General features: G+C 69.9%; 111 protein-coding genes (2 of these 111 running past the window's edge). 54 read left to right on the top strand and 57 right to left on the bottom strand.

Annotated features, from left to right (window positions below):
* Window positions 1–2,204, bottom strand: the 5' portion of a protein-coding gene (locus ACFHNC_RS01365; RefSeq protein ID WP_437167403.1) for an NADP-dependent malic enzyme. 106 nt of this gene lie to the left of the window's left edge; 2,204 of the gene's 2,310 nt are visible here — the first part of the coding sequence; its start codon is at window positions 2,202–2,204; its stop codon lies off the left edge, out of view.
* Window positions 2,205–2,353: 149 nt separating this feature from the next.
* On the opposite strand from ACFHNC_RS01365, the gene mutS reads away from it, so the two are divergent.
* Together mutS and ACFHNC_RS01355 are read left to right on the top strand one after the other, a co-directional pair.
* Window positions 2,354–5,083 (top strand): DNA mismatch repair protein MutS, encoded by a 2,730-nt coding sequence (mutS, locus tag ACFHNC_RS01360; protein ID WP_437167402.1) that lies wholly within the window; start codon window positions 2,354–2,356, stop codon window positions 5,081–5,083.
* 5 nt (window positions 5,084–5,088) lie between these two features.
* The gene (locus tag ACFHNC_RS01355; RefSeq protein ID WP_437167401.1) at window positions 5,089–7,887 is read left to right on the top strand and encodes a [protein-PII] uridylyltransferase; all 2,799 of its coding nucleotides are present in this window, start codon (window positions 5,089–5,091) and stop codon (window positions 7,885–7,887) included.
* 15 nt (window positions 7,888–7,902) lie between these two features.
* Here ACFHNC_RS01355 and ACFHNC_RS01350 read toward each other — a convergent pair whose 3' ends face one another.
* Genes ACFHNC_RS01350 through ACFHNC_RS01335 form a run of 4 tightly spaced genes read right to left on the bottom strand, consistent with a single transcriptional unit; the run spans window position 7,903 to window position 10,811 of the window.
* Window positions 7,903–8,673 carry a (Fe-S)-binding protein gene (locus tag ACFHNC_RS01350; RefSeq protein ID WP_437167400.1) on the bottom strand — a complete coding sequence of 257 codons (771 nt, stop codon included), beginning with the start codon at window positions 8,671–8,673 and terminating at the stop codon, window positions 7,903–7,905.
* 9 nt (window positions 8,674–8,682) lie between these two features.
* On the bottom strand, window positions 8,683–9,387 hold the full coding sequence (gene dnaQ / locus ACFHNC_RS01345) for a DNA polymerase III subunit epsilon (RefSeq protein ID WP_437167399.1): 705 nt from the start codon (window positions 9,385–9,387) through the stop codon (window positions 8,683–8,685).
* A gap of 3 nt (window positions 9,388–9,390) precedes the next feature.
* Window positions 9,391–9,975 (bottom strand): dephospho-CoA kinase, encoded by a 585-nt coding sequence (coaE, locus tag ACFHNC_RS01340; RefSeq protein WP_437167398.1) that lies wholly within the window; start codon window positions 9,973–9,975, stop codon window positions 9,391–9,393.
* Window positions 9,972–10,811, bottom strand: coding sequence for a shikimate dehydrogenase (locus ACFHNC_RS01335; RefSeq protein WP_437167397.1), 840 nt, complete (start codon window positions 10,809–10,811; stop codon window positions 9,972–9,974). The genes coaE and ACFHNC_RS01335 overlap by 4 nt, the downstream gene beginning before the upstream one ends.
* A 106-nt stretch (window positions 10,812–10,917) precedes the next feature.
* Between ACFHNC_RS01335 and gshB the strand changes: the two genes are divergently transcribed.
* Entirely contained in the window at window positions 10,918–11,868 is a 951-nt protein-coding gene (gene gshB / locus ACFHNC_RS01330; protein WP_437167396.1) for a glutathione synthase, read from the top strand.
* Window positions 11,869–11,951: 83 nt separating this feature from the next.
* Window positions 11,952–12,539 carry a D-Ala-D-Ala carboxypeptidase family metallohydrolase gene (locus ACFHNC_RS01325; RefSeq protein ID WP_437167395.1) on the top strand — a complete coding sequence of 196 codons (588 nt, stop codon included), beginning with the start codon at window positions 11,952–11,954 and terminating at the stop codon, window positions 12,537–12,539.
* A 3-nt stretch (window positions 12,540–12,542) separates the two neighbouring features.
* Here the strand turns inward: ACFHNC_RS01325 and ACFHNC_RS01320 are convergent, their stop codons facing one another.
* The 3 genes from ACFHNC_RS01320 to ACFHNC_RS01310 all read right to left on the bottom strand — a co-directional run bounded on the left by ACFHNC_RS01320 (window position 12,543) and on the right by ACFHNC_RS01310 (window position 13,784).
* Window positions 12,543–12,794 carry a GlsB/YeaQ/YmgE family stress response membrane protein gene (locus tag ACFHNC_RS01320; protein WP_437167394.1) on the bottom strand — a complete coding sequence of 84 codons (252 nt, stop codon included), beginning with the start codon at window positions 12,792–12,794 and terminating at the stop codon, window positions 12,543–12,545.
* A 67-nt stretch (window positions 12,795–12,861) separates the two neighbouring features.
* Complete coding sequence (locus ACFHNC_RS01315; RefSeq protein WP_437167393.1) at window positions 12,862–13,497, bottom strand: hypothetical protein; 636 nt, start codon at window positions 13,495–13,497, stop codon at window positions 12,862–12,864.
* Between the two features lie 47 nt (window positions 13,498–13,544).
* On the bottom strand, window positions 13,545–13,784 hold the full coding sequence (locus tag ACFHNC_RS01310) for a hypothetical protein (RefSeq protein WP_437167392.1): 240 nt from the start codon (window positions 13,782–13,784) through the stop codon (window positions 13,545–13,547).
* 269 nt (window positions 13,785–14,053) lie between these two features.
* On the opposite strand from ACFHNC_RS01310, the gene hrcA reads away from it, so the two are divergent.
* Genes hrcA through ACFHNC_RS01280 form a run of 6 tightly spaced genes read left to right on the top strand, consistent with a single transcriptional unit; the run spans window position 14,054 to window position 18,565 of the window.
* Complete coding sequence (hrcA, locus tag ACFHNC_RS01305; RefSeq protein WP_437167391.1) at window positions 14,054–15,100, top strand: heat-inducible transcriptional repressor HrcA; 1,047 nt, start codon at window positions 14,054–14,056, stop codon at window positions 15,098–15,100.
* 43 nt (window positions 15,101–15,143) lie between these two features.
* A complete protein-coding gene (locus ACFHNC_RS01300; protein WP_437167390.1) occupies window positions 15,144–16,577 on the top strand; it encodes a LutB/LldF family L-lactate oxidation iron-sulfur protein in 1,434 nt (477 codons plus the stop codon).
* The gene (locus ACFHNC_RS01295) at window positions 16,574–16,819 is read left to right on the top strand and encodes a hypothetical protein (protein ID WP_437167389.1); all 246 of its coding nucleotides are present in this window, start codon (window positions 16,574–16,576) and stop codon (window positions 16,817–16,819) included. Before ACFHNC_RS01300 ends, ACFHNC_RS01295 begins: the two co-directional genes overlap by 4 nt.
* Complete coding sequence (locus ACFHNC_RS01290) at window positions 16,816–17,583, top strand: LutC/YkgG family protein (RefSeq protein WP_437167388.1); 768 nt, start codon at window positions 16,816–16,818, stop codon at window positions 17,581–17,583. The genes ACFHNC_RS01295 and ACFHNC_RS01290 overlap by 4 nt, the downstream gene beginning before the upstream one ends.
* Before the next feature lie 8 nt (window positions 17,584–17,591).
* A complete protein-coding gene (locus ACFHNC_RS01285; RefSeq protein WP_437167387.1) occupies window positions 17,592–18,170 on the top strand; it encodes a Smr/MutS family protein in 579 nt (192 codons plus the stop codon).
* Window positions 18,167–18,565: a helix-turn-helix domain-containing protein gene (locus tag ACFHNC_RS01280; protein ID WP_437167386.1), complete on the top strand. Its 399-nt coding sequence runs from the start codon at window positions 18,167–18,169 to the stop codon at window positions 18,563–18,565. Before ACFHNC_RS01285 ends, ACFHNC_RS01280 begins: the two co-directional genes overlap by 4 nt.
* Before the next feature lie 76 nt (window positions 18,566–18,641).
* Here ACFHNC_RS01280 and ACFHNC_RS01275 read toward each other — a convergent pair whose 3' ends face one another.
* Both ACFHNC_RS01275 and ACFHNC_RS01270 read right to left on the bottom strand, forming a co-directional pair.
* Window positions 18,642–20,162 (bottom strand): sulfotransferase family 2 domain-containing protein, encoded by a 1,521-nt coding sequence (locus ACFHNC_RS01275; protein WP_437167385.1) that lies wholly within the window; start codon window positions 20,160–20,162, stop codon window positions 18,642–18,644.
* Window positions 20,159–21,208 (bottom strand): NAD/NADP octopine/nopaline dehydrogenase family protein, encoded by a 1,050-nt coding sequence (locus tag ACFHNC_RS01270; RefSeq protein WP_437167384.1) that lies wholly within the window; start codon window positions 21,206–21,208, stop codon window positions 20,159–20,161. Before ACFHNC_RS01270 ends, ACFHNC_RS01275 begins: the two co-directional genes overlap by 4 nt.
* Window positions 21,209–21,476: 268 nt before the next feature.
* Between ACFHNC_RS01270 and ACFHNC_RS01265 the strand changes: the two genes are divergently transcribed.
* The 5 genes from ACFHNC_RS01265 to ACFHNC_RS01245 all read left to right on the top strand — a co-directional run bounded on the left by ACFHNC_RS01265 (window position 21,477) and on the right by ACFHNC_RS01245 (window position 26,595).
* Window positions 21,477–22,430: a lysophospholipid acyltransferase family protein gene (locus ACFHNC_RS01265; protein WP_437167383.1), complete on the top strand. Its 954-nt coding sequence runs from the start codon at window positions 21,477–21,479 to the stop codon at window positions 22,428–22,430.
* 192 nt (window positions 22,431–22,622) lie between these two features.
* Complete coding sequence (gene miaB, locus ACFHNC_RS01260; RefSeq protein WP_437167382.1) at window positions 22,623–24,029, top strand: tRNA (N6-isopentenyl adenosine(37)-C2)-methylthiotransferase MiaB; 1,407 nt, start codon at window positions 22,623–22,625, stop codon at window positions 24,027–24,029.
* Between the two features lie 89 nt (window positions 24,030–24,118).
* Window positions 24,119–25,072 (top strand): PhoH family protein, encoded by a 954-nt coding sequence (locus tag ACFHNC_RS01255; protein ID WP_437167687.1) that lies wholly within the window; start codon window positions 24,119–24,121, stop codon window positions 25,070–25,072.
* Window positions 25,073–25,183: 111 nt separating this feature from the next.
* Window positions 25,184–25,660: an rRNA maturation RNase YbeY gene (ybeY, locus tag ACFHNC_RS01250; protein ID WP_437167381.1), complete on the top strand. Its 477-nt coding sequence runs from the start codon at window positions 25,184–25,186 to the stop codon at window positions 25,658–25,660.
* Complete coding sequence (locus ACFHNC_RS01245) at window positions 25,657–26,595, top strand: hemolysin family protein (protein ID WP_437167380.1); 939 nt, start codon at window positions 25,657–25,659, stop codon at window positions 26,593–26,595. The genes ybeY and ACFHNC_RS01245 overlap by 4 nt, the downstream gene beginning before the upstream one ends.
* A 36-nt stretch (window positions 26,596–26,631) precedes the next feature.
* Here the strand turns inward: ACFHNC_RS01245 and glf are convergent, their stop codons facing one another.
* The 9 genes from glf to ACFHNC_RS01200 all read right to left on the bottom strand — a co-directional run bounded on the left by glf (window position 26,632) and on the right by ACFHNC_RS01200 (window position 36,921).
* Window positions 26,632–27,801 (bottom strand): UDP-galactopyranose mutase, encoded by a 1,170-nt coding sequence (gene glf / locus ACFHNC_RS01240; protein ID WP_437167379.1) that lies wholly within the window; start codon window positions 27,799–27,801, stop codon window positions 26,632–26,634.
* Entirely contained in the window at window positions 27,794–28,966 is a 1,173-nt protein-coding gene (locus ACFHNC_RS01235; RefSeq protein ID WP_437167378.1) for a glycosyltransferase, read from the bottom strand. The genes glf and ACFHNC_RS01235 overlap by 8 nt, the downstream gene beginning before the upstream one ends.
* A 165-nt stretch (window positions 28,967–29,131) precedes the next feature.
* Window positions 29,132–29,782: a DUF1194 domain-containing protein gene (locus tag ACFHNC_RS01230; RefSeq protein ID WP_437167377.1), complete on the bottom strand. Its 651-nt coding sequence runs from the start codon at window positions 29,780–29,782 to the stop codon at window positions 29,132–29,134.
* 195 nt (window positions 29,783–29,977) lie between these two features.
* On the bottom strand, window positions 29,978–30,985 hold the full coding sequence (gene holA / locus ACFHNC_RS01225) for a DNA polymerase III subunit delta (RefSeq protein ID WP_437167376.1): 1,008 nt from the start codon (window positions 30,983–30,985) through the stop codon (window positions 29,978–29,980).
* Window positions 30,986–30,991: 6 nt separating this feature from the next.
* The gene (gene lptE, locus ACFHNC_RS01220) at window positions 30,992–31,570 is read right to left on the bottom strand and encodes an LPS assembly lipoprotein LptE (RefSeq protein WP_437167375.1); all 579 of its coding nucleotides are present in this window, start codon (window positions 31,568–31,570) and stop codon (window positions 30,992–30,994) included.
* Window positions 31,536–34,169 carry a leucine--tRNA ligase gene (leuS, locus tag ACFHNC_RS01215; protein ID WP_437167374.1) on the bottom strand — a complete coding sequence of 878 codons (2,634 nt, stop codon included), beginning with the start codon at window positions 34,167–34,169 and terminating at the stop codon, window positions 31,536–31,538. The genes lptE and leuS overlap by 35 nt, the downstream gene beginning before the upstream one ends.
* 24 nt (window positions 34,170–34,193) lie before the next feature.
* Window positions 34,194–34,739, bottom strand: coding sequence for a DUF3576 domain-containing protein (locus tag ACFHNC_RS01210; RefSeq protein ID WP_437167373.1), 546 nt, complete (start codon window positions 34,737–34,739; stop codon window positions 34,194–34,196).
* A 158-nt stretch (window positions 34,740–34,897) separates the two neighbouring features.
* The gene (locus ACFHNC_RS01205) at window positions 34,898–36,109 is read right to left on the bottom strand and encodes a porin (RefSeq protein ID WP_437167372.1); all 1,212 of its coding nucleotides are present in this window, start codon (window positions 36,107–36,109) and stop codon (window positions 34,898–34,900) included.
* A gap of 206 nt (window positions 36,110–36,315) precedes the next feature.
* Complete coding sequence (locus tag ACFHNC_RS01200) at window positions 36,316–36,921, bottom strand: thiamine phosphate synthase (RefSeq protein ID WP_437167371.1); 606 nt, start codon at window positions 36,919–36,921, stop codon at window positions 36,316–36,318.
* Here ACFHNC_RS01200 and ACFHNC_RS01195 point away from each other — a divergent pair.
* Entirely contained in the window at window positions 36,920–37,606 is a 687-nt protein-coding gene (locus ACFHNC_RS01195) for a YggS family pyridoxal phosphate-dependent enzyme (RefSeq protein WP_437167370.1), read from the top strand. The genes ACFHNC_RS01200 and ACFHNC_RS01195 overlap by 2 nt on opposite strands.
* 6 nt (window positions 37,607–37,612) lie before the next feature.
* Here ACFHNC_RS01195 and ACFHNC_RS01190 read toward each other — a convergent pair whose 3' ends face one another.
* Window positions 37,613–38,170, bottom strand: coding sequence for a histidine phosphatase family protein (locus ACFHNC_RS01190; RefSeq protein WP_437167369.1), 558 nt, complete (start codon window positions 38,168–38,170; stop codon window positions 37,613–37,615).
* 176 nt (window positions 38,171–38,346) lie between these two features.
* On the opposite strand from ACFHNC_RS01190, the gene ACFHNC_RS01185 reads away from it, so the two are divergent.
* Window positions 38,347–39,027: a Tim44/TimA family putative adaptor protein gene (locus tag ACFHNC_RS01185; protein ID WP_437167368.1), complete on the top strand. Its 681-nt coding sequence runs from the start codon at window positions 38,347–38,349 to the stop codon at window positions 39,025–39,027.
* A 96-nt stretch (window positions 39,028–39,123) separates the two neighbouring features.
* Window positions 39,124–40,158, top strand: coding sequence for a murein transglycosylase A (gene mltA / locus ACFHNC_RS01180; RefSeq protein ID WP_437167367.1), 1,035 nt, complete (start codon window positions 39,124–39,126; stop codon window positions 40,156–40,158).
* A 51-nt stretch (window positions 40,159–40,209) separates the two neighbouring features.
* On the opposite strand, the gene hemE is transcribed toward mltA, so the two are convergent.
* Window positions 40,210–41,256, bottom strand: coding sequence for a uroporphyrinogen decarboxylase (gene hemE / locus ACFHNC_RS01175; protein ID WP_437167686.1), 1,047 nt, complete (start codon window positions 41,254–41,256; stop codon window positions 40,210–40,212).
* A 477-nt stretch (window positions 41,257–41,733) separates the two neighbouring features.
* Here hemE and ACFHNC_RS01170 point away from each other — a divergent pair, with 477 nt between their 5' ends.
* Window positions 41,734–42,621 carry a pyruvate, water dikinase regulatory protein gene (locus tag ACFHNC_RS01170; protein ID WP_437167366.1) on the top strand — a complete coding sequence of 296 codons (888 nt, stop codon included), beginning with the start codon at window positions 41,734–41,736 and terminating at the stop codon, window positions 42,619–42,621.
* On the top strand, window positions 42,621–43,247 hold the full coding sequence (locus ACFHNC_RS01165; protein WP_437167365.1) for a Maf family protein: 627 nt from the start codon (window positions 42,621–42,623) through the stop codon (window positions 43,245–43,247). Before ACFHNC_RS01170 ends, ACFHNC_RS01165 begins: the two co-directional genes overlap by 1 nt.
* Before the next feature lie 63 nt (window positions 43,248–43,310).
* Here the strand turns inward: ACFHNC_RS01165 and ACFHNC_RS01160 are convergent, their stop codons facing one another.
* The 7 genes from ACFHNC_RS01160 to ACFHNC_RS01130 all read right to left on the bottom strand — a co-directional run bounded on the left by ACFHNC_RS01160 (window position 43,311) and on the right by ACFHNC_RS01130 (window position 50,013).
* Window positions 43,311–43,601, bottom strand: a complete 291-nt coding sequence (locus ACFHNC_RS01160) for a DMT family protein (protein WP_437167364.1) — start codon at window positions 43,599–43,601, stop codon at window positions 43,311–43,313.
* Complete coding sequence (locus ACFHNC_RS01155; protein ID WP_437167363.1) at window positions 43,598–44,899, bottom strand: AmpG family muropeptide MFS transporter; 1,302 nt, start codon at window positions 44,897–44,899, stop codon at window positions 43,598–43,600. The genes ACFHNC_RS01160 and ACFHNC_RS01155 overlap by 4 nt, the downstream gene beginning before the upstream one ends.
* Before the next feature lie 86 nt (window positions 44,900–44,985).
* Window positions 44,986–45,333 (bottom strand): AbrB/MazE/SpoVT family DNA-binding domain-containing protein, encoded by a 348-nt coding sequence (locus tag ACFHNC_RS01150; protein ID WP_437167362.1) that lies wholly within the window; start codon window positions 45,331–45,333, stop codon window positions 44,986–44,988.
* A 251-nt stretch (window positions 45,334–45,584) separates the two neighbouring features.
* Window positions 45,585–46,010 carry a hypothetical protein gene (locus ACFHNC_RS01145; protein WP_437167361.1) on the bottom strand — a complete coding sequence of 142 codons (426 nt, stop codon included), beginning with the start codon at window positions 46,008–46,010 and terminating at the stop codon, window positions 45,585–45,587.
* Window positions 46,011–46,177: 167 nt separating this feature from the next.
* Entirely contained in the window at window positions 46,178–48,007 is a 1,830-nt protein-coding gene (gene typA, locus ACFHNC_RS01140; RefSeq protein ID WP_437167360.1) for a translational GTPase TypA, read from the bottom strand.
* Between the two features lie 237 nt (window positions 48,008–48,244).
* Entirely contained in the window at window positions 48,245–48,913 is a 669-nt protein-coding gene (locus tag ACFHNC_RS01135; protein ID WP_437167359.1) for a hypothetical protein, read from the bottom strand.
* 110 nt (window positions 48,914–49,023) lie between these two features.
* Complete coding sequence (locus tag ACFHNC_RS01130; protein WP_437167358.1) at window positions 49,024–50,013, bottom strand: adenosine kinase; 990 nt, start codon at window positions 50,011–50,013, stop codon at window positions 49,024–49,026.
* 178 nt (window positions 50,014–50,191) lie between these two features.
* Here ACFHNC_RS01130 and ACFHNC_RS01125 point away from each other — a divergent pair, with 178 nt between their 5' ends.
* The 4 genes from ACFHNC_RS01125 to ACFHNC_RS01110 all read left to right on the top strand — a co-directional run bounded on the left by ACFHNC_RS01125 (window position 50,192) and on the right by ACFHNC_RS01110 (window position 53,451).
* Window positions 50,192–50,881, top strand: a complete 690-nt coding sequence (locus ACFHNC_RS01125; RefSeq protein WP_437167357.1) for an EI24 domain-containing protein — start codon at window positions 50,192–50,194, stop codon at window positions 50,879–50,881.
* Between the two features lie 363 nt (window positions 50,882–51,244).
* Window positions 51,245–51,802, top strand: a complete 558-nt coding sequence (locus ACFHNC_RS01120) for a bactofilin family protein (protein ID WP_437167356.1) — start codon at window positions 51,245–51,247, stop codon at window positions 51,800–51,802.
* On the top strand, window positions 51,802–52,389 hold the full coding sequence (locus ACFHNC_RS01115) for a hypothetical protein (RefSeq protein ID WP_437167355.1): 588 nt from the start codon (window positions 51,802–51,804) through the stop codon (window positions 52,387–52,389). Before ACFHNC_RS01120 ends, ACFHNC_RS01115 begins: the two co-directional genes overlap by 1 nt.
* 144 nt (window positions 52,390–52,533) lie before the next feature.
* Entirely contained in the window at window positions 52,534–53,451 is a 918-nt protein-coding gene (locus ACFHNC_RS01110; RefSeq protein ID WP_437167354.1) for an AEC family transporter, read from the top strand.
* A gap of 114 nt (window positions 53,452–53,565) precedes the next feature.
* On the opposite strand, the gene trpS is transcribed toward ACFHNC_RS01110, so the two are convergent.
* Window positions 53,566–54,567, bottom strand: coding sequence for a tryptophan--tRNA ligase (trpS, locus tag ACFHNC_RS01105; protein ID WP_437167353.1), 1,002 nt, complete (start codon window positions 54,565–54,567; stop codon window positions 53,566–53,568).
* A 171-nt stretch (window positions 54,568–54,738) separates the two neighbouring features.
* Between trpS and secB the strand changes: the two genes are divergently transcribed.
* The 3 genes from secB (at window position 54,739) to ACFHNC_RS01090 (ending at window position 57,567) form a co-directional block, all read left to right on the top strand.
* Window positions 54,739–55,272 (top strand): protein-export chaperone SecB, encoded by a 534-nt coding sequence (gene secB / locus ACFHNC_RS01100; RefSeq protein WP_437167352.1) that lies wholly within the window; start codon window positions 54,739–54,741, stop codon window positions 55,270–55,272.
* Between the two features lie 37 nt (window positions 55,273–55,309).
* Window positions 55,310–56,926: an apolipoprotein N-acyltransferase gene (lnt, locus tag ACFHNC_RS01095; protein ID WP_437167351.1), complete on the top strand. Its 1,617-nt coding sequence runs from the start codon at window positions 55,310–55,312 to the stop codon at window positions 56,924–56,926.
* Window positions 56,927–57,120: 194 nt separating this feature from the next.
* Window positions 57,121–57,567, top strand: a complete 447-nt coding sequence (locus ACFHNC_RS01090; protein WP_437167685.1) for a helix-turn-helix domain-containing protein — start codon at window positions 57,121–57,123, stop codon at window positions 57,565–57,567.
* 8 nt (window positions 57,568–57,575) lie between these two features.
* On the opposite strand, the gene ACFHNC_RS01085 is transcribed toward ACFHNC_RS01090, so the two are convergent.
* Window positions 57,576–58,079: a DUF2244 domain-containing protein gene (locus ACFHNC_RS01085; protein ID WP_437167350.1), complete on the bottom strand. Its 504-nt coding sequence runs from the start codon at window positions 58,077–58,079 to the stop codon at window positions 57,576–57,578.
* Window positions 58,080–58,114: 35 nt separating this feature from the next.
* On the opposite strand from ACFHNC_RS01085, the gene nth reads away from it, so the two are divergent.
* Window positions 58,115–58,819: an endonuclease III gene (gene nth, locus ACFHNC_RS01080; RefSeq protein WP_437167349.1), complete on the top strand. Its 705-nt coding sequence runs from the start codon at window positions 58,115–58,117 to the stop codon at window positions 58,817–58,819.
* Here the strand turns inward: nth and ACFHNC_RS01075 are convergent, their stop codons facing one another.
* The 5 genes from ACFHNC_RS01075 to ACFHNC_RS01055 all read right to left on the bottom strand — a co-directional run bounded on the left by ACFHNC_RS01075 (window position 58,820) and on the right by ACFHNC_RS01055 (window position 63,550).
* Window positions 58,820–59,227 carry a DUF3775 domain-containing protein gene (locus ACFHNC_RS01075; protein ID WP_437167348.1) on the bottom strand — a complete coding sequence of 136 codons (408 nt, stop codon included), beginning with the start codon at window positions 59,225–59,227 and terminating at the stop codon, window positions 58,820–58,822.
* A 78-nt stretch (window positions 59,228–59,305) separates the two neighbouring features.
* On the bottom strand, window positions 59,306–60,127 hold the full coding sequence (locus tag ACFHNC_RS01070; protein ID WP_437167347.1) for an aldo/keto reductase: 822 nt from the start codon (window positions 60,125–60,127) through the stop codon (window positions 59,306–59,308).
* Between the two features lie 10 nt (window positions 60,128–60,137).
* Window positions 60,138–61,145, bottom strand: a complete 1,008-nt coding sequence (locus ACFHNC_RS01065) for a WD40 repeat domain-containing protein (protein ID WP_437167346.1) — start codon at window positions 61,143–61,145, stop codon at window positions 60,138–60,140.
* Entirely contained in the window at window positions 61,145–62,116 is a 972-nt protein-coding gene (locus tag ACFHNC_RS01060) for a CobW family GTP-binding protein (protein ID WP_437167345.1), read from the bottom strand. Before ACFHNC_RS01060 ends, ACFHNC_RS01065 begins: the two co-directional genes overlap by 1 nt.
* Before the next feature lie 105 nt (window positions 62,117–62,221).
* Complete coding sequence (locus tag ACFHNC_RS01055) at window positions 62,222–63,550, bottom strand: aspartate aminotransferase family protein (RefSeq protein WP_437167344.1); 1,329 nt, start codon at window positions 63,548–63,550, stop codon at window positions 62,222–62,224.
* A gap of 86 nt (window positions 63,551–63,636) precedes the next feature.
* On the opposite strand from ACFHNC_RS01055, the gene tsaB reads away from it, so the two are divergent.
* On the top strand, window positions 63,637–64,293 hold the full coding sequence (gene tsaB, locus ACFHNC_RS01050; protein ID WP_437167343.1) for a tRNA (adenosine(37)-N6)-threonylcarbamoyltransferase complex dimerization subunit type 1 TsaB: 657 nt from the start codon (window positions 63,637–63,639) through the stop codon (window positions 64,291–64,293).
* Complete coding sequence (locus ACFHNC_RS01045; protein ID WP_437167342.1) at window positions 64,290–64,697, top strand: GNAT family N-acetyltransferase; 408 nt, start codon at window positions 64,290–64,292, stop codon at window positions 64,695–64,697. Before tsaB ends, ACFHNC_RS01045 begins: the two co-directional genes overlap by 4 nt.
* On the opposite strand, the gene ACFHNC_RS01040 is transcribed toward ACFHNC_RS01045, so the two are convergent.
* Entirely contained in the window at window positions 64,698–64,955 is a 258-nt protein-coding gene (locus ACFHNC_RS01040) for a sulfurtransferase TusA family protein (RefSeq protein WP_437167684.1), read from the bottom strand. It abuts the gene before it with no gap.
* 153 nt (window positions 64,956–65,108) lie between these two features.
* Between ACFHNC_RS01040 and ACFHNC_RS01035 the strand changes: the two genes are divergently transcribed.
* The 3 genes from ACFHNC_RS01035 (at window position 65,109) to ACFHNC_RS01025 (ending at window position 67,073) form a co-directional block, all read left to right on the top strand.
* Complete coding sequence (locus tag ACFHNC_RS01035; RefSeq protein WP_437167341.1) at window positions 65,109–65,561, top strand: MucR family transcriptional regulator; 453 nt, start codon at window positions 65,109–65,111, stop codon at window positions 65,559–65,561.
* A 113-nt stretch (window positions 65,562–65,674) separates the two neighbouring features.
* A complete protein-coding gene (locus ACFHNC_RS01030) occupies window positions 65,675–66,172 on the top strand; it encodes a Fur family transcriptional regulator (RefSeq protein ID WP_437167683.1) in 498 nt (165 codons plus the stop codon).
* Window positions 66,173–66,221: 49 nt separating this feature from the next.
* Complete coding sequence (locus tag ACFHNC_RS01025) at window positions 66,222–67,073, top strand: GNAT family N-acetyltransferase (protein ID WP_437167340.1); 852 nt, start codon at window positions 66,222–66,224, stop codon at window positions 67,071–67,073.
* Window positions 67,074–67,076: 3 nt separating this feature from the next.
* Here the strand turns inward: ACFHNC_RS01025 and ACFHNC_RS01020 are convergent, their stop codons facing one another.
* Window positions 67,077–69,152: a methyl-accepting chemotaxis protein gene (locus ACFHNC_RS01020; RefSeq protein WP_437167339.1), complete on the bottom strand. Its 2,076-nt coding sequence runs from the start codon at window positions 69,150–69,152 to the stop codon at window positions 67,077–67,079.
* Window positions 69,153–69,449: 297 nt separating this feature from the next.
* On the opposite strand from ACFHNC_RS01020, the gene ACFHNC_RS01015 reads away from it, so the two are divergent.
* A complete protein-coding gene (locus ACFHNC_RS01015) occupies window positions 69,450–70,604 on the top strand; it encodes a DegT/DnrJ/EryC1/StrS family aminotransferase (RefSeq protein ID WP_437167338.1) in 1,155 nt (384 codons plus the stop codon).
* Window positions 70,605–70,631: 27 nt separating this feature from the next.
* Here ACFHNC_RS01015 and ACFHNC_RS01010 read toward each other — a convergent pair whose 3' ends face one another.
* Genes ACFHNC_RS01010 through ACFHNC_RS00985 form a run of 6 tightly spaced genes read right to left on the bottom strand, consistent with a single transcriptional unit; the run spans window position 70,632 to window position 76,565 of the window.
* A complete protein-coding gene (locus ACFHNC_RS01010; protein WP_437167337.1) occupies window positions 70,632–71,492 on the bottom strand; it encodes a ParB/RepB/Spo0J family partition protein in 861 nt (286 codons plus the stop codon).
* Window positions 71,489–72,301, bottom strand: coding sequence for a ParA family protein (locus ACFHNC_RS01005; protein WP_437167336.1), 813 nt, complete (start codon window positions 72,299–72,301; stop codon window positions 71,489–71,491). The genes ACFHNC_RS01010 and ACFHNC_RS01005 overlap by 4 nt, the downstream gene beginning before the upstream one ends.
* A complete protein-coding gene (gene rsmG, locus ACFHNC_RS01000) occupies window positions 72,282–72,920 on the bottom strand; it encodes a 16S rRNA (guanine(527)-N(7))-methyltransferase RsmG (protein WP_437167335.1) in 639 nt (212 codons plus the stop codon). Before rsmG ends, ACFHNC_RS01005 begins: the two co-directional genes overlap by 20 nt.
* Window positions 72,921–72,929: 9 nt before the next feature.
* Window positions 72,930–74,804, bottom strand: coding sequence for a tRNA uridine-5-carboxymethylaminomethyl(34) synthesis enzyme MnmG (gene mnmG, locus ACFHNC_RS00995; RefSeq protein ID WP_437167334.1), 1,875 nt, complete (start codon window positions 74,802–74,804; stop codon window positions 72,930–72,932).
* A 19-nt stretch (window positions 74,805–74,823) separates the two neighbouring features.
* The gene (gene mnmE / locus ACFHNC_RS00990; protein ID WP_437167333.1) at window positions 74,824–76,149 is read right to left on the bottom strand and encodes a tRNA uridine-5-carboxymethylaminomethyl(34) synthesis GTPase MnmE; all 1,326 of its coding nucleotides are present in this window, start codon (window positions 76,147–76,149) and stop codon (window positions 74,824–74,826) included.
* 35 nt (window positions 76,150–76,184) lie between these two features.
* Window positions 76,185–76,565 carry a (2Fe-2S) ferredoxin domain-containing protein gene (locus ACFHNC_RS00985; RefSeq protein ID WP_437167332.1) on the bottom strand — a complete coding sequence of 127 codons (381 nt, stop codon included), beginning with the start codon at window positions 76,563–76,565 and terminating at the stop codon, window positions 76,185–76,187.
* 165 nt (window positions 76,566–76,730) lie between these two features.
* Here ACFHNC_RS00985 and ACFHNC_RS00980 point away from each other — a divergent pair, with 165 nt between their 5' ends.
* On the top strand, window positions 76,731–77,261 hold the full coding sequence (locus ACFHNC_RS00980) for a methylated-DNA--[protein]-cysteine S-methyltransferase (protein ID WP_437167331.1): 531 nt from the start codon (window positions 76,731–76,733) through the stop codon (window positions 77,259–77,261).
* Window positions 77,258–78,229, top strand: coding sequence for a quinone oxidoreductase family protein (locus ACFHNC_RS00975; RefSeq protein WP_437167330.1), 972 nt, complete (start codon window positions 77,258–77,260; stop codon window positions 78,227–78,229). Before ACFHNC_RS00980 ends, ACFHNC_RS00975 begins: the two co-directional genes overlap by 4 nt.
* A 15-nt stretch (window positions 78,230–78,244) precedes the next feature.
* On the opposite strand, the gene ACFHNC_RS00970 is transcribed toward ACFHNC_RS00975, so the two are convergent.
* On the bottom strand, window positions 78,245–78,637 hold the full coding sequence (locus tag ACFHNC_RS00970; protein ID WP_437167329.1) for an MAPEG family protein: 393 nt from the start codon (window positions 78,635–78,637) through the stop codon (window positions 78,245–78,247).
* Window positions 78,637–79,128, bottom strand: coding sequence for a YbaK/EbsC family protein (locus ACFHNC_RS00965; RefSeq protein WP_437167328.1), 492 nt, complete (start codon window positions 79,126–79,128; stop codon window positions 78,637–78,639). The genes ACFHNC_RS00970 and ACFHNC_RS00965 overlap by 1 nt, the downstream gene beginning before the upstream one ends.
* Before the next feature lie 14 nt (window positions 79,129–79,142).
* On the opposite strand from ACFHNC_RS00965, the gene hemW reads away from it, so the two are divergent.
* Genes hemW through ACFHNC_RS00950 form a run of 3 tightly spaced genes read left to right on the top strand, consistent with a single transcriptional unit; the run spans window position 79,143 to window position 82,232 of the window.
* Window positions 79,143–80,309, top strand: a complete 1,167-nt coding sequence (gene hemW, locus ACFHNC_RS00960; RefSeq protein WP_437167682.1) for a radical SAM family heme chaperone HemW — start codon at window positions 79,143–79,145, stop codon at window positions 80,307–80,309.
* 4 nt (window positions 80,310–80,313) lie between these two features.
* A complete protein-coding gene (locus ACFHNC_RS00955; RefSeq protein WP_437167327.1) occupies window positions 80,314–81,291 on the top strand; it encodes a hypothetical protein in 978 nt (325 codons plus the stop codon).
* Window positions 81,291–82,232 carry a hypothetical protein gene (locus ACFHNC_RS00950; protein ID WP_437167326.1) on the top strand — a complete coding sequence of 314 codons (942 nt, stop codon included), beginning with the start codon at window positions 81,291–81,293 and terminating at the stop codon, window positions 82,230–82,232. The genes ACFHNC_RS00955 and ACFHNC_RS00950 overlap by 1 nt, the downstream gene beginning before the upstream one ends.
* Window positions 82,233–82,234: 2 nt before the next feature.
* Here the strand turns inward: ACFHNC_RS00950 and rsmI are convergent, their stop codons facing one another.
* A complete protein-coding gene (gene rsmI, locus ACFHNC_RS00945) occupies window positions 82,235–83,125 on the bottom strand; it encodes a 16S rRNA (cytidine(1402)-2'-O)-methyltransferase (RefSeq protein ID WP_437167325.1) in 891 nt (296 codons plus the stop codon).
* Window positions 83,126–83,172: 47 nt separating this feature from the next.
* Between rsmI and ACFHNC_RS00940 the strand changes: the two genes are divergently transcribed.
* From ACFHNC_RS00940 to rho, 7 genes are all read left to right on the top strand, one after another.
* A complete protein-coding gene (locus ACFHNC_RS00940; protein WP_437167324.1) occupies window positions 83,173–84,357 on the top strand; it encodes a penicillin-binding protein activator in 1,185 nt (394 codons plus the stop codon).
* A gap of 43 nt (window positions 84,358–84,400) precedes the next feature.
* A complete protein-coding gene (locus tag ACFHNC_RS00935; protein ID WP_437167323.1) occupies window positions 84,401–85,816 on the top strand; it encodes an ATP-binding protein in 1,416 nt (471 codons plus the stop codon).
* Between the two features lie 79 nt (window positions 85,817–85,895).
* Entirely contained in the window at window positions 85,896–87,047 is a 1,152-nt protein-coding gene (locus ACFHNC_RS00930; protein ID WP_437167322.1) for a hypothetical protein, read from the top strand.
* A 98-nt stretch (window positions 87,048–87,145) separates the two neighbouring features.
* On the top strand, window positions 87,146–88,312 hold the full coding sequence (gene hemH / locus ACFHNC_RS00925; protein WP_437167321.1) for a ferrochelatase: 1,167 nt from the start codon (window positions 87,146–87,148) through the stop codon (window positions 88,310–88,312).
* Complete coding sequence (locus ACFHNC_RS00920) at window positions 88,309–88,989, top strand: HAD family hydrolase (RefSeq protein ID WP_437167320.1); 681 nt, start codon at window positions 88,309–88,311, stop codon at window positions 88,987–88,989. Before hemH ends, ACFHNC_RS00920 begins: the two co-directional genes overlap by 4 nt.
* Entirely contained in the window at window positions 88,986–89,438 is a 453-nt protein-coding gene (gene hemJ / locus ACFHNC_RS00915) for a protoporphyrinogen oxidase HemJ (RefSeq protein WP_437167319.1), read from the top strand. The genes ACFHNC_RS00920 and hemJ overlap by 4 nt, the downstream gene beginning before the upstream one ends.
* 311 nt (window positions 89,439–89,749) lie before the next feature.
* A complete protein-coding gene (gene rho, locus ACFHNC_RS00910; RefSeq protein WP_437167318.1) occupies window positions 89,750–91,024 on the top strand; it encodes a transcription termination factor Rho in 1,275 nt (424 codons plus the stop codon).
* On the opposite strand, the gene ACFHNC_RS00905 is transcribed toward rho, so the two are convergent.
* Entirely contained in the window at window positions 91,021–93,102 is a 2,082-nt protein-coding gene (locus tag ACFHNC_RS00905; protein ID WP_437167317.1) for a pentapeptide repeat-containing protein, read from the bottom strand. The genes rho and ACFHNC_RS00905 overlap by 4 nt on opposite strands.
* 124 nt (window positions 93,103–93,226) lie before the next feature.
* On the opposite strand from ACFHNC_RS00905, the gene ACFHNC_RS00900 reads away from it, so the two are divergent.
* On the top strand, window positions 93,227–93,796 hold the full coding sequence (locus ACFHNC_RS00900) for an HD domain-containing protein (protein WP_437167316.1): 570 nt from the start codon (window positions 93,227–93,229) through the stop codon (window positions 93,794–93,796).
* Here ACFHNC_RS00900 and ACFHNC_RS00895 read toward each other — a convergent pair whose 3' ends face one another.
* Together ACFHNC_RS00895 and rph are read right to left on the bottom strand one after the other, a co-directional pair.
* The gene (locus ACFHNC_RS00895; RefSeq protein ID WP_437167315.1) at window positions 93,797–94,414 is read right to left on the bottom strand and encodes a non-canonical purine NTP pyrophosphatase; all 618 of its coding nucleotides are present in this window, start codon (window positions 94,412–94,414) and stop codon (window positions 93,797–93,799) included.
* Window positions 94,411–95,163, bottom strand: coding sequence for a ribonuclease PH (rph, locus tag ACFHNC_RS00890; protein ID WP_437167314.1), 753 nt, complete (start codon window positions 95,161–95,163; stop codon window positions 94,411–94,413). The genes ACFHNC_RS00895 and rph overlap by 4 nt, the downstream gene beginning before the upstream one ends.
* A 139-nt stretch (window positions 95,164–95,302) precedes the next feature.
* On the opposite strand from rph, the gene ACFHNC_RS00885 reads away from it, so the two are divergent.
* The gene (locus ACFHNC_RS00885; RefSeq protein ID WP_437167313.1) at window positions 95,303–95,905 is read left to right on the top strand and encodes a hypothetical protein; all 603 of its coding nucleotides are present in this window, start codon (window positions 95,303–95,305) and stop codon (window positions 95,903–95,905) included.
* Window positions 95,865–96,065, top strand: a complete 201-nt coding sequence (locus ACFHNC_RS00880) for a hypothetical protein (protein ID WP_437167312.1) — start codon at window positions 95,865–95,867, stop codon at window positions 96,063–96,065. The genes ACFHNC_RS00885 and ACFHNC_RS00880 overlap by 41 nt, the downstream gene beginning before the upstream one ends.
* 12 nt (window positions 96,066–96,077) lie before the next feature.
* Here the strand turns inward: ACFHNC_RS00880 and ACFHNC_RS00875 are convergent, their stop codons facing one another.
* Window positions 96,078–98,015 carry a polysaccharide biosynthesis protein gene (locus ACFHNC_RS00875; protein ID WP_437167311.1) on the bottom strand — a complete coding sequence of 646 codons (1,938 nt, stop codon included), beginning with the start codon at window positions 98,013–98,015 and terminating at the stop codon, window positions 96,078–96,080.
* 122 nt (window positions 98,016–98,137) lie between these two features.
* On the opposite strand from ACFHNC_RS00875, the gene ACFHNC_RS00870 reads away from it, so the two are divergent.
* From ACFHNC_RS00870 to ACFHNC_RS00855, 4 genes are read left to right on the top strand one after another with little or no spacing between them, the layout of a single operon-like run.
* Window positions 98,138–98,797 carry a glutathione S-transferase family protein gene (locus ACFHNC_RS00870; protein WP_437167310.1) on the top strand — a complete coding sequence of 220 codons (660 nt, stop codon included), beginning with the start codon at window positions 98,138–98,140 and terminating at the stop codon, window positions 98,795–98,797.
* Window positions 98,794–99,678, top strand: a complete 885-nt coding sequence (locus tag ACFHNC_RS00865) for a VOC family protein (RefSeq protein WP_437167309.1) — start codon at window positions 98,794–98,796, stop codon at window positions 99,676–99,678. The genes ACFHNC_RS00870 and ACFHNC_RS00865 overlap by 4 nt, the downstream gene beginning before the upstream one ends.
* Window positions 99,675–100,424 (top strand): FkbM family methyltransferase, encoded by a 750-nt coding sequence (locus tag ACFHNC_RS00860; RefSeq protein WP_437167308.1) that lies wholly within the window; start codon window positions 99,675–99,677, stop codon window positions 100,422–100,424. The genes ACFHNC_RS00865 and ACFHNC_RS00860 overlap by 4 nt, the downstream gene beginning before the upstream one ends.
* Before the next feature lie 4 nt (window positions 100,425–100,428).
* The gene (locus ACFHNC_RS00855; RefSeq protein ID WP_437167307.1) at window positions 100,429–101,481 is read left to right on the top strand and encodes an undecaprenyl/decaprenyl-phosphate alpha-N-acetylglucosaminyl 1-phosphate transferase; all 1,053 of its coding nucleotides are present in this window, start codon (window positions 100,429–100,431) and stop codon (window positions 101,479–101,481) included.
* Window position 101,482: 1 nt separating this feature from the next.
* Here the strand turns inward: ACFHNC_RS00855 and ACFHNC_RS00850 are convergent, their stop codons facing one another.
* The 4 genes from ACFHNC_RS00850 to ACFHNC_RS00835 all read right to left on the bottom strand — a co-directional run bounded on the left by ACFHNC_RS00850 (window position 101,483) and on the right by ACFHNC_RS00835 (window position 105,548).
* Window positions 101,483–101,809, bottom strand: a complete 327-nt coding sequence (locus ACFHNC_RS00850; RefSeq protein WP_437167306.1) for a hypothetical protein — start codon at window positions 101,807–101,809, stop codon at window positions 101,483–101,485.
* Window positions 101,806–102,444 (bottom strand): YjbF family lipoprotein, encoded by a 639-nt coding sequence (locus tag ACFHNC_RS00845; protein WP_437167305.1) that lies wholly within the window; start codon window positions 102,442–102,444, stop codon window positions 101,806–101,808. Before ACFHNC_RS00845 ends, ACFHNC_RS00850 begins: the two co-directional genes overlap by 4 nt.
* Window positions 102,441–104,453 carry a TRAP transporter permease gene (locus tag ACFHNC_RS00840; RefSeq protein ID WP_437167304.1) on the bottom strand — a complete coding sequence of 671 codons (2,013 nt, stop codon included), beginning with the start codon at window positions 104,451–104,453 and terminating at the stop codon, window positions 102,441–102,443. Before ACFHNC_RS00840 ends, ACFHNC_RS00845 begins: the two co-directional genes overlap by 4 nt.
* A gap of 117 nt (window positions 104,454–104,570) precedes the next feature.
* Window positions 104,571–105,548: a TAXI family TRAP transporter solute-binding subunit gene (locus ACFHNC_RS00835; RefSeq protein WP_437167303.1), complete on the bottom strand. Its 978-nt coding sequence runs from the start codon at window positions 105,546–105,548 to the stop codon at window positions 104,571–104,573.
* A 188-nt stretch (window positions 105,549–105,736) separates the two neighbouring features.
* Here ACFHNC_RS00835 and ACFHNC_RS00830 point away from each other — a divergent pair, with 188 nt between their 5' ends.
* Window positions 105,737–106,435, top strand: coding sequence for a CBS domain-containing protein (locus tag ACFHNC_RS00830; RefSeq protein WP_437167302.1), 699 nt, complete (start codon window positions 105,737–105,739; stop codon window positions 106,433–106,435).
* Here the strand turns inward: ACFHNC_RS00830 and ACFHNC_RS00825 are convergent.
* The 3 genes in view from ACFHNC_RS00825 to ACFHNC_RS00815 are tightly spaced (at most 10 nt apart) and all read right to left on the bottom strand, a layout consistent with a single transcriptional unit that may run on beyond the window.
* Window positions 106,420–107,382: an MBL fold metallo-hydrolase gene (locus ACFHNC_RS00825; RefSeq protein WP_437167301.1), complete on the bottom strand. Its 963-nt coding sequence runs from the start codon at window positions 107,380–107,382 to the stop codon at window positions 106,420–106,422. The genes ACFHNC_RS00830 and ACFHNC_RS00825 overlap by 16 nt on opposite strands.
* Window positions 107,379–108,623 (bottom strand): MFS transporter, encoded by a 1,245-nt coding sequence (locus ACFHNC_RS00820; protein ID WP_437167300.1) that lies wholly within the window; start codon window positions 108,621–108,623, stop codon window positions 107,379–107,381. The genes ACFHNC_RS00825 and ACFHNC_RS00820 overlap by 4 nt, the downstream gene beginning before the upstream one ends.
* Before the next feature lie 10 nt (window positions 108,624–108,633).
* A protein-coding gene (locus ACFHNC_RS00815; RefSeq protein ID WP_437167299.1) for a mismatch-specific DNA-glycosylase crosses the window boundary here: on the bottom strand, window positions 108,634–108,969 show its 3' portion. The gene runs 192 nt beyond the window's last position; only the last 336 of its 528 coding nucleotides appear in the window; its start codon lies off the right edge, out of view; it ends in the stop codon at window positions 108,634–108,636.

Here is a 108,969-nt window from a genome sequence, read left to right as displayed (position 1 = left end):
AGCGGGCCGATGGTCTGGGCGGAGGTCAGCCGCGGCACCGCCTTGGTCAGGATATGCGCCGCGTGCAGCCCCGGCATCACCAGCACATTCGCCGGGCCGGTCAGGCGGCAGAAGGGGTACAGGCTGGCGCGCAGGCCGGGGTCCAGCGCCACGTCGGCGGCCATTTCGCCGTCATACTCGAAATCCACCTCCCGCTGGTCCAGCAGCTTCACCGCATCCCGCACATTGCCCGGGATGCTGCCCTTCGGGTCACCGAAGGTGGAGAAGGCGAGGAAGGCGACGCGCGGTTCATGCCCCAGGCGCCGGGCGGCGGCGGCGGCGCGCGTTGCGATCTCCGCCAGCGTCGCCGCATCCGGGCGTTCATGGATGGCGGTATCGGCCACCAGCACGGTGCCGGACCGCCGCGCCAGCATCAGCGTCAGCCCGAACAGCACCGTGCCCGGCGCCGGGTCGATCGCCGTCAGCACGCCTTCCAGCGTGGCGGCGTAGCTGCGCGTCGCACCCGTCACCATCGCATCCGCATCGCCGGCGGCGACCATGCAGGCGGCGAAGACGTTGCGGTCCAGGTTCACCAGGCGCTGGCAGTCCCGCAGCAGGAAGCCCTGGCGCTGCTTCTTGGCATAGAGCCATTCGGCATAGGCGGTGTTGCGGTCCGAGATGCGGGCATTGTGGATCTCGATCCCCTCCGGCATCGGGATGCCGAGGCTGGCGACCACGTCATTGACCCGATCCTCCCGCCCCACCAGCACCGGGGTGCCGTAGCCGGCGTTGCGGAAGGCGATGGCGGCGCGGATCACACGTTCCTCCTCGCCCTCGGCGAAGACCACGCGGCGCGGATTGGCCTGCACCCGCTCCGCAATCGCCTCCATCGCATGGGCGGTGGAATCGAGGCGCCCGGCGAGGTCCCGGGCGTAGCGATGCAGGTCCAGGATCGGCTTGCGCGCCACGCCGCTATCCATCGCCGCCTTGGCGACGGCGGGCGGGATGCGGCTGATCAGGCGCGGGTCGAAGGCGTTGGGGATGATGTAGTCCGGGCCGAAGCGCAGCGACTTGCCGGCCCCGGCGCCGGCCACTTCCTCCGGCACATGTTCGCGCGCCAGCAGCGCCAGCGCATTGGCGGCGGCGACCTTCATCGCGTCATTGATCGTGCTGGCCCGCACATCCAGCGCGCCGCGGAAGATGAAGGGGAAGCCGAGCACGTTGTTGACCTGGTTCGGATAATCGCTGCGCCCGGTGGCGATGATGCAATCCGGCCGCACCGCGCGCGCCTCATCCGGCGTGATCTCGGGGTCCGGGTTCGCCATGGCGAAGATGATCGGGTGGGCGGCCATGGACCGCACCATCTCCGGCGTCACGGCGCCCTTCACGGACAGGCCCATGAAGCAATCGGCCCCCTCCATCGCCTGCGCCAATGTGCGGCAGGCGGTGTCGGCGGCATGCGCCGACTTCCACTGGTTCATGCCCTCGGTGCGGCCGCGGTAAATCACGCCCTTGGTGTCGGCCAGGATCACATGCTGCGGGTGGATGCCCATGGCCTTCACCAGCTCGGCGCAGGCCACCGCCGCCGCGCCGGCGCCGTTGATCACCAGTTTCACGGATTTCAGGTCGCGGCCGGTCAGGTGGCAGGCATTGATCAGGCCGGCGGCGGCGACGATCGCGGTGCCATGCTGGTCGTCATGGAAGACCGGAATGTCCATCAGCTCGCGCAGCCGCTGCTCGATGACGAAGCATTCGGGCGCCTTGATGTCTTCCAGGTTGATGCCGCCGAAGCTCGGGCCGAGGTAGCGGACGCAGTTGACGAAGGCGTCCACATCCTCCGTGTCCAGGCACAGGTCGATGCCATCGACATCGGCGAAGCGCTTGAACAGCGCGACCTTGCCTTCCATCACGGGCTTCGAGGCCAGCGCGCCGAGATTGCCGAGCCCCAGCACCGCCGTGCCGTTGCTGATGACGGCGACGAAATTGCCCTTGCTGGTGTAGTCATAGGCCAGCGCCGGGTTCTTGTGGATGTGCAGGCAGGGCGCCGCCACGCCGGGGCTATAGGCCAGCGAAAGGTCGCGCGCCGTGGTCAGCGGCTTGGTCAGCCGGATCTCCAGCTTGCCCGGCCGACCCTCGGCGTGCATCGCCAGCGCTTCCTGCTCCGTGATCCGGGCGGTGCGAGTATCGGCCAGGGCCTCGCCCGGTTCCTTGCGCACGTCGTCCATTGTTCGTGTCTTCCCCAACTCACCTTGCCCCTTCATCGCAGCCCGGGACGGACCTGGGAAGACGGCCGCTTCGCAACTGCGTCGGGCGACTTTGGCGGGGTAAGCAGCAGGCCCTTCGCATCGGCGATGCGGCAGTCTATCGAGGGGTGGTGAGCGATCCCGCCCTCCTACCGCTAGCTGAAGGCGCGACCCCCGCGCTGGCACAGTGGTTCGTCGCCAAGGCCGCGCATCCGGATGCGCTGGTCTTCTTCCGCATGGGCGATTTCTTCGAGATGTTCTTCGGCGATGCCGAGACGGCCTCCGCCGCGCTCGACATCGCGCTGTCCTTCCGCGGCGAGCATCGCGGCCAGCCGGTGCCGATGTGCGGCGTACCGGTGCATGCCTGGGAAGCCTACCTCGCCCGGCTGATCCGCCAGGGCCACCGGGTGGCCATCTGCGACCAGATGGAAACACCGGAGCAGGCGAAGAAGCGCAAGGCGCCCACCATCCGGCGCGAGGTGGTGCGCGTGGTGACGCCGGCCACCGTCACCGAGGACGGGCTGCTCGACGCCGCGCGCCCCGCCTGGCTGCTGGCGCTCGCCGAGGCGGAGGGGGAATTCGCCGCCGCCTGGGTGGACGTCTCGACCGGTGGCTTCGAGACCATGGCGTTGCCCCGCGGCGATCTCGGCGCGCTGCTTGCGCGGATCGAGCCGGTGGAGGCCTGCGCGCCGCGCGAGTTGGCGGAACTTCCCGACCTGGCCCAGCGCCTGCCCGGCCGCATCGCCGAACGCGCCCCGCCGCGCGACCCCGGCCGCCTGCTGCGGGAAGCCTTTGGCGTCGCCACGCTGGACGGCTTCGGCCGCTTCACCGAAGCCGAACTGGCCGCGGCCGCGCTTGCCTTGTCCTATGTACGGGAAACCCAGGCCGGCGCCCTGCCACGGCTGGACCCGCCGCGCCCGCAGGCCGGTGCGGCCGGCACGCTGGCGCTGGATGCGGCGACACGGCGCAGCCTGGAGATTCTGCGCGATCAGCGCGGCGGCACGGAGGCCACGCTGTTCGCCGCGGTCGATCGCACCCTGACCGCCGCCGGCGCGCGCGAACTGGCCGCACGGCTCGCCGCACCGCTGGCCGAGGAAGCGGCGGTTTCCGCCCGGCATGATGCCGTGTCCTTCCTGCTGGGCGCGGAGGCCACGCGGATGGCGCTGCGTGGCACGCTGAAGGGCACGCCCGACATGGCCCGCGCCCTCGGCCGGCTGGCGCTGGACCGCTTCTTCCCGCGCGACTTGGCCGCACTCGCCGGCGGTTTCGCCCGCGCCGAGGTGGCCGCCGATGCGCTGGCGGCCGCCCCGATCCCGCCGCCCCCGCTGATCGCCGCGGCCCAGGCCGCACTCCGCCTCGATCCCGCCCTCGCCGCCGAATACGCCCGCGCGCTGAACACCGAAAAAATGCCGGCGCGGCTGGAGGATGGCGGGGTGATCGCCACCGGCTATGACGGGGAGCTGGATGCGCTGCGCCGCCTGCGCGATGGGGCGCGGGAAGCGGTGGCCGCCCTGCAGATGGACCTCGCCCAGGCCTGGGGCGTCGCCAGCCTGAAGATCCGCCACCACCAGCAATTCGGCTTCCTGGCGGAACTGCCCGCCGCCGCCGGCCAGAAGCTGGTGCAGTCGCCGCCCGTCGCCGCCGGCCAGCCGCTTTCGCCCATCCTGCGCCAGACCATGGCAAACGCCATGCGCTTCACCTGCACCGCACTGGCGGAGCTGGATCGCAAGGTGGCGGAAGCAGGCGAACGCACCACCAGCCGCGAACGCGCCTGCATCGCCCACCTGAAACGCCTGGCGCTGGGCCACGGCACGGCCATCGCCGCCGCCGCGCGCGCTTTGGCCGAGCTCGATTTGCACGCGGCCAGCGCCCAGCTTGCGACCGAAGGCGGCTGGTGCCGGCCGGAGCTGACGGAGCGCGCCGAATTCTGCATCACCGCCGGCCGCCACCCGGTGGTGGAGGCCGTGCAGAAACGCGCCCGCGGCCCGGCCTTCGTGCCGAATGACTGCGACCTGTCCCCCGGCCGCCGCCTTTGCCTGCTGACCGGCCCGAACATGGCCGGCAAATCCACCTGGCTGCGGCAGAATGCGCTGATGGTGGTGCTCGCCCAGGCCGGGCTGTTCGTGCCCGCCACCGCGGCCCGGATGGGGCTGGTGGACCGGCTGTTTTCCCGCGTCGGCGGCGGCGACGACATCGCCGGCGGGCGGTCCACCTTCATGGTGGAAATGGCCGAGACCGCCGCCATCCTGAACCAGGCCACCGCCCGGTCCCTGGTGGTGCTGGACGAGGTGGGCCGCGGCACCGCCACCTGGGATGGTCTCGCCATCGCCTGGGCGGTGCTGGAGGCGCTGCATGACCGCATCCGCTGCCGCGCCATCTTTGCCAGCCATTTTCATGAGCTGACCGCACTCGCGGGCCGCCTGCCCGAAGTGCAGCTCGCCCGCATGCAGGTGCGGGAATGGCGGGGGGAGGTGGTGTTCCAGCACCTGGTCGGCCCCGGCGCCTCCGAACGGTCCTGGGGCGTCCATGTCGCCCGGCTGGCCGGCGTGCCGCGCCCGGTGCTGAAACGCGCGGCGGAGGTGCTGGCCGCACTGGAAAGCCGCGCCCGCGCCGGCGGCCATGATGCGCTGGCCGAGGAGCTGCCGCTATTTGCCCAGGCACCGCCCGCCCCGGCTGTGCCGGCGAATCCGGTACAGGCCATGCTGGCGGAGCTGGACCTCGACACGCTTTCTCCGCGAGAGGCGCAGGATGCCCTCTACCGATTGAAATCGCTTGCAGATCAGAAAACCGATCCGGATGCGGAAGTTACCGCAGCGCAACACGAGAACACTGTTGCTGCGACAAGTGACACGGTAGTGTGACGGTGATGACCGCCAGCCTCGGCCAACCGCCTTCCCCGGCGGCCGCTCTCGCGCTACCCGCCGAACCGCCCGAGGTCCTGCCGGACCTGATCGCAGGGCTGGTCGAACATGGTCGCCCTGTCGCCCGAGACATCGCGCTCGGCCTGCTGCGACGGCAGCTCGGCCGCGTCCAGGGCCGGGTGCAACGCGCCTTCGAAGCCTCGGACCTGTCCGGGCTCGGCGCCGCGCGCTGGCTGGCGGCGCTGACGGATGGCATCGTAGCCGCCATCCACACCTACACCCTTGCGGTCTGCGCCGACCCGCCCGATGGCACATCGGGCACGCCGGAGGCGCCCTTCGCGCTGATCGCCACCGGCGGCTATGGCCGCGGCGTGCTGGCGCCCTATTCGGATATCGACCTGCTGTTCCTGTCCGAACAGCCGCTCGGCCCGCAGGGGCGGCGTTCCGTCGAATTCCTGCTGTACCTCCTGTGGGATCTCGGGCTGAAGGTCGGCCACGCCACGCGGACGCTGTCCGAATGCATCGAGGATTCGCGCGGCGACGTCACCATCCAGACCGCACTGATCGATGCCCGCTTCCTGGCCGGCGAACGCCCAGTGTTCGAGCGTTTCGAGACCGCCTTCCTCGCCGCCCGCAAGGCCAGCGGCCTGGCGCCCTTCCTGACCGCCAAGCGCGCCGAACGCCAGGCCCGCCACGCCCGCTACGGCGAAAGCCCTTTCCTGGTGGAACCCCATGTGAAGGAAGGCCGCGGCGGGCTGCGCGATTTGCAGACTTTGTACTGGCTGGCCCGCCATGCCTTCGGCGTGCAGCGCATGCCCGAACTGGTCGGCCCGAACAGCCCCGGTGGCGGCCTGCTGACCCCGCAGGAGGCGCGCGCCATCCGCCGCGCCTGGAACTTCCTGTGGACCGTCCGCTTCCACCTGCACTACGTGACCGGCCGGGCCGAGGAACGCCTGACCTTCGACCTGCAACCCGTCGTCGGCGCCCGCATGGGATACACCCGGCATGGTGTGCAGGACGGCGTCGAGCGCTTCATGAAACACCTGTTCCTGACAGCACGGGACGTGGTGCGCCTGACCCGGCTGCTGGAACCAGCGATCGAACGCGCCGCCCTCGGCCCGCCCGCCGTGCTGCCCGCCGGCGATGCCGCCCTCTCCCAGGCCGGGATGGCGCTGGCAGACGGAAAAGTGCTGTTCGCGCCGGATCGCAACGTGGCCGCGGACCCTGCCATCATGCTGCGCTTGGTGCGCGCGGCGCGGGACCGCAACCTGGACATCCACCCCCTCGCCCACCGCGCGCTGATCCGCAACGCGCGCTACGCCGTGCAATTGCGGGATGACCTGCCGGCCAACGCGCTGTTCGTGGATGTGCTGACCGGCCGCGACCCGGCGCGCTACCTGCGCGTGCTGAACGAGGTGGGGTTCCTGTCCCGCTTCATGCCGGATTGGGCGCGCATCGTCGGCCTGATGCAGTTCGACACCTATCACGTGTTCACGGTGGAGGAGCACACGATCGAAGCGATCGGTGTGCTGGCGGCGCTGGAACGCGGCGAACTCGGTGAGATTGCACCTGTCGCCTCGGAACTCATCGGCCAGATCCAGTCCCGCCGCGCGCTGTATGTCGCCGTCCTGCTGCACGATATCGCCAAGGGGCGCGGCGGCGACCATTCGGAATTGGGCGCGCAGATTGCGCTGGAAATCTGCCCCAAGCTCGGCCTTTCGCCGGAGGAGACGGAGACCGTTTCCTGGCTCGTGCTGAACCACCTGCTGATCAGCCAGACCGCCTTCAAGCGCGACATCGACGACCCCAAGACCATTTTGGATATTGCGGAGACGGTCCAATCGCCGGAGCGGCTGCGGCTGCTGTTGGTGCTGACCGTCGCCGACATGCGCGCGGTGGGCCCGAAAGTCTGGAATGGCTGGAAGGCGACGCTGCTGCGCGAATTGTACTGGCGCGTGGCGGAAGTGCTGGCCGGCGGGCTTTCCGTGCCGGAACGCGACACCCGCGTGGCCCGCGCGCGCGCCGCCGCCGCGGCGCTGCTGACGCATCAGACCAAGGCCGAGACGGATCTGTTCCTCGGCCTCGGCTATCCCGGCTACTGGCTTTCCTTCGACCCCGAGACCCATGCCCGCCACGCCGAGATGATCCGCGAGGCCGAGGCCGACAACGCCCCGCTGACCGTCCGCACCCGCGTGATCGAGGCACGATCCGTCACCGAGGTGACGGTCTACTGCTCCGACCACCCCGGCCTGTTCAGCCGCATCGCCGGCGCGCTGGCCGTCGCCGGCGCCAGCATCGTCGATGCGCGCATCCACACCATGACCAACGGCATGGCGCTCGATACCTTCTGGGTGCAGGACGCCGCCGGCGGTGCCTTCGACGCGCCGCACCGCCTGGCCCGCCTGGCCGTGCTGATCGAACAATCGCTGTCCGGCCGCCTGCGGCTGGAGGAAGAAATCGCCAAGGTCCGCCGCGAACCGGCGCGGCTGCGGGCCGTGACGATTCCGCCGCGGGTGGTGTTGGACAACCATGCCTCCAACACCCACACGGTGATCGAGGTGAATGGCCGCGACCGGCCGGGGCTGCTGCATGCGGTGACGACGGCGATCAGCGAACAGGGGCTGCAGATCGCCAGCGCGCATATCACCACCTATGGCGTGCGGGCGGTGGACGTCTTCTATGTGAAGGACGTGTTCGGGCTGAAGGTGGAGAACGAACGCAAGCTGGCGACGCTGCGGAGCGCGCTGCTGGTGGCGCTGGGACTGCCGGATATGCCGGGTGACGGGTCCGTGCGGATCGTGTGATCCGGGACGGCAGCGCTACCCCTTCACCATCCCGATCGGCGCCACCTCCTCAGTCACCCCCGCCAGCACCTCTGCCACATGCCGCACCTGGACGGGCGAACCCTCCCGTCCCAGCTTGCCGGCCATGTTCAGCAAGCAGCCGAGGTCGCCGGCCAGCAGCGTGTCCGCGCCGGTCGCCGTCACGTCCTTGGTCTTGTCGCCTACCATCCGGGTCGAGATGTCCGGGTACTTCACGCAGAAGGTGCCGCCGAAGCCGCAGCATAGTTCGCTGTCGCCCATCTCCCGAAGGGACAGGCCGGACACCGTGCCGAGCAGCTTGCGCGGCTGCGCCTTCACGCCGAGCTCGCGCAGGCCGGCGCAGCTGTCGTGATAGGTGGCGATGCCGTCGAACTTCGCCTCCACCTGGGTCATGCCGCGCACATCGACCAGGAAGGAAATCAGCTCATGCGTCTTCGCGGCCAGCGCCTCCGCCTTGCCGCGGTAATGCGGGTCGTCGGCGAAAAGACCCGGGAAATGGTGGCTGATCATCCCGGCGCAGGAACCCGAGGGCGCCACGACATAGTCGAAGCGCAGGAAGTCATCGACCACGGCGCGGGCGAGTTCGGTCGCAGTGGCGCGGTCGCCGGAGTTGTAGGCGGGCTGGCCGCAGCAGGTCTGGCTTTCCGGTACCACCACCTCGCACCCCGCCGCCTCCAGCAGCTTCAGCGCGGCGAAGCCGACCGAGGGGCGGTACAGATCCACCAGGCAGGTGACGAACAGCGCGACGCGGGGGCGGGTTGGGGTCATCCGCGCAGCTTATGACAGTGGCGGCGCCTCGGCGAGGCTGATCCACAGCGGGTCCTTCAGCTTTGTCGCGACGAAGGCCGCGTGCGCCGCCAGCTCGTCCTCGCGCGGGATGATCGGGCGCGGCGTGCGCGCCACCGGCGCCACCAGGATGCTGCCCGCGGCCAGCGGCCGGGCGGGGCGGGCGGCGAGCTCCAGGCCCGGCTGCTTGCCGCCCATTAGCTCCAGGTAGACCTCGGCCAGCAGCTTCACGTCGAGCAGCGCGTTGTGCGCGGTCCGCATGGTGTTATCCACGCCCAGGCGGCGGCACAGCGAATCCAGGCTGTTCGGCAGGCCGGGGTAGCGGCGCTTCGCCACCGCCAGGCTGTCCACCATGCGGGCGCGGTCCAGCTTCGGCTGGCCGGCGCGCACCAGCTCCGCGTCCAGGAAGCCGAAATCGAAGGGCGCGTTGTGGGCGATGATCTCGCTGTCGCCGAGGAAATCCAGCATCCGGCCTGCGATGTCGCGGAACAGCGGCTTGCCGCGCAGCATCTCCACCGTCATGCCGTGCACGCGGGTGGCTTCCTCGGGGATGTCGCGCTCCGGGTCCACCAGCTCGTGGAAGGTCGCGCCGGTCGGCATGAAGTTGAAGATCTCGATCGCCGCCACCTCGATCACCCGGTCGCCGGAGGCGGGGTCGAGGCCAGTGGTCTCGGTATCCAGCACGATCTGGCGCATGGGCTAGCGCATCCTTCGAACCAGCGCGCGGATCTGGCGCTGGGCATTGTGACGGGACTGGCCGGTCTGCACCACCGCATCGGCCATCCGGCGTTTCCGGGCATCCGGCATCTGGCGCGCGAGGATGGCGGCCAGGCGATCCGGCGTCATGCCCGCCCGCCGCAGGACCCGGGCGCGCTGGACGGCGGCGGGGGCGGAGACGACCAGCACGAAATCCACCCGGCCCTGGCCGCCGGTTTCCAGCAGCAGGGGAATGTCGAGCACCGCCAGCGCCTCCCCCCGCCGGCGGCAGGTGGCGAGGAAGCGTGCCTCCGCGCGACGCACCAGCGGGTGCATGATGCCCTCCAGCCGGCGCAGCGCCGGGGGGTCGCCGAGCACGCGGGCGCGCAGCGCCTCCCGGTTCACGCGGCCATCCGCGGTGGTGCCGGGGAAGGCGGTCTCCACCGGGGCGACGGCGGCGCCGCCAGGGCCTTGCAGCGCATGCACGGCGGCATCGGCATCGAAGACCGGGACGCGGAGGCGGCGAAACGTGTTGGCGGCGGTCGATTTGCCCATCCCGATACTGCCGGTCAGGCCGATGATCTTCACGCCAGCAGATCCGCCGCAACGAAGGCGCGCAGCTTCGCATCCACGGTCGGCGCCACGCCGAACCACTGGTGAAAACCGGGCCGCGCCTGGTGCAGCAGCATGCCCAGCCCATCCACCGCCCGCAGGCCACGCGCCCGTGCCTGGGCCAGCAGCGCGGTCTCCAGCGGCACATAGACCATATCCGCCACCACGGCCGTGCCCGGCAGCGGCGCCAGATCGATCGCCAGCGGCGGCTCTCCGACCATGCCGAGGGAGGTGCCGTTGACCAGCAGGGAAGCGCCTTCGAGCCGGGGTGCGTCCGCCACCTCCACCGGGCCACCGAGATCGCGCGCCAGCGCCTCCGCCCTCGCCACGGTGCGGTTGGCCAGAACCAGGCGCGGGCAGCCCGCATCGAGCAGCGCGGCCGCGACGGACCGGACCGCGCCGCCGGCACCCAGAATCACCGCCGGCCCATCCGCCGCCTGCCAGCCCGGCGCCTGTTCATGGATGGATTCCAGGAAGCCGTAGCCATCCGTGCTGGTGCCCTCGATCCGCCCGTCGTCCCTGAAGAACAGCGTGTTCACCGACCCGGCCCGCTGCCCCACCGCATCCACCGCGTCGCACAGCGCATAGGCCGCTTCCTTGTGCGGGATGGTGACGTTGGCGCCCGCAAAACCCATCCGGGCCAGGGCACGCACGGATTCGAGAAAGTGTTCGGGCCGCACCGGCAGGGGCAGGTAGGCGCCATCGATGCCGTGCTGCGCCAGCCAATAGCCATGCAGCCGCGGCGAGCGGGAATGCGCCACCGGCCAGCCCAGCACCCCGGCCTTGCGGGCCTTTCCGGAGAGGATGTTCATTCCCGTGAAGTGCCCCGCCGCCGCCGCGCCGGTCAATGCCCGCGACCTCCCTCTTTCAACCGGGCGCCGGCAATGCGACAGGAGGGGCCGAAACGGAGAACCCCCCATGGCGCGCAGCCTCAAGGTCGCGGTCCAGATGGACCCCATCGCCTCCATCAACATCGAGGGTGACAGCACCTTCGCGATGATGCTGGAAGCCCAGTCCCGCGGCCACGCGCTGTGGCACTACCATGTGCGGGATCTGGCGCTGCTCGGCGGCCAGGTGCTGGCGCAGGCCCAGAAGGTCGAGGTGCGGCGGGAGAAGGGCAACCACTTCACCCTGGGCGCTGCGGAGGAGCTGGATCTCGGCCAGGTGGATGTGGTGCTGATGCGCCAGGACCCGCCCTTCGACATGGCCTACATCACCGCCACCCACATCCTGGAACACATCCACCCGAAGACCCTGGTGGTGAACGACCCGGCCAGCGTGCGCAACGCGCCGGAGAAGCTGTTCGTCACCCATTTTCCGGAACTGATGCCCGAGACGCTGGTGACCGCCGATGTCGGGCAAATTCGGAAATTCCGCCAAAAGCACGGCGACATCATCATCAAGCCGCTGTTCGGCAATGGCGGCGCCGGCGTCTTCCACCTGCGCCCCGAAGACCCGAATATGAATGCGCTGGTGGAAATGTTCACCGAGCGGTCGCGGGAGCCGCTGGTGATCCAGAAATACGTCCCCGCCGTGCGGGAGGGCGACAAGCGTATCATCCTGGTGGACGGCGTCGCCATGGGCGCCATCAACCGCGTGCCCGCGGCCGGTGAGGCGCGGTCCAACATGCATGTGGGCGGCAAGGCCACCCCGACCGTGATGACGGACCGCGAAAAAGAAATCTGCGCGGCGATCGGGCCGGAATTGCAGGCGCGCGGCATGATCTTCGTCGGCATCGACGTGATCGGCGGCTATCTGACCGAGATCAACGTCACCTCCCCCACCGGCCTGCAGGAAATCGCCCGCTTCGACGGCGTGCATCTGGAGCGTGCGCTGTGGGACGCGATCGAAGCCAAGGTCTCGCCGTGAAACACAAGGCACCGCACCGCAACGCGGACTGAAATCGCCGCGCGACCCGTCCCGCCCATGCTGCGGGGCGGGAGGACAGGGCGATGTCGGACTACAACACGAAGTTCGCTTCCCGCATCGGCGCGGTGGGGCTGAAACATTTCAACGCCTCGGAACTGCTGTCGCGGACCGCGGGCAAGAACAAATTCGGCACGAAGAACAGCAAGCCGCCCGAGAAGCTGTGGGACAACATCATCCCCACCATCATCGTGCTGGATGCGCTGCGGGAACATCTCGGCAAGACGATCAACCTGGTCAGCATCTATCGCAGCGAGGCCTACAACCAAGCCTCATCGGACAGCAGCACGGGCTATACCGGCCGCGCCAAGACCAGCCAGCACATGGCCTTCACCGCCATCGACTTCAAAGTCGCCGGCATGGCCTGCACGGAGGTCGAGAAGATCCTGAAGGAGTGGAGCAATTCCGGGAAGATGTTCCATTCCCCGGTGATGTTCGAACGGAAGGCGGAGAAGGTCGCCGCCGGCAACATCCCCTTCGGAGAGTTGCCGCGGCTGTGGAAGCTGGGCCCCTTCGGCGTGTGGTTCGCCTTCAAGGGCTACATCCACGCCTATCCGTCCGAGAACTTCACCCACATCGACACCCGCGGCATGACCAGCAAGATGTCGGAGTGAAGCTCAGCCGCGGCGCCCGGCCACTGCCCGGAACACCGCCAGCACCAGCACCGCGCCGACCACCGCGCCGATGAAGCCCGCACCCTCCCCGGCCCGGTACCAGCCGATCGCCTGGCCCAGCCAGGTCGCCACCACGGCGCCCAGGATGCCGAGCAGGATGGTGATGATGAAGCCGCCCGGGTCCCGCCCCGGCATCAGGAATTTTGCCAAGGCGCCGGCCAGGAAGCCGATGATGATCGTCCAGATGAAACCCATGTCGTCGTAGCTCCGCGTGATATCGATGAAAGCGCCGCAGGGCGCGCGGGTTCCCCGAACGAAAATCCTACCGGCGGCACACCAGGCGCGGACGTGCGCCGGCGCCCGGTGGGATCACCAGCCGCGCCCGCAACCCCGGCGCGCATAGCCCGGCCACCACCCTTGGCGCCAGCGCCGCACCCTGCGCCACCCGCACCCGCGTGTGATAGGCGAGGCCCCGGCCCGGCTCGGCCGAATGATACTGCGCCACCGCCTCCGCCCAACTCGCCGTGCGGCCGCGCAGCTCCCGCAGGAAGCGCACGGCATAGGCAACGTTGCTGGGCGGGTGGAAGGCCTGGGTAAGGTCCGGAAAGGCCTCCGGGTGATAGACCAGGTTCACCTGCATGCAGCCGACATCGATGGAACGCCGGCCATCCTCGCGCAGCGCCTGCACCGTCTCCACCGCCTCGGTCGCGGTTTCCGGGAAGATGCTCTCGCCGCCGGCATTCAGCGCGAAGGGCCAGGGGGCGGCGCCGCCACCGGGGCGGGCGCGGCTGCTTTCGACCCGGGCGATGGCCAACAGCAACCCATCCGGGATGCCGCTCCGGGACTCCGCGGCCGTGATGGCGCGGGTGCAGGCGGTCCAGGGATCATCCACGGCGACCTGGGCCGACAGGCCCGACGACCAGGTGAGCAGCGCGAGGAGGAGGGCAAGGCGCAGCATGGCCGCCACCTGCCCGCCTTGCCCGCGGGGCGTCAACCGTGCCGGGTTCAAAGCCAGGCGATCGGCACCTCCATCCAAGTCCGGGAACCAGTCAGGAAGCCGGTCAGGAAAAACGCCGGCTCGACCGGCCCGACCAGCAGCAACAGGCCCAGCCCGACCGCCGCGACGGAGGCCAGCAGCAGCGCCACCATCCGCCCGGCCCCCCGCACCGGCGCCACAAGCAGGGAGGACAGCACCCCCGCCCCGCCCGCCAGCAGCAGCGATGCCGCCGCGAACACCGCTGTCATTCGCACCCAAGCCCGCCCCATGTCGCGACCCCCGTGTTGCCGCAGGCTAGCCCGGCCGTTGTAACCGCCATGTGGCGCAATCATGTCGAAAGCTTGCCACCGGGGCAGCGCCGCCCGACATAGGGCGATGATGCCCGACGGGCACGCCCCGGCGCGGTTGACCCGGCCACATCCCGCCCCCTAGCGTCATCCCTTTGCAACTTCACGGTTTGGGACATGCCCCTATGGGTCCAATCGCCAGGCCGCCGCGACCCACCGGGTCGCCCGCGATGAGCCCCTTGCCACCCGGGCTGGACGACCGCAGCGCGGCGATCTTCCGGGAGCTGGTGGAAACCTACGTCCAGACCGGGGAGCCGGTGGGGTCCCGCACCCTGTCGCGCCGGCTGCCGCACGCCCTGTCCCCGGCCACCATCCGCAATGTCATGGCGGATCTGGAGGATGCCGGGCTGCTGTTTGCCCCGCACACCTCCGCCGGGCGGCTGCCGACGGAACGCGGGTTGCGGCTGTTCGTGGACGGTTTGCTGCAATTCGGCGCCCTGCCGGAGGAGGAGCGGGACGCCATCGCCGCCCGCTGCGCCGCCGGCGGCCGGTCCTTGCAGGAAACGCTGGGCGAGGCGAGCCAGATGCTCTCGGGCCTCGCCGGCGCCGCGGGGCTGGTGGTGGCGCCCAAGCGGGAAGCGCCGGTGCGGCATATCGAATTCGTGGCACTCGGCACCGGGCGGGCGTTGGTGGTGCTGGTGACGGCCGATGGCCAGGTGGAGAACCGCGTCATCGAGGTGCCGCTCGGCCTGCCGCCTTCCGCCCTGCAACAGGCCAGCAACTACCTGAACGCCCGCCTTTCGGGCCGCACGCTGGAGGAAACCCGCGGCACGGTGGCGGAGGAGATCGCCGCCAACCGCACGGCGCTGGACGCCCTGACGCAGCAGGTGATCGAGGCCGGGCTCGGCACCTGGGCCGGCGGCGCCGGCGGGTCGCTGATCCTGCGCGGCCAGGCCAAGCTGTTGCAGAATCTCGGCCTGGACCACGCCCAGCGGGTGCAAGAAATCCAGGCGCTGTTCGAGCGGCTGGAAGCGCAGGAGACGATGCTGCGGCTGCTCGACCTGGCCCAGCGCGGGGAGGGGGTGCAGATTTTTATTGGTGCCGAGAGCGGGTTGTTCGACAGCGCCGGCCTGTCCATGGTCGTCTCGCCCTTCCGCAACGGGGCGGAGCAGATCGTGGGCGCCATCGGCGTGATCGGGCCGACGCGCATCAACTACGGGCGGATCATCCCGGTGGTGGATTACACGGCGCGGGTGATCGGGCGGCTGCTGGGCTAGCAGGCGCGATCTAAGCTATATCTGCGGCGAGCAGGAGAGCACCTTGGTCCACATCACCTCCCCCGCCTTCAAGGCGAATGCCGCCCGCGCCCTGGCCGATGCCGGGCTGCAGAAGGCGCTCGATCGCAGCAAGAGCACCTCCCACGGCAAGCGCGCCGCCGCGGTGGCCGCCCTGCCGGAGTTCGAGCAGCTGCGCGACATCGGCCGCGACATCAAGAACCACACCCTGGCGAACCTGGATTTCTACCTGGAGGCCTATGCCGCCCAGGTGGAGCGCGCCGGCGGCACCGTCCATTGGTGCTCGACCGCCGATGAAGCCCGCGCGGCGGTCCTGAAGATCTGCCGCGACAAGGGCGCGCGCACGGTCACCAAGGGCAAGTCGATGATCTCCGAGGAGCTCGGCATCAACGAGCATCTGGAGGCCCATGGCATCGAGCCGGTGGAAACCGACCTCGGCGAGTACATTTTGCAGATTCGCAAGGAACCGCCGAGCCACATCATCGGCCCGGCTTTCCATCTCAATCGCGAAGACTGGGAAAAGACCTTCCGGGAGATCCATACGGAACTTCCGAAGGACCGCGTGTTCCACGAACGTAGCGACATCATGGCCGAAGCCCGCACCAAGCTGCGGTCGCGCTTCCTGGCCGCCGATGTCGGCATCACCGGCGCCAACTTCCTGATCGCCGAGACCGGCAGCAACGTCATCGTCACCAACGAAGGCAATGGCGACCTGACGCAGACGCTGCCCAAGACGCACATCGTGCTGGCCAGCATCGAAAAGGTCGTGCCGACGCTGGAGGATGCGACCAGCCTGCTGCGCCTGCTGGCGCGGTCCGCCACCGGCCAGGATTTTTCCGTCTACACCACCTTCTCCACCGGCATCCGGCGCGAAGCCGACCTGGATGGGCCGGAGGACTACCATGTGGTCCTGATCGACAATGGCCGGTCCAACATGATCGGCACCGATTTCCAGGAAATGCTGCGCTGCATCCGCTGCGCCGCCTGCATGAACCACTGCCCGGTCTATGGCGTGGCCGGCGGGCATGCCTATGGCTGGGTCTATCCCGGCCCGATGGGCAGCGTGCTGACCCCGACGCTGATCGGCATCGACAAGGCCGGCAACCTGCCGAACGCCAGTACCTTCTGCGGCAAATGCGAAAGCGTCTGCCCGGTGAAGATCCCGCTGCCAAAACTGATGCGGCATTGGCGCGAACGCGAATTCGAGCGGCATCTGTCGCCGCAATCCGTCCGCTCCGGCCTCGCCTTCTGGGCCTGGTTCGCCAAGCGGCCCGGCATGTACCGGATGGCGACCAGGCTCGGCATCGGCGCGCTGTCGCTGCTCGGCCGCGGCAAAGGCGCCTTCAAGTCGCTGCCGCTGGCCGGCGGCTGGACCGCGGGGCGGGATCTGCCGGCGCCGGAACCGGGCGGGACCTTCATGGCCCGCTACAAGGCCCAGCAGCGGGCGGCGCGCCGATGAGCCGCGACCCGATGCTGCCGGCGGGCGACGAGGCGGAGCGCATCCATGGCTACCGCTTCCCCGACCAGCGCGCGCCCACTCGCACCGCCCCCCGCCCCACCGGGACACTTGAAGAAATCTATGCCCGCATCGACGCGGACACCCCCGCGGCGCGGCTGAACGAGGATCTGGACCGGATCGAGTTCGCGCTGGGCAAGCTGGAACAGGCGGTGCGCGACGCGATGGAGGCCGAACGGCCATGAGCAAGGACGCCATCCTCGGCGCCATCCGCCGCGGCCTGAAGCGCGGCCCGCTGCCGGCCGACCAGCAGGCGATGCTCGCGGGCCGCATCGCCACGCATCCGCGCCATCTGATCCCGGCCCGGTCCCGCCTGCCGCGGCCCGAGCAGATCGCGCTGTTCATCCGCAATGTGGAGAAGGAATTCGGCACGGTCGAACGCGTGCCCGACCACGCCGCCATCCCCGCCGCCGTCGCCGATTACCTGGCCGCGCAGAACCTGCCCGCCCGTCTGGTGATGGCGCCGCACCCGGAGCTGACGGGCATCGACTGGTCCACCCGCCCGATGCTGGAGCGGGAGGCGCGTCGTGCCGAGGCCTCCGATGCCGTGTCCCTGCAACATGCCTGGGCCGGCATCGCGGAAACCGGCACGCTGGTGCTGCCCTCCGCCGCCGAGCGGCCGACCACGCTGAACCTGCTGCCGGATACGGAAATCGCCGTGCTGCGCGCGTCCGACGTGGTCGGCGCCTATGAGGAAGCCTGGGACCGGCTGCGGGAAGGCACGCCGGATGCGCTGACCGGCGGGTTCATGCCGCGCAACATCATGCTGGTCACCGGCCCCTCGCGCTCCGCCGATATCGAGCAGACGCTGGAGCTCGGCGCGCATGGCCCGCGCCGGCTGCATATCCTGCTGGTGGAGGATGAGCCCGCGCCGCGCATGGAAAGCCCCGCCGAGGCACGGGCGGACGCCACCACCCAACCGGGCGCCCCCGCCGCGCCAGGCGATTGAACCGGGCCATGCGCGAAAAGCGGCTGAACCAGGCCGATCTCGCGCTGTGGCGCGCCTTCACCGCCGAGATCCGGCCGCTATTCGGCCATCAGCGCCCGCCGGCGCCCCCCGCCCCAGCGGCGGCACCCGCACCTGAGCCCCCGGCGCAGCTTGCCATAGCCCCTCCGCCCAAACCCGCGCGCCCGCTGCCGCCGCCCGAGATCCGCGTCGGCGAGGTGCCGGGCGGCCTCGACCGCAAGCGCTGGGCCGCGTTGCGCCGCGGCGACATGCGGGCCGAACGCACGCTGGACCTGCATGGGCGGCGCGTGGCGGAGGCGCATCTGGTGTTTCGCGCCTTCCTGCACCGCGCGGCGGCGGAGGGCATCCGCACCGTCACCATCGTCACCGGCAAGGGGCCGCAGCCGGAAGGCGGCATCCTGCAGCGCGAATTGCCGCATTGGCTGAACGACCCGGAACTGCGCCCCCTGGTGCTCGGCGCCGCGCATCCGCACCCGACCAATTCGGGCGCGGTGAATCTGCTGCTGCGCCGCCGGCGCACAAACAACCTGCCGCCCCCCAAGGCGCCGCCCAACGGCAGGCGCCGGTGACGCCCTTCGGCGCCCGGCTGCGGATGCTGCGGCGCCAGAGGCGGGTGACGCTGAAGGACATGGCGACCCACCTGCAGGTCTCATCCGCCTATCTGTCCGCGCTGGAACACGGCCATCGCGGCCGCCCCTCCGCCGGGCTGGTGCACCAGGTGAATGAGTTCTTCGGCCTGATCTGGGACGAGGCGGAGGCGCTGTCCCAGCTCGCGAAGCTCTCCCACCCCCGCGTCACGCTGGACACGGCGGGACTGACGCCGGAGGCGACCGCGCTGGCCAACCGGCTGGCGGAGGGCATCCACCGCCTCAGCCCGCAGACGGTAGCGGCGATGCACGGGCTGCTGGACCGGGAAGTGCCGGCCGGCGAAAAGCCGCGGCTGCGACGGGCGGCGGGGCGGTAGCTGTCACGCAGACGCATTCTTGGAATCGGCGAAGCGGCCCGACGGTTCGGAACGGGCTCGGACCGATAGCGCAAGGTCAGCTGGTCCGGCGCAGCACGTAAAGCCCCTCGGGGGCTGGGCAGGCAACAAAGCCGGGCGGCGTGAAATCGTTCGCACCGCGCAGGATGGCCAGCCGGGCGCCAACAGCCAGCCTTTCCCTGAAAGCGGCGAGAATAGCCATCAGGCGGTCCAGCCCCGCCTGTCCATCCATCACCAAGACACCCACGAGCTGGCGATTGATCTGGGCAAAGTCGGTGACAGGCATATCCACGATGCGAAGTGCATCGGCCGCACCACCCAGACCGACCGCCATCAGAAACCGCCGCCGAGGGCCGGAGGGAACCCAGAGGCCCGCCAACTCCACGGCGGCGCAGGGTCGCGGCTTCGTGCGAGACAGCGCGCCGGCCGCGAGGGCGATGGCCAGGCCCGGCACCGGGCAACGTGCCAGCACGGCGATGCCTGGCGTGTCGGCACGCGCCAGCTCGAACACCGCTTCCGCTACGCCTGGCGGCAGGTTCTCCGCGAAATCCGGCAGCATCGGTGCGGCCTCGGCCAGGGTCGGTGCAGCGCGTAGCCGGACCTCCGCATCACCCGCCCGGCCCACCAATCGCTCCGCCGCCAAGTGGCGCGCCTGGCTTCGTTCCAGCACGCCGCTGAGTGAGACGATGAGGCGTTCGCGCGCTGCCAGCATGCGGGCGAGGTCCGGTGCCGCGTCACCAGGTCTCGGTGCCCAGTCATTCGGGTCGTAGCCAAAGGCCTCGAAATCCGCCGCATAGGCCCGCGAGACCATGTGCGCGAGCCGCGCATCATAAGCCTGCCGCCAATTTCCGGACTCGCTGACATTGAGACGATGGGGCTGGAATGCAGCAGCCGAGCCGCCTCGTTCGGCCACCGCGGCCGCGACGTCAGCAAAATCGGACGCCATCGATTCCACATGGCCGATCAGGCCGTAGGGGATGGCGCCCGGGAAAACGATGTCGACCTGCCGCGCCCAGTGGGGGTCCCTGTCCTCGGGCGGCTCGGCACAGACAATCTCGAGAAACCGGGCGAAGGAGACGCCGGTCGGCGCGGCCTCGCTTGGTTCGTCGCCCGGTCCTTCGCCCGATCCTTCGCCCGATCCTTCGCGCATCCGCCGGATCACCGGCTGGAATTGCGGTTCCCAGCCCAGGCGGATCTTGTCGGCCCAGGCGGAGTAGAGTCGCGCGAAAGGGTTGCGTACGAAGGTGAAGCGGAAGACCCCCGGGTCGTCGAGCAGGGAAGCGGCCTCGGTATCCGGCAAGCTGGGCAGCGATGGCAGGCCGACGGCACCCGCCATGTGGATCCGCATGTCCCGTGGCATGTCCGGACTGTAGGGCCATGCCTCGGCGCTGCCAGGCGGTGCCAGGGCAGACAAGGCGGTCTTCACGGTGGTGCAGGCCGCCTTTGCCACCGTCACCGCCACGATGCGGTATCGTACCGAGACGAAGCTGCAGTAGCCGAGCCGCCGGCGAACCACGGCCGGATCGGTCCCGAATGCCTTGGCTGACCGGCCGAAGATTTGCGGCCCCACCAGGCTCATCGCGCGTGGCCATCCCGCAGCAGCGCCGAAAGCCGGCCGAAATCCAGCCCCTCCAGCAAATCATCCGCGGCCAGGCTGCTGCCCCACATCGCCTCCAGCACCGCCACCGTCGCCTGGGTCAGCGGCATGGCGACACCGCGCGGCGCGGCCAGGCGCAGCCATAGCGACAGGCCATAGGTGACGCTGACGGCCAGATGCGCCGCATCCAGCCCGCGCAGGCCAGGGCTGGGCCGCGCCGCCGCCAGGGCGCGGGCCATCACCGGCAGCGGCGCTTCCGGCACGCCGCCCAGCCGGTGCAGCCCGGCGGCCAGGCTCGGCACCGCATGGCCATAGGCCTTGGCGAGGTCCAGCCGCTCCGCATCCAGCCGTTCCGCCAGGCGGCAGATGGCGGGCGTCATGCGGGCGTGCTGGTCCCAATCCTCCCCGGCCTCGATCCGCGTGACATTGCCCAGCGCCAGCGCGGCCTGCAGCACCGGCTCATGCACCGCCAGCGCCGCGCCCAGCGCATCGGCCAGCGGCACGAAGCGGATGCCGAACAGGTCCATGCACAGGCCGGCCAGAGGCCCGGCGGCGGCGGCGGGGACCGCGGCCAGCTCCACCACCTCCGGCAGCGCATGGATGCGCAGTTCATCGCCGGCCAGCCGTTCCGCCACCACCGGCGGGGTCGCCATGGCGCCGATCGGGGCGCGGCGGCCATGCCGGGCCAACAGGCGGTCCAGCAGCAGCGGGGCCAGGGAATGGCTCGGCGCCAGCAGCACGGGCACGCCTTCGGCCAGCATCGGCGCGATGCGGCGCAGCACCGGCCCCAGGGCATGCGGCGGCACGCTGACCAGCACGGCATCCGCCCCGGCCAGGGCGCGCGCCACATCCACCGCCACATCGACCCGCGCGGTGCCGGAGAGCACACCCTGCACGGAAAGGCTGCTGCCGATGCCATGCGTGCCGCCGCCGCGCGGCGACCACAGCGCCGCCTCATGCCCACGGCTGACGGCGAGCGCCGCCGCCCCCGGCCCCACCGCACCGGCCCCCAGGACTGCCAGGCGCATGCGGCTCAGTCTTTCAAGGGCGGCGCGGCGGCGCGCAGGCCAGGCAAGGCGGGGTCGGATAGGGCGAATGCGATCATCGGTGCCACCTTACAGGTGCTTGGCCGGTTTCGCACCCCGCCGCGCAACGGCCTGCCGCACAAAGCCCGGCCGGGGGGGCGTGCCTGCTGCATCGCAGCAGCAACAATTCTTTTGGATTTCTGCCGGTGTTCATGGGACCGTCGCCAGTCCTTCATTGCCCTGCCTTCAATCGCGGTATTAATGCTTCTTCATGCAGGCAACAGCCCGACTGACCGCGCCGGATGTGCTGCGCCCCCGCAAGCGGCGCCTCGCCATCCAATTCTCCGCCTCGGACCCCGAGGGGATGTGGGGCGATGTGCTGGGCGAACGCCCGCTCGGCGGGCGCTTCCGCGCCGTGCGAAGGCTGGTCTTCCTGGTGCTCTGGACCCTCATCGCCATCCCGATCCAGGCGCTGCTGCTGGTGCTGCCGGGCGGCGGCGCCGCCGCCTTCGCGCGGGTCTATCACCGCACGCTCTGCGGGTTGATGGGCCTGCGGATCCAGGTGGTGGGGGAGGCTTCCACGGAGAAGCCGGTGCTGTTCGTTTCCAATCATTCCTCCTGGCTCGATATCCTGGTGCTGGGCGCGACGCTGGAGGCGAGCTTCGTCGGCAAATCGGATATCGAGCGCTGGCCGCTGATCAACGTCGTCGCCAAGCTCGGCCGTACCGTTTTCGTCAGCCGCCGCCGCACCGGCACGAAGGGGGAGGCGGATGCGATCCGCGCCCGCCTCGCCGCTGCCGACAATTTGATCCTGTTCCCCGAGGGCACGACCAGCGATGGCGGCCGCGTGCTGCCCTTCCGCAGCGCCTTCCTGTCGGTGGCCGACAGCGCGCGGGTGGTGCAGCCGGTTTCCGTGGTGTTCGATCGCCTCGGTGGCCTGCCTGCCTGCCGGCGCGACCGGCCGCTTTTCGCCTGGTATGGCGACACCGACATCTTCACCCATTTCTGGCGGCTGGCGCGGCGCCCCGGCGGGCGCGCCACCATCATCCTGCACGCGCCGCTGGACCCCGCCGCCTGGCCGGATCGCAAGGTGCTGGCGGCGGCCTGCGCCCAGGTGGTGGCGGATAGCTGTTCCACCCTGCGGCAGAACCGCCCGGCCCTGCCGCTGAGCGCCACGCCGCCCCAGCCCAAGGCGGGCAAGCAGCCGGAATTGCTGCCCGCGTGAGGCCCCAGGCCCGCGCTTCCCGCTTGACCCGGCGCGCGCCGATCCCGCAGCCTGTCGGCGTGGAGAGACAAAGGCGGCAGACCTTCCTGGCCGCGGGCCGGATGCGCCTCGCTTGACCCGGGCGCGCGGCCTGCGCAAATCCCCGGCTTCCCCTCGCTTCCTTCCAGGCGGGGCGACGGAGCTTGGCCCCGAATGACTGTGTCCCCATCCCCCCGCAAGCGGTTGTTCATCCGTAGCTGGGGCTGCCAAATGAATGTCTATGACAGCGGCCGCATGGCCGATGTCCTGGCCCCGCTCGGCTACACGGCCACTGAAACGCCGGAAGACGCGGACATGGTGGTGCTGAACACCTGCCATATCCGGGAGAAGGCCAGCGAGAAGCTGTTCTCCGAACTCGGCCGGCTGCGGGTGCTGAAGCAGGCGAAGGAACAGTCCGGCCACCGCATGATCCTGGCCATTGCCGGCTGCGTCGCCCAGGCCGAAGGGGCGGAGATCACCGCCCGCGCGCCCTATGTGGATCTCGTCCTCGGCCCGCAGAGCTATCACCGGCTGCCGGAAATGGTGGCCCGCATCAGCCGCGCCGCCGGCGCCGTCATCGAGACCGATTTCCCCACCGAGCAGAAATTCGACTTCCTGCCGGATTCCACCACGCCCCAGGGCGTCACCGCCTTCCTGACCATCCAGGAAGGCTGCGACAAATTCTGTTCCTTCTGCGTCGTCCCCTACACCCGCGGCAGCGAATACTCCCGAGCCGCCAGCGCGGTGCTTGCCGAGGCGAAGCGGCTGGTGGCGCAGGGAGCTCGGGAGATCACGCTGCTCGGGCAGAATGTGAATGCCTGGCATGGGGAGGGCCTGTCCGGCGGCGCCTGGACGCTGGACCGCCTGCTGCTGGAACTGGCGGAGATCCCGAACCTGGCCCGGCTGCGCTACACCACCAGCCATCCGCGGGACATGGATGACGCGCTGATCGCAGCCCACGGCACCATCCCGCAACTCATGCCCTTCCTGCACCTGCCGGTGCAGTCGGGCTCGGACCGGATGCTGGCGGCGATGAATCGCGGTCACAAGGCGGATGTGTATCGCCGCATTGCCGACAAGCTGCGCGAGGCGCGGCCCGATCTCGCCCTGTCGTCGGACTTCATCGCCGGCCATCCCGGCGAGTCCGAGGCGGACCACCAGGCGACGCTGAAACTGATCGAGGATGTCGGCTTCGCGCTGGCCTATTCCTTCAAATATTCCGCCCGCCCTGGCACGCCGGCCGCGACCGCCCAGATGCAGGTTGCGGAAGCCGAGAAGGACCGCCGGCTGCAGGAAATTCAGGCCCTGCTGCGGGAACAGCAGGATGCCTTCAATCGTTCCTGCATCGGCCGCCGCTGCGAAGTGCTGGTCACCGGCGCCGGGCGGCATGAAGGTCAGTTCGCCGGCCGGTCGCCCTGGCTTCAGCCGGTGCACGGGCTTGGTTCGCCCGATCTCACGGGCCAGGTGGTTCCGGCGGTGGTCACCGCCGCGATGCCGAATTCGCTTTCCGTCCGCCTCGAGGGGAATGAGGCGCTCGGTCCTCCGCCACAAACGCCCCGTCAGGAGAAGGCCGCCGCTTGAACACACCCCCCGCCGCGATCAGCCTCCGCCCGCCGCCACGTCCCGCCGCCACTGCGCCGCGGGACAGCAACACGCAGCGTGTCGTCACCATGCAATTCGACGACAACGCCCTGCTGCCGCTGCTGTATGGCGAGCACGACCGTAACCTGGCCCGGATGGAAGTCCGGCTGGGCATCCGCCTCGGCAGCCGGGGCAACCGGCTGACCATCACCGGTGCGCCGGAGCGGACCGATGTGGCGGAAGCGGCGCTGATGGCGCTGTGGCGACGATTGCAGAAGGGGGAACCGGTGGGCAGCGCGGAGGTCGAGGCGGCAATGCGGATGGCGGAGGGGGCGCAGGACAGCGACCCTCGCCTGCCGCTGCAGGACCTGCCGGCGATCCGCACCCGCAAGGGCGCCATCGCGCCGCGCACCCCGGCCCAGGCCGCCTATATCGACGCGCTGGCGCGCAGCGAGATGGTGTTCGGCGTCGGCCCGGCCGGCACCGGCAAGACCTACCTCGCCGTGGCACAGGGCGTGGCGCTGCTGCAGGCCGGGCGCGTCGATCGCATCGTGCTGTCCCGCCCCGCGGTGGAGGCGGGCGAAAAACTCGGCTACCTGCCGGGCGACCTGAAGGAGAAGGTCGATCCCTATCTCCGCCCGCTGTATGACGCGCTGCACGACATGATGCCGGCCGAACAGCTCACCCGCCGCATGACGGCCGGCGAGATCGAGGTGGCGCCGCTCGCCTTCATGCGCGGCCGGACCCTGGCGCATTGCTACGCCATCCTGGACGAAGCGCAGAACACCACAGCCGCGCAGATGAAGATGTTCCTCACGCGCATGGGTGAGGGCAGCCGCATGGTCATCACCGGCGACCCGACCCAGGTGGACCTGCCGCCCGGCCAGCGTTCGGGCCTGGCGGAGGCGCTGTCGATCCTTTCGGGCGTGGAAGGCATCGCAGTTGCGAGATTTGCCGAGGAAGATGTGGTAAGGCATCCCTTGGTTGCGCGCATCGTCGCCGCATATGGTCGGATGGACCAGGCGGCGCGTGGGCGCGGATGAGTTGTTCGGTGCCGGTCCCCCGCTGATGGCGGGCCAGGCACCGGGGGCATTTGGAGAGCGATGGAACCGTTAAGTAGACATCCCGGCACGGGCGCGGAAGCCCGGGCCGGGATGCAGAGCGGGGAGGCGGGCATTACCGTCGTCCTCGCCACCCAGGGCTGGCGCGCCACCGTGCCCCAGCCGGAGGCGCTTGCGCGCCGCGCCGTGGCCGCGGCCCTGCGGGAGGCCGGCGCCGAAGGCGCCGTCACCGTGCTGCTGACCGACGATGCGGAGGTCAAGCGGCTCAACACCGGACACCGTGACAAGGCCAAGCCGACCAATGTGCTGTCCTTCCCAGGCGGCCTGCCAGGCCATCTGGGCGACATCGCCCTGGCGCTGGGCGTGGTCCGGCGCGAGGCGCGGGAGGCCGGGCGCAGGCCCGCCGACCATCTGGCGCATCTGGTCGCCCATGGCGCCCTGCATCTGGCCGGCCATGACCATCTGGAGGCCGGCGAAGCACGACGCATGGAACAGGCGGAAGCGCGCGTCATGCGCCGCCTCGGCCGCCCCAACCCCTGGAAGGAGGGCCGGGGACGGCCAGCGACATGAACGGCAACGGAGACCACTCCCCCCAGCCCTCGCCGGTCGAACGCCGCAACAGCCTGCTCTGGCGCATCCAGGGCCTGCTCCGCCGCCGCACCGCGGATACGGTGCGCGACCAGGTCGAGGAATTGCTGGAAGGCCGGCAGGAGGAAGGCGTTCCGCACGACCCGGAACATCTCGCCAGCGGGCTCGACTCCAATGAACGCGCGCTGCTCGGCAATGTGCTGCGGCTGCGCGACAAGGCGGCCTATGACGTGATGGTGCCACGCGCCGATATCGTGGCGATGCCGGAGGACCTGACGCTGGACCAGGCCATCAGCATGATCCAGCGCGAGGGCCATAGCCGTTTCCCAGTCTACCGGGAGAACCTCGATGACATCGTCGGCATGGTCCACATCAAGGACGTGTTTGCCTCGGTGGGGCGGGACCCGGCCAGCTTCTCGCTGAAGGCCATCCTGCGCCGGCCCTTGTTCGTGGTGCCGACCATCCCGGTGATGGACATGCTGCTGCAGATGCGCGCCGCGCGCATCCACATGGCCCTGGTCGTGGATGAATATGGCGGCATCGACGGGCTGGTGACGATCGAGGATCTGGTCGAGACCATCGTCGGCGACATTTCCGACGAGCATGACGAGGTCGCGCCGGTCACCATCCTGGACCGCCCGGATGGCACGGTGGAGCTGGATGCGCGCACCACGGTCGAGGATTTCGAGCAGAAATTCGGCGCGGTGCTGACGGATGAGGAGCGCAGCGCGGATATCGATACGGTGGGCGGGCTGATCTTCACCCTCGCCGGCCGTGTGCCGGCGCGGGGGGAGCTGATCTCCCACCCCTCCGGCCTCGAATTCCGGGTGCTGGATGCCGATCCGCGCCGCATCCGGCGGTTACGCGTACGCCGCCCCGGCGCGGCCGGGGAGCCTTCGAGGCAAGCGGCGGAATAGTAAAAGCCCTCTCCCCCCGTTGGGGGGAGCGGGCTTTCAGTCGCCGGCGGCGACGCGACCGGCAGCGACTTCGTCATTCACCGCCATCGGCGGCACCACCTTCTGGATGCGCTCGAAGGTGGCCAGCGCCTGCCCGACGACCTGGTCCATGTTGTAGTAGCGGTAGGTCGCGAGCCGCCCGACGAACCAGGTATCCCGCTCGGCATCCGCCAGCGCCTCGTACTTCTTGTACAACGCCTGATTTTCCGGCCGGGGGATCGGGTAGTAGGGGTCGCCCTCCGCAGCCGGGAATTCGTAGGTCACGCTGGTCTTCGGATGCACCTGCCCGGTCAGGTATTTGTATTCGGACACGCGGGTATAGGGCGTGGCCTCCGCCGGGTGGTTCACCGTGCCGGTCGGTAGCGCCTTTTCATGGTCCAGCGTTTCATGCCGGAAGCGCAGGCTGCGATAAGGCAGGCGGCCGTGCCGATGGCCGAAATACTCATCTACCGGGCCCGTCCAAATCACCCTGCGAAAGCTGAAGCGACGGCGCGCCTCGGCGAATTCCATCCCGGTGCGGACCGTGATGTTCGGGTGGTCCAGCATGCGGCTGAACATGGCGGTGTAGCCATCCCGCGGCATCGCCTGGAAGCGATCCGTGAAATAGCGGTCGTCGCGATTGGTCCGCGTCGGAACCCGGGCCGTCACGGACTTGTCCAACTCGCTCGGGTCCAGCGCCCATTGCTTGCGCGTGTAGCCGCGGAAGAACAGCTCGTACAATTCGCGGCCAACCTTGCCGACCACCACATCCTCGGAAGACCTGACCTGGTCCACCTGCTCGGCGCGTTCCGCGAACCAGGATTCCAGCTGATCCTCGGTGAGGTCCAGGCCGTACAGCCGGTTGATGGTGTCGAGGTTGATCGGCATCGGCACCTGCACCGTCTCCCCAGTCGTGGGGCTCACCACCTCGGCCAGCACGCGGTGCTCATAGGGGCGCCAGGCGGTGAAGCGCGACAGATGGGCGAACACCGCCTCGCTGTTGGTGTGGAAGATGTGCGGGCCGTAGCGGTGGATCATCACCCCCGCATCGTCCAGGTGGTCATAAGCATTGCCACCGATATGGTCGCGCTTGTCGATCACCAGCACGCGGTCGCCACGGGACGCCGCCAGGCGCTCCGCCAGCACGGAACCGGCGAAGCCGGCACCCACGACGAGCCAATCAAACATGGGCCACCCCCTTTGCCATCGCTGCGACCGGTGCCGCTTCTGGAACCCGCAGCAACGCGGCCATCCGCGCCCAGGTCATGTCCCACGAATTTTTCGCCAATTGCTGGTCGACCCGTGCCAGGAATGGCTCACGCGGCCGCGCCAGCAGCGCATCCGCCTGCTCCGCCAGTTCCGCGGCCGATTCCACGATCTCGACCAGCCCGGCCTCGCCATAGTCCCGCACCACATCCACCACCGGGGTGGACAGCACCGGCAGGCCGGAGGCGAGGAATTCAGGCGTCTTGGTCGGGCTGATGAAGCGCGTGCTCTCATTCAGCGCGAAGGGCATGAAGCCGAGGTCCCAATGCGCCAGGTAGTCCGGCAGCTCGTCATAGCGGCGGCCGCCAAGCCAATGCAGGTTCGGCCCCTGCGGCAGGCTGGCCGGGTCGATCTTCACCACCGGGCCGAGCATGATGAGGTGCATGTCCGGCCGCAGCGCGGCGAAGGCGGCGACGAGCGCCAGGTCCATCCGCTCATCGATCACGCCGAAGAAGCCGATCCTGGGGTGCGGGATGCCGGCCAATGCGGCCGGCTCCGGCAGCTCGCCCCGGGCGCGGCCGAAATGCGCGGTGTCGATGGAGGAGGGGAAGCAGTGCACGCGATCGTGCCGGTCGCGCTTCGCCTCGAACAGGCTGCGACCGCCGGTGAACACCTCGTCGGCCAGGTCCAGCAGCCGGCGCTCCATCGCCAGCATGGCCGGCGGCGCGCCGCGGAAGGCGGAGAGTTCGTCCATGCAATCGTAGATCGTCACATCCGGCCGCAGATGATCGGCGAAGGTGAGCGCCATCGGCGTGTAGAACCAGGCGATCAAGGGGCGCCCAGCGCGTTCCGCCAGCATCGCGTCCAGCAGCACCCGCAGGGCTGCCGCGCTGGCCGCGGCATCGAGACCATGCGGCAGCACCGGCACCGCGCGCAGCACACCTCCCTGCTGCATGGACAGGTCGAGCCGCGGCTGCGGAATCGCCTCCTGCAACGGCTCCTCGAAAAAGATCACCTCATGGTCCTGCGCCGCGCGCGTCATCAGGTGCTGCGGGCGCTGGAAGACGAAATCCCATCGCAGATGGGAAAGGCACAGCAGAACGGGTTTCACCCTGCCGCCGAGTCGTGTCGGTGGAGCAGCCTGCATGGTTCTGGTCTCCTGGTGTCCAGCATCCCGGCACGCGCCATCGCGCTCAGCAGCGATCGTTCGCGACCGCTGCGCCGGACCTTGCTGGCTGTCCTGATGCGGGGAAAACGCGCCATGCTGCGCTGCGGTTCCAAGCGAGACCGCAATGGTGGCAAGTGGATAAGGCTAGGCCTGGCGCAGGCCCGGCTCGGCGGACAGGCCGGCGATTTCCCGGATCAGCTTGCGCCGCACCGCCTGGCCGAAATTGTCGAAATTCTCCGCCGCGATCATGAAGGCGCCGGGCCCGCCGATCACGCTCTCCCGATAGTAGATGTCGAGCGGGATGGGCGGGCGGCGGCCGAAGGTCGGGCGGTCGTTCAGGATCGGCAGGCCGTTGATGGTGATGCCTTCCGCCACCGCCCGGTCACGGGCTTCCTCCGCCGGCGCGCCGCTGTTGTTGACCCCATCGCCCGACACATCGATCACCCGGCGCGTCGCCTCGAAGGGGCATGCCGCCAGGGTGCTGCGGGAGAATTCGATGGCCGCGGAGATCGAGGTCCACGACAGCGACACGCGCGGCGCCTCCGCCAGGGCCGAGGCCCAGCTTTCCGCCTGGGCCTGGTTGCCGATGCGGGTCCAGGGCAGCACCAGGCGCTGATATTCAAGACCCGCCCATTCGACATAGGCGACGGCGATCGCACCGGTCATGCCGCCCCGGATCGCCTCCACCAGCCGGGGGTCCGTCATGGCGCTGCGGTAGCCTTCCCGCTGCAGCCGGGCCTCATCCTCATCGACGGAGCGGCTGATATCCACGGCGAGCACCAGCGCCACATCCACAGGATCTTCCGCCCGGGCACCGGCGGGTCTTAGAGCGGCCGCGGCACCCGCCGCGGCAAGAAGGGACCTGCGGCGCATCCGCGACCTCCCGCTGCATGAACGAGCATCATGCAACCGCACCGGGAGGGGCCGGTTCAAGCGGGAAGATATTTTTCTTCCAGCCGTCTTGCGCCCCGCCTGTTCCGCCAGAGCGGATCAGCGGCGGGCGTAGGCGGCAGCCTGGCGGGCCAGCGCGGCGATGCCGGCGCGGGCCAGCATCTCATGCACCTCCCGGAACGCGGTGGTCTTGGTGCGGCGTTCGGCCTCCAGCAGCGCCGCGCCCTGGGCCTCGAGCGCCGCCAGCGGCCAGATCCGCAGCGCCCGGTCGAAGGCGGGCTTGTGGCGGAAGAACACCGGCGGGCGCAGCACCCCGGCATCGCCGGCCAGTTGTGCCTCATGCAGCCGCTGCACGTGGCGCAGTGTGGCGCGCACCACCATCACGGCATTGGCCCCCTCCGCGAAGGCGGCATCCAGCGCGCGGTCGGCGGCCTGGGCCTCACCAGCGGTCGCGGCCATCAGCGCCGTGTCGAGATCCGACGTCGCACCATCCGCGACGCAGGCCATGGCCGCGGCCTCATCCACCCGGCCCTCCGGCCCGGCATGCAGCGCCAGCACCTCCACCGCGCGGCGCAGCAGCATGCGGTCCTCGCCCAGCCGTGCCGCCAGCCAGGCGAGCACCGGCGGGTCCGCCTGCACGCCCTGTTCGCGCAGCAGCCGGGCGATGGTGCCGGCCAGTTCCTCCGGCCGCTCGCGGTAGCAGGGCAGCACGGCCACATCCGGCGCGGCTTCCGCCATGGCGCGCAGCTTGGACCGGGCGGTCATTTCGCCACCCTCCAGCAGCAGCAGCGTATCCCCGGCGCCGGCCAGGGCGTCCTTCAGCGGCGTGGCGTGCGCATCGGTCGCGTCGCGCAGGCGGATCACGCGGCGGCCGCCGGTCATCGCCAGGGCCGCGGCTTCGCCGGCCAGGGCGCCGGGGCGGGCGGCTTCCTCCCGGCTCAGCTCCGCCAGGCGGAAGGGGTCCGGCGTGGGGCCGAGTACCGCGTGCATCAAGGCTTCCGCCCTTTCGCGCGCCAGGCCGGCATCATCGCCATGCAGCAGCACGGCGCGGGTGGCGCCGGGGTTGGCCAGGAAGCCAGCAATCCGCTTGGGGTCGAGCTTGGCCATCCCGCCTCAGCGGATGGCGGGCGTCAGCCCGGCGGCACCGGCTTCCCGCCGGCGGAAATCCACCGCAATGCGGGTCACCACCAGTTCCGCCAGCAAATCCGCCAGCCGCTGTTCCGCGAATTCGCGGCTGCTGTCGGAGGCGAAGAACTGGTTCGGCGGAATGTTGTAGGCCTCGGTGGCGCGCTCGGTGCCGGTCGCCAAAGTCTCGCGCGGCGGGCCGATGCGGGCGAGCAGCCAGTTGGCGGTGCCGATGACGCGCACGCGGGTCGGCGTGCCGTCGCGCTGGATGCCCACGCCCTCCGCCTGCTGGGCGGGTGCCACCTGCAATTCATACAGCGGTTGGGCCGGCCCACCGATGGACTGACCCATACGCTGGGTCAGCGCGCGGCGCAGCAACTGTCCGAAGCGTTCCTGGATGAGGGCGACGCGGATCTGCGACAACTCCGTCCGCACCGCCCCCGAGCTACCGCCGCCATAAAGCGGCCGGAAGCCGCAGCCGCCCAGCGCCAGCAGGCCCAGCCCGCCGAGCAGCCCGCGCCGCGAAGGGGATTCAGACGACGTAATTGACCACCCGCCCCGGAACATGGATTCGCTTCTTCACCGGCTTGCCGCCAAAGGCACGCTGCACGTTCTCCTCCGCCTCGGCCAGGGCGAAAATCTCCGCCTCCGGCGCGCCGACGGCAACCTCGATGGTGGCGCGCAGCTTGCCGAGCACCTGCACGGCCAGCGTCATCGTCTCCGCCTTTACCAGGACCGGGTCGGCTTCCGGCCAGGGAAGTTGGGCGACGAGGTCCGGCGCGGCGGGGTTGAGCAGGGCGAAGAGCTCCTCCGCCAGATGCGGCATCATCGGGGCGGTGAGGCGGGCCAGGGTTTCCAGCGCCTCCCGCCGCGCTTCGCCCATGCCTTCGGCCGTAGCCTGGGCCTCGGCGTCGCCAATGGCGTTGGCGAATTCATGGATGCGGGCGACGGCGACATTGAACGCAAAGCTGTCCAGCGCCTCCGTCACCGCGATGATGGTCCGGTGCGTCACCTGGCGCAGCTTTTTCGCAGCGCCAGCCGCCTCGGGCATCGGCGTTCCAGGTGCCGGCAGGGTCGGCAGGGCATTGCTGGCCAGCCGCCAGACGCGCTGGGTGAAGCGGAAGGCCCCGGCGACGCCGGATTCCGTCCATTCCATGTCCCGCTCGGGCGGGTTGTCGGACAGGATGAACCAGCGCGCGGTGTCGGCGCCGTATTTGCCGATGATGGCGCCCGGGTCCACCGTGTTGCGCTTGGACTTGGACATCGCCTCGACCCGGCCGATGGTCACCGGCTCTTGGCCGCCCTTCAACGTCGCGCTGCGGCTGCCATCGGCGGCGAGGCTGAAATCCACTTCCTCGGGATACAGCCAGCGGCCATCCGGGCCCTTGTAGCTTTCATGCTGGACCATGCCCTGGGTGAACAGCCCGGCGAAGGGCTCCTTCACGTCCAGGTGGCCGGTGGCCTGCATCGCCCGGGTGAAGAAGCGGCTGTAGAGCAGGTGCAGGATCGCGTGCTCGATGCCGCCGATATACTGGTCCACCGGCAGCCAGGCATTCACCGCCGCCTGGGTGACGGGCTCGGCGGCGCCGGGGGAGCAGAAGCGGGCAAAATACCAGGAGCTGTCGACGAAGGTGTCGCAGGTATCCGTCTCCCTGCGCGCTGCCGCGCCGCAGGAGGGGCAATTCACATGCTTCCAGGTCGGGTGATGATCCAGCGGATTGCCGGGGCGGGAGAAGTCCACATCCTGCGGCAATTCGACCGGAAGTTGGTCCTCCGGCACCGGGACGGCACCGCAGGCATCGCAGTGGATGACCGGGATCGGGCAGCCCCAATAGCGCTGGCGGGACACGCCCCAGTCGCGCAGGCGCCAATTGACCACGCCAGTGCCCTGGCCCTGGGCCTCCAGCGTCTCGATCGCCGCCCGCTTGGCGGCTGGCACCGGCTTGCCGTCCAGGAAGTCCGAGTTGAACAGCGTGCCGTCATCGGTATAGGCGGCGCCATCCAGCGCGAAGCTCGCCGGGTCGGCCCCCGGCGGCAGCACCACCGGCTTGATGGACAGGCCATATTTCGTGGCGAATTCGAAGTCGCGCTCGTCGTGGCCGGGGCAGCCGAAGATGGCGCCGGTGCCGTATTCCATCAGCACGAAATTCGCGATCCAGACCGGGAAGGTCTGGCCCGGCAGGAAGGGATGCGCCACCCGGAAGCCGGTGTCGAAGCCGCGCTTCTCCGCCTGCTCGATCGCCGCCTCGCTGGTGCCCATGCGGCGACATTCGGCGATGAATTTTTCCGCGTCCGGATTCGCGGCGGCGGCCGCGGCGGCCAGGGGATGCTCGGCGGCAACCGCCATGAAGGACATGCCGAACAGCGTGTCCGGCCGGGTGGTGAAGACCTCGATTTCCGACGTTTCGGCAACCGGCTCCGTCAGCGGGAAACGCACCCGCGCGCCCTCGCTTCGGCCGATCCAGTTGGACTGCATCAGCTTCACGCGCTCAGGCCAGCGGTCCAGCCCGCCCAGCGCCTCCAGAAGGTCCGGCGCGTATTTGGTGATGGCCAGGAACCACTGGGACAGCTTCTTCTTCTCGACCAGCGCGCCGGAACGCCAGCCGCGGCCGTCGATGACCTGTTCATTGGCCAGCACGGTGCCGTCCACCGGGTCCCAATTGACCCAGCTTTCCTTGCGCTCGACCAGCCCGGCCTTCCAGAAATCCAGGAACAGCTTCTGCTGCTTGCCATAATAGGCGACGTCGCAGGTGGCGAATTCGCGGGACCAGTCCAGCGAAAGGCCCATGCGCTTCAGCTCGGTGCGCATGGCGGCGATGTTGTCGTAGGTCCACTGGCCCGGATGAATGCCGCGCTCGCGTGCGGCGTTTTCCGCCGGCAGGCCGAAGGCATCCCAGCCCATCGGGTGCAGCACCAGATGGCCGCGAGCGCGCTTGTAGCGCGCCACCACATCGCCCAGCGTGTAGTTCCGCACATGACCCATGTGGATCTTGCCGGAGGGGTAGGGGAACATCTCCAGCACATAGTACTTGCTGGCGCCCTCGGGCGGCACGTCCGGCACGGCAAAGCAGCCGCGGCGGTCCCACTCAGCCTGCCAGCGCGGCTCCGCGGCGGCAAAATCATGCCGGGCCGGCTGTGGCTGGCCAGGTTCTGGTGTCGGCGACATTTCGTTCATCGTGCTGAGCCGGCGCTACCGCGCGGCGGCGGTGGATTGCGCGCGCAGTTCCCGCGCCCGGGCGAGCACTTGGTCCTCAAGCTCCGAGGCGGTGCCGGCGGAAACCGGCGCCTCCACCCAGGCATTGCCGCGCAATTCCTGCCGGAACAGCGCCACGCGCACGCCATCCGAGCGAAGCTGGCGGCCGAGGATATAGGCGGTGGCGCGGAAACGCTCGCTCGGGTTGCCCGGCGGCGAATACCAATCCGTGATCAGCACCCCGCCGAAGGGATCGGCGGAGGACAGCGGCATGAAGGACAGCGTATCCAGCGCCGCGCGCCAAAGGAAGGCATTGACGCCGATGCCGACACCACCCTGGTCGGCCGCGCCACGCTGCTGGCTGCGATCCGTGCCGAAGATCAGGATGCCATCGCTGCCACCGAGGCGGCCTCGCACCTGGTCCCGCCGGCGGTCGGAACTGTATTCGTCGAGTTCGGGTGTGCGGAGATTGCCGTCCATCGAGCTGCACGCCACCAGCAGCGTTCCGGTCAGGCCCAGCATCATCAATCGCGTCAGGCGCATCTTTCCCATCCCGGCCCGGCGGGGGCCCTTTCTCAGGATGGTCTTACCCTTCCGGCGCCCGATCGCAAAGCCGGGGGAGGGCGGGCCGGAGTGTCGCGCATGAAAAAGGGGTAGCAGGTTGCCCTGCTACCCCCTTCAGGCTCGCCGATCCGGAAGGATCAGAAGGCCAGGCGCGTGCCGATGATGAACACGTCGATGTCGCGGTTGCGGCGCGAGATCGAGGTCGGGTTCGCGGCGTTGTTGGCGATGTTCTCGTCGTCGACGTTCGTGTAGTTCGCGAACATCTCCAGGCCCGGCGCGACGGTGTAGACGGCGCCGACGCCCATTGCACGCTGCTCACGGTCGGCCAGCGCGCCGCCGTTGTCACGCTTGCCGAGCGAGTAGAAAGCGCCGACAGCGATCGGGCCGGTGCGGTAGGTCGCGCCAACCGTCCAGTTGCTGGAGTTCCCGAGGCCCTCGCGGATGCCCGCGCGGCCCATGGAGCTGCCGGCGTACTTGCCCCACACATAGTGGCCACCGACGGTGAAGCCCATGGCGGACAGGTTCAGGCCGGCCTGGTAGGCATTCGGGTTCTGGATCTGAACCGCGCCACTGTGCGCGTCAGGCGCATCGCCGCGCATCGCGGAGAACGCCGCCGCCACGCCGACATTGCCGAAGGAGCCGCGGTAGCGGATCGCACCGGACAGTTCGTTGCGGATGGAGCCGGCGTTCGGGTCGCGCTGCAGAACGGTGGAGGAACCACCGATCAGGAAGTTCTCGCCCTCGTACTGGCTCGGCGCAAAGCTGACGCCGAAGTCGAAGCCGAAGAACTGCGGGGACAGGTAGATGATCTTGGTGGCGTCGCTGCCGTCGTTGATCGTCGACAGGATGTAGCGGGTGCCATCGGCGTTCGGCGCGATAAACTCGTCCCAACCACCGGATTCACCGAGGTTCGTCACGCCCGGGGCGGCAACCTTCAGCTGGTCGGCGGCGCTGTCCTGGTCACCAAACTGCAGGGTGCCCATGGTCGGGGAGGAGATGAAGCCCCACATCTCGTCGGTGTCGATGGCGGTCGAGGACGTGTTGTTGGCGTCCATCTGCAGCTCGATCTCGGCGCCGTAGGACAGGCCATTGGCCGCCTTGCCGCGAACGATCACGGAGATTTCCATGTCGGAGCGGAAATCGAACTTGGAACGGCTGGCAGTCTCGTTCGGACGACCCGGAGAAGTCAGGGTCACGGCGCCGCTGTCAGCGCTGTCGTCGATGAAGCCGCCGGTGAACTCGAAGTAGCCGCCCACGCGAACCGTCGGAGCCGTCTGCGCCTGGGCGACAGTGACGCCCATCAGCGCGGCGCCGACCACGGCGGTGGTGCCCAGCAGAATCTTGCGCATATCTAAAAACCTCCTCCTGCGCCGGGTGGCCCCCGGCATGCGACGACCCGCCTGCCCCCCTCGGCAGGACGCCGCCACCAGGTTCCCCCCCGGTAGCAGTCAGGTCCGGGGCGGATAATGATCCGTGCAAGCGTGACAGGGCAACGGCGCAGCGGCGCGTGCCGCGACTTCCTTGAGACACTGTGGCGAAATGGCCACAAGCCAGATCAGCGCCGCAACGCGCCGATTGCGGCCAGGCCTGCGAGCCATTGGCGCGGCAGCCTTCCCGCCGTGGCGTCCCCAACACCGCCCAGCGCCACCGCCGGCCGTCCCAGCCCCGCGGCCAATTGACCCCAGCGCAAGGCCCCCAGCCCTGGCGCACCAGGGTGGCTGGCCGTGGCGAAGGCCGGGGAGACGAAGCCGAAATCCGCGCCCAGCCGCCGCGCCCGCCGCACTGCGGCGCGCCCATGCACCGCCAGCGACAGCCGCGCCCAGGGCGCGCCGCGCCGCCGCGCCGCCAGGAAGGCGTTCAGCCGGGGTGGGTCCGCGCGGTCTGGCAGGTGCAGGCCGCAGCGCGTGCGGAGCGCCGTTGCCGGATCGCCGCCCAGCAGCAGCACCAGGCCCCGTCGCCGCACAATATGGCGCAGACGCGCCAGAACCGGCGCCTTCAGGCCACGGGCCAGCACCCCGGACCCGCGCGGCAGGCGCGCAGCAGCGGTACAAGGGTCCGGCAGGCGGACCGGGTCCGTCACCAGCCAAAGCCGGGGGATCGGACCGCGCAGGTCACGGCGCGGCTTGAGCCGGCGCGACCAGCCCTCTAGCGTCCCTGCCATGCCGCATGACCTCCCCGCCGATCCGACCATCGCCGCCAATCTCAGGCAGATCCGCGACAGGATCGCCGAGGCCTGTGCCCGTGCCAACCGGCCGCCCGGCGCCGTCTCCCTGGTTGCCGTTTCCAAGACCCATCCCGCCGCCGCGGTCGAAGCGGCGCTGGCCTGTGGCCAGGTGATCTTCGGCGAGAATCGGGTGCAGGAGGCGGAGGGCAAGTTCCCCGCGCTTCGCCCCGCCTGGCCCGCACTGCGCCTGCACCTGATCGGCGCCTTGCAGACCAACAAGGCGCGGGAGGCGGTGCGGGTCGCCGATGTGATCGAAAGCCTGGATCGCCCGAAGCTCGCCCTGGCGCTGCGCGACGCCATGGCGCGCGAGGGCCGCCAGCCGCGGCTGCTGGTGCAAGTCAATACCGGTGACGAGCCGCAGAAGGCCGGCATCGCCCGTGCGGAGGCGGATGCCTTCATCCGCCTCTGTCGCGAAGAACACGGCCTGCCGGTGGACGGGCTGATGTGCATCCCACCGGCGGAGGACGACCCACGGCCGCATTTCGCCTTGCTGGCGGCGATGGCCGCGCGGCACGGCCTGGCCACCCTCTCCATGGGCATGAGCGGCGACTTCGAGGCCGCGATCGCCGAGGGTGCCACCCATGTCCGCGTCGGCTCCGCGATCTTCGGGCGCCGCGACTGACGGCCCTCAGTGGTGTTTCCAGGACACCTCGGTCAGGGCCGGCTCGGTCGGGTCGCAGCGCAGCCAGGTGCCGTTCGCGACGGATTGGCCCGTCATCGCCAGAATGAAGCCCCAATGCGCGACAACCAGCGTGCTGGACCAATCCTCCAGCGCCGACATCTCGCCACGGAACAGGGCGGCGCGCGCCAGCACCTGGTCCGCCGGTTCCTCCTGCGCCGGCCACCACACTTCCTCCACATGGCGGAAATCAAGATGTGGCCATTCGGCGGATAGCGCCGTGGTGGGGCTACCGATGTCGCAGGTGAAGGCATAACGTTCCCGCACCAGCGGCTGCACCAGCACATTCAGGCCCAGCCTGCGGGCCAGGGGTTCCGCCGTCTGCAAGGCGCGGCTGTAGGGGGAGGCGATGATGCGCGTGATGCCCTGTGCCGCCAGCGCCTCCGCCGCCTGCTCGGCCTGGCTGTGGCCGAGCGGCGTGAGGCGCGGGTCGGGGATGCCGGGGTCACGTCGCGTTGCGCTGAAGTGCAGGTTGAATTCGCTCTGTCCGTGGCGGAGCAGGATCATCGGCTTGGCAGCTCCCGAAGGGCATGGGGGGATGGTGGATGCAGACGCGGGAACAATTCGCGGCGGCATTCGGGCGTTCAAGGGGATCTATTGACGCTTCAAGCGCATCATTGGTGGTGAAGGCGTTGCGAGGGGGCAGAGGCCGCCTTAAGTGAGTGCTTGATGAGGAGTTGGCAATGTCGGGCGGCTTTCCTGTCGATCTGATCCTGTTCGCAATGGTCGCGGCCTTTTTGGTGCTGCGACTGCGGAGCGTGCTCGGCCGTCGTACCGGCTACGAGCGTCCGCCGCGTGAGGGTGCGGCACCCTATGATCCGCGTGGTCCGCGCCCGGTGGGTGAGTCGGACCAGCCGGAACTGCCGCCACCGGCCGCCGCCAGTACCACGCGCCATGTGGTGCCGGACGCGCGCACGCCGGCCGGCCAGGCGATGGCCCGCATCAAGGGCGTCGACCCGTCCTTCGAACCGCATGGCTTCCTGAACGGCGCCGAGGGCGCCTTCCGCATGGTGGTGGATGCCTTCGCCCGCGGCGACCGCGAGACCCTGCGCGCGCTGCTGGCCGATGACGTCTATGGCGGCTTCGAGGGCGCGATCACCGCCCGCGAACAGGCCGGTGAGACGCAGCGCTCCGAAGTGCGCGCCATGCAGGAGGCCGGGATCGAGGCCGCCGACCTGCGCGGCTCCACCGCCGATGTCACCGTCCGCTTCGTCAGCGACCAGGTGAACCTGACCACGGCGAGCGATGGCAGCGTCTCCGCCGGCGCCGAGGCGGTGACCGAACTGACCGACATCTGGACCTTCCAGCGCGACCTTGGCAGCGAAGACCCCACCTGGCGCCTCGTCGCCACCCGCTCCGCTTAGTTTCGAGGCGCTGCCGCGGTCGTGTGGCGGAGGTTTCTCTGGGCCGGCCTTGTTGGGCTGGTGGGATGTGCGGAGCCGGTTCCCTTCCCCCGGCAGGTGAGCTTTGCCGAGCTGCCGGGATGGGCCGAGGATAGGCTGGAGGCAGCGCTTCCGGCCTTTCGCGCAAGCTGCGCCGTTCTGGCGCAGCTGCCAGCAGACCGGACCCTGGGTGGAGAGGGCGCGCTGGCGCGGAACGCGGGGGATTTCGCCCCGGCCTGCGCCGCGGCCGCAACCCTGCCGGCCAGCCCGCCAGCGGCGCGGCATTTCTTCGAAACCCACTTCATCGCCTATGCCGTGGGCGAGGATGTGCTGACCGGCTATTACGAGCCGGAGCTGCGCGGCAGCACCCGCCGCCACGGCCCCTATCAGACCCCCCTGCACGCCCAACCACCGGAGCTGGTGCAAGTCGATCTCGGCCAATTCGCCCAGGACCTGCGCGGCCGGCGCACCGCGGGCCTGGTGCAGGATGGGCGACTGCATCCTTTCGCGGACCGCGCGGCGATCATCGGCGGCGCGCTGGATGAGCGCGGGCTGGAGCTCGTCTGGGTGGATGACCCGGCCGATGCGTTTTTCCTGCAGATTCAGGGCTCTGGCCGCATAAAGCTGGCGGAAGGCGGCGTGCTGCGCCTCGGCTACGCCGCCCAGAACGGCCACCCCTACTACGCCATCGGCCGCGCCCTGGTGGAGAGCGGCACCCTGACGCGGGAGACGGTCTCGATGCAGGCGATCCGCACCTGGCTGGCCAGCGCCCCACCCGAAGACGCCGCGGCGCTGATGAACCGCAACCCGAGCTACGTCTTCTTTCGCCCCCTGACGGAGCTGCCGCCGGAGGCAGGACCGCTGGGCGCGCTGGGCGCCCCGCTGACGCCCGGGCGGTCGCTCGCGGTGGATCGCACCCGCACACCGCTCGGCGCACCCGTCTGGGTGGCGGCACAGGCGCCGCTACGGCGCCTTGTGATGGCCCAGGATACCGGGGGCGCCATCCGCGGCGCGGCACGGAGTGACCTGTTTACCGGGTGGGGGGATGCGGCGGGGGCGGAGGCGGGGGGGATGAGGGATCGGGCGGCGTTGTTTGTGATGGTGCCGCGGTAGGATTGGCCGGGGAGAAGGTATTCTCCCCGGGCCCCTCATCTATTTTTGGGACTAAAGGCCCGCGCGGACGATGCGGACGAGATGGGCGACATGCTCGGGGGGGGTCACCTTCTCGATGCCGTGGCCCAGGTTGAACACGAAGGGGCGGCCACGCATCGCGGCCAGGATCTGGCGCGCCTCCGCCTCCATCGCATCGCCGCCGACAATCAGCGACAGCGGGTCGAGATTGCCCTGCAGGCCGACCGTGGGCGCGACCGCGCTGGCAGCGAAACGCGGGTCCATGGAGGTGTCCATGGCGACCGTGTTGACGCCGGTGCGCAGCGTGTACTCGCCGATCAGCGGCCCGGCCAGGCGCGGAAAGCCGATGATCGGGATGGAAGGATGCAGCCGCTTCAGGCTGCGGACGATGGTCGCGGTCGGCTCGATGACCCAGCGGCGGAACTGCGCGGGGGGCAGCAGGCCGGCCCAGCTATCGAACAGCATCAGCGCCTCGGCCCCCGCCTCGGCCTGGGCCAGCAGGTATTCGGTGGTCGCCTCGACCAGGGTGCGGATCAGCTTGCCGAACAAGGCCGGGTTGCCATAGGCCATCTGCCGCGTCGTGGCGAAATCCCGGCTGCCATGGCCCTCGACCATGTAGCAGGCCACCGTGAAGGGGCTGCCGGCGAAGCCGATCAGCGCGGTCTTCGGGTGCTGCGCCTCCAGCGCCGCGCGCACCAGGCGCACCGTCTCCAAAATCGGGGCAGACCGTTCCCGCACGGCGCCCACTTCCAGAGCATTCACCGCGGCCAGGTCGCGCAACGGCTCAAGCTGAGGGCCCTCGCCCTCGGCAAAGCGCAACGGCTGGCCCATGGCCCAGGGGACCATCAGGATGTCGGAGAACAGGATGGCGCCATCCATGCCGTAGCGGCGGATCGGCTGCAGCGTCACCTCCGCCGCCATCTCCGGCGTGGTGCACAGCTTGATGAAGCCGCCGGCCTCGGCGCGGATCTCGCGGTATTCGGGCAGGTACCGGCCAGCCTGGCGCATCAGCCACATCGGCGGCGGCCACACCGCCTCCCCGGCCAAAGCGCGCAGCAGCGGTTTCCCGGGCGCATCCATGGTCGTCATGCCCGCTGTCTCTGCCGTCAAACCCGCCTCCCGTGGCTTTGTCCCATCGCCCTCTGCCTAGGGCACAGCCGCCGAAACGCCAATTCCCCAATAAGAAGAAAGAATCCTAAAGAGTCTGTGGCAGTAGTAGGGGCCTGTGCACGATGGGGATTACGGCTCGCCCGCTTTTCATCCACAGGCCTGTCCCGTGCAGAGTCGGGGTGCAAGCGGCTGAATCGCCTCGGTGAATCGGATTACCCCCGGAAACGCTCCGCAGCCGCGGCGATTCATCCCGTGTACCGGCGCTGAGACGGTTGTCCCCGCTGCGCCGTTCGCATGGCCGGCTCGGGCAAAGTTCTCCCCAGCATCCACCGTTTTCCCCAGGCCATTTGGAGCCCCACCGCCTTCCGCCGTGCCGCCCTGTCATGCGCCGCCGCCATGCGGTAAGCCGGAAGCTTGGGGAAACCACCCGGAGCCAGGCGCATCACCATGCCCAGCCGAACGATCAACCTGCACCTCGTCTCCGACAGCACGGGGGAGACGCTGAATTCCATCGCGCGCGCCACCCTGTCCCGCTTCGAGGACCCGCATGTCATCCATCATCGCTGGTCGCTGATCCGCTCCCGACTTCAGCTCGACCGGGTGCTGGAGGGGATCCAGTCCGAGCCCGGCCCGGTGCTGTTCACCCTGGTGGATCGCAGCCTGCGGCATGCGCTGGAGGAACATTGTCAGCGCCTGCACATCGAATACATGTCGCCGCTGGAGCCGGTGATGGAGATGCTGCAGCAGGCCATCGGCGCTCCGGCGCGGGAAAAGCGCGGCGCGCAGCACGTGATGGATGCGGACTACTTCCGCCGGATCGACGCCATGCACTATGTGCTGGCCCATGATGACGGCCAGGGCACCGCCGGCATCGCGGAGGCCGATGTCTGCATCGTCGGCGTCTCCCGCAGCAGCAAGACGCCCACCTGCTTCTACCTGGCCAATCGCGGCATCAAGGCGGCCAATGTGCCGCTGGTGCCCGGCGCGCCGCTGCCGGTGGAACTGGAAACCGCGCCCTGCCCGGTGATCGGCCTGCATATCGAGACCAATGCGCTGATCGAGATCCGCCGCCACCGCCTGAAGCTGATCGGCGCGCATGGCGTGCATCACGACGCCACGGATTATGTGGACCATGAGGCGGTGAAGGCGGAAATCCAGGCCGCCCGTCGGCTCTGCACCCGCTATGGCTGGCCGGTGATCGATGTGACCCGGCGCTCGATCGAGGAGACGGCGGCCACCGTCCTGCAATTGATGGAGGCCTGGCACGCCCGCCGCGGCGCGCGGCCGCCGGAGCCGCCGCGCCCGACTGATCCGGCCGCCGGCCTGCCCGCCTGATGCGGCAGGCGGCGGAGCCGGCCCTGGTGCTGGCCAGCGCCTCGGTCACGCGCCGGGCGCTGCTGGAGGCGGCCGGGCTGCGCTTCGAGGCAGTGGCCGCGGCGGTGGATGAGGCCGCGATCAAGGAAGCTGCCCAGGCGGAGGATATCCCGCCCGCCGAGGCCGCGATCATGCTGGCCGAGGCCAAGGCCATGCGCGTGGCACGCAAGCGGCCGGAGGCGCTGGTGATCGGCTGCGACCAGCTTCTGACCTGCACCGATGAAGCCGGCGTGCCGCGCTGGTACGACAAGCCGGAAGATATGGCGGCCGCGCGTCGCCAGCTTTTGGCCCTGCGCGGCCGGCGGCATGAGCTGGTGACGGCCACCGTGGCCTGGCGCGGCGGCCAGCGCATCTGGCAGGACGTCACCACCCCGCGCCTGACCATGCGGGATTTTTCCGAGGATTTCCTCGACGCCTATCTGGCCGCCGAGGGCGATGCGGTGCTGTCCAGCGTCGGCGCCTATCGGCTGGAAGGGCCGGGGGTGCATCTGATGGCGAAGGTGGAGGGTGACCATAGCGCCATCCTCGGCCTGCCCCTGCTGCCCCTGCTGAGCTTCCTGCGCCAGCACCGCCTGCTGGGGACCTGAGTCTCAATCCACCGGCAGAAATATGAAGATTACCGCCGCCACCAGGCAGCCCATGGCCGCGAATTAGGTCCAGCGGAGCTGCTCGCCCAGGAACATCACGCTGAACACGGCGAAGACCGCCAGCGTGATGACTTCCTGCATCACCTTCAACTGCTGCCCTGTGAAGGTGCCGTAGCCGATGCGGTTGGCCGGCACGGCGAAGCAGTATTCGAAGAAGGCGATGCCCCAGCTCGCCGCCACCGCCAGCCACAACGGCCAAGCGGGCTGCTTCAGATGGCCATACCAGGCGAAGGTCATCAGCACGTTGGAGAACACCAGCAGCATCGGTGTCAGGAAGTAGGGGCTCGCCATCATCCGGTCAGGTCTCGCGCGGGCTGGACCACGGGCTGAGCGGGCGGCGGCAAGTGTTTCAGCAGGAACAGCATGATGACCATGGCCGGCAGCGCGGCCAGGGTGGTCAGGCCGAAGAACCAGGACCAGCCCAACCCTTCCGCCAGCCAGCCGCTACCAGCCCCCAGCGTGCGCAGCGGCACCGCGGCCAGGGAGGACAGCAACGCATATTGCGTGGCGGTGAAGCTGCGGCTGGTCAGTGCGGACAGGTAGGTGACGAAGGCGGCATCGGCCAGGCCATCGGTGAAGTTCTCCACCCCCACCTGAAGCCACAGCATCGGCATCGAATAGCCCGTCTGGGCCAGCGCCACATACATCAGGTTGGACAGCATCTGCAGGATGCCGGTGTAGATCAGCGCCCGCGCGGTACCCAGCCGCGCCACCACCCAGCCGCCGGCCAGCGCACCGCCCAGCGTCATGAACAGCCCGAACACGCTGCCCACCGCCGCAATCTCCAGCCGCGAAAAACCGAGCGAGCGGTAGAAGGGCGCGGTCATGATTCCGGCCAGCGCCTCCCCCAGTTTGAACAGCGCGACGAAGGCGAGGATCGCCACCCAGTAGCGGCGGCCCATGAAGTCCACGAAGGGGTCCACCACGGCCAGTTTCAACCGGCGCGCCCAGGGCAGCACCACCACCGGCGGCGCCTCCGGCTCCGGCCCAAACATCACGGCCGCGAAGCCGATGCCGACCAGCGCTGCGCAATAGGCGAAGGCGGCTGTCCAGCCGGCGAATTCCGCGATGGTCAGCGCCCCGGCATTGGCGGCCAGCAGTGCCGCCCGGTAGCCCCAGATGTAGCAGGCGAGGCCGTAGCCCTGGTTGCTCTCCTCCAGCACCTCGATCCGGTAGGCATCCACGACGATGTCCTGGCTGGCCGACAGGAAGGCGACCAGCACCGCCACCATCACCGTGACCTGCGCCGCATTCACCGGATCGGTGAAACCGAGGCCCAGGATCGCCGCCGCCAGCACCGGCTGGATGCTGGCCAGCCAGCCGCGCCGCCGGCCGAGCCAGCGGAAGGCCGGCGGCGCCGCGTGATCCAGCACCGGCGCCCAGAGGAATTTGAACGCATAGGCCAGCCCGATCAGCGCCGTCAGCCCGATGGCGGTGAGCGAGACGCCCGATTCGGAGAACCACTGGCGCAGGGTGAAGGCCGTCAGCGGTAGCGGCACGCCGGCGGAAAAGCCCAGCGCCAGCAGGATCAGGAAGCGCCGATCCCGGAGAAGGGGCGCCCGGCTCAGGGCGCCGCGGAACGGGTTGGGCAAGCGGAACTCCTTTTTGGCCGCCCCCCAGCCCGGGGAGGCTGGGACGGTCTAGAAGGTTTTGCCTCCGCGTGGAAACGCCGAGAGCTTCAGTCCTGCAAAGCCTCGGTCAGCGCAAGCCGCGCTGCCTTCAGCCGGCCGAGCAGCCGCCCCGGCGTTACCAGCCGCAAGCCGGGCTGATCCACCCGAAGTAGCAGCACCGTGCCCGGCACCAGGTTCAGCGATTTGCGAAGCTGGCCCGGCAGGGTCAGCCGGCCCTTGCCATCCAGCGTGGGCTGGCGGCCGCGCTCGGCATCGTCGCCGGGCGCGATGGCCAGTTCTCCATCCTCCACCGCCACCTGGAGCTTCACGCCAGGCACAAGGCCGGTCGCTGCCCGCAAGGCGGGTGTCAGCAGCACCCGCCCGCGCGAGTCGAGCTGCAATCTGATAGCGCGCATCCAAGGATCCGACCGTTGCGTGGGCGGAGTGTGCCGCAGAAACGTGATCGAAAGCAAAGCGCGCTTCACAGACATGGGAGGCGCGCCAACTTCGCATGACCGGGCACGCGAAACCCTTTTGGGCGCGCAGCGATAGCGGTGTAGGCTTCACATGACGGTCTCGTGGCGCCCCCCGCCCGGGTCCGGCCCTGCGGCGCGCCGCACTTCTACAGACCGGACCTCCTCCGGCGGCGCGTCGCAGGGGCCCCCCTTCAGACCAGGATGATGTTGGTGACCCCGGTGAAGCGCAGCGTCGCGCCCCGGATCGTCAGGTCGCCGCTGAAGGGCATTATCTCGCCCGCGTGGTCGACGAAGCCCAACCCGCCATCCCGATCCAGATGCAGCGACAGGCCCGGCTCCAGCACATTGATCGCGATGATGAGCTGGGTGAGGGTCACCCCTCGCAGGGCCAGCACATCCGCGGCCGGACGGCCGGCGAAATGGGCATCGCCCTCCGCGGGCGCCCGGCAGCAGGCGGGCTGCGCCCCCGCCTTGCCGGTGGCGGGCCGTGCGGGGCTGTCGCTGCGGCGGGTCGCGGCGCCCTGGCCGGTACGGCCCCAGCTTCCCGCCAGGTCCTGCCAGCCACGCCCCCCGCGCGGGCCGCGCCAGGGGGAAGGGTTATCCTGATCCGCGCTCATGGGCTTCCTGCTCTCACACCTCGATTGGGGCAAGGCTAGGGCCGGGGCGGGAAGGGGAGCAGGCGCGGCGTGCCAATGGCGCAAATAGGCGGCGCCTTTGGCGCCCGACACGAAAAGGGCGGCACCGGCAACGGTGCCGCCCTCCAATTGTCTCAGCTCCGAGCGGCTTATGCCGCTTCGCTGTCCGACTTGCGCGCGTTCTTCTTGCGCTCATGCGGGTCGAGGTAGCGCTTGCGCAGGCGGATGGCGCTCGGCGTCACCTCCACCAGCTCGTCTTCCTCGATATAGGCGATGGCCTGTTCCAGGCTCATCCGGCGCGGCGGCACCAGCAGAAGCGCCTCATCCTTGCCGGCGGCGCGGATGTTGGTGAGCTTCTTTTCCTTGATCGGGTTCACATCCAGGTCGTTGTCCCGGGAATGCTCGCCCAGGATCATGCCGACATAGACCTTCACACCCGGGTCCACGAACAGCGTGCCACGCTCCTGCAGCGAGAACAGCGAATACTGGATCGCCTCGCCATCGGAGTTGGAAATCAGGGACCCGTTGCGGCGGCCCTCGATCGGGCCGGCCCAGGGCTGATAACCCGCGAAGATGCGGTTCATGATGCCGGTGCCGCGCGTGTCCGTCAGGAACTCGCCATGGTAGCCAATCAGGCCGCGCGACGGGATCAGGAAGGTCAGGCGCAGCTTGCCGCCGCCGGAGGGCCGCATGTCCTGCATCTGGCCCTTCCGCAGGGACAGCTTCTGGACGACGACGCCGGAGTATTCCTCATCAACGTCGACCAGGCATTCCTCGAACGGCTCCTCGCGCTCACCGGTCTCGGCATTCTCGCGCGTCAGCACGCGTGGGCGACCGATGGTGAGCTCGAAACCCTCGCGGCGCATCTGCTCGATCAGCACGCCAAGCTGCAATTCGCCGCGGCCGGCCACCTCGAAGGCGTCCACTTCCTCGGACACCTTGATGGAGATCGCGACGTTGCCCTCGGACTCCTTGAAGAGCCGGTCGCGGATCTGGCGGGAGGTGACCTTCTTGCCCTCGCGGCCGCCGAGCGGGCCGTCATTGATGCGGAAGGTCATGGACAGGGTAGGCGGATCGACCGGGATGGCCGGCAGCGGTTCCATCACGGCCGGATCGCAGATGGTGTCCGGGATGGTGCCATTGCCAAGGCCGGCGATCGCGATGATGTCGCCGGCATAGGCGGTTTCCACCACCACACGGTCCAGGCCACTGAAGGTCATCAGCTTGGTGAGACGCCCGGTCTCGACCACGGAGCCATCCCGGCGCAGCACCTTCACCGGCATGTTGAGCCGGGCGGTGCCCTGCTCGATGCGGCCGGTCAGGATGCGGCCGAGGAAATTGTCGGCCTCCAGGATCGCGGCGTTCATGGCAAATGGCAGGTTCGGGTCGAGGCCCGGCGCCGGCACATGCGACAGGATCAGGTCGAACATGGCCGACAGGTCCTTGCGCGGACCGTCCATCGTCGTGTCGGCCCAGCCCTGGCGGCCGGATGCGAACAGCATCGGGAAGTCGAGCTGGTTGTCATCCGCGCCGAGTGCGGCGAACAGGTCGAACATCTCGTTATGGACTTCGTCGGGACGGGCGTCCTGGCGGTCCACCTTGTTGACGACGACCATCGGGCGGATGCCGCGGGCCAGCGCCTTGGTCAGCACGAATTTCGTCTGCGGCAGCACGCCCTCGGCGGCATCGACCAGCACCACGGCGCCATCGACCATCGACAGGATGCGCTCGACTTCACCGCCGAAATCGGCGTGGCCAGGGGTGTCCACGATGTTGATCTTCACACCCTTCCATTCCACCGCGGTGGATTTGGCAAGGATGGTGATGCCGCGCTCGCGCTCGAGGTCGTTGCGGTCCATCGCGCGTTCCGCCACCACTTGGTTGGTGCGGAAGGCGCCGGCCTGCTTCAGAAGATTGTCGACGAGGGTGGTCTTGCCGTGGTCGACGTGGGCGATGATCGCGACGTTGCGAATATCCATGGGTGCGTCCGGGTTCCGGCCTTAAGAGTTTCAGCGAGCGATCCCGAGGAACCACTTCGCGCCGACCCCCGCCGTCCCGGGCATGACCGTCACGGGACGGTCATCCAGGCACTTCGCTGGGCCATTGGCTTTGATGCGGCGCACACATAAGGCGGAAACCGCCAAAAAGCGAGCGAGAACCGCATCGCGTCGGCCCGGGGCAGCCCCGTCTTGTGGGCGGGGCTGCCCGGCAGCGCCCTACATGCGGCCGGGGCTGGGCATCGGGCCGGGCTGGAACATCGGCGCCGGCGCCGGGCCGAGGTTGCGCGGCACAGCCTGGCCACCCGCGCCACCGCCGCCGGACGGGGCCATCGGCATGCCGTGGCCGGTGGCGGTGTTGCCACCCATCATCGGCTTCGGCTCACGAAGCTGCGCCATCGCCTGGTCGATATGGCGGTTCACCGCGGCGCGGTCGCGCCGGTCAAGCGCCTCACGCGCCGAGGAAATGGCCGCGACCGGGCCGCGATCCATCGGCGTGCCCGCCTGGCTCGGCATGACGGAGCGGGTGAGCAGGCGGGTCTCGGCCTGTTCCAGGCTGACGCGGGCCTCACGCATGCGCCCCGCCGCGAGCGCCTGCCGCGCCTCCCGCAGGAAATTCTCCGCGGCCGCGGTGTCCATGTCGGACTGGCCCATGGCCATGCCAGGCATCGCGCTGCTGCCCATGCCAGGCATCGTGCTGCCGGTGGCCGAGCCATGCGGTCCCTGCTGGGACATAGGCGCCTGGTGCATAGGCGCCTGGTGCATAGGCGCCTGGTGCATCGGGCCCTGGGACATCGGCGCCCGGGGCATCGGCTCGGTCATCTGGGCCTTGGCGGCCCAGGGAAGAATCAGGGCGCTGGCCAGGATCAGGGCGGGTTGAATTCGCATGCCGAGCCTCCTTCTCAGGCCTGGATTGGCCCGTTGGAGGTAGCAACGCGGGGTGGCGCGCCCTGGTTCCAGGCCGCGCTAAACCCCGTTTCCGTAACAGTTCCGCCGGCTCAGCCGGCGACGAGCGCCTTCAGATCGGCCTGCGGGCGGGCGCCGAAATGGCTGATCGCCTCCGCCGCCGCCACCGACCCCCAGCGGCCGCATTCGGCCATCGCCTTGCCCTGGGCCAGGGCGGCCAGGAAGCCGGCGGCATAGGCATCACCGGCGCCGGTGGTGTCCACCACCTGCGTCGGCACGGCGGCGACCTGCCATTGCTCGGCACCGGCCACCACCAGGCTGCCATGCTCGGACCGGGTGATGGCGGCCAGCGACACCTCCTGCCGCACCCGTGCCACGGCGGCGTCCAGATCCTCCGTCTCGTACAGGGACAGGATCTCAGCCTCGTTGGCGAACAGGATGTCGGTCTCGTTCTTCACGAATTCCTGGAAGGCGGAGCGGTGGCGGCCGACGCAGAAGGGGTCCGACAGGGTCAGGGCGATTTTCCGACCGGCCGCGTGCGCAGCCTGGGAGGCTTTGAAAAAGGCGGCCTTGGCCTCGGGCGGGTCGAACAGGTAGCCCTCGAGGTAGGTGACGGCGGCGGACGCCACCTCCGCCACATCCACATCGTCCGGGCCGAAGGCGACACAGGCGCCGAGGAAGGTGTTCATGGTGCGCTGGCCATCCGGCGTCACCAGGATCAGGCAGCGCGCGGTCGGCGCGCCGCCGGACAGCGGCGCGGTCGGGAAGCGCACGCCGGCGGCCTGGATGTCATGCGAGAAGACGCGGCCCAGCTCATCCGCCGCCACCTTGCCGAGAAAGCCGACCCGCGCGCCGAGCGCCGCGGCGACGGCGCAGGTATTGGCGGCCGAGCCGCCGCTGCCTTCCACACCCGGACCCATGGCGGCGTAGATCCGTTCCGCCGACGCGGTGTCGATCAGCGCCATGCTGCCCTTGGTCATGGCATGCGTGGCCAGGAAGCCGTCCTCGGCACGGGCCAGCACATCGACGATGGCATTGCCGATGCCGAGAAGGTCGAGCGTGGGCGGGGGGGCGTTGGTCATCTGGGGTGAAGCCTTGTGCGATTGCCGCGGAACCTGCCGGAAGGGCGGGGCCAAGGCTAGCCCGTGCCAGATAAAGCTGGGCCAGACAGAGCTGGGCCAGACAGAGCTGGGCCAGACAAAGCTGGGCCAGACAAAGCTGGACCAGACAAAGCTGAAGGGCACGTGACCGGCGTCCCGCTTGGCCCGGCCGCCGCGCCGGTCCATCTCCGCCGCCATGCTGCAACCCCTGCTGCTGGCGCTGCGCCAGATCCCCGACCCCGCCTTCCGGCGCCCCTTGTTCTTCGGCGCGCTGGGCGCGCTGGCCGGGCTGTCGGGGCTGGCCTGGCTGTCCGCCTGGGGCCTCGGCGCCGTGGCGGGGGGCGAGGGGTGGCTCGCCACCACTGCCGCCACGGCCGGGGTGGTGCTGGTGGCGGTGGCCGCCTGGTGGCTGTTCATTCCGCTGCTGCTGGCGGTGGCCGGGCTGTTCCTGGATGGGGTGGCGGAGGCGGTGGAACGCCGCCACTACCCGGCCCTGCCGCCACCCCAGGGCGCCAGCACGGCGGTGCAGGCCTGGGGGGCGGCGGTGATGGCGGCGAAGCTGGTCGGCCTGACCCTGGTCCTGCTGCCGCTGTCCCTGCTGTTGCCGGTGGTGGGCGTGGTGCTGCTATGGGCGGTGGCCGCGATCTTCCTGGGCGACGGGCTGTTCGAGGGCGTTGCCCTGCGGCGGATGGAACGCGTTTCGGCGGATGCGCTGCGCCGGCAGCGGCGCCTGGCGATCTGGAGCCTGGGTGGCGTGCTGGCGCTGCTGGCCGCGGTGCCGCTGGCGAATCTGCTGGTACCGGTGCTCGGTACCGCCGCGATGACGCATCTGCTGCATCGGCGGGACTGAACAGGATGACGCCCCGGAACTTTCCGCCCTGAACTTCCGGTGGATGAGTTGGGGAGAATTGCGGTTGCATCGCGCCGCGGCGTTGTCTGAACGCGGTGGCGCGTGTTAGCCGATGCTTCTGTACGGTGCGCCGGCAGCGCGCCCGCCAGACCATTCGGCGCCGGTTGCGCCCGGTCGCCTGTTGCGCCCGGTCGCGATGCTGCCGCGAGACACCACAGAAGGGGGACGATGATGAATGTCTTCGGCCGTCGCCGGGAAGAAAAGCCCGCCGAGCCCAGCCCCGAGCCGCAATCCGCCACCGTTCCGACCTCTCGCGACCCCGATCTGGGCGCGCCCAACCGACCCACCAGGGATGCTTCCAACATGAGCCTCGCCCCGAAGCCGCCGACCCCCACCATGCCGACCGGCCCGACGCCGCCCGCCGGCACCGCCATTCCGCCGCGCCCGCCGCAAATGGGCGGCCCCATGGGCAGCCAGATGGGTGGCCCCATGGGCGGCGGCCAGCAGCCCGGCGGCGCGCCGACCATGCCGACGCCGCGCCCGCAGGCGCCGGATCGTCGCACCCTGGTCGTCGGCCGCGGCATCAGCCTGCAGGGCACCGTGGCCGATGCCGAGCGCCTGGTGGTCGAGGGCACTGTCGAAAGCCAGATGATCCAGGCGACGGAGCTGTCCATCAGCCAGACCGGCGTGTTCAAGGGCGAGGTCCAGGTCGAGGATGCCGAGATCGCCGGCACCTTCGACGGCACGCTGACGGCGCGCGGCCAGCTGGTCATCCGCGGCACCGGCCGCGTCATCGGCACGGCGCGCTGCCGCCGCCTGATGGTCGAGGATGGCGGCCAGATCTCCGGCAAGATGGAGATGCTGGGCGACGCGCAGGTCTCCCCCGGCCCGGCGCCGCGCGCCGCCTACGCGGAGGGCTGATGCAGCCCCGCGGCGCCGTTCCGGTGTCGCGGGCGCATCCGCTGCGGTGGCTACGGCTTCCCACCCTGGCATCCCTGCTGCTGGGCGCGGCCTGCGCCCAGCCGGACCGGGCCGACCCGGTGGTGGTGTTGCAGGAGGCGCTGGCCTCGCATCAGGCCAGCCTCGCCGGCATCGTCCCGCGCCCGGTTGCAGCCGGGGGGGAGGGCTCGGTCGCGCCATCCACCCCGCCAGCCCCATTGCCGTCCCGCAATGCGGCGGCCGGGGCGCCACCCGCCATGGCGGGGCAGTTGGTGGGTCACCCACCCGGTGCGGTCCTCGCCTGGCTCGGCGAACCCCGGCTGCGGCGGGAGGAGGGCCATGCCGAGATCTGGCACTACCAGGGCCCGCAATGCCACCTGGATCTGTTCTTTTACCGCGACGACGCGCCCGGTGCCGGGCTGCTGGTGGCCTTCGCCGCCGCACGCGCCATCGGGACTGCCCGGCGCGGCGAAGCCGCCTGCCTGCAGGACATCGCCCGCGGTGCCACCGCCCCTTCGGTCCCGGCCTCGGCACCGGAGGAAGCGCCGGAGCCGGTGCGGGGTGCCTGAGGCGTCGGACCGCTGCCCTCGCCTCGCGGTGACTCCTTCCCCAACGCAACCCTGCCTCTATGTCGTGGCGGTGGCGCGACAGTGACGGCTTCCGCAGGATGGGCGCCAACCTATCGAGGCGTCTGACCGGATGATTCGGACTCTATGACCCATTGGCTGGACGCCTTCGTGCCGGTCTTCGGCCTGCTGGCCCTGGGCGCGCTGCTGCGCCGGCAATTGCTGCGCGACGACACGATCTGGGCGGGCATTGAAAAGCTGGTCTTCTGGGTGCTGTTGCCCAGCCTGATCGTCACCGCCCTGGCCAGTATGCGGCTGGCGGATCTGCCGGTGGGCGGGCTGGCGGGGACGATCTGGGGGGCGCTGCTGGCCGGGACCGCGATTTCACTGGTGCTGGCGCGTGGGCTGGGGGTGGCGCATCCGGCCATGACCTCCATCCTGCAGGGCGGCATCCGCTTCAACAACCTGATGGGCTTCGCCATTGCGGGGGCCATCTGGGGGCCGGCGGGCATCGCGCTGTGTGCCATCTGCACCGGGCTGATCGTGCCGATGGTCCAGACCATCACCACGCTGGCCTTCGCCTTCGGCGGCGAAGGCCGGGTGCGGCCGGGGCGGTTGCTGCGGCAGGTGCTGCTGAACCCGCTGATCATCGCCTGCGCGCTGGGCTTCGCGCTGTCCCTGCTCGGCGGCCTGCCGCCGGGGCTCAGCCCGACGGTGCGGGTGCTGGGGCAGGCCTCGGTGGCGCTCGGGCTGCTGTGCGTGGGCGCGGCGCTGACGCTGAAGGGGCTGGGCGACCGGCCGCTGGCGCAGGTGGCGACGGCGGTGCTGAAGCTGGGCGTGGTGCCGCTGATCACCTTCGGCCTGGCGAGCGCCTTCGGCCTGGCGCCGCTGCCGACCGCCATCGTGGTGATGCTGATGGCGCTGCCCACGGCGGCGACCAGCTATGTGATGGCGCGCGCCATGGGTGGCGATGCGCCGCTGATGGCGGCCATCACCACCAGCGAGCATGTGGTGTCCATCATCACCCTGCCGCTGTGGATATGGTTCCTCGGCAGCCGGATGTAGCGAGCCTCATGGCGTGCCACCTGCGGCCGCCGAAGGCGGGCGAGCGCCCGAACGGGCGCCGCGGCTTCTGCCGCGCAGCCAAGCGCCCGAAGGGGGCGCCGGCGCATGAGGGAACTACCGGCGCGGCAGGAACCCGACAATCTCCTCCGCCCGGGCGCAGATCGGGGCTGCGATCGCCTCCGCTCGGTCGGCGCCGAGGCGAAGCTGGGCGTCCAGCGTCGCCGGATCGTCCAGCAGCCGGGACATCTCCTTCCGGATCGGGTCCAGATGCGCGACCAGGGCGCCCACCAGCACTTCCTTGAACGCGCCGAATCCCTTGCCCTCATGCTCCCGCAGCACGTTCTCCGGCAGGGTGCCGGTGATGGCGGCGAGGATGCCGATCAGGTTGCGCGCTTCCGGCCGGTTCTCCAGGCCCGAGGCATGGCCCGGCAGCGGCTCGGCATCCGTGCGCGCCTTGCGGATCTTCTGGGCGATGGCGTCGTGGTCGTCCGTCAGGTTGATGCGCGACTGGTCTGAGGGGTCGGACTTCGACATCTTCTTCGTGCCATCCCGCAGCGACATCACCCGGGCGGCGACGCCCTGGATCAGCGGCTCGATCTTCGGGAAGAACTCCACGCCGTAGTCGTGGTTGAACTTCTGGGCGATGTCATTTGCCAGCTCCAGATGCTGGCGCTGATCGTCGCCCACCGGGACCTGGGTCGCGTGGTAGGTCAGGATGTCGGCGGCCATCAGGTTGGGGTAGACGTACAGCCCGCTGGAGGCGGCCTCGCGGTCCTTGCCGGCCTTGTCCTTGAACTGGGTCATCCGGTTCAGCCAGCCCAGCCGCGCCACGCAGTTGAAGATCCAGGCCAGCCGCGTATGGGCATGGACATGGGATTGCAGGAACAGGGTGCAGCGCTTCGGGTCCAGCCCGCAGGCGATCAGCGCCGCCGCCATTTCCCGCGTCTGCCGCGCCAGCTCCTTCGGGTCCTGCCAGACGGTGATGGCGTGCAGATCCACCACGCAGAAGATCGCCTCATGCGTGTCCTGCATCGGCACCCAGTTGCGGATGGCGCCGAGGTAGTTGCCGAGGGTGGGCACGCCGGAGGGCTGGATGCCGGAGAAGACGCGGGTCATCAAAGGATACTCTTCTTTGGGCGGGATGTTGGTTGTGCCGCCTACGCGGCGCACGTCAAGGCGTCTGGTGCCTGTGCGCCACACGTCAAGCCGTGACCCGCTTCACCCTGGCCCGGCGCGGTGGCGCGTGGTAGCCCGCGGCAGCCGATCTTCGCATGAGCGGGAACCCCGATGTCCGACCTGAACGCGCCTTCCTCCCCCATCCCGAACGGTCCAGTGCCCGGCCCAACGCAGAACGGCCAGCCGGCCCCGCCGCTGCAGCTCAACATCCAGTACACGAAGGACCTGTCCTTCGAGGTGCCGGGCGCGCCCGAGATCTATGTGACCCTGCGCGAGCAGCCGCGGGTCGACCTGGCGCTCGATGTGCAGGCCCGCCCGATCGAGCAGGGCCAGAACGTCTTCGAGGTCTCGCTGCAAATCCGCGCCGACGCCAAGGTGGGCGAGACGCCCTGCTTCATCGCGGAGCTGGTCTATTGCGGCGTCTTCACCATCAATGTGGAGCAGCAGCATCTGGAGGCGGTGCTGCTGGTGGAATGCCCGCGCCTGCTGTTCCCCTTCGCCCGCAACATCCTGGCCGACATCACCCGTGACGGCGGCTTCCCGCCGGTGATGCTGGCGCCGATCGACTTCGTGGCGCTGTGGCAGAGCCGCCGCGGCCCGGGCGCCCAGGGCGCCGTGGCCCAGGCGCCGGTCGGTACGGCCTGAGGCTGCGCAGCCCAAGGGGCGGCGTGAGGGCCTGGCCGTGAAACCCGCTCGCGCCGCACCGCGTGAGGGTGTCGTCCGCCGCCTTGCCACCCCCGGCCACTGGCGCGATGCGCTGACGCGCCGGCTGGCCGGGCCGGGCTTCTGGCGGGCGCTCGCCACCGCCTTCGGGCTGGGCGCCGCCACGGCGCTCGCCCTGCCGCCGGTGCATCTGGTGCCGGTGCTGCTGATCACCCTGCCCGGCCTGTTCATCATGGTGACGGCCGCGCCCAGCGCCCGGCGCGCGGCCTGGATCGGGCTGGCCTGGGGCTGGGGCTTCCATGTCGCCGGCCTGCATTGGCTGACCAACGCCATCCTGACCGAGGTCGAGCGTTTCTGGTGGCTGGTGCCGATCGCGGTGCCGGCGCTGGCCCTGCCGCTGGGCGCCTTCACCATCCTGCCGGCCCTGGCCGCCCGCTGGGCCAGGCCGGGCGTACCGGCCGCGCTCGCCTTTGCCGCCGCCTGGCTGGCAGCCGAACTGCTGCGCGGCGTGGTCTTCACCGGCTTCCCCTGGAACCTGCTTGGCACCGTCTGGGCTTTTGCGAGTTTGCCGATCCAGGCGGCCGCCTGGGTGGGCGTGCATGGCCTGTCGCTGGCGACCGTCCTGCTCGCCTTGGTGCCCCTGGCCGGCCGGCGCGGCTGGATCGGCGGCGGCCTGGCCCTGCTGGTCTTCGCCGGCATCGGCCTGGGCCGGCTGTGGCCGGAGGAGCCGGAGCCGGAACCCGTCACCATGGTGCTGGTGCAGGGCAATGTGGCGCAGGAGGCCAAATGGCGGGAGGACACCCGCCTGCCGATCTTCCAGCGCTACATCGACCTGTCCGCCGGCGGCATCCGAACGGCGGCACAGGAGGTACCGGGCAACCGCATCGTCGTGGTCTGGCCGGAAACCGCCAGCCCCTTTCTGCTGGCCAGCGACCCGCGCGCGGCGGAACTCGCCACCGCCCCGCTGCCGCCCGGCGCTCTGCTGCTGGCCGGCAGCGTGCGGGCGGAATTCGGCGCCGATGGCCGCGCCTCCCGGGTCTGGAACAGCCTGGTGGCGCTGGATGCGCAGGGCGCGGTGCTGGATGCCTATGACAAGGCGCATCTGGTGCCCTTCGGCGAATACACCCCGCTGCGCGGCCTGCTGCCGATCCGTATCGTCGTCTCGGCGCTGGATTTCAGCGCCGGGCCCGGGCTGCGCAGCGTCCGCCTGCCCGGCCTGCCGGCCTTTGGCGGGCTGATCTGCTACGAGGTGATCTTCCCCGGTGCGGTGACCCCGGCGGACCGCCCCGGCTTCCTGCTGAACATCACCAATGATGCCTGGTTCGGCATCTCCGCCGGCCCGTACCAGCACCTGGCCGCGGCGCGGCTGCGCGCGGTGGAGGAAGGCCTGCCGCTGGTCCGCGCGGCGCAGACCGGCATCTCGGCCGTCTTCGATGCGCGCGGCCGCGTGGTGGCGCGGATGGGCCTGGCGGAGACGGGGGTGGTGGTGGCGCCATTGCCGAGCGCGGCGTCAGCCACACCGTTTGCGTATCTTGGATTGTGGATTCCGCTCGTTTTGCTCGCTCTGGTATCTGCTGTTGCGACCCTGGGTTCGATTTCGCGAGTTGCCTCCGGTAGCGATGAGGCGTCTCCATGATCCGACGCATCCGGGGGTAAGGGAGCTTTATTGAGATTTCTCAAAAGAGTTGACAATTCGTGACCAGCCGGATACGCCTTGATGCGGCCGCTGGGCGGGCGCTTCCAAGCCCCAGCATCGGCTCCGCCCAGGCCAGGATGGCCCCCTGAACGGGTGGACATGAACTTCCCTGGACTGGAGTGCGAGTGGTGGCCATCCCGAGCGAAGACGTGGTCGAACGAACCGAAAAGGAACATCGGCCGAGCCCGATCGATGTCCATGTCGGCAGCCGCGTGCGCCTGCGCCGCACCCTGCTCGGCATGAGCCAGGAAAAGCTGGGCGAGGCCTTGGGCCTTACTTTTCAACAGGTTCAGAAGTATGAGCGCGGTGCGAACCGGATCGGCGCCAGCCGGTTGTTCGACATCTCCCGCGTCCTGGATGTGCCGATCGGCTTCTTCTTCGACGACATGCCGCCCGAGATGGGTGGTAACCAGGGCAACCGCCGTTTCGGTGGTTTCCAGGAACAACAGGAAGGCTTCGAGGACGATACCCTGCACCGGCGGGAGACGCTGGAGCTGGTTCGCGCCTATTACCGGATCACCGATGCCGCCGTCCGCAAGCGGGTTTTCGAGCTGATCAAGAGCCTGACGCCCACCGACTGAATTAACACTCAGTGCAACTGGGGGTTGTCGAAAACGGGTTCACGGTAGCGCAGAAGCGCTGCCTTCAGCGCCTCGCCCAGATCGCGTTTCTCAGCGTCTGAGAGGAAGCACCCGACCTCCACGCGGCGTCCGCGCTGCACCAGGCTCAGCCGCGCCACGCCGCCCGCCACCTCCTCCAGCGCCACACGGGTCCAATAGGGCTGCAAAACGGTCTCCCGCACCCCGCCGCGGCCATTGGCGGTGACGATGTGCAGATGGCGCTCGGTCAGCCGCACCACCTCCCGCGCCCGGGCGCTCCAGCGCCGGTGCAGCGCGACCATCCACAGCACCAGCACCACCTCGACGCCCAGGAAGCCGAGCACCGGCCAGGCGCCCAGTACCAGGAACAGCACGCCCGGCACCGCGGCCCCGGCGGCGGAGAGCAGGCACAGCAGCTGCATGCCCCGTGCAGACAGGCTCTGCGACGGCGTGCTGACGGCTTCGAACAGGATTGGCTCGGCGGTGGCTGACATCCCTTCTCACTATGGGGTAGGGCTGGCATTCCGCCATGTCCGAAATCGTGAAACCCACCCGCCCCGCCCGCCCGCCCCGCAAGGCGCGGGCGATGAACCGCGCCCAGGCCGAGGCCTTCCTGCGCGCGCTCGCCGCCGCCAACCCGGCGCCGGAGACGGAACTGCATTTCCGCGATGCCTATACTCTGCTGGTGGCCGTGGCCCTGTCTGCCCAGACCACCGATGTGGCCGTGAACAAGGCCACCGCGACCCTGTTCGAAGCCGCCGCCACCCCGGCCACAATGGTGGCCCTCGGCGTGGAGGGCGTGGCGCCGCATATCCGCCGGATCGGGCTGTGGCAGGGCAAGGCGCGCAATGTGGTGGCGCTGTCGCAGCTCCTGCTGGACCGGCATGGTGGCGAAGTGCCGAATGACCGCGCGGCGCTGGAGGCGCTGCCCGGGGTCGGCCGCAAGACCGCCAATGTCGTGCTCAACGTCGCCTTCGGGCAGGAGACGATGGCGGTCGATACGCACATCTTCCGCCTCGGCAACCGCACCGGCCTGGCCGCCGGCAAGACCCCGCGGCAGGTGGAGGATGGGCTGGTGAAGCGCTGCCCGCCCGACATGCTGCGGGACGCGCATCACTGGCTGATCCTGCATGGGCGCTACATCTGCAAGGCGCGCGCCCCGGAATGCTGGCGCTGCCCTGCCGTGGCCCACTGCAACTTCCCGGCCAAGGTCCTGGCCCCGCCGGTGAAGTAGCTACCGCTCGACGTCTTCGATCGACAGGCCGAAGGCGGCCACGCCCTCCGCCAGCAGATCGCCAAAATTGTCCATGGCGAGCAGGATTTCGGCGGCATCCGCGCCATTGTCGCGCTCGGCGCCCTCAGTGATGGCGTCTTCCCATTCCTCCGGCGTGAAATCGCCACGGCCGACCAGAGCGAGGCCGATCAGCGCGGCCTGCTCATCCTCGTTCAGGGCGAGGATGGCAGCGCGCAGGCTGTCCTCGTCGAACTCATCCTCGACCGCGCCGGTGTCGGGGTCTGTCTCCGCCTCGGCATCGAGGTCCACCACCTCGGTGCCCTGCACCGCCCTGGCATGGTCCACCAGCGTTGCCACCACTTCCAGGCTGATGCCTAGGTCCAGATCGTCTTCTGATGCCTCGGCCATGTGGCCACCCCTTCTCGTCACGCCTGGATTAGTAGCCTCGGGCCGGCCCGGTACCAGGGCCACCCGTCAAAAATCGCCTCAACCGTTCACCCAGTCGGGCGCCATGGCGGGATTCACGAAGCGTCGGTCCTTGGGCAAGGCCGCGATCGCCGCGAGATCCGCCGCATCCAGCTTCACATCCAGCGCCGCCAGGTTTTCGGCCTGACGCGCCGGGCTGGCCGCCTTCGGCACCATGGCAACCCCGGGCTGCGCCAGCAGCCAGGCGAGCGCCACCTGCGCGGCCGTGGCGCCATGCTTGCGGGCGATGTCCTGCAGCACCGGCTGGTTGGCCGTCTCACCCTTGCCGAGCGGCGAATAGGCGGTCAGCGCCATGTCGTTGGCGCGGCAGATCTGCAGCAGCTTCGACTGGTCCAGCAGCGCATGATATTCCACCTGAAGGCAGGACAGCCCCACGCCCTGGTCGATCGCGCGTTGCAGCAGCCTGGGCGGGAAGTTGGAGACGCCGATGGCCTTGGCGCGCCCCTCCGCCCGGATCGCGGTGAGGCCCGCCAGGGCATCCGCCAGCTCCAGCTCCGGGCTGGGCCAATGAATCAGCAGCAGGTCCACATAGGGCGTCGCCAGGCGCTTCAGGCTGGCCTCGAACGCCGCGCGGATGGCGGCGCCATTCGGCTTGTCGTTCCAGATCTTGGTGGTCAGGAAGATCTCGGCGCGCGGCACGCTGCTGGCGGCGAGGCCGGCGCCCACCGCATCCTCATTGCCATACATCTCCGCCGTGTCGATGTGGCGGTAGCCGAGCGACAGCGCCGATTGCACGGCGGCGCTGCATTCCGCGCCCTTCATCGGCCAGGTGCCGAGGCCGAGGCGCGGCATGCGGATGTTCGGGATGACGGGCATCTCCATGCGGCGCTCCTCAGCGTTTCGAAAGATCGACGAAGCCGGCCAGCCCGGCCTCCGTGCCGAAGGCCAGCCTGGTACCGGTGGCGTTCCAGGCCAGGCTGGTGATGGCGGAACCGCGCGGCGGCGCCACCGGCACCACTTTGCCACTGGCCACTTCCGCCATCAGCACCAGCCCATCGCCGAAGCCGGCGGCAACCACTTCATGCTGGGGGTGGCAGGCGACGGCGCTGCACAGCACCTCATCCCCCCCGGCGAGTTCCGTCGGCGCCTTGCCCATCGGCCCGCCGCCGAAGAAGGGCCACAGCACCACGGATTCCGCGCCGCTGGTCGCCAGCCAGCGGCCACGGCTGGTGAAGGCGATGGAATGCGTCTTGCCCGGGTAGCCGGACATCCGCATGTGCTGCCCATCGGCCAGCCGCCAGCCATGCAGCGCGGTTTCCTGCATGGCGGTCACCACATGGGTGCCGTCCGGGCTGAAGGCGATGGCGTGGTGGCTGCCCTTCCATTCCAGCAGCTTCGGCTTGTCCTCCTTCGCCGCGACGAACCAGAGCGAGGCGCCGCCGTAATGGCTGGCGGCCAGGCGCTTGCCCTTGGCATCGAAGGCCAGCCCGCCGACGGAAGACGGATGCGCCAGGGATTTCAGGATCTTGCCCGCGCCATCCAGCACATGCGCGAGCTTGCCGACGGAGGCCGCGCGCACGCCCGATTCATGGGCGGCGACGTGATCGACCCATTTGCTGCCGAATTTCGCCACTTCGGTGACGGTGCCATCCGGCGCGGTATGCACCAGGCGGCCATCATCGCCGCCGGTCAGGAAGCCGCCCTTGGCATCGGCGCAGGCCGAGAGGATGGCGCCGTCATGCGCTTCGGCCGTGACATCGCCGATCCGCACCGTGCCATCCGCCAGCGCGAAGCCCAGCACCCCGCCGCGGTCGAACACCGCCGCGACGACCCAGCCGCCCAGCTCCTGCGTTGCGCCGCGCTGCGCCAGCAGGAAATCCGCTTCCGCCACCCCTGCCATCAGGCCGGCACCTGGCAGGCCTCGAAGCCGCGGCGCAGTTGCGGGCGGTTCAGGTCACGGCCGATGAAGACGATCTTGGAGCGGCGCGGGTCGCCTTCCTTCCAATTGCCGATGTAGTCGCCATCCGCGATCATATGCACCGCCTGGAAGGCGAAGCGCCGATCGTCATTGGCATAAGACAGAATGCCCTTGGTGCGCAGCAGGTCCTGGCCCTTCTTCTGCAGCAGATCGCTGATCCAGGCATTGAACTTTTCCGGGTCCAGCGGGCGGGTGGCCTCGAAGGACAGGCTCATCACCGCGTCGTCATGCGTGTGGTCGTCCTCGCCGGACAGAAATTCCGGGTCCCGCTCCAGGATGCGCTCCAGGTTGAAGGCGTCGCGGCCGATCACGGCCTCGATCGGCACGTCGGATTTCGTGGCGCGGCGGATCTCGGCATAGGGGTTGATGCCGCGGATGCGACGCTCCACCGCATCGGCTTCCTCGGGCGTCACCAGGTCGATCTTGTTCAGCACGATGATGTCGGCGAAGGCGATCTGTTCCTGCGCTTCCTTGCTGTCCTCCAGCCGGGCGAACAGGTGCTTGGCGTCCACCACGGTGACGATGGCGTCCAGCTTGGTGGCGCGCTTCACATCCTCATCGGCGAAGAAGGTCTGCGCCACCGGGGCGGGGTCGGCCAGCCCGGTGGTCTCGACGATGATGCCGTCGAAGCGGCCCTTGCGCTTCATCAGCCCGCCGATGATGCGGATCAGGTCGCCGCGGACGGTGCAGCAGATGCAGCCATTGTTCATCTCGAACACTTCCTCGTCGGCATCGACGACAAGGTCGTTATCCACCCCCAGCTCCCCGAATTCGTTGATCACCACGGCGAATTTCTTGCCGTGGTTCTCCGACAGGATGCGGTTGAGCAGCGTGGTCTTGCCGGCACCGAGGTAGCCGGTGAGCACGGTGACGGGAACGGGGGTATCGGCCATCGGGGAAGTCTCCGGGATCGGTTTGGGCGCATATATGGGATTGCGCCGCCCGGCTACCCGTGCGGCGCATGCAACCCTGTGATCCCGCGCCGGGGTTACGCGCCGTCAGGCCGCTACGGCGCGGATCGCCTCGTCCAGCGTGCCGAACAGCCGGTCCACATGCGGCTTCTCGATGATCAGCGGCGGGGACAGCGCCACGATGTCGCCGGTCACGCGCACCAGCACGCCCTTGTCGAAGCAGGTGCGGAACACCTCCATGGCCCGCGCGCCCGGCTTGCCGGGGTGCGGCTCCAGCTCCACGCCGGCGATCAGGCCCATGTTCCGCACATCGGTCACGCCCGGCGTGGCGCGCATGGCGTGCGCCGCCTCCTCGAAATAGGGCTCCATCGCCAAAGCGCGGCCGGGCAGGTCCTCCGACCGGTGCAGGTCCAGCGTCGCAATGGCGGCGGCGGAGGCCAGCGGGTGGCCGGAATAGGTGTAGCCGTGGAACAGTTCGATCCCCGCCGGCACGCCATCGACGATGGTCTGGTAGATCTCGTTGCTGGTGGCGACGGCGCCCATCGGCACGGCGGCGTTGGTCAGCCCCTTGGCCATGGTCATGATGTCCGGCGTCACTCCCAGGCGTTCCGCGCCGAAGGGCTTGCCGATGCGGCCGAAGCCCGTAATCACCTCATCGAAGATCAGCAGGATGCCGTGCTGCGTGCAGATCTTTTGCAGCTTTTCCAAATAGCCCTTCGGCGGCACCAGCACGCCGGTGGAGCCGGCGACGGGTTCGACCATCACGGCCGCGATGGTGTCGCCATGCAGGGCCACCAGGTTCTCCAGCGTATCCGCCAGATGCTCGCCATGGTCCGGCTGGCCCTTGGCAAAGGCGTTCTGGGCCGGCAGGTGGGTGTGCGGCAGGTGGTCCACATAGGGAAGCTGGGCGCCGAACTGCTTGCGGTTGGGGCCAATGCCACCCACCGACATGCCGCCGAAGCCAACGCCGTGATAGCCGCGTTCCCGCCCGACCAGCCGCACCCGCTGCGACTGCCCGCGCGCCTTGTGGTAGGCCAGCGCGATCTTCAGCGCGGTATCGGCGGCCTCCGAGCCTGAATTGACGAAGAAGACCCGATCCATGCCTTCGGGCGTCATCTCCGCCACGCGCGCCGCGGCCTCGAAGGCGATGGGGTGGCCGAGTTGGAAGGTCGGCGCGAAATCCATGATCGCGGCCTGCTTCTGGATCGCCTCGACGATCTCTCGCCGCCCGTGACCCGCATTGCAGCACCACAGCCCCGCGGTGCCGTCGAGGATCTCAGTGCCTTCCGGCGTGAAGTAGGACATGCCCTCGGCGCGTGCGAGCATGCGCGGGGTGGATTTGAAATACTTGTTGTCGCTATAGGGCATCCAGAACGCGTCGAGGTTGTTGCGACGCGGGATCTGTATTTCGTTCATCGGAGTGGTCCTTCTGCGCTGCGATCCAAGCAAGCGGCGCGGCTGGGGGCAAGCGTTGGTGAGCGCAGCCTAGGCGCGCGTGGCAAATGAATCTCCTGGTTCTTGATGGCGCGCTCGCCCGCTGCTCCGCCGCTGCCTTCGCGGATGGGGTGCTGGTGGCGCAGGAAGCGGCGGATGGCGCCCGGCAGCAGCCCACCGCGCTGCCGCCGATGGCCGCGCGGATGCTGGCCAAACTGGGCGGGCTGGATGCGGTGGCGGTGGTGGTCGGGCCGGGTGGCTTCACCGGTCTGCGCGCCGCCATCGCGCTCGCCGAGGGGCTGGCGCTGGGCGCCGGTGCGCGGCTGATCGGCGTCACGACCGGGGAGGCGCTGGCGGCTGCGCTGCCGGATGCGCTGCGGCAGACCCATGCGGTGTGGTCGGCGGTGGATACGAAGCGCGGCCGACTGGTGCTGGAATGCCTCGCCCCCGGCGCCTGGACCGCGGAGGGCCCGCCGCGCCCGATGGCGGAGGCCGAGTTGCCGCGCCCGGATGGGCCGGTGGCGCTGGTCGGCGATGCGGCCGCCATCGCCGCCGCCCGGCTGCTGGCGCGCGGCGCCCGCGCGGTGCTGACCGACAGCCGCCTGCCGCAGGCCGCCGCGGCCGGCCGGGTGGCGCTGCTGCGCCTGGCTGGCACGATCGCCCCGCGGGATGCTTCGCCGCTTTATGCCGAGCCGCCGGCGGTGCGGCTGCCCGTTGCCAGATGAACCCGGCCGATGCCGCGGCGCTGCATGCCGCCAGCTTCCCCCCAGCCGAGGCCTGGGGCACGGCTGCCATTGCGCTGATGCTGGACATGCCGGGCGCCTTCGGCGTGCTGCGCCCGGGCGCGGGTTTCGTGCTGGTCCGTGTCGCCGCCGATGAGGCCGAGATCCTGACCTTGGCCGTGGTGCCCACGGCACGCCGCGCGGGCCTCGGCTCCGCCCTGATGGCCGAGGCGATGGCCGGCGCGCGGGCGCGGGGTGCGACCGCGCTGTTCCTGGAGGTTTCGGACCGCAACGCGCAAGCCCGCGCGCTCTATGCCGCCTGCGGCTTCACGGAGGTCGGGCGGCGGCGGCGCTACTATGCGGATGGGGCGGATGCGCTGGTGCTGCGGCGGGCGTTGGACGAATAGTCAGCCCTTCTTGCGGATCCGCAGTATCTGCACCCCATCTGCCGCTTCCGTTGCGGATAATACGGTGTGGCCCTGTTCGGTCGCCGTGCGGGGCACGTTCCGGCGCGGTTCGTCGCCTTGCAGCCGCAGCCGCAGGACCTGCCCTGGCTGCATGCGGTCGAGAGCCAGGCGGGTACGCACAAAGGTCATCGGACAAGTCTCGTTTGTGATATCCAGGTCCCGATCGTGGGTCTGTTCTTCGTCTGTGACAGGATTCATCGGAACGCACCCATTTTGTTTGACAATGATCGTTGCAATGAAGCGATTCTGGGCAATATATTCGCGCGAAGTAGCGTGGCCCAGGACATCTCGTCCGAGCGCCACGGACGCGTCGGCCGTTCCCGGCCCGACAATGCAGGCGAGACCGGAATCATGGCTGAAACGACTTCCAATCCCGACATCCTTGGCCTGACCGCCGAGATCGTTTCGGCGCATGTGTCGAACAATTCCGTGGCGGTGTCCGACCTGCCTAACCTGATCCAGGAAGTCTACCGGACCCTGTCCACCATGGGCCAGCCTGTGATCGAGGTGGCGGAACGGCCGCAACCCGCGGTGCCGGTGAAGAAGTCGGTCACGCCCGAATTCCTGATCTGCCTGGAAGATGGCAAGAAGCTGAAGATGCTCAAGCGGCATCTGAAGACTTCGTTCAACCTGACGCCCGACCAGTACCGGGAACGCTGGGGCCTGCCGTCGGACTACCCGATGGTGGCGCCGAACTACACCAAGCACCGGTCCACGCTGGCCAAGCGCATCGGCCTGGGCACCAAGCCGCGCGGCCGCCCGCCCGGCCGGGGCCGCACGGCGACCGCCGCGCGCGAGGGCTGAAAAGCACTCTCTGCACCCGCCGCATCCCCTGGGTGGTCTGGCGCGACGGTCGGGGCTATTGATAGCGCTCCGGCCGTCCTGCGCCGGATCGCCGGAGGGTGCCGCGCCTGAACATGCAGAGTTCCGACGCCCCGACACGCGCTGATGCCGTACGCCCGGATCCTTCGCGGATCGAGCGACTCTGCATCGAGCGTGGACTGAAAATGACCGGTCAGCGCCGGTTGATCGCACGCGTGCTGAGCGAAGCCGAGGACCACCCGGATGTGGAGGAACTCTATCGCCGCGCTGTCACCCTCGATGCCAAGATCTCGGTGGCCACAGTCTACCGCACCGTCCGGCTTCTGGAAGAAAAGGGAATCGTCGAACGCCGCGACTTCGGCGGCGGCCGCGCCCGCTACGACCCGACGGATCGTGGGCACCACCACCATCTGATCGATGTGGACACCGGCAAGGTGCTGGAATTCGAAGATCCGGAGCATGAGAAGCTGGCGCAGGCCATTGCCAAGCGCCTCGGGTTCACACTTGTGGGGCAGCGGCTGGAATTGTTCGGCCGTCGCGCCCCTGTCGCCCTGGCGACACGCCCGCCCCGCCCCGGCAAGATCCGCGGCTGAGCGTGCCCTGTCGGGGACAAGCCGCGGAGATATGCGAGAAGGAATCCGCATGAGTGTGGACGGCCCCCTGCAGGACGACGCGCCGCTTCCCAGCCCACCGGCCCCGCTTGGGGCAGGATTTGAGGAACTGCGCGCAGGCAATCTCGGCCTGCGCCTTGCGGAAAGTGCGGCGGAGATCGATGCCGCCCAGGCGTTGCGCTACCGCGTCTTCTACGAGGAGATGGGCGCGCATCCGGATGCCGCGACGCGGGCCAGCAAGCGGGATTGCGACGCCTTCGATTCCGTGGCCGACCACCTGCTGGTGCTGGACCATGATCTGGGCAACGGCGCGGAAGCCGTGGTGGGCACCTACCGGCTGATCCGCCGCCCATCCGCGGACCGGCTCGGTGGCTTCTATTCGGCGGCGGAATACGACCTTGCACCGCTGCTCGCCTATGACGGGCAGATCATGGAGCTGGGCCGGTCCTGCGTTGCCAGCGCCTACCGCACGCGTGGCACCTTGCAGCTTCTATGGCGCGGTATTGCCGCCTTCGTCTTCCGCCACCGGATCGACCTGATGTTCGGCTGCGCGTCCCTGCACGGTACGGATCTGGATGCGTTGGCGCCGCAGCTCAGCTATCTGCACGCCAACCACCTGGCCCCGCCGGCCCTGCGCCCGCGCGCGGTGGCGGACCGCTACATCGCCATGGACCGCATGCCCGCGCAGGCGATGGACATGCGGGCTGCGCTCGGCGCCCTGCCGCCGCTGGTGAAGGGCTATCTGCGGCTGGGCGGCTTTGTCGGCGATGGCGCGGTGCTCGACCCGCAATTCAACACCACGGATGTCTGCATCGTGGTGAAGACCGATCTCATCACCGACAAGTATTTCCGCCACTACGAGCGCACCGCCGGCCCCGGCTGAGCCTTACGCGGCGCGGATGGCGCCGAGGAAGGTATCCACCTTGCCGCGCAGCGTCTCGGCCTGACGGGCCAGCTCGGCTGAGGCACTGCGGACATCAGCGGCGGCGGTTCCGGTTCGCGCCGCATCCTCGCTGACGCCCGTCGCGTGATGCGCCGCCTGCCTCGTACCGCTGGCGGCTTCGGCGACCGCCTGGCCGATCTCCGCCGTCGCCTGGGCCTGCTGGGAAGCGGTCTCCGCCACCTGGGCGGTGGTCGCGTTCAGCGTCTCGATGGTTCGCGCGATGGCGCGCACGACGTCCACGGTGCGGTTGGTCTCGGTCTGCATGGCACCGATCTGGGCGCCGATATCCTCGGTCGCCTTGGCGGTCTGCGCGGCGAGCAGCTTCACCTCGCTTGCCACCACGGCGAAGCCCTTGCCGGCTTCCCCGGCGCGGGCCGCCTCGATGGTGGCGTTCAGCGCCAGCAGGTTGGTCTGGCCGGCGATGTCGCCGATCAGGCGGACGACGTCGCCGATGCGGGACGCCGCCTCGGACAGGCCGCGGACGGTGGAATCGGTGGCCTCGGCGGCGGCGGTGGCTTCCCGCGCCGCCTGGGCGGAGGCCTCGATCTGGCGGACGACCTCGGCGATGGAGGCGGAGAGCTCCTCCGTCGCGGCGGCGACACTGCCGACATTGGTGCTGGCGAGGGCCGAGGCCTCGGCGACGGCATTGGCGCGGGAAGCGCCGCTTTCGGCGGTGGCGGCCATGGAGCCGGCGGTGGCGTCGAGTTCGGTGGCGGCGGAGGCGACGGTGCGCAGCACGTCTGCGGTTTCGCCCTCGAAGCCGTGTAGCAGCGTCTCCACCGCGGCGGCGCGGGCCAGGCGGGTTTGCCGCTCGGTGGCCTGCGATGCTTCCAGGGCTTCGCGCTGGAGCGAGGCTTGGCGCAGATTTTCGACGGCGCCGGCCATCTCACCCAGTTCGTCGGTGCGGGTGCGGCCGGGCACGTCCAGCGTCAGCTCGCCGCCGCCGATGCGGCCGACCACGCTGGTCAGCGCGCCCAGCGGGGCGACGATCCGGCGCAGCATCACCACCAGCGTGCCCAGCACCAGGCCGAAGGTGGCCAGCATGGCGAGGCCGGTGAATTCCAGCGCCCTCCAATGGCCCGTGCTGGTCGCCTCGCCGGCGGCCAGGGCTTCCTCCAGCGCCGCGTCCCGCATCCCCAGCAGTTCGGCCAGGGCGGCGACGGAGAAGGGGCGGAACTGCGCGATGGTCACCGGCCAGGCGGCGGCTTGCGCGGCGGGCGGCGCGCCGAGGCGGCTGGCGGCCTCGTCGATCAGCCGGCTCCAGCCCGGCTCGGATTGCCCGACATAGCTGCGGCGCTGTGCCGCCAGGGCATCCATCAGGCGCGGCGTGCCGAGGGCTTCGGAGAGGCGCTCGATGTTGCTGAAGGACTCCTGCATGCGCCCGGTCAGCAGGCGGGCCGTGGTGATGGCCTGCGCTTCCACCGGGCGACCGCCGACCCAGCCGGTGATGAACAGGGCGCGGCGGCCGGCGAGGTCGCGAAGCGTCGCGGCATGGATGGCGACCTCGGCCCGGATGGCCAGGTCCGGCGCGGTAGCGGCCAGGCGGCGGCCGACGGTTTGCGCCAGGGCGGTCATGCCATTGCCGATCTCGTTCCGTGCCGCCGTGAGGTCCCGCAGGATCGCCGGATCGCGTTCCGCCACCGGACGGGCCGCGGCTTCCGTGACGCGCCGCAGCAGGTCCGTCGCCGTCTGGGCGGTGCGCCGCATGACCGCGGGATCGAAGCCGGCGGCGGTGGCGCTGGCTTCCGCCGCGTTCAGCATGGTCAGCGCGGTTGCGTGCCCCTCCCGCAGCTCGGTCAGGTTCGGTTGGGGCAGGACCAGCGCGGCGCTCAGTCGGCCGGATTGCACGGCGTAGCCGATCTGGGCGCGCAGCACGTCATTCAGCGTGCGGGTCTCGAGGATGCTCCGCTCCGCCTGCTGTGCGCTGCGCCAGGCGTCATTGGCGAGCCAGGCGGAGAGAAGGAATCCAGGTAGCGCGATCAAGGCAAAGCCGATGAAGAAGACGGTTCGGATGCGCATTTCGAGGAATAACCTTTCCGTGATCGCTCCATTATTGCGGTGGTGCGTCTTGCCGCAGCGTTAAAGCGCGGGACTTCGATCGGCCAAAAGAACGTTTTCTTGGAATATTTTGTCTACAATGCTGCAAAATAAACGAAACTCGGCTGATTGGGCGTTGGACGGGCTGGCTACCGCGCCGGTCGCCTACGGCGACCAGACAACAGGGCGGAGCATTCGATCGCGAAAAGCAGCGAAACGCTGGGTGATTTGGCCGCTCGGGCGGGTGGGGATAATGAGAGCGCCGAAACCTGCCGACGGATGCCCATGACCAGCCTTCCCCCCATCGCCCTGTTCGACATGAAGGCGCAGCAGGCGCTGATCCGCGCGGAGTTGGACCAGCGCTTGGCCTCGGTGCTCGACGGTGGTCGCTTCATAAACGGGCCGGAGGTGGCGGAGCTGGAGCAGAAGCTGGCTGCCTTCTCCGGCTGCGCACATGGCGTCGGCGTGTCCTCCGGCACCGATGCCCTGCAGATTGCGATGATGGGCGAGGGGATCGGCCGCGGTGATGCGGTGTTCTTGCCAGCCTTCACCTACACCGCGACGGCGGAGGTGCCGCTGGTGCTGGGGGCGACGCCGATCTTCGTCGATGTCGACCCGGTGAGCTTCAACATCGATATCGCCGACCTGAAGCGCCGCATCGCGCTGGTCGAGGCGGAGGGCCGGCTGCGCCCGGCGGCCGTGATCGGGGTGGATCTGTTCGGCCTGCCGGCCGACTGGCCCGCGATCGAGGCGATCTGTGCCGAGAAGGGCATGTTCGCGCTGGATGACGCGGCGCAGGCCTATGGCGCGGCGCTCGGCAACAAGCGGCTGGGTCGCTGGGGCCATGCCACGGCACTCAGCTTCTACCCGACCAAGACGCTGGGCTGTTACGGCGATGGCGGCGCGCTGCTGACCGATGATGCCGACCGCGCCGAGCTGTGGCGCAGCCTGCGCACCCACGGCGAGGGCAAGACCCGCTATGAGGTGGAGCGTACCGGCATGAATGGGCGGCTCGACACCATCCAGGCCGCCATCCTGCTGGCCAAGCTGCCGCTGCTGGACGGTGAGCTGGCCGCGCGCACCAAGGTGGCGGCGGCCTATCACGCCGGGCTGGTGGGCCGCGTGCAGGTGCCTGAGATGGAGCCGGGCCATGCCTGGGGGCTTTATTCCATCCTGCTGGCCGATGCGGCGCAGCGCGCGCGGGTGCAGGAGGTGTGCAAGGCGGCTGGGGTGCCGACCTCGATCTACTACCCGAAGTCGCTGCATCGCCAGCCGGCCTATGCCGCCGCCCATGCCGGGGGCATTGCCGCCGGTGCGCCGGGGCTGCCGGTGGCCGAGATGCTGTGTGAGCGGATCCTGTCCCTGCCCATGCACCCCTATCTGAGCGAGGCCGAGGTGGCCCGGGTGATCGCGGCGGTTGCCGGCGCGGTCTGAAACGACCGGGCTTATGGGGGCGGCGGCTCAGCCGCCGCCGTTAAGCAGCCGGATCAGGCCGTCGAGCTGGTCGAGATCACGGTAGCGGATCACCACCTCCCCGCCCTTGCCGGCGTGGCGGACCAGGACCTGGAGGCCGAGGCGTTCCGTCAGGTCGCGCTCCAGCGCCCGGGTTTCCGGGTCCTGCGGCCGGGGTGGCGTGCCTTCGGGCTTCGGCTTCGCGCTGGCCAGGGCTTCCGTCTGGCGGACATTCAGGCCGCGCGCGACCACCTGTGCGGCCAGGCGGCCCGGATCCGGCGTGCCGATCAGGGCGCGGGCGTGGCCGGCGGTCAGCACGCCATTGCGGACCAGGTCACGCACCGGGCCGGGCAGGTTCAGCAGGCGCAGCGTATTGGCGACATGGCTGCGGCTTTTGCCGACCGACTGGCCAAGATGTTCCTGCGTCAGGCCGAATTCCTGGAGGAGGCGCTGGTAGCCCTCCGCCTCCTCCAGCGCGTTCAGATCCTGGCGCTGCAGGTTCTCCACCAGGCCGGCGGCCATCGCCTCGCGGTCGCTGAGGTCCCGGATGACAACCGGCACCTCATGCAACTGCGCGGCTTGGGCGGCACGCCAGCGGCGTTCGCCGCCGATGATCTCGTAGCTGTCCGGGCTGCCGGGCTTGGGGCGCACCAGGATGGGCTGGAGGATGCCGTGTTCGCGGATCGAGGCGGCGAGTTCATCCAGGCTGGCGCGGTCCATGCCGCCACGCGGCTGGAAGGGGCCAGGCTCCAGCGCCTCGACCGGCACGGTCCGCAGTGCCTCGCCCGCCGGGGTGGGTGGGGCGTCCGGTATCAGCGCCGAGAGGCCGCGGCCGAGGCGGGAGATGGGCTTTCGTGTGGTGCTGCTCATGAGGCGCGAATCCGCGCACGCTCCCGTTTGAGGAATTCTGCGGCGAGTTTGACATAGGCCTGCGCGCCGGGTGAGCGGAAATCATACAGCAGGACCGGCAGGCCGTGGGAGGGGGCCTCGCTGACGCGGACATTGCGGGGGATCGCCGTCTCGAACACCTTGTCCTTGAAGAAGCCGCGCACGTCGCTGGCCACGAGTTCCGAGAGGTTGTTGCGGCGGTCCATCATGGTCAGCACGATGCCCTCCAGCCGCAGGCGCGGGTTGAAGGCGCGCCGGACACGATCGATGGTGCGGGTGATCTGGCTGATGCCCTCCAGCGCGAAGAATTCCGTCTGCAACGGCACCAGCACGCCATCGGCGGCGACCAGGGCGTTGAGGGTGATGAGGCCGAGCGAGGGCGGGCAATCGAAGAAGATGTAGTCGAAGCCAGCCAGGGCGTGTTGTGCATCGCTCAGGGCGGTGGCGAGGCGGCGTTCGCGGTCCGCCAGCCCGACCAGTTCAATCTCCGCGCCTGCGAGATCTGGGTCGGCGGGCAGGATCGAGAGGTTGGCGACCTGGGTCGAGCGCAGGAGGTCACCGAGCGGCCGCCCCTCGACCAGCAGCGCGTAGCTGCCGGCGGCGCGATCCTGGGCGGCGATGCCAAGGCCGGTGGAGGCGTTGCCCTGCGGGTCGAGGTCGAGCAGCAGCACCTTGTGGTTCGTGGCGAGCGCGGTGGCGAGGTTGATCGCGGTGGTCGTCTTGCCGACGCCGCCCTTCTGGTTGGCAAAGGCCAGGACCCTTGGCGCGCGGTCAGGCTTGCGGCTGGACATGGCGGATATCGCTGAGGCGGAGAATGGCGGCCTCCGGATCGGTGCGGCTGGCGAACCGGTCGAGGGTGAAGGACCAGGCGGTCCGGGCTTCGGCAAGCTCGGCCTCCGCCATGCGGCCCTTGGGGAACAGCGCGAGGCCGCCGGGGGTGAGCAGGCGATGGGCGAAGGCCAGGAGCGTGCCGAGTGGGGCGAGGGCGCGGGCGGTGAGGATGGCGACAGGCGGCAGGCGCGCATCCTCGATCCGGGTGGCGTGGATCTGGACCTGGGGAAGGTCGAGGCGCGCGGCGGCTTCGGTCAGGAAGGCGGCTTTGCGGCGGTCCGACTCGACCAGATGCGCGGGGCGGCCGGTGGCGATGGCCAATACCAGTCCGGGCAGGCCGGCGCCGGAGCCAAGGTCGCAGATCGGATCGGTGCCATGTGGCAGCAGCGGGACCAGTTGCAGGCTGTCTTCGACATGGCGCTGCCAGATCTGGTCCGTGGTGGCGCGGCCGACCAGGTTGATGCGGGCATTCCAGCGCAGCAGCAGCGCGACATAGGCATCCAGCCGCGCCCGGATGCTGTCATCCAGGGGCGTCGGGGCAGGCAGGGGTTGCAGGGGCGAGTCGGCCGGATGTTTCACGTGAAACCCCTATACCGGCTCCACCGCGCCGCGTCGAAGGTGGATGGCCAGGGCGGCGACCGCGGCGGGCGTCACGCCCGGAACGCGGCTGGCGGCGCCGAGATGGTCCGGCTGTGCCCGGGCGAGGCGCTGCTGCATTTCCGTCGACAGGCCCGGGATGCCCCGGAAATCGAAGCCGTCCGGGACAGGCACCGACTCCTCGCGGGCCAGCAGGCGACGTTCGGAATCCTGGCGGCGCAGATGTGGGGCGTAGAAGGCTTCTGCCTCCACCTGGACTGCGACCATGGCGGGCAGGTCGGCGAGCCAGGGGAAGGCGGCGGCGGCCATCTCGGCCGTGACATCCGGCAGGGCCAGCACCTCCAGCACCGTACGGCGACGGCCATCCTGGCGGATCGGGATGCCGGCCGAGGCAATCGCGTAGGGGGTTGCGAGGTCCTGGCTGGCACGTTCCAGCGCCGCTTCCACCTGGTCCGCAAAACGGGCGTGGCGGGCGGCGCGAAGGGGGCCGATGCAGCCCCAGGCCAGGCCGCGGGCGGTGAGGCGCAGGCCGGCATTGTCCGCGCGCAGGCTCAGGCGGTGTTCGGATCGCGCCGTCAGCATGCGGTAGGGCTCACTGACGCCGTGGCTGACCAGATCATCCAGCATGACGCCGATATAGGCTTCCGAACGGGCCAGGATGCGGTCCGGCCGATGCCCCGCGGCGCGCTGGGCGGCGTTGAGGCCCGCCATCAGCCCCTGCGCCGCCGCTTCCTCATAGCCCGTGGTGCCGTTGATCTGCCCAGCGAGGAACAGGCCGGGGGCGCTGCGAACTTCCAGGGTGCGGTGCAGGGCGCGCGGGTCCACATGGTCGTATTCGATGGCGTAGCCGGGCCGCAGGATGCGGGCGCGGGCCAGGCCAGGGATGGAAGCGATCATTGCCGCCTGCACATCCTCCGGCAGGCTGGTCGAGATGCCGTTGGGATAGACCGTGTCATCATCCAGCCCCTCCGGCTCCAGGAAGATCTGGTGCCGCTGGCGGTCGGCGAAGCGGACGATCTTGTCCTCGATGGAGGGGCAGTAGCGCGGGCCGACGCCCTGGATCTGGCCGCCATAGACGGCGGAGCGATGCAGATTGGCCTGGATCAGGGCGTGCGTCGCGGGCGTGGTCCAAGTGATGCGACAGTCGACCTGCGGGTTGGTGATGCGGTCCGTCAACCAAGACATCGGCTCCGGCGGATCATCCCCTGGTTGGGGTTCCAGCGCTTGCCAATCGATGGTGCGGCCATCGAGCCGCGGTGGCGTGCCGGTCTTGAGGCGGGCCAGCGGCAGGCCGAGACGGTCCAGCGCGCGGGCCAAGCCGATGGAGGGCGCCTCGCCGCTCCGCCCCGCCGGGGTGCGCGCGTCGCCGAGATGGATCTCGCCACGCAGGAAGGTACCCGTTGTCAGAACGACGCCGCCGCACGGGATCCGGGCGCCGCTGGCGGTCACGACAGCGCAAACGCGGCCCGAGGAATCGAACTCCAGGTCCTCCGCCGCATCGCCCCGCAGGGTGAGGTTGGGCTGCTCCGCCAGCAGGGCCTGCATGGCCGCGCGGTAGAGGCGGCGATCGGCCTGGATTCGGGGGCCGCGCACCGCGGGACCCTTGCTGCGATTGAGCACCTTCGCATGGATCGCCGCCGCATCCGCCGCGCGGGCGATCAGGCCATCGAGGGCATCAACCTCCCGCACCAGATGGCCCTTGCCGATGCCGCCGATGGCGGGATTGCAGGACATCTCCCCGATCGTGTCGAGGCGGTGGGTCAGCAGCAGGGTGCGCGCCCCACAGCGCGCGGAGGCAGCCGCAGCCTCGCAGCCGGCATGTCCGCCGCCCACCACCACCACGTCGAAGTCGGGATCTGTCGCCATGGCACGCGGTATAGGCCGACTACTTGCCGATGCAGAAGTCGCGGAACACCAAATCGAGCACCTGTTCCACCTCCACGCGCCCTGTCAGCCGGCCGAGGGCGTTAAGGGCGGCCCGGTAGTCTTCCGCGGCCAGTTCCGGCAGCCGCGCGCGTCCGGCTTCGCCCAGGTGCGCGGCCGCCTGTGTCAACGCGGCGCGGTGGCGGGTTCGTGTCAGGGCAGGCGCATCGCCAAGGGCCGCCTGGCGTTGCGCGAAGGCGGTTAGCGCAGACTTCAACTCCGCGATGCCCTCGCCTGTCTGCGCGCTTGTCGGAAGGGCTGGGTGACCGGCGATGGACTGGGGCGGTGTTGCCAAGTCGCATTTGGTGGCTAGGACGAGCACCTGCTGTCCGCTCCGCAGCAGGCTGCGGCTTTCCTCATCCGGGGGTTGGTCGATGGCGAAGGCGACCAGCACGAGATCGACCTCGCCGGCGCGACCCTTGGCGCGCCGCACACCCTCCTGCTCCACCATGTCCTGGGTCGCTCGCAAACCGGCGGTATCCGCCAGCATCACCGGCACGCCACCCAGCACGAGGCGGCACTCGACGATGTCACGGGTGGTGCCGGGCTCCGGAGAGACGATCACCGCGTCCCGGCCCGCCAGCGCATTCATCAGCGAGGATTTGCCGGCGTTTGGCGCGCCCAGGATCGCGATGGACAGCCCTTCCCGCAAACGTTCGCCGCGGTTGCCATCGCTAAGATGCGCGATGATTTCGGCGCAAAGGCTGGCCGCAGCTTCGCGCGCGCGCGCGGCGACGTCGCTGGGCAAGTTGTCCATCTCAAACTCGATCGCGGCTTCCTGCTGCGCCAGGATGCGGGTCAGGCGCTGGGTCCAGCCATCATACAGCGTGGCCAGCGCACCGCCGGCTTGGCGCAGGGCCTGGCGGCGCTGCGATTCGGTCTCGGCAGCAATCAGGTCCGCGATCCCCTCCGCCTGGGTCAGGTCCATGCGCCCGTGCAGGAAGGCCCGGCGGGTGAACTCGCCCGGTTCGGCGGGGCGGCATCCTTTGGCCAGAAGCGCGGCTTCGACCGCGGCGACAATGGCCGTGCCGCCATGCAGGTGCAGTTCGGCCGCATCCTCGCCCGTGTAGCTGCCGGGACCGGGGAACCAGAGCACCAGGGCTTCGTCCAGCACATCGCCATCCGCCCCGCGCAGGCGTCGCAGGCTGGCACGGCGGGGTTCAGGCAGGCCCCCGGCTAACGCCTCCAGCACCGTGCTGGCCTGCGGTCCGGACAGCCGCAGTACCGCGACGGCGGCCGGCCCGGCACCGGAAGCGCGTGCCATGATGGTGTCGGTCATGCTGGTCATGCAGGGGCTGTTTCACGTGAAACGTGGCGGGAGTCTCAGCCCTTGGGGGGCAGCACGTCCTGTTCGCTCAGCATCAGGTGCCTGGCGCGTCCGCCCTCCAGCAGGTGTGCCTGAAGGATCGCATCCACATCGTCCCGTGTCTTGGGGCTGTACCAGACCCCCTCGGGATAGATCACCAGCGCGGGTCCGAACTCACAGCGGTCCAGGCATCCTGCCTGGTTCACGCGAACCTCCTTCACGCCCAACTCCTTCGCGCGGGCCTTCATGTAGTCCCGCAGCGCCTCACTGCCGCGGGCGGCGCAGGAGCCACGCTTGTGCCCATCGGGCCGGCGATTGCAACAGACGAAGACATGGGCGCGGAAATAGGGCGGTGGGTCGCGCTGCGGTTCGTGGGCTTCGGTCAGCGCATCGGTCACGGCGGCCTCCGGCTTGTGGCGTGGTGGCCCATGTAGCGAGGGGCGGCGGGCGCCACCAGTGCGCCGCCGTAATCGCGACAGGCTCGGCAAAAGCGCCTATGCTGGCCCCTGGCTTGACGAGCGCCCGCGGAGTGTGGCGCATGGTGGTCCACCGGACGAGAGCGAATGCCCCAGATTACCTGCCTCACGCCGACTGGCGATATCACCATCTCCGCGGAGGATGATGCGATCGTGGCGCTGGATTGGGGCCGCGGCCGCGATCAGGCTCCGACGCCATTGCTGCGGGAGGCTGTCGCGCAGCTTCAGGATTACTTCGACGGTCAGCGGCCCGCATTCGACCTGCCATTGGCACCCTTCGGTTCGGCTTTCCAGCAACGGGTCTGGGCCGCGCTGCGCGACATTCCCGCGGGCGAAACCCGCACCTACGGTGATCTCGCCAGGCTTCTGGGTTCCTCGGCTCGCGCCATTGGCCAGGCGAACGGAAGAAACCCCATCCCGATCCTGATACCCTGCCACCGCGTGGTGGCCTCAGGCGGACGGCTCGGCGGCTATTCGGGCGGCGACGGACCCGCCACCAAGCGCATGCTGCTGGACCTTGAGCAGCGTGCGCGTTCGTCGAGCCCCACGCACCTCACTTCCCCCGGCCCTCAGGCTGAACTCCCCCTCCCCCAAGCTTCAGGGACCCTTTTGCGATGAACCATGCCATCCGCGTCCACGAATATGGCGGCCCCGAGAAAATGGTGTGGGAGGAGGTCCCGCTTCCTTCCCCGAAACCCGGCGAAGCCCTGGTTCGCCACCAGGCCGTCGGGCTGAACTATATCGACGTCTATTTCCGCACCGGCCTCTACAAGGCGCCGGCCCTGCCGGCGACCATCGGGATGGAGGCCGCGGGGGTGGTTGAGGCCGTGGGCGAAGGCGTGACCCATGTCGCACCGGGCGACCGCGTCGCCTACGCCACCGCCCCGATTGGCGCCTATGCCGAAGCGCGGACCATCAAGGCAGATCGCCTGGTGAAGGTGCCGGAAGCGATCGCCTTCGAACAGGCGGCCGCCATGATGCTGCAGGGCATGACGGCAGGCTTCCTGCTGACCCGCACCTACAAGGTGCAGCCCGGCCAGACCATCCTGATCCATGCCGCGGCCGGCGGCGTCGGCCTGATCATGACGCAGTGGGCAAAGCATCTGGGCTGCAACGTCATCGCCTGTGTCAGCACCGAGGAAAAGGCGGCGCTCGCCAAGGCGCATGGCGCCGACCATGCGGTGATCGGGCTTGAGGCGCTGCCGGCGCAGGTGAAGGAGATCACCAGCGGCGCCATGCTGCCCGTGGTCTATGACAGCGTCGGGCGTGACAGCTTCACCACCTCGCTCGACTGTCTCGCGCCCTACGGCATGATGGTGTCCTACGGCAACGCATCCGGCCCGGTCACCACCGATATCGGCATCCTCGCCGCCAAGGGGTCGCTGTATCTCACGCGCCCCACGCTCGCGACCTACACGGCCAAGCGCGAGGATCTGGAAGCCCATGCCGCCGCCCTGTTCGATGTGGTGGCCAAGGGCGCCGTGCAGATCCGCGTCAACCAGCGCTTCGCGCTGAAGGACGCGGCGGAGGCGCATACCGCCCTGGAGGCGCGCAAGACCACCGGCAGCACGGTCCTGCTGCCCTGACGCAGCCAGGTGGGGCTACAGCAGCGCCGCCAGCGCCAGCCCCATCGCCGCGGCGCCCGCCACGCCGATCATCGTGAGGGTCAGGCTGGTGCCGAGCACGCGCCAGCGGAACACCTCCGGCTCCCGCCCGATCCCCAGCGCGTGGAAGCCGCGCCCGGCCAGCAGCGTCACACCCAGCACATGCAGCGCCCAGGCGGGCAGGCCATTCGCCTCGCACAGCGCCAGCAGCAGCAGGGCCAGCGGCACGGCCTCCGCGAAATTGCCATGCGCCCGCGCGGCCCGCTCCACCAGGCGATGCGCGGTGCCCATCGGCTGATGGTACAGGCGCCGGGCACGGATCACCCGGGTGGCCAGCGCCACGAAGGCCAGCGCCAGCGGCGCGGCGTAGAAGGCGGTGGTCGGCAGCATCACGCATCCTCCCGCACATCGGCCCGCACCCCGCCGGACAAGCGCAGCAGCGCCCCCGGCGTCGTGGCGAAGATATGCATCGGCGATCCGGCCGCGGCCCAAACCTGTTCGTAGCGGAACAGGTCCTCATCCAGCAGCACCAGCGGCGGCGTCAGATGCCCCAGCGGCGCAACACCGCCAATCGCAAAGCCGGTGACATCCCGCACCCAGCCGCCCTCCGCGCGTTTCACGTGAAACACAGGACCGCCATCGCGGTTCAGGGCAGCGCCGGCCTTGGCCATGTCCACGCGGTTGGCGCCGGAGGCAATCACCAGCAACGGCCGATCCCCCGCCCGGAACACGATGGATTTGGCGATCTGCGCCACAGTGCAGCCCACCGCTGCAGCAGCCTCCGCCGCGCTGCGCGTGCCGTCCGCGAAGGACGCCACGGTATCCGCATGTCCCGCCGCCAGCAGCGCCGCCCGTACCCGTTCGACAGACCCGCCCGACATCGCCATATCTCCGCCTGATGGAAACCCTGGCCCTCTACATCCACTGGCCGTTCTGCGCCGCCAAGTGCCCCTATTGCGACTTCAACAGCCATGTGCGGGACCGTGTGGACCAGGCCGCCTTCGCCGCCGCCCTGCGCCAGGAACTGGCCCGCGAAGCTGCGCGCGCCAACGTCGCCGGCCGCCGCCGGCTGGCCAGCATCTTCTTCGGCGGCGGCACGCCGAGCCTCATGGCTCCCGCCACTGCCGCCGCCCTGATCGCCGATGCCCAGGCCCTATTCGACCCGGAGCCGGATCTGGAGATCACGCTGGAGGCCAACCCCACCAGCGTCGAGCTCGCAAGACTTCGGGATTTCCGCGCCGCCGGCGTCAACCGCGTCTCGCTCGGTGTGCAGGCGCTGGACCCCGCCGCCCTCGCCTTCCTCGGACGCAAGCACGACACCGCCGAGGCCATCACAGCCCTCGAACACGCCCGCGCCACCTTCCCGCGCGTCTCCTTCGACCTGATCTACGCCCGCCCCGGCCAGGCCGAGGCCGCATGGCGCGCGGAACTCCGCCAGGCCCTGTCGCTCGCCGCGGACCATCTCTCGCTCTACCAACTCACCATCGAACCAGGCACGCAATTCGCCACCCTGTTCGGCCGCGGCGTCTTCACCCTGCCCGAGGGCGACGAGGCCGCCCGCCTCTACACCGCCACGGCCGAGGAAGCCGCCCGCTTCGGCCTGCTGCCCTACGAGATTTCCAACTACGCCCAGCCCGGCGCCGAAAGCCGTCACAACCTGGCCTATTGGCGATACGGCGATTACCTCGGCATCGGCGCCGGCGCCCATCAGCGCCTGACCCAGCCCGACGGCACCCTGCTCGCCGCCCGCCGCCACCGCGCGCCGGAGGAATGGCTGGCGCGGGTGCAGCGGTACGGCCACGCGGTGGTGGAGGAGGAAGCCCTGTCCCCCCGCGACCGCGCCCGCGAGGCACTTCTCATGGGCCTCCGCCTGCATGAGGGCATCGACCCCGCCCGCATCGCCCGCCGCAGTGGCCTGCCCTTCGAAAGCTGCGTGGACATGGCGGCGCTGACGCATCTGCAGGCCGAGAACCTCCTCGCCTGGCGCCCCAACGGCCATCTCGCCGCCACGCCGGATGGGCTGCTGCGGCTGGACGCGCTGCTGCCCTTGCTGGTCAATTGAGGCCATGACCCGCACCGCTTTCCTCGGCGCCTATGGCTACGGCAATCTCGGCGACGAGCTTTGCCTGATTGAGGCGATGGCCGCCTTCCCCTCCAGCGAAAGCCACGCCTTCTCCGTTGCCCCGGCCTGGACGCTGCGTTGCTGCCCCGGCCTCGATGCCTGCTTTGCCGATGGTGCCGCCATGCTGGCGCTGCGACCGGATCGCGTGGTGTTCGGCGGCGGCATGTTCGGCGTGCCGGATGCCTTCCGGAACTGGATGCCCTGGATCGTGAAGGCGGAGGCCCAGGGCGCCGAGATTCATTTCCACAACCTCGGCGTCGCCTGGCTGCTGAAGGATCTCGATTGGCTGGACGCGACGGCCCGCGGCGTCATCGCCCGCCTCGCCAGCTTCACCGTGCGCGACTACCTGGGCGTCGAGCGGATCGCGGAGGCCGGCTTCGGCCGCCTGCCGCGCATCACCTTCTTCCCCGAAGCTGACATTCCGCCGGATACCAGCCTGGCTGACGCCCTGCTGCCGCGCGGCCCGAAGCTGCTCGGCCTGTCCATCATCCCGATGCCCAACATGAAGGCCTGCCTGGCGCAGGAGGCCGGGCTGGTGCGGGACCTGCTGGCGGAATTCGAAGGGCATCAGATCGTCCCCATCGTCTCCACCGTGCATGTGGACAGCCAGGCAGAGGATGACATGGAAGGCGCCGCCGCCTTCATCCGGGATTTCCTGCCACGCGCCCGCATCGCCGCGCCCCCGCTGCTGGACCGGGATTTCTGGCGCGCCCAGCTCACCCCGCGTCGGCTCAAGGGCCTGGTGTCGCGCCTGGACGTGCTGGTGACGCAGCGCAAGCACAACGCCATTCACGCCATCGGCTGCGGCGTCCGTGTCATCGGCCTGCACCCGCTGGAGGATAACAGCCTGCGCCGCACCTTCGTCGCCATGGAGCATCGCCTGCCCCCCGGCTCCCGCTGCCTCGGCCTGCTCTACAGCTGATGCGAACCCTCGTCCTGGCCGAGCGGCCCTTCCGCGACCTCCGCTCCCGCGCCCTGTTGCTGGATCTGCCGCGGCGTCTCGGCAGTCTGGCGCCGCTGCTGCTCTCCACCGCCGCGGCCAATGCCCCCGCCGGCTACGAGCCCGTCTCGCCGGAGGCTGACCCGGCCGCGCTTGGTGTCACCCGCGTGGTCATTGCCGGCGCCTTTCAGGACCGACCGCACCTCGAACAGGCGCTCACCATCGCCGGCCATGCCCTCGCCGCCGGGGCGCAGCTCGAGATCCGCGCCTTCACGGTCGAACGCGGCGCGGCGATGCGCGATCCCCCCAAAGGTGTCGAGCTTCTGGCCCAGGCGCAGCCGCTGGAATTGCGCGAACACCACACCGCCAACGCGCTGATGGTCTGGCGCAGCCCGGCCGCCTTCCGCATCCACCCCTACCCCGAATGCACCATCACACCCGATGACGCGCTGCTGCCCCTGCTGCCGGCAGGGCCGATCCTTGGCCTGTCGATCCTGGGTGGCGGGCAGATGCGGCAGGCCTGGACGGCGCGGTTGGCGGAGCTGCGCGCGCTGCTCGCCCCCATGCGGGATTGGCCCATCCTGCCCTTGCCGATGGAACACACCGCCAGCCCGATGGACGATTTGGCCGGCACGCGGGATTTCCTGGCCGCGATGCTGCCGGGCACGAAGCTGCTGCTGCCTGAACTGGCGCAGGATGTCTGGCGGCGGCGCCAGCTCACGCCCGCGCGGATGCGGGCGCTGGTGGCGCGCTGCGGTGCCGTGGTCACCAACCAGGATCTGCCGGCCGCCTTCGCCATCGCCGCTGGCGTGCCGGTGATTGGCCTGGCGCTCGGCACGGACCGCCGCGCCGTCACCTGCCTGACGCAATTCGCCAACACGCTGCCCGCCGGGTCCCAGCTGCTGCACCCGCCGCGCGGATAGCCTCAGGGATTTTCGGCGGCCAGCTCCAGCGCCCGCGCATAGACCTGCTTGCGCGGCAGCCCGGTGGCGGCGGCCACCATCGCCGCCGCATCGCGCAGGCTCTGCCCCGCCATGGCGGCGCGCAGCTGCGCGTCGAGGTCGGCCTCCGCCGTCACCTCCTCAGGCGCCGGCCCGACGCAGATGCAGATCTCGCCGCGCGCGGGCTCCGTCGCATAGTGCCCCGCCAGTTCGGCCAGGCTGCCGCGCCGCACCTCCTCGAACCGCTTCGTCAATTCTCGCGCCACGGCCGCCGGCCGATCCCCCCCCATGCCCTCCGCCAGGGCCGCCAGCGTCTCGGCCAGCCGGTGCGGCGCCTCATGCAGCACCAGCGTCGCGGTCAGCCCAGCCCGCTCCGCCGCGCGGTGCCGCGCGATCGCCGCAGCCCGCGGCCCATCCTTCGGCGGCAGGAAGCCCAGAAACACGAAAGGGTGAGGCGGCAGGCCGGACAGGGTCAGCGCCACCACCGCCGCGTTGGGCCCCGGAACGGCGGTAACTGGCACCCCGGCCTCGATCGCAGCCCGCACCAGGCGGTATCCGGGGTCGGAGACCAGCGGCGTTCCGGCGTCCGAGGCCAGCGCCAGCCGTTGCCCCCCTTCAATCCGGGCGAGCACCCGGGGTATCATTTCCGCCTCGTTGTGGTCATGCAGTGGCACCAGCGTCGCGGAGACGCCATAACGCTGCAACATAAGGCCTGTTACCCTGGTATCCTCGCAGAGCACGGCATCCACCGCGCCGAGCACCGCGAGAGCCCGGGGCGACAGGTCGCCGAGATTACCGATCGGTGTCGCCACCAGGGAAAGCCCAAGCGGGGCCTCCCGAGGCGCCGCCCGTTCAGGAGGGTCGCCGTTTGCCACGTCCTTCGTCCTGCCATTCGTCCGCTGCGCCGGAATCCTCGGCGCCGTTGCCCATTGCCTCCTGGCGCCGCCGCCGCCTGGGCGGGGTCACGCTGGGGGCGCTGCTGGGCACTCTTCTGGGCCTCGCGGCCTGCGCGCCGCAAGCCCCTCGCCCCTCCTTCATTGGCGTGGCGCCCCCGATCGGCGGGCAGCCGGTCCTGCCGGGTCCGGTCGGGCCGCAACGCGCGGCCATGCTGCTGCCGCTGACCGGGCCGCAGGCGCCGCTTGGCCAGGCCATGCTCAATGCCGGCTACATGGCGCTGTTCGACGAATCGCAATCCGGCATCGAACTGGCGCCGCGTGACACCGGCGGCACCCCTGCCGGCGCGCAGGCTGCGGCGCGGGCGGCGATTGCCGATGGCGCGCGCATCCTGGTCGGCCCGCTGACCAGCGCGGAGGTTGCCGCGGTCTCCGGGCCGGCGCGGGCCGCCGGCGTGCCGGTGCTGGCCTTCACCAATGACCAGCAGCGCGCCGGTGGCGGCACCTGGGTGCTCGGCATCACGCCGGAACAGCAAGTGCGCCGCGTGGTAGCCGCCGCCGCGGCGCAGGGCGCGCAGCAATTCGCGCTCGGCGCGCCGGACAATGATTTCGGCCGGGCATTGGCCGCGGGCCTGCGCGGCGCGACGGCCGATCTCGGCCTGCCGCCGCCCCGCATCGCGCTGCACCCGGCCAATGCGGCACCGTCCATGGCCGCCTCCGGCGCACGCGCCAGCGGGGCGCGCGCCGATGCGGTGCTGATCGGCGAGACCGGGGAACGTGCCCGCCGCTTCGCCGCTTCCTGGATGAACGAAGCCCAGGCCAATGGCCAGCCGCCACGCCTGCTCGGCACCGCGCTCTGGCTGAACGACTCGTCCCTGGGGCGGGAGCCGGCGCTGGACGGGGCCTGGTTCGCCGGCCCGGATGGCCGCGCCCGTGCCCGGTTCGAGGCGCGCTATCGCGATGCCTTCCGCGAGACCCCGCCGCGCATCGCCGCCACCGCCTATGACGCTGCCGCCATCGCCACCCGCGCGCTGCGCAGCGGCGCCCTGCCGGGCCAGGGCATGGCCGGCGAGACCTTCGCCGGCGCCGATGGCCCGGTGTTGCTGCTGCCGGATGGCCGGACGCAGCGGGGCCTGGCGGTTTACGCCGTCTCCACCGGCAGCGAGCCGCAGGTGGTGGAGCAGGCGCCCACCCCCGGCGGCCCAGGCTCGTGAGATGGGTCGCGTGGACCCGCTGAACCGAAGGGGCTGAGGCGCCATGCCGGTCGCGGGGCCTCCGGCGGGTCGCTGGCTCGCCGGCGCGGCGCTGATCGGCGGCGTGCCGGCGCTGGCGCTGTCCATGCTGCTGCTCGGCGGCGCGGTGGAGGCGGCGCCGGGGCTGTTGGCGCTGGGCGCCACGCTGGGCGCCGCGCTGCTGGTCTCCCGCATCTGGCTGGCCAATATCGGTGCCCTGGCAGCGGCGCTGCGCCAGGCGGCGGATGGCACCGGGATGGTGCCGGAACTCACCGGGCGGCTGTTGCTGCCCTCGGTGGCGGAACTCGCGGAAACGGCGCGCCGCGTCGCCCGCGCCCTGCAATCCCGCACCGAACAGGTCTCCCGCCTGCGGCAGGCGGATGAGGCGATCATCGAGCGTCTGCCCGACCCGCTGGTGGTGCTCGATGCGGATGGCGCGCCGCTGCGGGCCAATTCGGAAGCTCGGCTGCTCTTCGGCGCCGCCCCGGGCAATGCCGGGGATCTTGCCGCGCTGCTGCGCCATCCGGCGATGGCCGAGGCGATCTCCGCAGCACTCTCCACCGGCCAGCAGCAGCGCGCCGAAATCGCTTTGCCGGTGCCGGTGGCGCGGGAATTGCGAGTGCATGCGGTGCCGATGGACCCGCCGCTGGGCGATGGCGGCCGCCTGCTGCTGGTGCTGTCGGACCGCACGCGGGACCGGGCGGTGGAGCGGATGCGCGCGGATTTCGTCGCCAATGCCAGCCATGAACTGCGCACCCCGCTGGCCAGCCTGATCGGTTTCATCGAGACATTGCGCGGCCCGGCGGAGGATGACCGGGAGGCCAGCGCCCGTTTCCTCGGCATCATGGCCGAGCAGGCGGATCGCATGCGGCGGCTGATCGACGACCTGCTGGGCCTGTCGCGCATCGAGATCACGGAACACCAGCCGCCCACCGGCCGCGTAGATCTCGGCGCATTGATCGCCGCGGAGGTGGAGGCGATGGCCCCGGTCCTGGCCGGCCGCAACGCCCGGGTGGCGCTGGACGTGCCGGCCGGGCTGATCGCCGAGCCGGCCGATGCGGGCCAGTTGGCCCAGGTGCTGCGGAACCTTCTGGAGAATGCCTGCCGCTACGGCCGGGAAGGCGGCACCATCCGGCTGTCCCTGGCGCGGGCGGAAGCCAATGCAGCCCCCCGCTGGCCGGCTCGGCCCGGCCTCGTCCTGTCCGTGGCAGATGACGGGCCGGGCATCCCCCGCCAGCATTTGCCGCGGCTGACGGAACGCTTCTACCGGGTGGACCGGGGCCGTGGCCGCCATGCCGGCGGCACCGGCCTGGGGCTGGCTATCGTCAAGCACATCGTCAACCGCCACCGCGGCCAGCTGCGGATCGAAAGCGAGGAGGGCGTCGGCTCCAGCTTCCAGGTCTGGCTGCCGGCGGAAGGGCAGCCGGAGGGGCGGCCATAAGGGAGCGGCGACTTTTTCGGCGCTCCGGCGTTGCTGCGATGCCGGTGCCAGACTCCGGTGCCTTTCGATGGAGCCGCGCTTGACCCCCCAGCCTCCCCTGTTCCAGTCCTTCTTCATCGCCGGCTTCGAGTGCTCATCGCATCGCAACATGTCGCGCCGCCGCCTGGATATGATCGCGGCCACCCGCCACGACCTGCTGGCGCTGGAGGATTACAGCCAGCTTGCCGAACATGGCATCCGCACGGCGCGGGACGGGCTGCGCTGGCATCTGATCGAGACCACGCCCGGCCAGTATGACTGGACCTCCCTGCTGCCGATGCTGCGCGCGGCGGAGGCGGTGCGGACGCAGGTGATCTGGGATCTGTGCCATTACGGCTGGCCCGATGACCTGGATGTCTTCAGCCCGGCCTTCGTCGATCGCTTCGCCGCCTTTGCCGCCGCCTTCGCGCGGCTGCATGTCGAGGAAACCGGCCGCCCGCCCTTCGTCTGCCCGGTGAACGAAATGTCCTTCGTCGCTTTCGCCGGCGGCGAAAAGGCGCGCTCCTCGCCCCACGCCACGGGGCGGGGGATGGAGCTGAAGCGCAACCTGGTGCGGGCCGCCATCGCGGCGACCCGGGCCGTGCGAGAGGTCGCGCCCGGCGCCCGCTTCGCCTGCATCGACCCGCTGATCAACATCGTCCCGCGCCATGCCCGGGAGGCGGCGGCGGTGCAGGCCCATACGGCCAGTCAATGGCAGGCCTGGGACATGGTGGCGGGGCGGGAGGCGCCGGAGCTGGGCGGGGCGGAGGATCTGCTGGATGTGATCGGCGTGAACTACTACTGGAACAACCAGTGGCTGCACGATGGCGAGCCGCTGAGCGTTTTCGATTCCGTCCGCTACCGCCCCTTTCGCGACCTGCTGGCCGAAGCCGCCGCCCGCTACGCGCCCCGCCCCCTGTTCATCGCCGAGACCAGCATCGAGGGCGCCCCCCGCCCCGCCTGGCTGCGCTACGTGACGGAGGAGACGCTGGCCGCGGCCGCTGCGGGCGTACCGGTGCATGGGGTCTGCCTCTATCCCGTGATCTCCCATCACGGCTGGGACGATGATCGCTACTGCGCCAATGGCCTGCTGGAACTGACCCCGCTGCATGGCCGCCGCCAGGTGCACCGCCCACTCGCCGAGGAGCTTTCCCGGCTTCAGGGGCAGGTCGCGCAGACCCTGATGGGCGCGCGCCGGGCCGTCATGCGATAGGCCGGCTCGATCGACGCGGGGGAATTCGGCGCAACAGGGACGCATCATCATCGGCTTCCCCTTGACCCTGGGGCGTGACGTGGCATGTCCGGACGGTGATGGACCTTCCCGCCCAGACCGTGCCCGCACCCGTCGCCTCGGCCAGCCGGAAGCGGCTGGCTGTGGTGCTGCTCAACCTCGGCGGACCTGATGCGCCGGAGAGCGTCCGGCCCTTCCTGGTCAACCTGTTCACGGACCCCGCCATCCTGCGCGTGCCGGGCTTCGTGCGTCCCTGGCTCGGCCGGCTGATCGCCTGGCGGCGCACCAAGCCGGCGACCGAGAACTACGCCATCCTCGGCGGCAAATCCCCGCTGCTGGAACTGACCATCGAGCAGGGCGTGGCGCTGGAAGCCCTGCTCAACAAGGATGGGGCGGAGGAGGTGAAGTGCTTCACCGCCATGCGCTACTGGCACCCGATGAGCGACGAGACGGCCGCCGCGGTGAAGGCCTGGGGGCCGGACGAGGTCATCCTGCTGCCGCTGTATCCGCAGTATTCCACCACCACCACCGGCAGCAGCGCGCTCGCCTGGATCAAGGCCGCCGCGCGGGCGAAGCTGGAGGTGCCGACCACCACCATCTGCTGCTTCCACTCCCACCCCGGCTTCGCCAGCTCCACCGCCGAGATCGTGCGCGGCGCCTGGGACAAGGCGCGGGCGGAGCTGGACCCGGCGATCCCGCTGCGCGTGCTGTTCAGCGCCCATGGCCTGCCCGAGAGCATCGTGAAGGCGGGCGACCCCTATCAGTGGCAGGTCGAACAGACCGTGGCCGGCGTGGTGGCGCGGCTGGACCTGCCCGATCTGGACCACGTCGTCTGCTTCCAGTCCCGCGTCACGCCGCAGAAATGGATCGGCCCCTCCACCGAGGATGAGCTGGAGCGCGCGGGCCACGACAAGGTGGCGGTGCTGGTGGTGCCCATCGCCTTCACCTCCGAACATTCGGAGACGCTGGTGGAGCTGGATGTGGAATACCGGGAGGAGGCGGAAAAGCTCCACGTTCCCGGCTATTTCCGTTCCCCCGCGCAGAACAGCCACCCGGGCTTCATCCAGGCGCTGGCCGACCTGGTCCGCCACGGCCGCACCAGCAACCGCACGCTGTGTTCCTTCGCCGGCCCCCGGCAATGCCCGAAGAACCACAAGGACTGCCCGCACGCGGCCCTGATCGGGCGGCTGGAGGCGATGCCAGGCATCCCGGTGGAACGCACCGCCCGCGCCCGCACCGCGGCATGAGCGCCCCGCGGCGCCCGGCGGCCGTGCTGTTCGATTGCGACGGCGTGCTGGCGGATAGCGAGGCGCTGCACAACCGGATCATCGCCGAGGAAATCTCCGCACTCGGCTGGGAAATGGACGCGGCGGAGGCGGAGCGCCGCTTCATCGGCCTGTCCTGGCGCAACATCGTCCCGCTGGTGGAGGCCCGCCTCGGCCCGGATTCGGTGCCCGGCGATTTCGTCGAAGGCGTCGTCGCCCGCGTGCTGCGTGCGTTGCGGGAGGAGGTGGTACCGATCCCCGGCGCGCTGGAGGCGCTGCGCGTGATCGTCGCCGCCGGCATCCCGGTGGCGGTAGCCAGCAATTCCTCCCGCGCTGAGCTGATGACCAAGCTGCACGGCCTGGGCCTGACGGAGACCTTCCGGGGCCGCACCTTCTCCTACGACGATGTGGCGATGCCGAAGCCGGCGCCGGACATGTACCGCGCGGCCGCCGAATCCTGCGGCGCCGACCCGCATCACTGCGTGGTGGTGGAGGACAGTGTCACCGGCAGCCGCGCCGGCCGCGCCGCCGGCTGCCGCGTGCTCGGCTTCACCCATGCGACGGACCCGGCCGCCCTGCGCGGCGTCGGCGCCGAGCCCTTCCACAGCATGACGGAGCTGCCAGCCCTGCTCGGCCTGCCGGCGGAGGCCGCGGCATGACGCTGGACTTCCTGGCGCCGCTGTACCTCTGGACCAAGTCGCTGCATCTGATTGCGGTGATGGCCTGGATGGCGGGGCTATTCTACCTGCCGCGGCTATACATCTACCATTTCCAGGTTCCGGTCGGCGATGCGCGGTCCGAGCTGTTCAAGGTGATGGAACGGCGGCTGCTGAAGGCCATCATGAACCCGGCCATGATCGCCACGTGGGTGCTCGGCCTGGCGTTAATCCTGACCCCGGGCGTGGTTGATTGGACCGCCGGCTGGTGGCACCTGAAGTTGACCGCAGTGGTGCTGATGTCCGGCTTCCACGGCATGCTCGGCGCCGCCCGCAAGCGCTTCGAGGCCGATGGCCGCCCGCGCACTGAGCGCGCCTGGCGCTATTGGAACGAGGTGCCGACGGTGCTGATGATCGTCATCGTCATCATGGTGATCGTGAAGCCCTTCTAAGCCGGGCGCCGATGAAGGCCTTGCAAAGCCCCTGAAAACCCGCCATGTCCCGATTGACGGCTCGTCCCGCGCCCCATAGGTTTGCCGGGTCGTTCCGACAATCGGCCAAGCGTCGCGTCCTGCGGCGTCGCTGATCCCTCCTCTCCTCAAGACCTCTCCTGGTCGCCGCAACCTTGCCCTGCAACGGGATCGCGGCGCGGGAATGGCCCCCGGCATCCGGCCTTTGCCTTTGGCGAAGCTGGACAAGGCCCAGACCGAGACTCCAGGTCCGCCCGTTTCCCCTTCCTCGCGCACGACGGACGCGTCCGCACATGCATCTCTCCGAACTCAAGGCCAAGTCACCGGCCGATCTCCTCGCCTTCGCAGAATCCCTGCAGATCGAGAACGCGTCGTCGCTGCGCAAGCAGGACATCATGTTCGCGATCCTGAAGACCCTGGCGGAGAATGAGCAGGCTATCTACGGCGACGGCACGCTGGAAATCCTGCCGGATGGCTTCGGCTTCCTGCGCAGCCCGCAAGCCAACTTCCTGCCCGGCCCCGACGACATCTACGTCTCCCCCGCCCAGGTGCGGCGCTTCGGGCTGCGCACCGGCGATACGGTGGAAGGCCAGATCCGCGCGCCGAAGGATGGCGAGCGCTACTTCGCCCTGCTCAAGGTCGACACCATCAATTTCGAGCCCCCCGAGGCGCTCAAGCACCGCATCAACTTCGACAACCTCACGCCGCTGTACCCGACGCGGCGCCTGAAGATGGAGAATGCGGAGGCCGAGGCCCAGGCCAAGGGCCCGACCAAGGACTACACCCACCGCATCATCGACCTGGTGGCCCCGATCGGCATGGGCCAGCGCGCCCTGGTCGTGGCACCGCCGCGCACCGGCAAGACGGTGATGCTGCAGAACATCGCCAAGTCGATCACCGCGAACCACCCCGATGTCTTCCTCATCGTGCTGCTGATCGATGAGCGGCCGGAGGAAGTGACCGACATGGCCCGCACCGTGCGCGGCGAAGTCGTGGCCTCGACCTTCGACGAGCCGGCGACGCGCCACGTGCAGGTCACGGAAATGGTGCTGGAGAAGGCGAAGCGCCTGGTCGAGCACAAGCGGGATGTGGTGATCCTGCTGGACAGCATCACGCGCCTCGGCCGCGCCTACAACTCCGTCGTGCCGTCATCCGGCAAGGTGCTGACAGGCGGCGTGGACGCCAATGCGCTGCAACGCCCGAAGCGCTTCTTCGGCGCCGCGCGCAACATCGAGGAAGGCGGCAGCCTCACCATCATCGCCACCGCGCTGATCGACACCGGCAGCCGCATGGACGAGGTGATCTTCGAGGAGTTCAAGGGCACGGGCAATTCCGAGCTGATCCTGGACCGCAAGCTCTCCGACAAGCGCACCTTCCCGGCGATCGACATCACCAAGTCGGGCACCCGCAAGGAAGAACTGCTGGTGGATCGCGCGACGCTGTCCAAGATGTGGGTCCTGCGCCGCATCCTGAACCCGATGGGCACCCAGGACTCGATGGAGTTCCTGCTGGACAAGCTGAAGTACAGCAAGACCAACCAGGACTTCTTCGACGCCATGAACACCTAATCTTGGCTGGCGGCGATGCGTGCGAGGTCCGCGCGTTCGTCGTCACTCAGGCCACGGGCGCCGGCACAATCGGGGCCGGCAATGCGCGCTGCGAGCTCGGCGCGACCAGGGCCGAGGCTGTCCCGGCGGTCCCCGAGCTGCCGGAGGATTCCCCGGGCGACATGGGGCGCCCATTCGGCTTCGCAGGCCAGGGAGCCAAGGCGATCGGCAAGCTGCGCCGAGTCGGGTGGAGTCCGCGCGCGCCAGGCAGAGGCGGTGATTACGCCCTCCGGCTCCCCAGCATCCACCAGCACCTGAAGCCGCCCTTCCGCCTCGGTTCGGTAGAGTCCGGACGGAATGACGGCAACCCAGGACCGGGTCCGATCCGGCCAGCTACGATCCCGCGCGCATTCCTCACGGTCGTTCTCAAGGGCCTCGCAACATGGCGGCCGGGCGCGCTCATCGAGCTCCAGCAGAGAAGTCTGCGCTATCTCGGCGCCGGCGGCGCGCAGTCGCCATATCCGCGATGCGTCGAGCGAGGCCGCTTCGAGCTGGGCCCCGTCGAGCGAGGCGCCCTGTAGCTGCGCCCCGCCGAGCCAAGCCCCCTGCAGCTGGGCCCCGTCGAGCGAGGCGCCCTGCAGCTGCGCCCCGCCGAGCCACGCGCCCTGCAGTTGGGCCCCGTCGAGCGAGGCGCCCTGCAGCTGTGCCCCGTCGAGCCAAGCGCCCTGCAGCTGTGCCCCGTCGAGCCAGGCGCCCTGAAGCTGCGCCCAGTCGAGCGAGGCGCCCTGCAGCTGCGCCCCACCGAGCGAGGCGCCCTGCAGCTGCGCCATGCCCAGCGAGGCGCCCGTCAGCTGCGCCTCTTCGAGCCAGGCGCCCTGCAGCTCCGCCCCAGCGAGCGAGGCGCCCTCCAGCTGCGTCCTGTGGAACGAGGCGCCCTGCAGCTGCGCCAAGCCCAGCACAGCGCCCTGCAGCTGCGCCCCGCCGAACGAGACGCCCTGCAGCTGCGCCTGGAGGAGCGTGGCTCCCTGCAGCTGCGCCCCGCCCAGGTCTGCGCGACGAAGATCGACCGAAGTCAGGTCAGCGCCGCGGAGGTCGCGGCCGGCCAGCACGATGGTCCGCCTGATCGTCGCGAGCGCTTTCGCCTCATCAGCCCGCAGCGCCTGGAGATCGGCGCTGCCGATTAGCACCTCGCCCTGCAGCCGCAGCGGAACCATCGGCTGCAGCCAGACGACCAGCCCGGTCGCACCGATTGCGGCCACGCTGGCGAGACGCGCCGCGCCGCGGGGCCGGAGGTGCGCGCGGCGGGATGCCGGCCAGCAGCGAATCCAGGGTTCCGCCGTCACCGCGGCCCACCACTCCCGGGTAAACCTCGCTGGGATAGCCGCCGCCGGCGCGTCCGTCGCCCGCATCGGCCAGAGCAGCACGATGAGCGCGGCGTCCAGGATGATCAGCGCGCAGTGCCACAGCGCCAGGGGCTGGTCGTGATAGGGCAGGAAGCGCAGCAGCGCGAAGACCAGCAGCGCCAGCGGCGCCACCGCCAGGCTTCCCCAGACCATCAGCCGCACCGCCAGGGCGCGCTGATCGAGCCGCTGCGCCGCCAGCGCCTGCGCCACCGAGAAGGGATCGAGGCGCCAGGCACGGCCGCGCAGCGCGGCCACATCGCCGCTCGCTTCCGCCGCGTCAAGGAAGGCGCGCACCTTGCCGGCCATCAGCTGCACCTGGGCCAGCAGGTAGAAATGCAGCACCACGAAGATGGCCGGCGCCGCCCAGTAGAAGCCCAGCAGCGGCAGCTCCACCGACAGCAGCGGCACCCTGACGGGTTCCTGAAGCAGCATCATGCGGTGGGTGGTGGAGCCGATCAGCGCCGCCAGGGTGAGCATCACCGTGACGAAGAAGAACCACTGCGCCGCCTCGCGCTTCGCCGCCTCATTGGCCGCGTCGCCGAGCGCCTTCAGCTCGGCCTCCGGGTCGAGTCGGCCCTGCGCCGCCGCAGCCTCCGCGGCGAGCAGCGCCACCTCCAGCGCCGCCTCGTCCAGCCCTTCCCTGATGTGCGGCAGGCCGGGCGGCAGGCGCTGCGGGTCGGGATTGTCGTTGGGCATGTCCCCATCCATCGCGGCACCGAAACAGCGAAACCATGCCGCGCGGGGCGCCCGCCCGCTACTGCAATCAGCGCGGCGCGATGATAGAGACGCCCCGTCGGGCACCGCCCCACCGAAGGACGCCATGGAAACCGGAACCTCCCCGTCCGCCCGCCTGATGCGCGCCGCCGTCTTCGCCGCCCGCGTCCATGCCGGCCACCGCCGCAAGGGCGCCGCCGCCGAGCCCTATGTGAACCACGTCCTCGAAGTGGCGCAGATCCTGGCGGAGCATGGCGCGCCGGAGGATGCGGTCCTCGCCGCCCTACTGCACGACACGGTGGAGGACAGCGACGAAGACCCCGACCCCATCACCCATGACCGCCTGGTGGCCGAGTTCGGCGCCGAGGTCGCGGGGCTGGTGGCGGAAGCGACGGACGACAAATCCCTGCCCAAGGAAGCCCGCAAGGCCCAGCAGGTGCGCCATGCGCGCGGCTGCACGCCGGCGGCCAAGATGCTGAAGCTGGCGGACAAGATCTCCAACCTCCGCGCCATCACCGCCAGCCCGCCTTCCGGCTGGGACCATGCCCGGCGGGTCGAGTATGTCGGCTGGGCCGGGCGTGTCGCGGCCGGGCTGAAGGGCGCGAATGCAGGGCTGGATGCGCTGTTCGACGCGACCTATCGCGATGCCATCGCAGGTCTTGCAAAGGACGCCTGATCAGCCGGGCGGCGGCAGGCAGGCCTCCGCCAGCAGCCGGAAGGCGGCGGCCCGGTGGCTGATGGCGTGCTTCGCCTCCGCCGTCATTTCGCCAAACGTTTCTACCCCGCCATTTGGCACGAACATCGGGTCATACCCAAAGCCGTTGGCCCCGCGCGGCGGCCAGACCCAGGCGCCATGCGCCTCCCCCAGGAAGCCTTCCGTATGCCCATCCGGCCAGGCGAGCACCAGCGCGCAGGAGAACCAGGCCCGCCGATCCGCCGCATGCCGCGCCAGTTTCTCGACCTTGCCCATGGCCATGCCGTAGTCGCGCCCGGCCGGCGTCTCCGCCCAATCCGCGGTCCGCACACCCGGCGCACCATCCAGCGCCGTCACGGAAAACCCGCTGTCATCCGCCAGCGCCACCATCCCGGAAGCCCGCGCCGCCGCCAGCGCCTTGATGCTGGCATTGCCGAGGAAGCTGTCCTCCGTCTCCGCCGGCTCCGGCAGGCCGAGCTCCTTGGCGCTGACGATCGTAATGCCATGCGGCGCCAGCAACGCCGCGTTCTCCCGCACCTTCCCCGCATTGTGCGAGGCCAGCACGATCCGGGTCTCCGTCAGCCGCCGCCGCAAAATCATCCGCGGATCGCCACCTTCTGCATCTCGAACAACTTGCCCGTGCCGGCGCGGGCCAGCGCCATCAGCTTCAGCAGCTCATCCTCGCTGAACGGCGCGCCCTCGGCGGTGGCCTGCACCTCCACCACGCCGCCCGAGCCGGTCATCACGAAATTGCCGTCCGTCTCCGCCTTGCTGTCCTCGGCATAGTCGAGATCGAGCACCGGCGTGTTCTGCCAGATGCCGCAGGAAATCGCCGCCACATGATCCCGCAGCGGAACCGCCTTCAGGATGTTGGCCTTGATGCAATGCTGGAAGGCCAGGTGCAGCGCCACCCACGCGCCGGTGATCGCCGCACAACGCGTGCCGCCATCCGCCGTCAGCACATCGCAATCGAGGGTGATGGACATCTCCCCCATCGCCTTCAAATCCGTCACGGCGCGCAAGGACCGCCCGATCAGCCGCTGGATCTCCTGCGTCCGGCCGGACTGCTTGCCCTTCGCCGCCTCGCGGTCACTCCGCGTATGCGTGGCGCGCGGCAGCATGCCGTACTCCGCCGTCACCCAGCCCTGGCCCGTATTGCGCAGGAAGGGCGGCACGCGACTTTCGATGCTGGCCGTGCACAGCACCTCCGTCAGCCCGAACCGGATGAGGCAAGACCCCTCTGCATGGCGCGAGGCCCCGGGGGTGAAGGTGACGTCCCGCATCACATCGGCCACGCGGCCGGAAGGACGGACGAAGGGGGCTTTGAAGCCGGCAGGGAAATCGATCATGGGGCGGTGCGTAACACGCGGCAGCAAGACGGGGGAGTGAACTCCCCCGCGCCCCCTCCTTTTTTCGGGACTCCGCCACATGGGGCGGCCGGTGCGCAGCGCGGAATGTTAGGTTCGTGCCAATCAAGGGACATCAACGGTGGCGCTGCCGAAATCCTATATCGAGACGCTGGCGACGCTGGCCGAAGCCTGCGAGGCCTATCGACGTGCAACGGGACATGTTGCGGTCCTCGTCGGCGGCGCAGCCACGGCCATCTACACCGCCGGCGCCTTCATGTCGGGCGACTTCGACCTTGTCGCTGCCGACGACGCGGCGCTCGATGCCGCGTTACGCGGTTGCGGCTTTCGCCGAGAAGATCGGCACGGCCATCTGCTGGTCGGCTACTACCACCCAAGCCACCCCGAATACGGCTTCCAGCACGTTTCCGGTCGGCTGTTCGACGGCGCCAGCGACCCGGGTCGCATCCTGCTGCTGGCGATCACGCCCGATGGCGCCGCCATCGCACTCCCGGCCTTTGAGGACCTGATCGCGGACCGCCTGGCCCAGGCCGCCCTGGCCCCACCAACCGACCCCTCCCGCCTGCTCCAGGCCCGCGCGCTGTTTCGACTCGCACCCAGCCTGGACCTCGCCTATCTCCAGAAGCGCGTGGCGGAGGAAGGCGGCGATTTCGCGCTTCTCACGCCGGACGAGGAGCCGCCCCATGGTCAAGCTCACGCTGGCCGAGTTGCAGACGAGGATTGAGGCGCGCAAGGCCGAGCTCGGCCTGACCGATACGCCGGCCTCCACCGAGGCGCTTCGCAACCAGGGCGCCAACCGCACGCCCGAGAAGCGCGAACTCCTGCGCCGCATCGAGCAGCGCGCCAAGGCCGCCGGCCGCACGCCACCCCGCGCCCATTTCTGAACCGCGCGGGGCCTAACCCCCGCCCGTCCCATCCTCATGCGCAAACTCCGGCACCAGCGCCCCCAGCCGAGCCAGCGCGGCCTTGCCATCCCCCGCCCCGGCCAGCGCCGCGATCTCGTCGATCGCCTGGCCCATCACCACCGCATCATTCGTCCGCGGCACCGCCACCAGCAGCCCCGCAAAATTCGTCGGCTGCGGCGGCTCCTGCCCGTGGAACAGTTCCTCGAACAGCTTCTCGCCCGGCCGCAGCCCCGTGAAGCGGATTTCCACATCCTCCTCCGGCCGCAGCCCCGCCAGGCGGATCATGCGCCGCGCGAGGTCCACGATCTTCACCGGCTCGCCCATGTCCAGCACGAAGATGCCGCCCTCGCGCAGCTCCTTCGGCTGATCGGCGCGGTCGGTGGCGCCCACCACGCTCGCCTGCAGCACCAGCCCCACCGCCTCGCGTACGGTCATGAAGTAGCGGCGCATATCCGGGTGGGTCACGGTCAGCGGCCCGCCGCGTTCCAGCTGCCGGCGGAACAGCGGCACCACGGACCCGGTGGAGCCCAGCACATTGCCGAACCGCACCGTCACCAGCCGCATGCCCGTCCCTGTCGCCCGCGCCGTCCGGTCCAGCGCCTGGCAGTACATTTCCGCCAGCCGCTTCGACGCCCCCATCACGCTGGTCGGATTCACCGCCTTGTCGGTCGAGATGAACACCATCAGCGAACACCCCGCCGCCCGAGCCGCATCCGCCACCACCCGGGTGCCGGCGGCATTGGTCAGCAGTCCCTCCATCGGGTCATTCTCGACCATCGGCACATGCTTCAGCGCCGCCGCGTGGAACACCAGCTCCGGCCTGATCTCGCCGAACAACCGCCCGATCCGCTCCGCATCCCGCACATCGGCCAGCACGGCCCGGCGCGGCACATCCGGGTGCCGCTCCCGCAGTTCCAGGTCGATTTCGTAAAGCACGTATTCGCCGTGATCGAGCAGCGTCAGGCTCGCCGGCCCCAGCGCCGCCACCTGCCGCGCCAGCTCCCCGCCGATGGTCCCGCCCGCCCCCGTCACCAGCACGCGCTTGCCCTGCACCAGCCGGGCCATCCCCTCCCGGTCCAGCGGCACCTGCGGGCGGTCCAGCAGGTCTTCGATCTCCACCGGACGCAGCCGCACGCGCTGTTCCGGCTCCGCCCGTTCCCCCGGCCGGCGGCTGGCCGGGCCGAGCGCCGTCACGCGCGGCGCGCGCTTCACCGGCACGCCGTGCCGGTCCGCCGCATCCAGCAGCCGTTGCAGCGCCGCGCCCTGCAGATCGGGCGTCGCCAGGATGATCTGCGCCGGCAGCCGCCCATCCTCCCGCAGCGCATCCAGCACGGTCGCCGCATCATCCGCCGTGCCCAGGATCGGCAGCCCATGGATGCGCCGGCCGAGCTGCCGCGCCCGCTGCGACAAAATCCCCACCACCCGGTAGGCCGGGCTGCGTTCCTGGGCGAGCGCGCGGATGAAGAGATCCGCCCCTTCCCCCGCCCCCACCAGCAGGGCCGGCTGCGCCGGCGTCTCGCTCAGCGGCCCGGCGCGGCCGGCATGCTGCAACCGTGCGGCAATCCGCGGCGCGGCCAGCAGCGCCGCCAGCACCAGCGCGTGGATCACCGGAAACCCGATGTTCTGCGGGTGCCAGGCGTCGATCAGGTACAGCCCCATCCAGAACAGCACCGCGCCACCCACCGCCGCGCCTGAACTCGCCAGCAATTCGGGCAGGGAGGCGAAGCGCCAATATTGTTGCGGCAGCCGCAGCGGCAGCCCGGCCAGCAGCAGTCCCGCCACCGCCCCCGGCACCGCGCCGAGCCACCACAGCCCCGGCGGCCAGCTTCCCGGCACGGCGAGCCACACCGCCGCCGGCAGGGCGAGTGCCGCCACCAGCGCGTCCAGCCCCAGATTGAGGAGAATTCGATCCCGCGCCGATGCCGCCATCCCGCCTCCATAGCCCTGCGGGCGCCTCCCCGGAAGGCGCAACGGTGGCGTTCGACGCCGCCCCGCCTTCGTGCCAATTTGCGGCCACGGCAGAAGGCCGGCGGCAGAGGGGCACACAGGATATGGCCGAAGGCAGGCTGGTGATCGGAACCAAGCGCTACTCCTCCTGGAGTCTGCGCGGCTGGCTGATGGTGCATCTGGCGCAGCTCGACGTGGAGGAGGTGATGATTCCCCTCGCCGGCGGCGGTGGCACCCAGGCGATCAAGGCCGTCTCCCCCAACGCCCTGGTGCCCTACCTCGAACATCGCGGCGCCCGGGTCTGGGAAAGCCTGGCGATCGCGGAATACTGCGCGGAATTCAAGGCGAACCTCTGGCCGCGCGACCGCACCGCCCGCGCCCATGCCCGCTCCATCGCCTCCGAAATGCACGCCGGCTTCCGGGGCCTGCGGATGGCCATGCCGATGAATCTCGGCCGCGACTTCGCCGGCCACGGCCGCAACCCGGACAGCCTGGCCGACATCGCCCGGATCGAGGCGATCTGGGCCGAGGCGCTCGGCCTCTACGGCGGCCCCTTCCTGATGGGCAGCGATTTCGGCCTGGTGGACGCCATGTACGCCCCCGTCGTCGCCCGCTTCCTGACCTGGAAGCCGGACATCACGCCACTCAGCCAAGCCTATTGCGACGCCGTCCGCGCCCACCCGCTGGTCGATCGCTGGTACCGCGAAGCCGCCGCCGAGCCCGCGGACTGGCTGCTGCCGAAATACGAAAGCCCCGCCCTGTGAGCGTCGCCACCACCCTCGACCATGCCGGCCTCTGCACCGCCAACCTGCCGGCGCTGACCGCGGCCTGGGAGCGCATGGGCTTCGCCCTGTCCCCCTTCGCCCGCCAATCCGGCAAGCGCACCCCGGACGGCCCGGTGGAGGCCTATGGCACCGGCAATCGCTGCGCCTTCCTGGAACACGGCTATGTCGAGCTGCTCGGCCTCGTGGACCCAAACCTGTTCGCGAACGGGCTGGACGGCTTCCTGGCCCGCTACACCGGCGCGCATATCCTGGCCTTCGGCATCCAGGATGCGGAGGGCAACCTCGAACGCCTGCGCCGCGGCGGCCTGCCCATCCCCGGCGTGTCCTGGCTGCAGCGCCCGGTGGAGGAAGGCGGCCCGATCGCCCGCTTCGCCCGGCTGCCCTTCCCGGATGCGCCGGAGGGCCGCATGCAGCTGATCCAGCATTTGACGCCCGAGCTGGTCTGGGACCGCCGCTGGATGGCGCATCGCAACGGCGCGGTCTCACTGGAGACCGCCATCCTGGCCGTCGCCGACCCGGCCGCCACCACCGCGCGCCTGTCGCAGCTCACCGGTCAGCCGGCGCGGCCGGACCCCTTGGCCGGCTTCGTGCTGACCCTGCCGGGCGCCGCCGGCGGGGCGGGGCCGTTCTCGCCGGCCCTGCCGACGCATCTCCGCATCCTGCCGGAAGCCGCGCTCGGCCAGGTGCTGCCCAGCGTCACCGCGCCGACGCTGCCCTTCATCGCCGGCCTGGTGATCCGCACCAGAGACCAGGGCCAAGCCGCCCGCGCTGTACTGGCCGGCCTGCCGACGCGGGAAGCACCGGATGGCGTCATGGTGCCACCCGAACAGGCCGGCGGCACCGCGGTGATTTTCGCGTGACCACCACCGCCGCCATCTGCCACTCGCTCCGCACCTATTACGGCCCGGGCTGCGCCGCCGCGCTGGATGCCTTCCACGCCCGCTTCCTCGGCCCCGGCGAGCTGGGCTTCGATGTCGGCAGCCATGTCGGCGATCGCAGCGCCAGCTTCCTCCGCCTCGGCGCCCGCGCCTTGGCGGTGGAGCCGCAGCCGCGCCTGGCCCGCCTGATCCGCCTGCTGCACGGCCGCACCCCCGGCTTCACCCTGGTCTCCACCCTGGTCGGCGCGGAGCCCGGCACCGCCACCCTGCGCGTGAACTCGCAAAACCCCACGGTCGCCAGCGCGTCGGCCGATTTCATCGCCGCGGCTGCCGGGGCGGAGGGCTGGGAGGGCCAGGTCTGGGACACGGAGCTGACCCTGCCCGTCACCACGCTGGACGCACTCGCCGCCGAGCACGGCGCGCCTGATTTCCTCAAGATCGACGTCGAGGGCTATGAGGCGGTCGCACTCTCCGGCCTGTCCCGCGCCCCGCGCAGCCTGTCCTTCGAATTCACCACCATCCAGCGGGATATTGCCCGAATTTGCCTGGAACGGCTTTCGGCCCTCGGCTACCGGCACTTCAACGCCTGCCTGGGCGAGGGCATGGCATTCACCCATCCCGCGCCGCTATCCGCCGAAGCCATGACGCACTGGATTGCGGCGCTGCCCCACGCCGCCAATTCCGGCGATGTCTATGCCAGCCAGGAGCCCGCGCGGCTTACCCCCTGAACCAATGCAATTCCATGCCCTGATCGAGCATCTGGCCTACGCCACCGGGCTCGCCCTGCTCTCGGCCGCCGTGGTGCGGCTGATGATCGCCTTCCCGATCCTCGACCATCCGAACGCCCGCAGCGCCCACAGCAACCCGACCCCGCGCGGCGGTGGGCTGGGCGTGGTGCTGGCCTTCGTCGCGGGCATGCTCGTGCTGTTCCTGACCGCGCGCTTCGCCCGCATCGCGGATATGCAGTTCCTCGGCGTGATCCTGGCAGCGGTGGCGATCGCGGCGGTGGCGCTGGCCGATGATGTGTGGAACCTCTCGGCCCGGCTGCGGCTGGCGGCGCAATGTGGTGCGGCGCTGGTGGTGGTGGGCAGCGGGCTGGTCGTCTCCCGCCTCGCCTTGCCCTGGATCGGCGTGACGGATCTGGGTGTGGTCGGCGTGGTGCTGACGCTGGTCTGGATCGTCGGCTGCACCAATGCGGTGAACTTCATGGACGGGCTGGACGGGCTGGTCGGCGGCACGCTGCTGCTGGCGGGGTTGGGGCTGGCGCTGGTGGCTGCCCTGCAAGGCGGCTGGTTCGTCTATGCCGCGGCATTGTTCCTGGCGGCGGGTTTCGCGGGCTTCCTGCCCTTCAACCTGCACCCGGCGCGCATCTTCATGGGCGATGTCGGCAGCCAGTTCGCCGGCTTCATGTTTGCCACCCTGGCCGTCGCCGCGGCGCGCTTCGATGGCCAGCAGGTGTCCTTCCTGATCGTGCCGCTGCTGCTGTTCGGCCTGCTGTTCGATTCCGGCTTCACCTTGGCCCGCCGCGCGGTGATGGGCGAAAGGCTGGCCGAGGGCCACCGCACTCATTTGTATCAACTGGCCCAACGCAGCGGCATGCCGACCCGCGCCGTGGCGGCCAGCCATTGGGGTTTTGCGATTTTTCATGGCGTGCTGGCGCTGGCCTTCCTGGCCATGACGCCCTCCGCCAAGCCGCTGGTGGTGCTGCCGGCGCTGGCGGTGCAGCTTGTCTGGCTTACCTATGTGGTGCGGCGCATGCGCCACGCCGGCCTTGGCTGGCGCTGAATCAGCTGCACCGGAACGGAACGAAACTGCTGGCGGTGCCGGCATTCATCGCGGCGATGGTCATCGCATCCGCCAGCGCCAATTCCTGCACCGAGCGCGGGCAGACCTCGACACGGGCGCGGCAGCCGGAGGCGAGGAAGGCAGCGTGGCGGTCGAGGAATTCGGCGCCCAGCCCCTCCCGCCCGAACATCGCCAGCGCCTGGGGCCACAGGGCGGTGTAGCGGGCACATTTCTCGGCGTTCCAGTCACGCGTTGCGAATGCCTGCGCGGCGGCGGGGCCAACTGGCAGCAACAGGCCCGGCAGCAGCAGGGCCAGCGCCAGCCTCACAATGCCTCCACCACCAGCACCGCATCGCCCACCCATTGCCGGCTGCGCCGCACCTGGCCCGTCGCGGCCTCCGCCTCGAAGCGGTTCTCGAAGGCGATGTCGGGGCCGGTGCAGGATTCGGTCACCACCAGCCAGGCGCCCTCCGCCACCGCCGTCAGGCGGCAGGACAGCGCCACGCCGAAGCGCAGCCCGGCGGCCTCACCCTCCGCCCCGCGCAGGTCGATGCTGCGCCGCGTGGTGGCGCTGCGCCCCAGCAGCGCGGGGGGATCCGCCAGCGGGTCCGGCTGGTCCAGCCGTGTGGCGGCCAGGCCCGGGCCGAGGCCGGCGATGGCGGTGATGCGCGGTCCTTCCGTGGCCAGCGCCGCGCCGCCCTCCGCGCGCCACAGCCGGCGTTCCCCGCTTTCCTGCATCAGCGTTAACAGGAAGGGGCGCCGCGCGCCCGTCACGCGCAGCGCCGGTCCGCTCACCACCGGTCCGCTCACCACCGGTCCGCTCACCACCGGCCCGCTCACCACCGGTGCGGTGGCCTGAACCGCGCCGGGCGCCCCGCGCAGAACAGCTCCGACCGGCGTATCCCCGCAGCCGGCCAGGCCCAGCAGGGCCAGTACCGGCAGCAGCGATCGGCGGCGCCTCATGCGGTGCGTGCGGAGGGTCGCCATTGCAAGGACAGCAGCCCCACCGCCAGCGCCATGCCGACCAGATGCGGATAGGGCACCAGGCCGGGCAGCATCGCCTCCAGCAGCGCCGGGAACATCATTAGCACGCCGGCCACGGCCAGCGTCCAGCGCTCCCACGCCGCCAGGGCGTAGCGGAAGAAGCCCTGGCAAGCGATCGCCAGCGTGCCGAGGCCGATCACGGCCAGCATGAACTGCCAGGCCACGTCGCCCCAGCCCATGTCGCCGCGGAATTGCAGCAACAGCGCCACGCCCTGCGGGTCCGTCACGAAGACGAAGGGCATGACGAAGGCGGGCAGGGTGTATTTCCAGGCCTGGAAGGTGGTGCGGTACGGCCCCGCGCCGGTGATCGCGGCGGCGGCGAAGGGGGACAGCGCGGTGGGCGGGGAGACCTCGCTCAGCACCGCGTAATAGAAGACGAACATATGCGCCGCGTAGTCCGGCACGCCGAGCTTGATGAGCGCCGGCGCGGCCACCACCGCACAGATGATGTAGCTGGCCGTCACCGGCACGGCGAGGCCGACCACCCAGACGATCAGCGCGGTATAGATGGCCGTGATCACCAGCGACCCGCCGGCCGCCTGGATCGCGATATCCGAGAATTTCAGCCCGAGGCCCGTCAGCGTGATGACGCCGACGATGATGCCGGCGCTGGCGCAGGTGGCCGCGATGCCGACGGATTGCACCGCACCGGCCGCCAGCGCGCCGATCAGCTTGCGCGGCCACAGCGCCTGTTCCGGCCGCACGAAGGACAGCAGCACCGCGACACCCATGGCGTAGAGCACCGACATGGTCGGCGAGTAGCCCATCACCATGAAGACGATGATCGCGATGAGGGAGGAGAAGTGGAAACCGTATTTCCGCAGCATCACCGGGATCGGCTCGACCTGCAGGGCATCATCCGGCACCGCATTGCCGCTGGCAGCCAGGCGCCGCTGGTCCAACTCCACCATGAACAGCAGCGAGGCGTAGTAGAGGATGGTCGGTATGATCGCCATCTTGATGACTTCGAGATAGCCGATGTTGAGATACTCGGCGATCAGGAAGGCGGCCGCGCCCAGCACGGGGGGTGAGATGATGGCGCCCAGCCCGCCGGCGGCCAGCAACCCGCCCGCATCATCCGGCCGGTAGCCCACCTTCTTCATCATCGGCCAGGCGACGGTGCCAAGCGTGACGGTGGTGGCGACGCCGGAGCCCGAGGGACCGCCCAGCAGGAACGATGACAGCACCACGGTGCGCCCGGCGCTCGCCGCCTTGCCGCCGGTTGCGGCGAAGGAGAAATCGACGAAGAACTTGCCCGCGCCGCTGGCCTGGAGAATGGCGCCATACATGGTGAACAGGATGATCAGCGTGGCCGAGACATCGACGGCTGTGCCGAAGATGCCATCGAGGCCGATCGCCAGATGCGGGATCATCCGCTCCGAATCATAGCCCTGGTGCTGCCACGGCGCGGGCAGCCAGTCGCCAAAGAAGCCATACAGCAGGAAACAGATGGCGACGACGGGCATGACCGGTCCGGTGGCGCGGCGCGCCACTTCCAGCACCATCGCCACCAGCATCCAGCCCACCACGATGTCCATCGGCTCGGGGAAGATGGCGCGGTCCTGCAGGTCGTCGCCGCCGCTGATCAGGTACCAGATCACGTAGATGCCGGCCGCCGCCAGCGCCCAGTCCCATGGCATCAGCCGGTGCCGGAAACGACGCGAGATGGGGAACAGGGTGAAGCCGATGGCGAGCGCGAAGCCGACATGGACGAAGCGCAGCGTCGTCGTCGGCACGATGTCCCACGCCGCCCACAGGTGAAACAGGCTCATCGCCAGCGCGATGGCCACGGCACCAAGGCCCAGTATGCCCGTGAAGCGATTTTGTGCGCCCTCCTCCTCCTCGATCAGGGTCTCGAGGCGGGAGGCGGTGGCTTCGTCGAGGCTGCCGGGCGCGATCTCTGGCGGCAGGGGCGAATGGGTGCTCACGATGTCAGCTCCGGCAACCCTGCCACGGGGGCAGGCGCCTCAAGATCAGGCCATGAAAAAAGCGGGGGCGGCGCGCGAAGGCCGCCCCCGTGCTGCGGAATGAGGCGGGCTGCGCCTTCAGGCCAGCGTCGCGCCCTTGCCCTTCCAGAAGGTCTCGGCCGCCGGATGCCACGGCACGCCCGCGGCGGCCGTCTTCTGGCCTTCCAGCTTGAAGTCGCGCGCAGCGGAATGGACCTGCGCCCAATCCTGCCGGTTGCCCCACATCACCTCGAGGATCTTGCCGACCAGATCGGCCGCCATGTCCTCGCGTACGCCGACGATGTTGGCGACCGACATCTGCTTGTTGGGTGTGGTCTGGCCTGGATAGGAGCCGGCCGGGATCTCCTCCGGGAAATAGACCGGGCCGTATTTCTCGACGATCCCGGGGATGAACTCATGGTGGTCGATCAGCACGAGCTGCACGCCCGGGGAGGCGCCGAGATCCGTGATCGCGCTGGTCGGGAAGCCGGAGACGAAGAAATATGCATCCAGCTTGCCATCCTTGATGGCGTTGGTGCTTTCGGCCGGGGACAGACGCTCCCGCGCGCGGAAATCGTCGTCTCGGTGCAGGCCCGCACCCTCGATCAGCCGCAGCGCCATCACTTCGGTGGCGGAGCCGGGCGCGCCGGTGGAGATACGCTTGCCCTTCAGATCCGCCATCTTGGTAATGCCGGTGGAGGCCACGGTCACCACCTGCATGCGGTTGGTGTAGAGCACCGCGATGGCGCGTACCGGCACCGGGCGGCCGCGGAAGCGGTCATTGCCACGCACCGCGTCCACCGCGGCATCGACCTGGCTGATCACCATGCCGACGCGGTTGGCGCCCAGAAGCTGGAGGTTGGCGACGGAGCCGCCAGTGACCTCCACCGTGGCCGACATGCCGGGAATGCTGCGCGACATGTAGTTCGCCAGCGCACCGCCGAGCGGATAGTATACGCCCCCCGTGGTGCCGGTGGCGATGGCGATCTGCGTGGCGGGCTGCGCGCGGGCCAGGCCAGGCAGCGCAAGGGCCGCGGCGCTGGCCGCCAACGCACGACGGCCGATGTTGAATGTCATCTTTCCAGGCTCCCTTAGTTTATTGTGCGGTCAGGAATACAGGTGCCTCGCCCGATGGGAAAGAGCGCAGATTTGACCTGCATCAAGGTGGCGGCAGGCGGGCCGGCTTAACCTTCCTCTCATCGGTACACCAGAAGCCGCCAGTGAACGGCGCCAGCGGCAGCCGATGGAAGCACAGGAGCCACGCCATGCCCCGCCTGTCCGCCCGTGACCTGATGACCACCGAGGTGGTGACGGTGCCGCCCGCCACGCCCGTCCTCTCCATCGCCCGCCTGCTGGCGGACCGGGGGATCTCTGCGGTGCCGGTGCTGGATGGCAGCGGCAAGCTGCTCGGCATTGTCACCGAAGCTGACCTCATCCGCCGCCTGGCTGGGGAGGCCGACCACCCGACCTCCTGGCTCGGCAGCCTGTTCGCCAGCGCCGAGAGGGATGCGGCGCGCTACGCCCGCACCCATGGCGCCACCGCGGCCGATGTGATGAGCACCGACATCGCCAGCGTGGAGCCCACCACCCCGGCCGCCGAAGTCGCGCACATGATGGAGGACCGCAACATCCGCCGCGTGCTGGTGGTGCAGGATGGAAGGCTGCTCGGCCTCGTCTCCCGCGCCGATCTGCTGCGCGCGCTGGTGGCGCCGACGCAGCAGCCGATGGACCTGTCCGATGATCGCATCCGCACCGCGGTGATCGCGGCCATCCGCAAGCAGCCCTGGGCGGACACCTTCTACACCCTGGTCGATGTGAAGGACGGCGTGGTCGAGATCAACGGCTTCAGCCGCAGCACCGAAGTGCAGCGGGCGCTGCGCGTGCTGGCGGAGAATGTGCCCGGTGTGAAGTCCGTGGAGGACAGGACCACGCCGATGCCGGCCTACCTCTACGCCGCGGGGTAGACCAGCGTCTGCCCGAAGCCCGGCACGCGGAAGGCATCCGGTGCCACGCCGTGCCGGGCCTTGGCTGCCTCCAACAGCGCGGCGGGCTGGTCGATCGGCTCATCGGTCAGGCGGAAGAAGGTGCCGAAATGCATCGCCAGGCTGGTCTGCGCGCCACAGGCGATATGCGCCTGCACCGCCTCATCCGGGTTCATGTGCTGCGTCTGCATGAACCAGCGCGGCGCATAGGCGCCGACCGGCATCAGCGCGAGGTCGATGCGGGGAAAGCGCCGGCTGATTTCCGTGAAATGCGGGCACCAGCCGGAATCGCCGGCGAAATACACCGTCGCGCCATCCGGCGCCTGGATGATGAAGCCGCCCCATAGCGCGCGGTTGCGGTCGAAGAGTGTGCGGGCGGAGAAATGCTGCGCCGGCACATGGGTGACGCGCAGGCCCGCGACCTCCGCGCTGTCCCACCAATCGCATTCGCGCGGCGTGTCCAGGCCGGCCTTCGCCAACAAGCGCCCCGTGCCGAGCGACGTCACCGAGGGCGGCGCCCAGCGCGCCTGCACGCGCTTGAGTGTGGCCAGATCGCAATGGTCGTAGTGGTTGTGGCTGACCAGCAGCAGATCGACGCGTGGCAGCACCTCCAGCTTCTGCCCCGGCGCCCGCACCCGCTTCGGCCCGGCGAAGGGCAGCGGGCTGGCGCGGGGCGACCAGACGGGGTCGATCAGCACTGCCACGCCGCCGATCTGCACCAGCCAGCTCGCATGGCCGATAAAGGTGGCACCGATCTGGCCGGCGGGCAGGCGTGGCGGCGGCGGTTGCGGCGGGTCCTGCACCCAGCTTGGCCACGGCGCCACCTGGCGCTGCCGATACCATCGCCACACATCGCGCGGGCCGTGATCCACGTCGCTGTGCAGATTGACGAAGCGCCCCTTCACGCGACGCGAGGCGAAATCGCTCACCGACGCTCCTTGACCGTGACGAGGATGGCGGCGCCGATCACCAGGAACACCAGCACGGTCGCCATGCCCAGGCGCTGGCTGCCGGTGGCGGTGGTGACCGCGGCCAGCGCCGCGGGGCCGAGAAACCCGGTGATGCGGCCGGACAGCGCGAACAGCCCGAAATGCGCCGAGACCTCATCCGGCGGTGCCAGGCGGGCCATGAAGCTGCGGCTGGCCGCCTGGGCCGGACCGAAGAACAGGCCGAGCGACAGCGCCAGGATCCAGAACCACATTTCTGTCTGTGCCAGCAGCAGGCCGGCGCCGAGCACCACCAGTGCCATCAATGCGCCCAGCACCATGCGGCGCGATCCGACGCGGTCCTCGATCATGGCGAAGCCGGCAGCACCCAGCCCGGCCGTGACATTCATGGCGATGCCGAAGATCAGGATGCGGTCGAGACCCATGCCGAAGACGCCCGCTGCGTAGATCGCGCCGAAGGCGAACAGCGTGTTCAGCCCATCCGTGTAGAACAGCCGCGCCAGCAGGAAGCGCGCGAGGTCCGGATTGCGCGGCAAGGTGCGGATCAGCGCCGCGATCTCACCCAGCCCGCGGGAGGCCGCTTCCGCCCAGGATGGCCGCGGCCCGGCGGGGTCCGGCAGCGCCACCAGCACCGGCCAGCCGAAGGCCAGCAGCCAGAAGGCCACCAGCAGCGCCGTGGCCCGCACATGCTCCGCCGCCTCGCGATCCAGCCCGAACAGCGCCGGGTTTGGCTGGATCAGCAGCACGAGCGAGATCGCGAGGCAGGCCAGCCCGCCCGCATAGCCCAGCCCCCAGCCCAGGCCGGAGACGCGCCCGAGCCGCCCCGGCGGCGCCACGCCGGGCAGCATCGAATTGTAGAACACCGTGCCGATCTCGAAGCACACCGTGGCGAGGCCCACGCAGACCAGCGCATACAGCGCCCAATCCGGGCTGGGCTGGGCGAACCAGATCATGCCGGTGGAAATGGCCGTCAGCAGCGTGAAGATGCCGAGCATCAGCCGTCGCCTTCCCCCCGCATCCGCCACCGCGCCCAGCACCGGCGACAGCAGCGCCACGGCGAGGCCCGCGGCCGATTGCATCCAGCCCCATTGCGCCTGCCCCGTCACCTGGTCCGCGGCGATGCCGCTGGTGAAATAGGCGGCGATGACGAAGGTGGAGATGACAGTCGGGAAGCTGCTATTCGCCCAATCATACAGCGCCCAGGCCCAGGCTTTGCGTGTCATGTCGGGCGTGTCATGCGTTCCGGAAGCCGAGCGTCATGGCCGTGTCCATCCAGTATCTGTCATAGCCGTTCCTATCCCAGTTCCCGTTGTTGGAACCAGAGGTGCTGGGCAGCACGAAAATGGGCGGGAATCCCGCCGGCCGCAGCGCATCATCCAGTGGCCCGAAGGCCACCGTCTTCAGCCCCAGCGCCAGCACCGCCGTGCGCCCGCTGGTGAAGGCCAGCGCCTGCGGCTGCGCGGCGCGGATGGCGCCCAGCAGCCGGTCCCGATCCGCCTGCGTCACCCGCACCAGCCGATCCACGCCCGATTGCGTCTTGGCGAGGTCCGTCAGCCCGATGCCGAGGCC

This window comes from Falsiroseomonas sp. E2-1-a4, from assembly GCF_051433165.1.
Classification (GTDB): Bacteria; Pseudomonadota; Alphaproteobacteria; order Acetobacterales; family Acetobacteraceae; genus Falsiroseomonas.
The sequence above is the reverse complement of the archived record's forward strand: the minus strand, read 5'-3'. Positions and strand labels throughout refer to the sequence as shown.

What these genes read in the sequence shown, in the direction of transcription:
- hemE (WP_437167686.1), bottom strand. Translation starts at nt 41,256, where the DNA reads ATGGATGCGCCCGGGAAACCGCTGCTGCGCGCTTTGGCCGGGGAGGCG.
- ACFHNC_RS01110 (WP_437167354.1), top strand. Translation starts at nt 52,534, where the DNA reads ATGACCCATTGGCTGGACGCCTTCGTGCCGGTCTTCGGCCTGCTGGCC.
- ACFHNC_RS01065 (WP_437167346.1), bottom strand. Translation starts at nt 61,145, where the DNA reads ATGGCAGGGGTGGCGGAAGCGGATTTCCTGCTGGCGCAGCGCGGCGCA.
- ACFHNC_RS00900 (WP_437167316.1), top strand. Translation starts at nt 93,227, where the DNA reads ATGGAAACCGGAACCTCCCCGTCCGCCCGCCTGATGCGCGCCGCCGTC.
- typA (WP_437167360.1), bottom strand. Translation starts at nt 48,007, where the DNA reads ATGGATATTCGCAACGTCGCGATCATCGCCCACGTCGACCACGGCAAG.
- ACFHNC_RS00975 (WP_437167330.1), top strand. Translation starts at nt 77,258, where the DNA reads ATGAACCATGCCATCCGCGTCCACGAATATGGCGGCCCCGAGAAAATG.
- ACFHNC_RS01060 (WP_437167345.1), bottom strand. Translation starts at nt 62,116, where the DNA reads ATGGCCGATACCCCCGTTCCCGTCACCGTGCTCACCGGCTACCTCGGT.
- ACFHNC_RS01350 (WP_437167400.1), bottom strand. Translation starts at nt 8,673, where the DNA reads ATGACCCCAACCCGCCCCCGCGTCGCGCTGTTCGTCACCTGCCTGGTG.
- ACFHNC_RS01055 (WP_437167344.1), bottom strand. Translation starts at nt 63,550, where the DNA reads ATGAACGAAATACAGATCCCGCGTCGCAACAACCTCGACGCGTTCTGG.
- ACFHNC_RS01135 (WP_437167359.1), bottom strand. Translation starts at nt 48,913, where the DNA reads ATGCGAATTCAACCCGCCCTGATCCTGGCCAGCGCCCTGATTCTTCCC.
- ACFHNC_RS00920 (WP_437167320.1), top strand. Translation starts at nt 88,309, where the DNA reads ATGAGCGCCCCGCGGCGCCCGGCGGCCGTGCTGTTCGATTGCGACGGC.
- ACFHNC_RS00895 (WP_437167315.1), bottom strand. Translation starts at nt 94,414, where the DNA reads ATGATTTTGCGGCGGCGGCTGACGGAGACCCGGATCGTGCTGGCCTCG.
- ACFHNC_RS00965 (WP_437167328.1), bottom strand. Translation starts at nt 79,128, where the DNA reads ATGTCGGGCGGGTCTGTCGAACGGGTACGGGCGGCGCTGCTGGCGGCG.
- ACFHNC_RS01285 (WP_437167387.1), top strand. Translation starts at nt 17,592, where the DNA reads ATGCGCGAAAAGCGGCTGAACCAGGCCGATCTCGCGCTGTGGCGCGCC.
- ybeY (WP_437167381.1), top strand. Translation starts at nt 25,184, where the DNA reads ATGCAGAGCGGGGAGGCGGGCATTACCGTCGTCCTCGCCACCCAGGGC.
- ACFHNC_RS00880 (WP_437167312.1), top strand. Translation starts at nt 95,865, where the DNA reads ATGGTCAAGCTCACGCTGGCCGAGTTGCAGACGAGGATTGAGGCGCGC.
- rho (WP_437167318.1), top strand. Translation starts at nt 89,750, where the DNA reads ATGCATCTCTCCGAACTCAAGGCCAAGTCACCGGCCGATCTCCTCGCC.
- lptE (WP_437167375.1), bottom strand. Translation starts at nt 31,570, where the DNA reads ATGTTCCGGGGCGGGTGGTCAATTACGTCGTCTGAATCCCCTTCGCGG.
- ACFHNC_RS00870 (WP_437167310.1), top strand. Translation starts at nt 98,138, where the DNA reads ATGGCCGAAGGCAGGCTGGTGATCGGAACCAAGCGCTACTCCTCCTGG.
- ACFHNC_RS01270 (WP_437167384.1), bottom strand. Translation starts at nt 21,208, where the DNA reads ATGCGCCTGGCAGTCCTGGGGGCCGGTGCGGTGGGGCCGGGGGCGGCG.
- ACFHNC_RS01190 (WP_437167369.1), bottom strand. Translation starts at nt 38,170, where the DNA reads ATGATCCTGCTCCGCCACGGACAGAGCGAATTCAACCTGCACTTCAGC.
- ACFHNC_RS00980 (WP_437167331.1), top strand. Translation starts at nt 76,731, where the DNA reads ATGCCCCAGATTACCTGCCTCACGCCGACTGGCGATATCACCATCTCC.
- ACFHNC_RS00950 (WP_437167326.1), top strand. Translation starts at nt 81,291, where the DNA reads ATGCGAACCCTCGTCCTGGCCGAGCGGCCCTTCCGCGACCTCCGCTCC.
- ACFHNC_RS01165 (WP_437167365.1), top strand. Translation starts at nt 42,621, where the DNA reads ATGCGGCAGGCGGCGGAGCCGGCCCTGGTGCTGGCCAGCGCCTCGGTC.
- ACFHNC_RS01320 (WP_437167394.1), bottom strand. Translation starts at nt 12,794, where the DNA reads ATGGGTTTCATCTGGACGATCATCATCGGCTTCCTGGCCGGCGCCTTG.
- ACFHNC_RS01205 (WP_437167372.1), bottom strand. Translation starts at nt 36,109, where the DNA reads ATGCGCAAGATTCTGCTGGGCACCACCGCCGTGGTCGGCGCCGCGCTG.
- tsaB (WP_437167343.1), top strand. Translation starts at nt 63,637, where the DNA reads ATGAATCTCCTGGTTCTTGATGGCGCGCTCGCCCGCTGCTCCGCCGCT.
- glf (WP_437167379.1), bottom strand. Translation starts at nt 27,801, where the DNA reads ATGTTTGATTGGCTCGTCGTGGGTGCCGGCTTCGCCGGTTCCGTGCTG.
- ACFHNC_RS01185 (WP_437167368.1), top strand. Translation starts at nt 38,347, where the DNA reads ATGTCGGGCGGCTTTCCTGTCGATCTGATCCTGTTCGCAATGGTCGCG.
- ACFHNC_RS01015 (WP_437167338.1), top strand. Translation starts at nt 69,450, where the DNA reads ATGCCCATGACCAGCCTTCCCCCCATCGCCCTGTTCGACATGAAGGCG.
- ACFHNC_RS00845 (WP_437167305.1), bottom strand. Translation starts at nt 102,444, where the DNA reads ATGAGGCGCCGCCGATCGCTGCTGCCGGTACTGGCCCTGCTGGGCCTG.
- ACFHNC_RS01335 (WP_437167397.1), bottom strand. Translation starts at nt 10,811, where the DNA reads ATGAACATCCTCTCCGGAAAGGCCCGCAAGGCCGGGGTGCTGGGCTGG.
- ACFHNC_RS01310 (WP_437167392.1), bottom strand. Translation starts at nt 13,784, where the DNA reads ATGACAGCGGTGTTCGCGGCGGCATCGCTGCTGCTGGCGGGCGGGGCG.
- ACFHNC_RS01030 (WP_437167683.1), top strand. Translation starts at nt 65,675, where the DNA reads ATGCAGAGTTCCGACGCCCCGACACGCGCTGATGCCGTACGCCCGGAT.
- rph (WP_437167314.1), bottom strand. Translation starts at nt 95,163, where the DNA reads ATGATCGATTTCCCTGCCGGCTTCAAAGCCCCCTTCGTCCGTCCTTCC.
- ACFHNC_RS01145 (WP_437167361.1), bottom strand. Translation starts at nt 46,010, where the DNA reads ATGAGCGCGGATCAGGATAACCCTTCCCCCTGGCGCGGCCCGCGCGGG.
- trpS (WP_437167353.1), bottom strand. Translation starts at nt 54,567, where the DNA reads ATGACCCGCGTCTTCTCCGGCATCCAGCCCTCCGGCGTGCCCACCCTC.
- dnaQ (WP_437167399.1), bottom strand. Translation starts at nt 9,387, where the DNA reads ATGCGCCAGATCGTGCTGGATACCGAGACCACTGGCCTCGACCCCGCC.
- ACFHNC_RS01290 (WP_437167388.1), top strand. Translation starts at nt 16,816, where the DNA reads ATGAGCAAGGACGCCATCCTCGGCGCCATCCGCCGCGGCCTGAAGCGC.
- ACFHNC_RS01315 (WP_437167393.1), bottom strand. Translation starts at nt 13,497, where the DNA reads ATGCTGCGCCTTGCCCTCCTCCTCGCGCTGCTCACCTGGTCGTCGGGC.
- ACFHNC_RS01195 (WP_437167370.1), top strand. Translation starts at nt 36,920, where the DNA reads ATGCCGCATGACCTCCCCGCCGATCCGACCATCGCCGCCAATCTCAGG.
- ACFHNC_RS01130 (WP_437167358.1), bottom strand. Translation starts at nt 50,013, where the DNA reads ATGACCAACGCCCCCCCGCCCACGCTCGACCTTCTCGGCATCGGCAAT.
- secB (WP_437167352.1), top strand. Translation starts at nt 54,739, where the DNA reads ATGTCCGACCTGAACGCGCCTTCCTCCCCCATCCCGAACGGTCCAGTG.
- ACFHNC_RS01295 (WP_437167389.1), top strand. Translation starts at nt 16,574, where the DNA reads ATGAGCCGCGACCCGATGCTGCCGGCGGGCGACGAGGCGGAGCGCATC.
- ACFHNC_RS01020 (WP_437167339.1), bottom strand. Translation starts at nt 69,152, where the DNA reads ATGCGCATCCGAACCGTCTTCTTCATCGGCTTTGCCTTGATCGCGCTA.
- ACFHNC_RS01255 (WP_437167687.1), top strand. Translation starts at nt 24,119, where the DNA reads ATGCAATTCGACGACAACGCCCTGCTGCCGCTGCTGTATGGCGAGCAC.
- ACFHNC_RS01025 (WP_437167340.1), top strand. Translation starts at nt 66,222, where the DNA reads ATGAGTGTGGACGGCCCCCTGCAGGACGACGCGCCGCTTCCCAGCCCA.
- ACFHNC_RS00955 (WP_437167327.1), top strand. Translation starts at nt 80,314, where the DNA reads ATGACCCGCACCGCTTTCCTCGGCGCCTATGGCTACGGCAATCTCGGC.
- ACFHNC_RS01245 (WP_437167380.1), top strand. Translation starts at nt 25,657, where the DNA reads ATGAACGGCAACGGAGACCACTCCCCCCAGCCCTCGCCGGTCGAACGC.
- hrcA (WP_437167391.1), top strand. Translation starts at nt 14,054, where the DNA reads ATGAGCCCCTTGCCACCCGGGCTGGACGACCGCAGCGCGGCGATCTTC.
- ACFHNC_RS01200 (WP_437167371.1), bottom strand. Translation starts at nt 36,921, where the DNA reads ATGGCAGGGACGCTAGAGGGCTGGTCGCGCCGGCTCAAGCCGCGCCGT.
- gshB (WP_437167396.1), top strand. Translation starts at nt 10,918, where the DNA reads ATGGCGCGCAGCCTCAAGGTCGCGGTCCAGATGGACCCCATCGCCTCC.
- ACFHNC_RS01160 (WP_437167364.1), bottom strand. Translation starts at nt 43,601, where the DNA reads ATGATGGCGAGCCCCTACTTCCTGACACCGATGCTGCTGGTGTTCTCC.
- ACFHNC_RS01045 (WP_437167342.1), top strand. Translation starts at nt 64,290, where the DNA reads ATGAACCCGGCCGATGCCGCGGCGCTGCATGCCGCCAGCTTCCCCCCA.
- ACFHNC_RS01325 (WP_437167395.1), top strand. Translation starts at nt 11,952, where the DNA reads ATGTCGGACTACAACACGAAGTTCGCTTCCCGCATCGGCGCGGTGGGG.
- hemJ (WP_437167319.1), top strand. Translation starts at nt 88,986, where the DNA reads ATGACGCTGGACTTCCTGGCGCCGCTGTACCTCTGGACCAAGTCGCTG.
- ACFHNC_RS01085 (WP_437167350.1), bottom strand. Translation starts at nt 58,079, where the DNA reads ATGTCAGCCACCGCCGAGCCAATCCTGTTCGAAGCCGTCAGCACGCCG.
- ACFHNC_RS00905 (WP_437167317.1), bottom strand. Translation starts at nt 93,102, where the DNA reads ATGCCCAACGACAATCCCGACCCGCAGCGCCTGCCGCCCGGCCTGCCG.
- nth (WP_437167349.1), top strand. Translation starts at nt 58,115, where the DNA reads ATGTCCGAAATCGTGAAACCCACCCGCCCCGCCCGCCCGCCCCGCAAG.
- ACFHNC_RS00935 (WP_437167323.1), top strand. Translation starts at nt 84,401, where the DNA reads ATGCCGGTCGCGGGGCCTCCGGCGGGTCGCTGGCTCGCCGGCGCGGCG.
- holA (WP_437167376.1), bottom strand. Translation starts at nt 30,985, where the DNA reads ATGGCCAAGCTCGACCCCAAGCGGATTGCTGGCTTCCTGGCCAACCCC.
- ACFHNC_RS00875 (WP_437167311.1), bottom strand. Translation starts at nt 98,015, where the DNA reads ATGGCGGCATCGGCGCGGGATCGAATTCTCCTCAATCTGGGGCTGGAC.
- ACFHNC_RS01005 (WP_437167336.1), bottom strand. Translation starts at nt 72,301, where the DNA reads ATGTCCAGCCGCAAGCCTGACCGCGCGCCAAGGGTCCTGGCCTTTGCC.
- ACFHNC_RS01115 (WP_437167355.1), top strand. Translation starts at nt 51,802, where the DNA reads ATGCAGCCCCGCGGCGCCGTTCCGGTGTCGCGGGCGCATCCGCTGCGG.
- ACFHNC_RS01265 (WP_437167383.1), top strand. Translation starts at nt 21,477, where the DNA reads ATGCAGGCAACAGCCCGACTGACCGCGCCGGATGTGCTGCGCCCCCGC.
- ACFHNC_RS00820 (WP_437167300.1), bottom strand. Translation starts at nt 108,623, where the DNA reads ATGACACGCAAAGCCTGGGCCTGGGCGCTGTATGATTGGGCGAATAGC.
- ACFHNC_RS01150 (WP_437167362.1), bottom strand. Translation starts at nt 45,333, where the DNA reads ATGCGCGCTATCAGATTGCAGCTCGACTCGCGCGGGCGGGTGCTGCTG.
- ACFHNC_RS00855 (WP_437167307.1), top strand. Translation starts at nt 100,429, where the DNA reads ATGCAATTCCATGCCCTGATCGAGCATCTGGCCTACGCCACCGGGCTC.
- leuS (WP_437167374.1), bottom strand. Translation starts at nt 34,169, where the DNA reads ATGTCGCCGACACCAGAACCTGGCCAGCCACAGCCGGCCCGGCATGAT.
- hemH (WP_437167321.1), top strand. Translation starts at nt 87,146, where the DNA reads ATGGACCTTCCCGCCCAGACCGTGCCCGCACCCGTCGCCTCGGCCAGC.
- ACFHNC_RS01170 (WP_437167366.1), top strand. Translation starts at nt 41,734, where the DNA reads ATGCCCAGCCGAACGATCAACCTGCACCTCGTCTCCGACAGCACGGGG.
- ACFHNC_RS01075 (WP_437167348.1), bottom strand. Translation starts at nt 59,227, where the DNA reads ATGGCCGAGGCATCAGAAGACGATCTGGACCTAGGCATCAGCCTGGAA.
- ACFHNC_RS01070 (WP_437167347.1), bottom strand. Translation starts at nt 60,127, where the DNA reads ATGGAGATGCCCGTCATCCCGAACATCCGCATGCCGCGCCTCGGCCTC.
- miaB (WP_437167382.1), top strand. Translation starts at nt 22,623, where the DNA reads ATGACTGTGTCCCCATCCCCCCGCAAGCGGTTGTTCATCCGTAGCTGG.
- ACFHNC_RS01120 (WP_437167356.1), top strand. Translation starts at nt 51,245, where the DNA reads ATGAGCCTCGCCCCGAAGCCGCCGACCCCCACCATGCCGACCGGCCCG.
- ACFHNC_RS00970 (WP_437167329.1), bottom strand. Translation starts at nt 78,637, where the DNA reads ATGCTGCCGACCACCGCCTTCTACGCCGCGCCGCTGGCGCTGGCCTTC.
- ACFHNC_RS01355 (WP_437167401.1), top strand. Translation starts at nt 5,089, where the DNA reads ATGACCGCCAGCCTCGGCCAACCGCCTTCCCCGGCGGCCGCTCTCGCG.
- ACFHNC_RS01235 (WP_437167378.1), bottom strand. Translation starts at nt 28,966, where the DNA reads ATGCAGGCTGCTCCACCGACACGACTCGGCGGCAGGGTGAAACCCGTT.
- ACFHNC_RS01040 (WP_437167684.1), bottom strand. Translation starts at nt 64,955, where the DNA reads ATGAATCCTGTCACAGACGAAGAACAGACCCACGATCGGGACCTGGAT.
- mnmG (WP_437167334.1), bottom strand. Translation starts at nt 74,804, where the DNA reads ATGGCGACAGATCCCGACTTCGACGTGGTGGTGGTGGGCGGCGGACAT.
- ACFHNC_RS01035 (WP_437167341.1), top strand. Translation starts at nt 65,109, where the DNA reads ATGGCTGAAACGACTTCCAATCCCGACATCCTTGGCCTGACCGCCGAG.
- ACFHNC_RS01210 (WP_437167373.1), bottom strand. Translation starts at nt 34,739, where the DNA reads ATGCGCCTGACGCGATTGATGATGCTGGGCCTGACCGGAACGCTGCTG.
- mnmE (WP_437167333.1), bottom strand. Translation starts at nt 76,149, where the DNA reads ATGACCAGCATGACCGACACCATCATGGCACGCGCTTCCGGTGCCGGG.
- ACFHNC_RS01010 (WP_437167337.1), bottom strand. Translation starts at nt 71,492, where the DNA reads ATGAGCAGCACCACACGAAAGCCCATCTCCCGCCTCGGCCGCGGCCTC.
- ACFHNC_RS00835 (WP_437167303.1), bottom strand. Translation starts at nt 105,548, where the DNA reads ATGACATTCAACATCGGCCGTCGTGCGTTGGCGGCCAGCGCCGCGGCC.
- ACFHNC_RS00830 (WP_437167302.1), top strand. Translation starts at nt 105,737, where the DNA reads ATGCCCCGCCTGTCCGCCCGTGACCTGATGACCACCGAGGTGGTGACG.
- ACFHNC_RS01275 (WP_437167385.1), bottom strand. Translation starts at nt 20,162, where the DNA reads ATGAGCCTGGTGGGGCCGCAAATCTTCGGCCGGTCAGCCAAGGCATTC.